The sequence below is a fragment of the Centipeda noxia ATCC 43541 genome, assembly GCF_000160555.1.
In the GTDB taxonomy this organism is placed as follows: Bacteria; Bacillota; Negativicutes; order Selenomonadales; family Selenomonadaceae; genus Centipeda; species Centipeda noxia.
Map to the genome: position 1 here is coordinate 171,561 of NZ_GG749280.1, position 114,103 is coordinate 285,663.

The 114,103-nt window shown below is 56.6% G+C and carries 116 protein-coding genes, 1 tRNA gene and 1 pseudogene (2 of these 118 only partly in view); 14 read left to right on the top strand and 104 right to left on the bottom strand.

Features of this window, described 5'->3' with window-relative positions; all coding sequences use genetic code 11:
• The 8 genes from HMPREF7545_RS04650 to HMPREF7545_RS04685 all read right to left on the bottom strand — a co-directional run.
• Positions 1–877: the 5' portion of a CDP-glycerol glycerophosphotransferase family protein gene (locus tag HMPREF7545_RS04650; RefSeq protein ID WP_040571222.1), read on the bottom strand. It extends 731 nt beyond the left edge of the window; 877 of the gene's 1,608 nt are visible here — the first part of the coding sequence; it begins with the start codon at positions 875–877; the stop codon falls past the left edge of the window.
• A 9-nt stretch (positions 878–886) separates the two neighbouring features.
• The gene (locus tag HMPREF7545_RS04655) at positions 887–1,489 is read right to left on the bottom strand and encodes a GNAT family N-acetyltransferase (protein WP_006694532.1); all 603 of its coding nucleotides are present in this window, start codon (positions 1,487–1,489) and stop codon (positions 887–889) included.
• An 18-nt stretch (positions 1,490–1,507) separates the two neighbouring features.
• On the bottom strand, positions 1,508–2,605 hold the full coding sequence (locus tag HMPREF7545_RS04660; protein ID WP_040571223.1) for a DegT/DnrJ/EryC1/StrS family aminotransferase: 1,098 nt from the start codon (positions 2,603–2,605) through the stop codon (positions 1,508–1,510).
• Positions 2,606–2,670: 65 nt separating this feature from the next.
• A complete protein-coding gene (locus HMPREF7545_RS04665; RefSeq protein ID WP_040571267.1) occupies positions 2,671–3,651 on the bottom strand; it encodes a glycosyltransferase in 981 nt (326 codons plus the stop codon).
• A gap of 18 nt (positions 3,652–3,669) precedes the next feature.
• Positions 3,670–4,095, bottom strand: coding sequence for a sugar 3,4-ketoisomerase (locus tag HMPREF7545_RS04670; RefSeq protein ID WP_006694535.1), 426 nt, complete (start codon positions 4,093–4,095; stop codon positions 3,670–3,672).
• A 25-nt stretch (positions 4,096–4,120) separates the two neighbouring features.
• The gene (locus tag HMPREF7545_RS04675; protein WP_040571224.1) at positions 4,121–6,058 is read right to left on the bottom strand and encodes a glycosyltransferase; all 1,938 of its coding nucleotides are present in this window, start codon (positions 6,056–6,058) and stop codon (positions 4,121–4,123) included.
• A 40-nt stretch (positions 6,059–6,098) separates the two neighbouring features.
• Positions 6,099–8,048 carry a glycosyltransferase gene (locus tag HMPREF7545_RS04680; protein WP_006694537.1) on the bottom strand — a complete coding sequence of 650 codons (1,950 nt, stop codon included), beginning with the start codon at positions 8,046–8,048 and terminating at the stop codon, positions 6,099–6,101.
• 74 nt (positions 8,049–8,122) lie between these two features.
• Positions 8,123–8,644 carry an ECF transporter S component gene (locus HMPREF7545_RS04685; protein WP_006694538.1) on the bottom strand — a complete coding sequence of 174 codons (522 nt, stop codon included), beginning with the start codon at positions 8,642–8,644 and terminating at the stop codon, positions 8,123–8,125.
• 120 nt (positions 8,645–8,764) lie between these two features.
• Here HMPREF7545_RS04685 and HMPREF7545_RS04690 point away from each other — a divergent pair, with 120 nt between their 5' ends.
• The gene (locus HMPREF7545_RS04690) at positions 8,765–9,256 is read left to right on the top strand and encodes a hypothetical protein (protein ID WP_006695749.1); all 492 of its coding nucleotides are present in this window, start codon (positions 8,765–8,767) and stop codon (positions 9,254–9,256) included.
• Positions 9,257–9,325: 69 nt separating this feature from the next.
• On the opposite strand, the gene HMPREF7545_RS04695 is transcribed toward HMPREF7545_RS04690, so the two are convergent.
• From HMPREF7545_RS04695 to HMPREF7545_RS04760, 14 genes and pseudogenes are all read right to left on the bottom strand, one after another.
• The gene (locus tag HMPREF7545_RS04695) at positions 9,326–10,009 is read right to left on the bottom strand and encodes a cytochrome c biogenesis CcdA family protein (protein WP_006694540.1); all 684 of its coding nucleotides are present in this window, start codon (positions 10,007–10,009) and stop codon (positions 9,326–9,328) included.
• Between the two features lie 27 nt (positions 10,010–10,036).
• Positions 10,037–10,575: pseudogene (locus tag HMPREF7545_RS04700) on the bottom strand (TlpA family protein disulfide reductase).
• Between the two features lie 13 nt (positions 10,576–10,588).
• Positions 10,589–11,329 (bottom strand): RsmE family RNA methyltransferase, encoded by a 741-nt coding sequence (locus HMPREF7545_RS04705; RefSeq protein ID WP_006694543.1) that lies wholly within the window; start codon positions 11,327–11,329, stop codon positions 10,589–10,591.
• The gene (prmA, locus tag HMPREF7545_RS04710; protein ID WP_006694544.1) at positions 11,329–12,279 is read right to left on the bottom strand and encodes a 50S ribosomal protein L11 methyltransferase; all 951 of its coding nucleotides are present in this window, start codon (positions 12,277–12,279) and stop codon (positions 11,329–11,331) included. The genes HMPREF7545_RS04705 and prmA overlap by 1 nt, the downstream gene beginning before the upstream one ends.
• Positions 12,280–12,448: 169 nt before the next feature.
• Positions 12,449–12,829 (bottom strand): desulfoferrodoxin family protein, encoded by a 381-nt coding sequence (locus tag HMPREF7545_RS04715; protein ID WP_006694545.1) that lies wholly within the window; start codon positions 12,827–12,829, stop codon positions 12,449–12,451.
• A gap of 220 nt (positions 12,830–13,049) precedes the next feature.
• Positions 13,050–14,024, bottom strand: coding sequence for a glycosyltransferase family 2 protein (locus HMPREF7545_RS04720; RefSeq protein WP_006694546.1), 975 nt, complete (start codon positions 14,022–14,024; stop codon positions 13,050–13,052).
• Positions 14,021–15,607 (bottom strand): ArnT family glycosyltransferase, encoded by a 1,587-nt coding sequence (locus HMPREF7545_RS04725; RefSeq protein WP_006694547.1) that lies wholly within the window; start codon positions 15,605–15,607, stop codon positions 14,021–14,023. Before HMPREF7545_RS04725 ends, HMPREF7545_RS04720 begins: the two co-directional genes overlap by 4 nt.
• A 72-nt stretch (positions 15,608–15,679) precedes the next feature.
• On the bottom strand, positions 15,680–16,639 hold the full coding sequence (locus tag HMPREF7545_RS04730) for a sugar-binding transcriptional regulator (protein WP_006694548.1): 960 nt from the start codon (positions 16,637–16,639) through the stop codon (positions 15,680–15,682).
• Positions 16,640–16,758: 119 nt separating this feature from the next.
• Entirely contained in the window at positions 16,759–17,130 is a 372-nt protein-coding gene (locus HMPREF7545_RS04735) for a PTS glucitol/sorbitol transporter subunit IIA (protein ID WP_006694549.1), read from the bottom strand.
• A 31-nt stretch (positions 17,131–17,161) separates the two neighbouring features.
• On the bottom strand, positions 17,162–17,689 hold the full coding sequence (gene srlA / locus HMPREF7545_RS04740; RefSeq protein ID WP_006694550.1) for a PTS glucitol/sorbitol transporter subunit IIC: 528 nt from the start codon (positions 17,687–17,689) through the stop codon (positions 17,162–17,164).
• 19 nt (positions 17,690–17,708) lie between these two features.
• Complete coding sequence (gene srlE / locus HMPREF7545_RS04745) at positions 17,709–18,701, bottom strand: PTS glucitol/sorbitol transporter subunit IIB (protein WP_006694551.1); 993 nt, start codon at positions 18,699–18,701, stop codon at positions 17,709–17,711.
• A 56-nt stretch (positions 18,702–18,757) separates the two neighbouring features.
• The gene (locus HMPREF7545_RS04750) at positions 18,758–19,159 is read right to left on the bottom strand and encodes a transcriptional regulator GutM (protein ID WP_006695757.1); all 402 of its coding nucleotides are present in this window, start codon (positions 19,157–19,159) and stop codon (positions 18,758–18,760) included.
• 185 nt (positions 19,160–19,344) lie between these two features.
• Positions 19,345–20,178 (bottom strand): class II fructose-bisphosphate aldolase, encoded by an 834-nt coding sequence (locus HMPREF7545_RS04755; protein WP_006694553.1) that lies wholly within the window; start codon positions 20,176–20,178, stop codon positions 19,345–19,347.
• Between the two features lie 92 nt (positions 20,179–20,270).
• On the bottom strand, positions 20,271–21,002 hold the full coding sequence (locus HMPREF7545_RS04760) for a GntR family transcriptional regulator (RefSeq protein WP_006694554.1): 732 nt from the start codon (positions 21,000–21,002) through the stop codon (positions 20,271–20,273).
• A 149-nt stretch (positions 21,003–21,151) separates the two neighbouring features.
• On the opposite strand from HMPREF7545_RS04760, the gene HMPREF7545_RS04765 reads away from it, so the two are divergent.
• The 6 genes from HMPREF7545_RS04765 to HMPREF7545_RS04790 all read left to right on the top strand — a co-directional run bounded on the left by HMPREF7545_RS04765 (position 21,152) and on the right by HMPREF7545_RS04790 (position 27,593).
• Positions 21,152–21,859 (top strand): triose-phosphate isomerase, encoded by a 708-nt coding sequence (locus HMPREF7545_RS04765; protein WP_006694556.1) that lies wholly within the window; start codon positions 21,152–21,154, stop codon positions 21,857–21,859.
• Between the two features lie 11 nt (positions 21,860–21,870).
• Complete coding sequence (locus HMPREF7545_RS04770; protein WP_006694557.1) at positions 21,871–22,392, top strand: YjbQ family protein; 522 nt, start codon at positions 21,871–21,873, stop codon at positions 22,390–22,392.
• 259 nt (positions 22,393–22,651) lie between these two features.
• On the top strand, positions 22,652–23,677 hold the full coding sequence (locus HMPREF7545_RS04775; protein WP_006694558.1) for a FecCD family ABC transporter permease: 1,026 nt from the start codon (positions 22,652–22,654) through the stop codon (positions 23,675–23,677).
• Positions 23,678–23,681: 4 nt separating this feature from the next.
• Positions 23,682–24,491 carry an ABC transporter ATP-binding protein gene (locus HMPREF7545_RS04780; RefSeq protein WP_006694559.1) on the top strand — a complete coding sequence of 270 codons (810 nt, stop codon included), beginning with the start codon at positions 23,682–23,684 and terminating at the stop codon, positions 24,489–24,491.
• A 44-nt stretch (positions 24,492–24,535) separates the two neighbouring features.
• Positions 24,536–25,486 (top strand): ABC transporter substrate-binding protein, encoded by a 951-nt coding sequence (locus HMPREF7545_RS04785; RefSeq protein ID WP_006694560.1) that lies wholly within the window; start codon positions 24,536–24,538, stop codon positions 25,484–25,486.
• Between the two features lie 133 nt (positions 25,487–25,619).
• Positions 25,620–27,593: a TonB-dependent receptor plug domain-containing protein gene (locus tag HMPREF7545_RS04790; protein WP_006694561.1), complete on the top strand. Its 1,974-nt coding sequence runs from the start codon at positions 25,620–25,622 to the stop codon at positions 27,591–27,593.
• A gap of 72 nt (positions 27,594–27,665) precedes the next feature.
• Here HMPREF7545_RS04790 and HMPREF7545_RS04795 read toward each other — a convergent pair whose 3' ends face one another.
• The 32 genes from HMPREF7545_RS04795 to rny all read right to left on the bottom strand — a co-directional run bounded on the left by HMPREF7545_RS04795 (position 27,666) and on the right by rny (position 60,753).
• Complete coding sequence (locus HMPREF7545_RS04795; protein ID WP_006694562.1) at positions 27,666–28,988, bottom strand: NAD(P)H-dependent oxidoreductase; 1,323 nt, start codon at positions 28,986–28,988, stop codon at positions 27,666–27,668.
• A gap of 198 nt (positions 28,989–29,186) precedes the next feature.
• On the bottom strand, positions 29,187–30,815 hold the full coding sequence (groL, locus tag HMPREF7545_RS04800) for a chaperonin GroEL (RefSeq protein WP_006694563.1): 1,629 nt from the start codon (positions 30,813–30,815) through the stop codon (positions 29,187–29,189).
• 23 nt (positions 30,816–30,838) lie between these two features.
• Positions 30,839–31,120, bottom strand: coding sequence for a co-chaperone GroES (gene groES / locus HMPREF7545_RS04805; protein WP_006694564.1), 282 nt, complete (start codon positions 31,118–31,120; stop codon positions 30,839–30,841).
• A gap of 221 nt (positions 31,121–31,341) precedes the next feature.
• Entirely contained in the window at positions 31,342–33,066 is a 1,725-nt protein-coding gene (locus HMPREF7545_RS04810) for a methyl-accepting chemotaxis protein (protein WP_006695765.1), read from the bottom strand.
• Between the two features lie 13 nt (positions 33,067–33,079).
• Entirely contained in the window at positions 33,080–34,000 is a 921-nt protein-coding gene (locus HMPREF7545_RS04815) for a sugar ABC transporter substrate-binding protein (protein ID WP_006695766.1), read from the bottom strand.
• A 28-nt stretch (positions 34,001–34,028) separates the two neighbouring features.
• Positions 34,029–34,529 carry an acetolactate synthase small subunit gene (gene ilvN, locus HMPREF7545_RS04820; RefSeq protein WP_006694567.1) on the bottom strand — a complete coding sequence of 167 codons (501 nt, stop codon included), beginning with the start codon at positions 34,527–34,529 and terminating at the stop codon, positions 34,029–34,031.
• Positions 34,530–36,215 (bottom strand): biosynthetic-type acetolactate synthase large subunit, encoded by a 1,686-nt coding sequence (gene ilvB / locus HMPREF7545_RS04825; RefSeq protein ID WP_006694568.1) that lies wholly within the window; start codon positions 36,213–36,215, stop codon positions 34,530–34,532.
• 89 nt (positions 36,216–36,304) lie between these two features.
• Positions 36,305–36,955: a ComF family protein gene (locus tag HMPREF7545_RS04830; protein WP_006695768.1), complete on the bottom strand. Its 651-nt coding sequence runs from the start codon at positions 36,953–36,955 to the stop codon at positions 36,305–36,307.
• Positions 36,956–37,511: 556 nt separating this feature from the next.
• Positions 37,512–38,564: an L-threonylcarbamoyladenylate synthase gene (locus HMPREF7545_RS04835; RefSeq protein ID WP_006694572.1), complete on the bottom strand. Its 1,053-nt coding sequence runs from the start codon at positions 38,562–38,564 to the stop codon at positions 37,512–37,514.
• An 11-nt stretch (positions 38,565–38,575) separates the two neighbouring features.
• Positions 38,576–39,454: a peptide chain release factor N(5)-glutamine methyltransferase gene (gene prmC, locus HMPREF7545_RS04840; RefSeq protein WP_006694573.1), complete on the bottom strand. Its 879-nt coding sequence runs from the start codon at positions 39,452–39,454 to the stop codon at positions 38,576–38,578.
• The gene (prfA, locus tag HMPREF7545_RS04845) at positions 39,454–40,518 is read right to left on the bottom strand and encodes a peptide chain release factor 1 (protein WP_006694574.1); all 1,065 of its coding nucleotides are present in this window, start codon (positions 40,516–40,518) and stop codon (positions 39,454–39,456) included. The genes prmC and prfA overlap by 1 nt, the downstream gene beginning before the upstream one ends.
• Positions 40,512–41,426 (bottom strand): DUF1385 domain-containing protein, encoded by a 915-nt coding sequence (locus tag HMPREF7545_RS04850; protein ID WP_006694575.1) that lies wholly within the window; start codon positions 41,424–41,426, stop codon positions 40,512–40,514. Before HMPREF7545_RS04850 ends, prfA begins: the two co-directional genes overlap by 7 nt.
• Before the next feature lie 307 nt (positions 41,427–41,733).
• The gene (gene rpmE / locus HMPREF7545_RS04855) at positions 41,734–41,934 is read right to left on the bottom strand and encodes a 50S ribosomal protein L31 (RefSeq protein ID WP_006694576.1); all 201 of its coding nucleotides are present in this window, start codon (positions 41,932–41,934) and stop codon (positions 41,734–41,736) included.
• A 155-nt stretch (positions 41,935–42,089) separates the two neighbouring features.
• Positions 42,090–43,373 carry an NAD(P)/FAD-dependent oxidoreductase gene (locus tag HMPREF7545_RS04860; protein ID WP_006694577.1) on the bottom strand — a complete coding sequence of 428 codons (1,284 nt, stop codon included), beginning with the start codon at positions 43,371–43,373 and terminating at the stop codon, positions 42,090–42,092.
• Between the two features lie 166 nt (positions 43,374–43,539).
• Positions 43,540–44,907, bottom strand: coding sequence for an MATE family efflux transporter (locus tag HMPREF7545_RS04865; protein WP_006695769.1), 1,368 nt, complete (start codon positions 44,905–44,907; stop codon positions 43,540–43,542).
• Between the two features lie 141 nt (positions 44,908–45,048).
• Complete coding sequence (locus tag HMPREF7545_RS04870; RefSeq protein WP_006695770.1) at positions 45,049–46,161, bottom strand: N-acetylmuramoyl-L-alanine amidase; 1,113 nt, start codon at positions 46,159–46,161, stop codon at positions 45,049–45,051.
• Between the two features lie 116 nt (positions 46,162–46,277).
• Entirely contained in the window at positions 46,278–46,898 is a 621-nt protein-coding gene (locus tag HMPREF7545_RS04875; protein WP_006694580.1) for a MotE family protein, read from the bottom strand.
• Between the two features lie 50 nt (positions 46,899–46,948).
• Positions 46,949–47,566, bottom strand: a complete 618-nt coding sequence (locus tag HMPREF7545_RS04880) for a lytic transglycosylase domain-containing protein (RefSeq protein ID WP_006694581.1) — start codon at positions 47,564–47,566, stop codon at positions 46,949–46,951.
• Positions 47,563–48,030 carry a flagellar export protein FliJ gene (gene fliJ, locus HMPREF7545_RS04885; protein ID WP_006694582.1) on the bottom strand — a complete coding sequence of 156 codons (468 nt, stop codon included), beginning with the start codon at positions 48,028–48,030 and terminating at the stop codon, positions 47,563–47,565. Before fliJ ends, HMPREF7545_RS04880 begins: the two co-directional genes overlap by 4 nt.
• Positions 48,027–49,412 (bottom strand): flagellar protein export ATPase FliI, encoded by a 1,386-nt coding sequence (gene fliI / locus HMPREF7545_RS04890; protein ID WP_006694583.1) that lies wholly within the window; start codon positions 49,410–49,412, stop codon positions 48,027–48,029. The genes fliJ and fliI overlap by 4 nt, the downstream gene beginning before the upstream one ends.
• Positions 49,409–50,200, bottom strand: a complete 792-nt coding sequence (locus tag HMPREF7545_RS04895) for a FliH/SctL family protein (protein ID WP_006694584.1) — start codon at positions 50,198–50,200, stop codon at positions 49,409–49,411. Before HMPREF7545_RS04895 ends, fliI begins: the two co-directional genes overlap by 4 nt.
• Complete coding sequence (gene fliG / locus HMPREF7545_RS04900) at positions 50,193–51,212, bottom strand: flagellar motor switch protein FliG (protein WP_006694585.1); 1,020 nt, start codon at positions 51,210–51,212, stop codon at positions 50,193–50,195. Before fliG ends, HMPREF7545_RS04895 begins: the two co-directional genes overlap by 8 nt.
• 2 nt (positions 51,213–51,214) lie before the next feature.
• Entirely contained in the window at positions 51,215–52,795 is a 1,581-nt protein-coding gene (gene fliF / locus HMPREF7545_RS04905) for a flagellar basal-body MS-ring/collar protein FliF (RefSeq protein WP_006694586.1), read from the bottom strand.
• A gap of 67 nt (positions 52,796–52,862) precedes the next feature.
• A complete protein-coding gene (gene fliE / locus HMPREF7545_RS04910; protein WP_006695771.1) occupies positions 52,863–53,165 on the bottom strand; it encodes a flagellar hook-basal body complex protein FliE in 303 nt (100 codons plus the stop codon).
• A gap of 33 nt (positions 53,166–53,198) precedes the next feature.
• A complete protein-coding gene (flgC, locus tag HMPREF7545_RS04915) occupies positions 53,199–53,654 on the bottom strand; it encodes a flagellar basal body rod protein FlgC (RefSeq protein WP_006694588.1) in 456 nt (151 codons plus the stop codon).
• Between the two features lie 18 nt (positions 53,655–53,672).
• Positions 53,673–54,095, bottom strand: a complete 423-nt coding sequence (gene flgB / locus HMPREF7545_RS04920; RefSeq protein WP_006694589.1) for a flagellar basal body rod protein FlgB — start codon at positions 54,093–54,095, stop codon at positions 53,673–53,675.
• Between the two features lie 178 nt (positions 54,096–54,273).
• Positions 54,274–55,125, bottom strand: coding sequence for an Asp23/Gls24 family envelope stress response protein (locus HMPREF7545_RS04925; RefSeq protein ID WP_006694590.1), 852 nt, complete (start codon positions 55,123–55,125; stop codon positions 54,274–54,276).
• A gap of 55 nt (positions 55,126–55,180) precedes the next feature.
• On the bottom strand, positions 55,181–56,011 hold the full coding sequence (locus HMPREF7545_RS04930) for a PHP domain-containing protein (RefSeq protein ID WP_006694591.1): 831 nt from the start codon (positions 56,009–56,011) through the stop codon (positions 55,181–55,183).
• Between the two features lie 19 nt (positions 56,012–56,030).
• Entirely contained in the window at positions 56,031–56,813 is a 783-nt protein-coding gene (locus HMPREF7545_RS04935; RefSeq protein WP_006695772.1) for a TIGR00282 family metallophosphoesterase, read from the bottom strand.
• 26 nt (positions 56,814–56,839) lie between these two features.
• Positions 56,840–57,397 (bottom strand): hypothetical protein, encoded by a 558-nt coding sequence (locus HMPREF7545_RS04940; RefSeq protein WP_006695773.1) that lies wholly within the window; start codon positions 57,395–57,397, stop codon positions 56,840–56,842.
• 20 nt (positions 57,398–57,417) lie between these two features.
• Entirely contained in the window at positions 57,418–59,193 is a 1,776-nt protein-coding gene (locus tag HMPREF7545_RS04945) for a sensor domain-containing diguanylate cyclase (protein ID WP_006695774.1), read from the bottom strand.
• Between the two features lie 42 nt (positions 59,194–59,235).
• Positions 59,236–60,753 carry a ribonuclease Y gene (rny, locus tag HMPREF7545_RS04950; protein WP_311194558.1) on the bottom strand — a complete coding sequence of 506 codons (1,518 nt, stop codon included), beginning with the start codon at positions 60,751–60,753 and terminating at the stop codon, positions 59,236–59,238.
• A 243-nt stretch (positions 60,754–60,996) separates the two neighbouring features.
• Between rny and HMPREF7545_RS04955 the strand changes: the two genes are divergently transcribed.
• Complete coding sequence (locus HMPREF7545_RS04955) at positions 60,997–62,070, top strand: M48 family metallopeptidase (RefSeq protein ID WP_006694596.1); 1,074 nt, start codon at positions 60,997–60,999, stop codon at positions 62,068–62,070.
• Between the two features lie 55 nt (positions 62,071–62,125).
• On the opposite strand, the gene HMPREF7545_RS04960 is transcribed toward HMPREF7545_RS04955, so the two are convergent.
• The 3 genes from HMPREF7545_RS04960 to HMPREF7545_RS04970 are packed head-to-tail and all read right to left on the bottom strand — an operon-like array spanning position 62,126 to position 64,257.
• The gene (locus HMPREF7545_RS04960; protein ID WP_006694597.1) at positions 62,126–62,578 is read right to left on the bottom strand and encodes a hypothetical protein; all 453 of its coding nucleotides are present in this window, start codon (positions 62,576–62,578) and stop codon (positions 62,126–62,128) included.
• 10 nt (positions 62,579–62,588) lie between these two features.
• Positions 62,589–63,587, bottom strand: a complete 999-nt coding sequence (gene floA / locus HMPREF7545_RS04965) for a flotillin-like protein FloA (RefSeq protein WP_006694598.1) — start codon at positions 63,585–63,587, stop codon at positions 62,589–62,591.
• Between the two features lie 37 nt (positions 63,588–63,624).
• Positions 63,625–64,257 (bottom strand): NfeD family protein, encoded by a 633-nt coding sequence (locus HMPREF7545_RS04970; protein WP_006694599.1) that lies wholly within the window; start codon positions 64,255–64,257, stop codon positions 63,625–63,627.
• An 827-nt stretch (positions 64,258–65,084) separates the two neighbouring features.
• Here HMPREF7545_RS04970 and HMPREF7545_RS04975 point away from each other — a divergent pair.
• The 4 genes from HMPREF7545_RS04975 (at position 65,085) to HMPREF7545_RS04990 (ending at position 68,856) form a co-directional block, all read left to right on the top strand.
• Entirely contained in the window at positions 65,085–65,606 is a 522-nt protein-coding gene (locus tag HMPREF7545_RS04975; RefSeq protein ID WP_006695777.1) for a hypothetical protein, read from the top strand.
• Between the two features lie 248 nt (positions 65,607–65,854).
• A complete protein-coding gene (locus HMPREF7545_RS04980; RefSeq protein WP_006695778.1) occupies positions 65,855–66,406 on the top strand; it encodes a recombinase family protein in 552 nt (183 codons plus the stop codon).
• Positions 66,407–66,708: 302 nt separating this feature from the next.
• Complete coding sequence (locus tag HMPREF7545_RS04985; protein WP_006694602.1) at positions 66,709–67,260, top strand: hypothetical protein; 552 nt, start codon at positions 66,709–66,711, stop codon at positions 67,258–67,260.
• A 561-nt stretch (positions 67,261–67,821) separates the two neighbouring features.
• Positions 67,822–68,856, top strand: coding sequence for a tyrosine-type recombinase/integrase (locus HMPREF7545_RS04990; protein ID WP_006694603.1), 1,035 nt, complete (start codon positions 67,822–67,824; stop codon positions 68,854–68,856).
• A gap of 99 nt (positions 68,857–68,955) precedes the next feature.
• Here the strand turns inward: HMPREF7545_RS04990 and HMPREF7545_RS04995 are convergent.
• From HMPREF7545_RS04995 to motA, 41 genes are all read right to left on the bottom strand, one after another.
• Positions 68,956–69,032, bottom strand: a tRNA-Pro gene (locus HMPREF7545_RS04995).
• A gap of 35 nt (positions 69,033–69,067) precedes the next feature.
• Complete coding sequence (locus HMPREF7545_RS05000; RefSeq protein ID WP_006694604.1) at positions 69,068–69,826, bottom strand: hypothetical protein; 759 nt, start codon at positions 69,824–69,826, stop codon at positions 69,068–69,070.
• Positions 69,827–69,901: 75 nt separating this feature from the next.
• On the bottom strand, positions 69,902–70,237 hold the full coding sequence (locus tag HMPREF7545_RS05005) for a hypothetical protein (RefSeq protein ID WP_006694605.1): 336 nt from the start codon (positions 70,235–70,237) through the stop codon (positions 69,902–69,904).
• 16 nt (positions 70,238–70,253) lie between these two features.
• Positions 70,254–71,852, bottom strand: coding sequence for a FapA family protein (locus tag HMPREF7545_RS05010; protein WP_006694606.1), 1,599 nt, complete (start codon positions 71,850–71,852; stop codon positions 70,254–70,256).
• A 67-nt stretch (positions 71,853–71,919) separates the two neighbouring features.
• A complete protein-coding gene (locus HMPREF7545_RS05015) occupies positions 71,920–72,675 on the bottom strand; it encodes a FliA/WhiG family RNA polymerase sigma factor (RefSeq protein ID WP_006694607.1) in 756 nt (251 codons plus the stop codon).
• Between the two features lie 25 nt (positions 72,676–72,700).
• Positions 72,701–73,111, bottom strand: a complete 411-nt coding sequence (locus HMPREF7545_RS05020; RefSeq protein WP_040571225.1) for a hypothetical protein — start codon at positions 73,109–73,111, stop codon at positions 72,701–72,703.
• Positions 73,112–73,125: 14 nt separating this feature from the next.
• Positions 73,126–73,611: a chemotaxis protein CheD gene (locus tag HMPREF7545_RS05025; RefSeq protein WP_006694609.1), complete on the bottom strand. Its 486-nt coding sequence runs from the start codon at positions 73,609–73,611 to the stop codon at positions 73,126–73,128.
• 1 nt (position 73,612) lies between these two features.
• Positions 73,613–74,236 carry a chemotaxis protein CheC gene (locus HMPREF7545_RS05030; RefSeq protein ID WP_006694610.1) on the bottom strand — a complete coding sequence of 208 codons (624 nt, stop codon included), beginning with the start codon at positions 74,234–74,236 and terminating at the stop codon, positions 73,613–73,615.
• 28 nt (positions 74,237–74,264) lie between these two features.
• Positions 74,265–74,732: a chemotaxis protein CheW gene (locus HMPREF7545_RS05035; RefSeq protein WP_006694611.1), complete on the bottom strand. Its 468-nt coding sequence runs from the start codon at positions 74,730–74,732 to the stop codon at positions 74,265–74,267.
• Positions 74,733–74,751: 19 nt separating this feature from the next.
• A complete protein-coding gene (locus tag HMPREF7545_RS05040; RefSeq protein WP_006694612.1) occupies positions 74,752–76,785 on the bottom strand; it encodes a chemotaxis protein CheA in 2,034 nt (677 codons plus the stop codon).
• Positions 76,786–76,803: 18 nt separating this feature from the next.
• Entirely contained in the window at positions 76,804–77,430 is a 627-nt protein-coding gene (locus tag HMPREF7545_RS05045; RefSeq protein WP_006694613.1) for a CheB methylesterase domain-containing protein, read from the bottom strand.
• The gene (locus tag HMPREF7545_RS05050) at positions 77,423–78,115 is read right to left on the bottom strand and encodes a flagellar brake protein (protein ID WP_006694614.1); all 693 of its coding nucleotides are present in this window, start codon (positions 78,113–78,115) and stop codon (positions 77,423–77,425) included. The genes HMPREF7545_RS05045 and HMPREF7545_RS05050 overlap by 8 nt, the downstream gene beginning before the upstream one ends.
• An 18-nt stretch (positions 78,116–78,133) precedes the next feature.
• Positions 78,134–79,033, bottom strand: coding sequence for a MinD/ParA family protein (locus tag HMPREF7545_RS05055; RefSeq protein WP_006694615.1), 900 nt, complete (start codon positions 79,031–79,033; stop codon positions 78,134–78,136).
• 1 nt (position 79,034) lies between these two features.
• Positions 79,035–80,408 (bottom strand): flagellar biosynthesis GTPase FlhF, encoded by a 1,374-nt coding sequence (gene flhF, locus HMPREF7545_RS05060; protein ID WP_006694616.1) that lies wholly within the window; start codon positions 80,406–80,408, stop codon positions 79,035–79,037.
• Complete coding sequence (gene flhA, locus HMPREF7545_RS05065; RefSeq protein ID WP_006694617.1) at positions 80,409–82,493, bottom strand: flagellar biosynthesis protein FlhA; 2,085 nt, start codon at positions 82,491–82,493, stop codon at positions 80,409–80,411.
• Between the two features lie 118 nt (positions 82,494–82,611).
• On the bottom strand, positions 82,612–83,736 hold the full coding sequence (gene flhB / locus HMPREF7545_RS05070) for a flagellar biosynthesis protein FlhB (protein ID WP_006694618.1): 1,125 nt from the start codon (positions 83,734–83,736) through the stop codon (positions 82,612–82,614).
• Positions 83,699–84,481 (bottom strand): flagellar biosynthetic protein FliR, encoded by a 783-nt coding sequence (gene fliR / locus HMPREF7545_RS05075; protein ID WP_006694619.1) that lies wholly within the window; start codon positions 84,479–84,481, stop codon positions 83,699–83,701. The genes flhB and fliR overlap by 38 nt, the downstream gene beginning before the upstream one ends.
• 15 nt (positions 84,482–84,496) lie before the next feature.
• Positions 84,497–84,766 (bottom strand): flagellar biosynthesis protein FliQ, encoded by a 270-nt coding sequence (gene fliQ, locus HMPREF7545_RS05080; RefSeq protein WP_006694620.1) that lies wholly within the window; start codon positions 84,764–84,766, stop codon positions 84,497–84,499.
• Positions 84,767–84,781: 15 nt separating this feature from the next.
• Positions 84,782–85,531, bottom strand: coding sequence for a flagellar type III secretion system pore protein FliP (gene fliP, locus HMPREF7545_RS05085; RefSeq protein WP_006694621.1), 750 nt, complete (start codon positions 85,529–85,531; stop codon positions 84,782–84,784).
• A 30-nt stretch (positions 85,532–85,561) separates the two neighbouring features.
• Positions 85,562–86,074: a FliO/MopB family protein gene (locus HMPREF7545_RS05090; RefSeq protein WP_006694622.1), complete on the bottom strand. Its 513-nt coding sequence runs from the start codon at positions 86,072–86,074 to the stop codon at positions 85,562–85,564.
• Entirely contained in the window at positions 86,074–86,436 is a 363-nt protein-coding gene (locus HMPREF7545_RS05095) for a response regulator (protein ID WP_006307432.1), read from the bottom strand. The genes HMPREF7545_RS05090 and HMPREF7545_RS05095 overlap by 1 nt, the downstream gene beginning before the upstream one ends.
• Positions 86,437–86,593: 157 nt before the next feature.
• Complete coding sequence (gene fliY / locus HMPREF7545_RS05100; RefSeq protein WP_006694623.1) at positions 86,594–87,775, bottom strand: flagellar motor switch phosphatase FliY; 1,182 nt, start codon at positions 87,773–87,775, stop codon at positions 86,594–86,596.
• Positions 87,768–88,769, bottom strand: a complete 1,002-nt coding sequence (gene fliM, locus HMPREF7545_RS05105) for a flagellar motor switch protein FliM (RefSeq protein WP_006694624.1) — start codon at positions 88,767–88,769, stop codon at positions 87,768–87,770. Before fliM ends, fliY begins: the two co-directional genes overlap by 8 nt.
• Positions 88,770–88,808: 39 nt before the next feature.
• Positions 88,809–89,330, bottom strand: coding sequence for a flagellar basal body-associated FliL family protein (locus HMPREF7545_RS05110; protein WP_006694625.1), 522 nt, complete (start codon positions 89,328–89,330; stop codon positions 88,809–88,811).
• A gap of 122 nt (positions 89,331–89,452) precedes the next feature.
• The gene (locus HMPREF7545_RS05115) at positions 89,453–89,653 is read right to left on the bottom strand and encodes a flagellar FlbD family protein (protein ID WP_037372147.1); all 201 of its coding nucleotides are present in this window, start codon (positions 89,651–89,653) and stop codon (positions 89,453–89,455) included.
• 153 nt (positions 89,654–89,806) lie between these two features.
• Positions 89,807–90,538, bottom strand: a complete 732-nt coding sequence (recO, locus tag HMPREF7545_RS05120) for a DNA repair protein RecO (protein WP_006694627.1) — start codon at positions 90,536–90,538, stop codon at positions 89,807–89,809.
• Positions 90,539–91,216, bottom strand: coding sequence for a DUF502 domain-containing protein (locus HMPREF7545_RS05125; protein ID WP_006694628.1), 678 nt, complete (start codon positions 91,214–91,216; stop codon positions 90,539–90,541).
• 46 nt (positions 91,217–91,262) lie between these two features.
• Positions 91,263–92,156 (bottom strand): GTPase Era, encoded by an 894-nt coding sequence (era, locus tag HMPREF7545_RS05130; protein WP_006694629.1) that lies wholly within the window; start codon positions 92,154–92,156, stop codon positions 91,263–91,265.
• Positions 92,153–92,614 carry an rRNA maturation RNase YbeY gene (gene ybeY / locus HMPREF7545_RS05135; protein WP_006694630.1) on the bottom strand — a complete coding sequence of 154 codons (462 nt, stop codon included), beginning with the start codon at positions 92,612–92,614 and terminating at the stop codon, positions 92,153–92,155. The genes era and ybeY overlap by 4 nt, the downstream gene beginning before the upstream one ends.
• On the bottom strand, positions 92,604–93,584 hold the full coding sequence (locus HMPREF7545_RS05140) for a PhoH family protein (protein ID WP_040571226.1): 981 nt from the start codon (positions 93,582–93,584) through the stop codon (positions 92,604–92,606). Before HMPREF7545_RS05140 ends, ybeY begins: the two co-directional genes overlap by 11 nt.
• A 24-nt stretch (positions 93,585–93,608) precedes the next feature.
• Positions 93,609–94,238, bottom strand: coding sequence for a peptidase C39 (locus HMPREF7545_RS05145; protein ID WP_040571227.1), 630 nt, complete (start codon positions 94,236–94,238; stop codon positions 93,609–93,611).
• On the bottom strand, positions 94,235–95,140 hold the full coding sequence (locus HMPREF7545_RS05150) for a DMT family transporter (protein ID WP_006694633.1): 906 nt from the start codon (positions 95,138–95,140) through the stop codon (positions 94,235–94,237). Before HMPREF7545_RS05150 ends, HMPREF7545_RS05145 begins: the two co-directional genes overlap by 4 nt.
• Positions 95,141–96,493, bottom strand: coding sequence for a phosphoglucosamine mutase (gene glmM / locus HMPREF7545_RS05155; RefSeq protein WP_006694634.1), 1,353 nt, complete (start codon positions 96,491–96,493; stop codon positions 95,141–95,143).
• 41 nt (positions 96,494–96,534) lie between these two features.
• Entirely contained in the window at positions 96,535–98,139 is a 1,605-nt protein-coding gene (locus HMPREF7545_RS05160; RefSeq protein ID WP_006694635.1) for an NAD(P)/FAD-dependent oxidoreductase, read from the bottom strand.
• A complete protein-coding gene (locus tag HMPREF7545_RS05165) occupies positions 98,136–99,068 on the bottom strand; it encodes a CdaR family protein (protein ID WP_006694636.1) in 933 nt (310 codons plus the stop codon). Before HMPREF7545_RS05165 ends, HMPREF7545_RS05160 begins: the two co-directional genes overlap by 4 nt.
• Positions 99,065–99,904, bottom strand: a complete 840-nt coding sequence (gene cdaA, locus HMPREF7545_RS05170; RefSeq protein WP_006695797.1) for a diadenylate cyclase CdaA — start codon at positions 99,902–99,904, stop codon at positions 99,065–99,067. Before cdaA ends, HMPREF7545_RS05165 begins: the two co-directional genes overlap by 4 nt.
• A gap of 221 nt (positions 99,905–100,125) precedes the next feature.
• Entirely contained in the window at positions 100,126–101,151 is a 1,026-nt protein-coding gene (locus tag HMPREF7545_RS05175; RefSeq protein ID WP_006694639.1) for a branched-chain amino acid aminotransferase, read from the bottom strand.
• A 52-nt stretch (positions 101,152–101,203) separates the two neighbouring features.
• Positions 101,204–102,751: a bifunctional ADP-dependent NAD(P)H-hydrate dehydratase/NAD(P)H-hydrate epimerase gene (locus HMPREF7545_RS05180; protein WP_006694640.1), complete on the bottom strand. Its 1,548-nt coding sequence runs from the start codon at positions 102,749–102,751 to the stop codon at positions 101,204–101,206.
• The gene (acpS, locus tag HMPREF7545_RS05185) at positions 102,748–103,125 is read right to left on the bottom strand and encodes a holo-ACP synthase (RefSeq protein ID WP_006695798.1); all 378 of its coding nucleotides are present in this window, start codon (positions 103,123–103,125) and stop codon (positions 102,748–102,750) included. The genes HMPREF7545_RS05180 and acpS overlap by 4 nt, the downstream gene beginning before the upstream one ends.
• A gap of 72 nt (positions 103,126–103,197) precedes the next feature.
• A complete protein-coding gene (locus HMPREF7545_RS05190; protein ID WP_006694642.1) occupies positions 103,198–104,112 on the bottom strand; it encodes a flagellar motor protein MotB in 915 nt (304 codons plus the stop codon).
• A gap of 1 nt (position 104,113) precedes the next feature.
• Positions 104,114–104,890 carry a flagellar motor stator protein MotA gene (gene motA / locus HMPREF7545_RS05195; protein WP_006695799.1) on the bottom strand — a complete coding sequence of 259 codons (777 nt, stop codon included), beginning with the start codon at positions 104,888–104,890 and terminating at the stop codon, positions 104,114–104,116.
• 244 nt (positions 104,891–105,134) lie between these two features.
• Here motA and HMPREF7545_RS05200 point away from each other — a divergent pair, with 244 nt between their 5' ends.
• The gene (locus HMPREF7545_RS05200) at positions 105,135–106,031 is read left to right on the top strand and encodes a LysR family transcriptional regulator (protein ID WP_006694645.1); all 897 of its coding nucleotides are present in this window, start codon (positions 105,135–105,137) and stop codon (positions 106,029–106,031) included.
• 58 nt (positions 106,032–106,089) lie between these two features.
• On the opposite strand, the gene HMPREF7545_RS05205 is transcribed toward HMPREF7545_RS05200, so the two are convergent.
• Positions 106,090–107,433, bottom strand: coding sequence for an anaerobic C4-dicarboxylate transporter (locus HMPREF7545_RS05205; RefSeq protein ID WP_006694646.1), 1,344 nt, complete (start codon positions 107,431–107,433; stop codon positions 106,090–106,092).
• A 183-nt stretch (positions 107,434–107,616) separates the two neighbouring features.
• A complete protein-coding gene (locus HMPREF7545_RS05210; RefSeq protein ID WP_006694647.1) occupies positions 107,617–109,659 on the bottom strand; it encodes a flagellar hook-basal body complex protein in 2,043 nt (680 codons plus the stop codon).
• Between HMPREF7545_RS05210 and HMPREF7545_RS10150 the strand changes: the two genes are divergently transcribed.
• On the top strand, positions 109,646–109,786 hold the full coding sequence (locus HMPREF7545_RS10150) for a hypothetical protein (protein ID WP_155812207.1): 141 nt from the start codon (positions 109,646–109,648) through the stop codon (positions 109,784–109,786). The genes HMPREF7545_RS05210 and HMPREF7545_RS10150 overlap by 14 nt on opposite strands.
• A 47-nt stretch (positions 109,787–109,833) precedes the next feature.
• On the opposite strand, the gene HMPREF7545_RS05215 is transcribed toward HMPREF7545_RS10150, so the two are convergent.
• The 4 genes from HMPREF7545_RS05215 to mutS form a co-directional block, all read right to left on the bottom strand.
• Positions 109,834–110,211 carry a TIGR02530 family flagellar biosynthesis protein gene (locus tag HMPREF7545_RS05215; RefSeq protein ID WP_006694649.1) on the bottom strand — a complete coding sequence of 126 codons (378 nt, stop codon included), beginning with the start codon at positions 110,209–110,211 and terminating at the stop codon, positions 109,834–109,836.
• Positions 110,212–110,300: 89 nt separating this feature from the next.
• A complete protein-coding gene (locus HMPREF7545_RS05220; protein ID WP_006694650.1) occupies positions 110,301–111,101 on the bottom strand; it encodes a class I SAM-dependent methyltransferase in 801 nt (266 codons plus the stop codon).
• Positions 111,101–112,963: a DNA mismatch repair endonuclease MutL gene (gene mutL / locus HMPREF7545_RS05225; RefSeq protein ID WP_006694651.1), complete on the bottom strand. Its 1,863-nt coding sequence runs from the start codon at positions 112,961–112,963 to the stop codon at positions 111,101–111,103. The genes HMPREF7545_RS05220 and mutL overlap by 1 nt, the downstream gene beginning before the upstream one ends.
• Positions 112,960–114,103: the 3' portion of a DNA mismatch repair protein MutS gene (mutS, locus tag HMPREF7545_RS05230; protein ID WP_006694652.1), read on the bottom strand. Its footprint extends 1,457 nt past the window's final position; only the last 1,144 of its 2,601 coding nucleotides appear in the window; the start codon falls outside the window, past its right edge; its stop codon occupies positions 112,960–112,962. Before mutS ends, mutL begins: the two co-directional genes overlap by 4 nt.

The following is a 114,103-nucleotide window of genomic DNA, read 5'->3' on the forward strand; positions in this document are numbered from 1 at the left end:
CAATCCCATATGCATCCAGCATCGCTTTATAAGATGCGACCTCGTTCTCCGTCATATCCCCCCGCTGGATAAAGTTATCAAACATAAACGGATGCGGACGAACTGCAAATTTTAATTCGCTGCTCCCATATTTTGCCGCAAAGTCAACAAAATGATCTTTATAATCAAGGAAATGGCTTCCTCCCACCATAGGATCTGTTGTCCAACGCGGCATCCAAAGGATTCTGCGTGTGCCGTGCGGCTCACCGTGATATTCCAAGTAGGGCACAAAGCTCGGATAGCCGAGATCCTCGAAATGCTGCAGTCCGGCAGAAACCGTATGCGGATAGGCAGATTCCATCGCAGCCTTCTCTTCCGGCGAGTCACAAAAATGAAACGTCATATGCGAGAAGAACTCCTGCATCATCGTCTCCCAATGAATAAAGAACTTCGTTCCCTGCGTGCCGTACGCGATATAGCAGAGTTTTGCAATTTTAACGAGATCTGTCGTATGGGTGCCGCCCATCTGGCGCAGATCTTCATAGGGCAGCGCCAAGAATATATAATCCGGCTGAAAGACCCGCAGATCGAGAACATTGGTAAAATCATAAACATCCTGATAGCGATCGTGGAAAAAATGCCAATAGCGCTCTTCATATTCTCCCACGCGCTTCCCTGCCGTATGGTCTGTCGCAGTATATGTCGGAAGCAGCACGATGATCGGCTCCACGTCATCGTCCGCTGCGAATACATCATATACGGGAGACTGTTTATCCCAAATAAAGTCGTTCTGCACAAGAAAGACAACCCGCATCCTGCGCTCCGGATGCGGACGGTTGTGAAGTTCCTGAAGGTAATATGCCGCTGTGTTCATGTTGGAAAATGATCGTCCCTGCATAATTCCCGCCTATCTTAGCAAAAGTGTTGTCTTACTTATTTCGGATAAACTCCGAACCGTATGCTCCCGCACCGAAAGCCACGCCTCTTTGGTGCGAACATACTCCATCTGCTGCATGCCGTTCACCACGAGCTCGCGGGGGAACCGTGCTGCTCCCATATTCCGATGAAACCCGTATTTTTCATGATAGCGCACGGATGCAATATTCTCATGCACGATATGTGCATAACAGGTATCTGCGCCAAATGCGCCGTACATATAGTCCGCAAAGAGCAGCGTTGCTTCTGCAAAGAGCGGACTCCCCCGATAACGTCGGTCGCCGACAAGCAGGCGCCCCGTGATGCACAGTCTCTCCGCAGGAATATGATCTGTCCAGCCCATCGTGGCAAACGGCGTGTCATTCTGTTTATCCACAACGACCAGAAGTCCCTGCGTCGGATCGGAGCAATACCGTCGATACCACGCCCTCTGTTTTTCCATATCGAGAAGAAAGGGCTGGTTCAGATAGCGATTGTTCAGAGGATCATTGCGCCATGCAATAATGTACGGGAAATATTTTTCCGCAGCCTCTTCCAAATATACCGTGTTTCCTTCCAGACGAAGTTTCCGCATAGAATCTCCTTGCCGGAATTACGGGCGATATGCATTGACGGTCTCGATCACATAGGCGATCTCATCCGCCCACATTCCGTTGAACATCGGCAGGCTCAGCACCTCATCGGCATAGCGTTCCGTCAACGGGAAGCTGCCGCGCCCATACCCGAGCCCCGCATAACATTCTGCACGGTGCGGCGGGATCGGATAGTGAATCACGGTCTCTATGCCGCGTTCAGAGAGATATTTTTTGAATCCGTCCCGCTGCGCTGTCCGAACGACGAACTGGTGGTAGACATGCTCGGCGCCTTCCCGCAGCTGAGGCAGAAGGATGTGTTCATTTTGTATGCCAGACAGATACTGACCGGCAATCTCCTTTCGCTCGGCGGTCAGCTCCGGCAGATATTTCAGCTTCACGCGCAAAAGAGCCGCCTGAACTTCATCCAGACGGGAGTTCACGCCGCACATTTCATTATGATACTTTTCCTTACTGCCGTAGTTTCTGAGCATGCGGATCCTCTCTGCGAGCACCGCATCATCCGTCACAACGGCACCCGCGTCGCCGAATGCGCCGAGGTTCTTCGTCGGGTAAAAGCTAAAGCATCCAATATTGCCGAATCGGCCCGTCATCGTTGCGCCGAAATGTGCGCCGTGCGACTGGGCGCAGTCCTCAATGACGGCGAGGTGATATTTTTCTGCGGCACGCATAATATGCGGCATATCGGCTGCCTGCCCGTAGAGATGAACGGGCATGATCGCGCGCGTGCGCGATGTTATCGCGGCTTCCAGCTGCGCGGCATCAAGATTGTAGTACGCGTCCGGCTCGGCAAAGACGGGAGATGCGCCGTTCTCCGTAACGGCAAGCGCTGTCGCAATATAGGTATTCGCCGGAACGACAACCTCATCCCCCGCGCCGATGCCGAGCGCTGCAGCGGAGAGCGTCAGGGCATCGAGCCCGGAATTCAGCCCGACTGCATATTTTGCTCCTGTATAGGCGGCAAACTCCCGTTCAAACGCCTCCAGCTCTGGCCCCAGAATATACCATCCGGAGCGGAGCGCACGCAGCGCAGCCTCTTCATATTCTGCTGCGTGAATGTCATACTGTCGTCCAAGAACAGCAAGATCAATGTTCATCATTTTTCCTTTGTTGTCAGAGGAATACATCGGCAAAGCGCTTGTGCTGCCGCAGCCAGACGATCTCATCGTCCATTGGCGTACAGCAGGCCGGAACGAAGCCAGCGCTGTAAATACGCTTGGTTGATCCGCTTTAAAGAGGCGGCATTTTCTCTTTGCATGCGGGGGACAGCCTCCTTTATGTATTCGTCGATATACAGTTCATAGAGCTCCCCCGCATGGTGCTCCGGGTCAATCTTCCAACTGCACAGATCACGCAGTTCGGGATGATCCTCCGCGATCATCGTATAGTACATATTTTGATCGGCACGGATTGCCTGCTGCCACTCAGGCTGCCATGAAACGCCGGAGCCCTTTTCATACCAGATAAAATGATCGTCGAAGAATCCCAGTTCAATTCCGTCTGCAATCATGATGTTATATACGCAGTCCTCGCCGTATATAATCTTTCCAAGAATTTTCTCCGTATAGGAGATGAGCAGTTCTGCCTCCGTAAAGAACGCGCCGCCGACAGGAAAGTCCGGTACAATGAGATATTCCTTCTTAATTTCAGAAAAGGCCTTTCTGCGATAGGACTCCATATTGGACGGCTGGAGCTGACCGAGCACCTCATAGTTTTGCGGTCCTGCTTCTTGATAGTAATACGTACACCCAAAAGCGACCCGATATTGACTGTTCTCCACGAATCGAAGCATACGCGCCAAAGTAGTTTCATCGTACAGGAAATCGCCCGGAGAAATCGCTTTGATGTAGCGGCCCCGCATCACGGGAAACGCGCTCGCCGTATTTTTCACTGTCCCCTTGTTGTAGGGATTTGCCGCAATTGTATAGGCATGGAAATTTCGCTGCGCAAAATACGCCTCAATCATTTTTCTGTCAAAATCCGGTGTGCCGTCATCTGCAATGATGATTTCAAAGGAACAGCCCTGCTGGCAGACAATGGATTCAAGCGTGGCAAACAGCTTCAGCAGATTCGGCCGATAGGTAAGCACACACACCGAAACGTCAATGTCCGGATGGTATGCGATTCTCTCCCCTCTGTGCATATTCTCCCCCATTTATGATCAATTCTTAGGAGCCGCAGATGTGCGCCCTTCATTTACCATGCGCAGGAACTCATCGTAATCCCGTATGTAGTCGGATTCGTCATAGACCTCGGACGCCAGCACCATGAGCACGGCATCCGGTGAGAAATCATACATCTCACGCCACATGGCGTGCGAAATATAAAGCCCCTCATATGGTTTTTCAAGAAGAACAACCTTCTTCTCACTGCCGTTGTCGAGGCGAATCTTGCATTTCCCATGAATACAGATCAGGATCTGCTCCAGCCGTTTATGCGCATGATGCCCCCGCACAACGCCCTCCACGGTGTCATACATATAGTAAACACGCTTGATGCGAAAGGGAATGTCGTTAAATTCTTCCAGAGCCACGAGCATCCCGCGCGCATCGCCATGCGGCTGGAACATATATTTTACAATTTGCATAGTGCCCCCATCTGATTGAAAACGATTAAGTTACGACTTCCGCATGAACCAGCTTGCTCAGCTCTGCCGGATCGACGTTCTGCAGGTAAGAACCTGCGGCTAACATTCTCTCTGCTTCCGCATAGTATGCTGCTCGCTTTCTCCTGTATGCCGCATCATCGTGCTGTTTTCCGCCGTCCGATCCAAAAATGATGTCCAAGATCTCGCTGTGTCGTTCCGCAATGATCGCAAGCGTACGTTTGCTGTCATACAGAAGGCGTTCTCTCCACTCCTGCGACAAATCGCCGGATATGCCGGTGTTATACTCGTACCATACGAAATTCTCATCCCAGAACCCGAGCCGAATATCATCGGCAATCATAATCGGATAGACAGCATCCTCCGTGTAAATAATTTGGCCGAGTATATCCCTTGTATAGGCGGCGAGCAAGCTGCGCTCTCCCATAAATGCAGCCCCGACCACATAGTCCTGATAGACCAGATACGCCTCTTTGACTGCAGAGAAGTCCCGTTCTCTGTACGGCCGCAGCTGAAAGGGATTCATGCGGTTGATCAGATGATATTTATCACCCATTTTGGAGTAATAACATGCACGCCCGAAGGCTATTTTATAGCTGTTCTCCTCCATAAAGCGCAGCATATCCGCTAAAACATGGTCATTGTAGAGATAATCTCCCGGAGAGATCAGCTTCACGTAATGCCCCCGTGCTGCAGTGAGGACGTTCATCACATTATGCACCGTTCCCTTATTCTCGGGACTTCGTACGATCACATAATCCCTGCATCCATGCTGCAGCAGCCACAGTTCGAGCTCCCGCTCTCGAAAATCCTTGGAACCGTCATCTCCGATCACAATCTCATAACTGCATCCTTGCTGCCGAATCACGGAGGTCAGCGTCATCAGCAGTTTTTCATAGTCCGGCTGATAGGTCAAAATTCCGATACTGATATTGTATTCTTTCCAAACATGAAAAATCCTGCTCTGTTCGTCTCCGCCATAGACAATCTCCGCCCCTGCAGCAGCGGCATAATCCGCACAGCGGGATGAAACATCCTCTTTGGTCGTAATCAGAACATCTGCCTGCTGCAGTGCTCGAACGGAAAAGTCCCTTCCGCTCTCATGCGTCAGTACAAGCGGCGCCTTCTCCCCGAGCGCTGAAAGCAGTTCATTGAGTTCACCAAGGGCTGTAGGCGGAGCCTTCCGCCCGAGTTCCAAACACAGAGCAGCTGGATCCTCTGCCGTATATGATCGAAGATAGTCCCGGAACACCTTGCGCCAAATCGCTTCCGTTGATGAGAAGTCCGGCACAAAATAGTAGATCCGACAGCCCTGCTCTTTGAGCATCCTAAGCGGAAGCGCAGTTTCATTCGCTGCAGCCGGCGTATCATTTTGCGCCGCAGAAAATTTATGGATAAACTTTGCCATATCTCCGCAGAGCATATGAATATGCGCCCGAATCTTTGCCTCGGACCAATTCCACCACTTGATCCGCTCGAGCGCAGCAGCGATCTGTTCATCGAAGCGATGCCGGAGGACGTGCGCCGGATTGCCTGCCATAACGGCATAAGGCGGCACATCTTCCGTCACGACTGCTCCCGCCTCTACCACAGCCCCATTGCCAATACGGGCACCGCCCAGAATCGTCGCTTTGCCGCCGATCCGTACGTCATTCCCAATGATAATCTGTCTGCCTGAATGACGGTCTGTCCATTTGTCTGCGCTATGCGGCACGATGGAAGCATGCGCCGTTTTGCATTCATTTTCGTTCTGAAAGATAAACGCGACATCGTCAGAGACGGCAGAATAGCGCCCGATCAGTACGTGGACATCGTCGTCATCCGCAGCGAAGTTCCCGCCGAGTACATAGGAGCCCGCCCCTGCCGTCAATACGGTTTTCCCGTTTTCACGGATTACTTTGCGGATATGCGCGTCTTTATTTTCCAATACCACATGAAAGTTCAATGTCCATCCCCTTATGCGCAACGCGGGAAGCTCTCAAAAATTATGCGAACACAACCCTTTTCTTCACCAGTTTCTCGAGTTCATGCGGGTCTACATTCTGTCTGTATCCGCCCGCTTCTTCCATCTGCGCGGCAACGACCTCTCTTGCATACTGCTGACGCACCGCGTTGAAGTCTTCTTCGCCGTGAGCGAGACGCCGCTTCTCTTTTTCCGCTCGAATTTCCGGGTGCTTATGTTCAATCAGCGCAAAACATACTGCACTGTCTTTTCCAATGCGTGCCTTCCACTCTTCCGATGCGCCCATGGAGATTCCGACGCCGTATTCATACCATATAAAATTCTCATCCCAAAAACCGAGTTCGATATCGTCTGCGAGCATCATTGCATATATGCCGTCTTCTCCATAGATAATTTTGCCGAGAATTTCCTCTATATATGACTGCACCAGCCTTCGCTCCCCCATAAACGCAGCGCCGCAGGCAAAATCGCCGTAAATCAGATAGGCTTCTTTGACGGCACGCATATCGCTGCTGCGATAGGGGCGCAAATGCAGGGGATTCATCGTGTTGACAATCTTATAGCCACGATGATCGGACTGATAGCAGCAGGTACGGCCAAATGCGATTTTATAGTTTCTCTCCTCCATGAAGCGGAGCATATTCGTCAACACATCGTATCTGTAAAAGTAGTCTCCCGGAGAGATCATCTTTACACAGCGTCCGCGCGCCGCACGCAGCGCACTTGCCGCATTATGCACCGTCCCCCGATTCTCGAGGCTGCGCACCACAGTATAATCGATGAAGCCGTGACGCAGCAGCCACAGCTCGATTTCCTGCTGCTGAAAATCTACCGTGCCGTCATCTGCGATCACAATCTCATAACTGCATCCTCGCTGCTGAATCGCAGAGGTCAGCGTAATGAAAAGCTTCTCATAGTCCGGCCGGCAGGTCAGAACACAAATGCTGACATCAAACTCCTTCGAAACGCCAAACAAGCTGCGCGCGTCGTCCAGACCATAGGCAGTCCGCACGCCTGCCTCAGCGGCATAGTCCGCACATTGCGATGATATAGCTTCCTTGGTTGTAATAAAGCATTCTGCCTGCTGAAGAGCCTCCGCATCAAATCCCTCCGGACATGTGTGCGAGAGCACAAGGGGCGCATTCGTACCGAGCGCTGACAACAACGAAAGGAGCTCATCTGTCTCCGCCGAAGCTGCCGTCTCCGGGATCTCGATAAAGAGAGCTGTTTGATCCTCTGCCGTATACGATCGAAGATAGTCCCGGAACACCTTGCGCCAAATCGCTTCTGCCGAAGAAAAGTCCGGTACGAAATAGTAGATCCGATAGCCCTGTTTTTTGAGGTCGCACAGCTGAAGCGCAGTCGCACCCGTTCCTGCTGTGTCGTTTGCCTCAACAGAGAATTTCCGGGTAAACTTTACCGCATCTCCGCAAAGCAGCCGGATATGTTCCCGAATTTTCCCCTCGGGCCAATCCCACCATCTGATCTGCAGGAGCGCAGCCGTCGTATCTTCATCAAACCGATGCCGGAGGACGCGCGCCGGATTGCCTGCCATAACGGCATAGGGCGGCACATCTTCCGCAACAACTGCTCCTGCCTCTACCACAGCCCCATTGCCGATACGGACGCCGCCCATAATAATTGCGCCCGCGCCGATGCGTACATCATTCCCGATGATGATCTGATTCCGCTCGCCGACGGGAACGAGCTTCAAATCATCCCCATTTGCTGCAAGCATCTCGAATGAATAGTTTGCCGCACATGTGCATTCCTTCTCGCCGAACACAAAGGTCACGCCATAGTCCAGCGACGAGTATCGCCCGATCAGCACATGCGCGGCATCACTCTGCACAATAAAATTTCCGTTGAGGAGACAGGAGCCGGCCCCCGCTGTTAATACGGTCTTCCCATTTTCATGATGCACTTTGCGGACACGCGTATCTTTGTTCTCAAGCGTCACATGGAAATTCACCTTACCGCCTCCGGATATTTGCCTATATCTTATTTATCGAAGAATCCTCGTTCTGCTAAAATACAGCCAAATGATCAACGTCTCGGAAAATGCTCCCGCAGCAGCGGCAGCAGGAGAAGCGCGATCACACCGTTGATGATGCCCTCCATAAGAAGACCGGGCGAGGAGGCAAGCGCCGCTGTTAAACTATCGTAGAGCACCGCTCCTGCGAGGGTATATGCTGCCGCCATCCAAAGGCTCGAGAGCACGAGCGCGACGATGATATTCCTGCGGCCCGCAAGGCTGTCTCTCCTGCGCGCAATGCGGAAAACGATCTCTGCCATCACAAATTTGATGATGAGGGTCGGCAGTGCCCAGAGCACAAAGCCGCCGAGAAGGTCGGCAAGCACCGAACCGACGCAGGCGGCAAAAAAAGTCACGCGGCGCACCGTCATGAGGGCGAGCAGAAAGATCACTGCATCCCCGAGATGCGCATAGCCGAGCGGGATCGGAATGTGCGGCAGATAGGTCGCCGTAAAGACAAACGCTGTCATGAGTGCGGTAAAGACGAGTTCCCGCGTTGTAAAATACATTTTCCCTTTGTTCTGTGAAATCATAACCTCTCCTTTTCATATACCATAGCATATGGACTATCAAAATACAATGTGTTGCAAACTCTTGTCCGCGTTCAGCATTCGTGATATGATTTGATGCAAAAGCTGCAAAGGATCCGGTTTATGAATGAAAGTATATGGGCAGAGGAATTTTCCTCTTACGTCTCCCTGACGATATTCCTCACACTGTTTTTGAAAGCCTATCGGAAGGATCGGGAGATCAAGCGTGCGGCCGCAGCGTGTGAGCCTCCGCCACCAATGGACAGCGGGCTCCGCTACCGTATTTTCCGTGCACGTCTGAACCGAAAATATTTCCTTCTGGAATTGATCGTATGGGCGTTCGTGGCTTTTTCAGAAATCGAATGGCTGCGTTCCCTGAAGCCTTCACAAGAGCTCGATCTTTTGTATATCGCAACCACTGCGGTCGGTATTTTATCCTTCTACTCCATCGCTGCACGGCGCTGCAAGGATCTTGGCGTTTCGCACAAGACAATCGTATGTTATTGTCTTCTGGTCTGGGCGCCGCTCCTCTATCCTCCCGCATTCTTCCGCATATTCTTCTGTCAAGGACGGGACACCATTTACAACGCGGATACACGCAGCGAATTCCCTTAATTTGCAAAATAAAAATGGCCTCTCTGCATCAGCAAAAATGTGGAGAGGTCATTCTATATTCTGGAAGTTTTACGACAGGATGCGCACAAGATAGGCCAACGAATCCGACCAGAGCAGTATGCCGAGGAGGACGAGCACGATGCCCGCCGCGCGCTGGATGATCGGCAAATACTGATAGAAGGCCCGCAGCTTCATGATATGCCGCCGCCAGATCACGGCGAGCAGGAAGAACGGAACAGCAAAGCCGAGACTGTATACGAAGAGCAGGAGGGCTCCCGCGCCGACCGTCGCCGTATCTCCCGCATAGAGCAGGATGGTTGCGAGCATCGGCCCCGTACACGGCGTCCAGCCAAGCGTAAAGCCGCAGCCGAGGAGAAACGCGCCCCCGATGCCGCCGAACCCGCGCCGCTGAAACGGACGATACTCACGCAGAAGGAGCGGGATCTTGATCCACCCCGTCATAAAGAGGCCCATCACGATGATGAGCACGGCCGCTCCCTGCCGCAGGATATCCTGATAGGAAAAGAGCCAGGCTCCAATGAGCGACGCTGTCGCACCGAGCAGAACAAAAACGAGCGTAAATCCCGCGAGGAATGCAGTTGTATTGGCGTAGAGGCGTCTTGCCTCACCGCCGTCCTGCTGACTGTTCTTCGCAAGGATCAGTGAGAACGTGGGAAGGAGCGGCAGGACACAGGGCGAGATGAACGAGAGGAATCCCGCGAGGAAGGCCCCGCCGAGAAGTGTCAGCTCCATACGTGCAGCCCCTCCCGAAAGTGTCCCTTAGAGGTGGTTGATAACATCTTCGAGTTCCTCTTTGGTCACGCCGCCCGTCTTGCGGTAGACGACCTTGCCCTCGGCATTTACGACGACGGTCGTTGGGATCGCGCGCACACCGTAGAGGTTTGCCGCATCACCGTTTGTATCGAGTACGACGGGAAGATCGGCCTTGCGCTCCGTCATAAACTTCTGCACCGGCTGCGCTTCCTCCTGGAGATTGACCGCGTAGAAATCCGCCTTATTGCCGTTCGCTGCATAGAATGCTGCCAGATCAGGAATCTCCGCCTGACAGGGCGGACACCATGTCGCCCAGAAATTGACACATAAGGCTTGCCCTTCGCCTCGACGGCAACATCCTCTCCCGCCAGGTTCTTGAGCGTAAACTTCGGCGCCGTTTCACCACTGAGTCCGCGCCCCTGTGTCTCTGCCGCAGGCTGCGCGCTGGCGGTGGCCCCTGTTTCTGCTTTGTCGCTGCCGCCGCAGCCCGCAATCATAGAGAGCGCAAAAACTGCCGCAAAGAGCGCTGCATATTTCTTTTTCATAGGATTTCCTCCCTTACAAATTTCCCAATTCATACTGTGTCACTGCGAGCGCCGTAAGCGCCGCCGTCTCCGCACGCAGGATCAGCCGTCCGAGAGAGACCGGCTGTCCGCCCGCCGCGCAGATCATATCCGCCTCGGCAGAAGAGAAGCCCCCCTCTGCCCCGACGAAAATAACAACACGCCTCGCTTTGATCGTCTGCAGAACTGTTCGTACAGACTGCCGATGTTCCTGCTCATAACAGAATACAATCGCCGTATCTGCCGGGTCGAAGATCCGCGCATCCACCAAAAGATCAGGGAGCGGCCGGATCGGAGCAACCGGCATCAGCATGCTGCGCCCGCACTGCTTCGCCGCCTCATCGGCGATCTTTTGCCAGCGTGCAGTTTTTGCCGCCGCCTTTTTCGCGTCATAGCGCACGACGACATGCTCTGTTTTGACCGGATAGATCCCCGCTGCGCCAAGCTCCGCCGCCTTCTGCACGACAAAGTCCATCTTCTCCCCTTTGAGCAGTGCCTGCGCAAGGAATACCTCGGTGCCGCGCGCTTCTTCCTGCGCAATATATTCTGCAAGAGCCAGGGTCACGGCATCGCGCGCAGCAGCGATCACCGTCATGCGCGCTGCTCTGCCGTCTGCTCCGGCAACAATCACATCATCTCCGATTTGCGCGCGCATAACGCGGGCAAGATGATGCGCATCCCCGCCCGTAATGCGAATTTCCTCTGCAAGTTCCCCTGCATAAAACAGCCGCCGCATCAGTTCTTAAGATCCGAGGTGCGGCGTATGATCATCGCCGCCCATTCCTTTTCACAGGTCATATCGAGCACCGTAAAGCCGTGCTGTGCCGCCGCATGTTCAACATCCGCAATGCGGTCGTCGATGATGCCTGAGGCGAGCAGCGTGCCGCCGGGGGCAAGATGGCGATCGAGCTGAGCAAAGAGGCGGATGATGATGTCTGCAATGATGTTCGCCGTAATCAGCTCTGCAGGCGCAGTTCCCTCGCACGCCGAAAGCAGATCGCTCTCGCACGCGACGACATTATGGACATTGTTCTGCCGAATATTTCCCTCTGCGACGGAGACCGCCACGGGATCGTAGTCCATCGCGATGACTTCGCCCGCACCGAGCTTCGCCGCTGCAACGGCGAGAATCCCCGACCCGCAGCCCACATCATAGACGCGCATCCCTGGACTCACGAGATGTTCCAGCCAGCGCAGGCACATCGCGGTTGTCGCATGCGCCCCCGTGCCGAATGCCGCACCCGGGTCGAGTTCAATGACGATCTCATCCGCCGACGGGGTGTATTCCTCCCATGTGGGGCGAACAACAATCCGCTCCCCGATCTTCTCCGTGTGAATGTATGCCTTCCACGTCTCTGCCCAATCCTCATCGGCAACGAAACTGTGAGAGATCGTCCCCGCACCGAGCGCAGCACCTGCATGTCTGAGCGCTGCGATGCGCTCGGCAAGCGCAAGGAGGCTGCTCTCCAGGCGCGCATCCTCCGGCAGATATGCCCGCACCGTCACCGTCTCCGTATCCTCTGCGCGGGGCAGATCGGTATAGTCCCAAAGCCCCGCGTCAATGTACTCGTTCACGAGCGACGGATCGTCGATCTCGGTGCCGGCAGCGCCGAGTTCCATTAGAATATTTGCGATGAGATCCGCGCCCTCATGCGTCGTCACAACGCTTATCCGTGCCCAGCGCATTCCATATCCTCCCCAATTTACACCCAAATTCTCCTTCTTGCTGAGATGAATTATATACAGAGAAAATTGGAAATACGCTAGAATTTTAATTTGAACAAAGGCAGATCAACCGATAAAAAGCCGCTGCACAAACGGTACAGCGGCTTTATTTTGCAGAATACGGCGCAGTTTAGACCGCAGCCTGCCAGAGTCCGTGCAGATTACAGTACTCGAGCACGCGCACCGGCGCATCGCCGTCCGCGAGACGGAACGTAACCTCGGGCGCATCCGTCGCTGTAAGATCAGCACGCTGCACCCCCTTCTTCGTCACGAGCATGATCCACTCAATGAGATGAGCCTCGGTCATCGGATGGGCGACAGAACCGACCTTTACATGCACCTCGTTCTTCGCCGCATCGTAGGTTGCTACGGGAACGTGCTTCTCCTGCGCCGCGTCCTCCGTGTTCGGCACGATCGCCTTGAGTTCCTCGCCGTTTGCGGTGAGCTTCAGAGCCTCATCGCCGTAGACCTCAACCATATGCTTCTTGCCTGCAAGATAAAAAACGGACATTTTAAATCCCTCCTATTGCGGAAGCACCGAATGATCGGTCTTCCAAAATAAAATACACAGCAAAGTAAAATTGAAGAAACACTGTCATTTCGCCTTCGCTGATCAGCGCTTCGTTCAAAATGTGGAGTGTCAGACATCATAGATATGATCTATTTTGTCTTTCACAGATAATAATTCTCCACAAAATAAGATTATCCTTCTTTTCTTTCAAAAAAATTTTTCAAAAATCATGTTTCTGTTCTGCATTCCCGTCGATAAAATCCTGCACGAGGTAGCGCGGGCGGCGCTTGACCTCGAGATAGATCTTTGCGACGTACTCACCGATCACGCCGACGGAGAGCAGGATCAGTCCGCCGAGGAACCAGAGCGAAACGACGAGACTCGTCCAGCCGACAACTGTCTCACCGATAAAATGGCGGACAATCGACCAGATGAGCATCAGCCCGCTGATGAAGGAAATGAACATGCCCATCTGCGCGATGAGGCGGATGGGACGCGCGGAGAGCGAGGTCACCCCCTCCCATGCGAACGACGCCATGCGCCGCCACGGGTACTTCGATACACCCGCAAGTCTCTCTTTGCGGGCGTAGTAGACGACACCGTGCGTAAGTCCGATCATGGGCACGATACCGCGCAGGAAGAGATTCACCTCCGGATACTCTGCGAGCGCCGTGAGCGCCCGCCGGTCCATCAGACGAAAATCCGCGTGGTTGAACACGATGTCGGCGCCGAGCGCCCGCATCGCACGGTAGAAGCTCTCCGCCGTAAATCGTTTGAAAAATGTATCTGAGCTGCGGTTCGCGCGCACGCCGTAGACGATGTTCACCCCCGCCGCGTATTTCTCGAGCATGGCGTCGACCGCATTGATATCATCCTGCAGGTCGGCATCCATGCTGATCGTGACATCCGCATACGGGAGTACCGTCATCAGCCCGGCGAGGAGCGCGTTCTGATGCCCCTCATTGTGCGCGAGATTGATGCCGGAAAAAAGCGCGCTGCGCTCCGTATACGCACGGATGATCTCCCATGTGCGGTCGCTGCTGCCGTCGTTGACGAAGGCAATACGGCTGCGCTCGCTGATTTTTCCGGCATCAATCAGCTGCGTGAGTTTATGCGCGAGTTTTTCTGCCGTGTCGCTCAGTACTTCGTGCTCGTTATAGCAGGGGACGACGAGATAGAGGACGGGCGCGCTCATATTCTGTCATCCTTAAATATACAGATGCCGTCGCGCTCTTCGACGAGCTGCCAATTCTCCGCGCCGAGCTCCTTCATCATCTTGCGGTACATAAAGTCGCGCATGATGATATATTTCGGCCGCTCATCCGCGTGCAGCGCAGCGAGCGATCCCGCCTCGTTCGTGTCTGCCTCAATACCCGGGATATCCGTATAGACCATGACGCCGGGGCGGAGCTGCTTGTCGACGTAGAGGGCTCTCCCCTCCGCCTCTGCTGCCGCATGATACTTCGCAGCATAGTCCAGCGCCACCTGCTTCACACTGAAATGCCCCTCGATCGCGGGCATCATAAAGCCAAAGGCAATGACCATTGTCACGATGCCCGCGAGCACATGCAGCCATGCCGCGAGCAGGAACTGCCGCGACGCCGTGATCGTATAGACGATTACGGCCCCGAGGATCAGGGTAATCGTACCGAGCCAGAGCCCGCCCTCGGCAAGTCCCGCGAGACTGTCACCGCTCATCAGCCAGCCAAGTCCGAGCACAAGGAACATGAACGCGCTCCCGCCGGCCCATGCAAGATGCGTATGCCGCCAGTCATCCAGCATGCGCGCGAGATTCCATCCAATGATGGTCGCGAGTGCAGGCGTCAGCAGCAGCATATAGGAGACCTGTTTTGTCTGGGCGATGGAAAAGAATACGAGCACAAAGATCCACCACACCTGGAAAAACGCGAGCAGCTGCGCCTCCTCACCAAAGCTGCGGTGAAATGCATTTTTCACCGACTGAAAGAGCAGCCCCGTCCACGGAAAGAACCCAAGAATGACAACGGGGAAATAGAACCACCAGTGCGCACGCACGGGGTGCAAAGGCGCGGTAAAGCGGCTGACATTGTGAAAGCCGATGAATTCATAGGTGAACGGCATGCCGTGCACCTCGTACATATAGATATACCACGGCAGCCCGATGGCAGCGACAAGGAGAATGCCGCGCAGGATGTGCATGCGCAGCAGCTGCTCGAGCTGACGTGTGATGAGCAGATAGAAAAATATAATCCCGCCCGGGAACACAATGCCGATCGGTCCCTTCGTCATCACCGCGAGACCGCAGGCAAGATACATCAGCCAATACTGACGGTGAACGAACGAAAAGAGCGCCGCCGTCATAAAGAACAGCAGCGTACTGTCGGTCACAGAAGCCTTGCCCATATACATGAGGATGACGCTCGTCCCCATGACAATCCCCGACCAGAACCCTGTGCGCGCACCGAAAAGACGCGCCGACGCGAGCGCCGTCATGAGGATCGAGCCGATCGCCATGAGCGCAGCGGGAAGACGCGCCGTCAGCTCGCTGAATCCGCCGAACAGCTTGAATGAAGCCGCGACAAGCCAGTAGAAAATCGGCGGTTTGTCATACCAGAATTCATTGTAGATGCGCGGCGAAAGGTAGTCACCAAAGCGGATCATCTCCTTCGCCGTCTCTGCGTAGACTGGCTCGTCAGGATCCAGCAAAGCCGTCCCGCCGATCCCGTACAGAATCTGAAAAGATATGATGACGAGCAGCAGGAGATAAACCGGCCACGCAAGATTTTTCTCATCGTTCATGCAGATGTGCACCTCACAAATCCCAAAGAAATTATCTGCATTGTACCATAGATTTTCTTTTTTACAACCGCACTAAAGGAGGTTCTCGGCGCAGTCAATATCCGTGATCAGCACGTTGATGAATCCGCCGCGGATGGCGCCGAGCACGGCGTCCTTTTTATGACGTCCGCCCGCAACGCCGACACGGCGCGGAATCTTTTTCAGCGCGGCGAGCGAAATGCCTGCTACGCGGTCGTTAAAGTCCTGAAACGGAGTCGTGTCGCCGTTCTCGTCAAAATACCGCAGAGCGATGTCCCCTACCGCACCGCGCACCGTGAACTCTTCGAGGATCGTGTGATCGACATATCCTGTGCGAAGAATGGTCGAATGCTCGGTTGTGGGGACGCCGATGCCCATGAGCACGAGGTCGAGGCGCGCATACAGGCGGATCACGTTCTGGATCGTCTTCTCCTGCAAAAACCCTTCGAGGACCTCACGCCGCGAGAACACAGCCGGAGAGAAGAACTGAACACAGTCTCCGACAAAGCGATCGGCAAACTCCTGCGCAAGGTAGTTCGAGTGAATATCGAGGCGGCTCTCCGCCACTCCGCCCACAAGCGGCACGAAGGTCGCCTTGATTGGGCTGCGGATAAAGTAATCCGAACGCACGACATTCTGTATCGAAAGCCCCATCGTAATACCGACGAGATAGCCGTCCAGCAAAACACGAGACAGATACTCGAGCGTTGCGCTGCCGATCTCAGAGTTGATCGGATACTGTCCGTCCGAGATCGGGCTGGACGGAACGATGATAACCTCCTGCAGATTAAATTTCTTCTCCAGCTCACGCTCCATCTTCCCGTAGGCGATGTTGTCCGGATTCTGGATCTCGATGCGGACGATGCCGCGCTCCTTGCCGATTGTGAGCATACGCGAGACGGTGGGACGCGAAATGCCGAGCACTTCGCAGATCTCCTTCTGCCCGAGGCCGTCTTGATAGTAAAGACTGCAGCATTTGAAGATCAAGCGCACATCATCAACAATTTTCTTCATGGCAACCCCCTTTTGCGTACAGAACACATTCTATCTTTTGTCATCCTCATTGACATATTTTCTATCAAATTGCTGAAAAAAGGGCTGCCGCTGCAGCGGCAGCCCCCTGTGGCATCATCTCAGTAGACCTCGATGCTGGCTCCCATCTTGACATCCTCTTTCGTGAGCGGAGCATCCCCCTGCAGCATGATGCAGCCGGGCCGTTCGGGCGTCGTTCCGCCCTTGAAGGAGAGTGTGCAGTGACCGAGTTCCTTCAGCGTATGCAGCGCCTCATCGCCGATCGCCGTGATGTTGAACGCCTTATCACAGATGATCATCGTGTCGCCGACCGCAGGGTCTGCATTGTAATTCGCCGGCGTATGCAGGACAGAGAACTCCGCCAGCTCCGCCGGAGCATTGTTGTTGAAGATAATGATGAAGTTGGCGTTCGGGTCATCCAGGAAGAGGAGAGCCTCCTCGCCCCAGCTCGTGATTTCACAATAGAATTTCATACCGCATCCCCCTGTCTTGCCAGACTGTTTCCTATGCCTGTTTTTCCTCACGGCGCTTCATATAGAGATAGATCTTCTCGGTGACGATGCCGCGAATCAGGATGACGACAATGCCGACGAAGAAATAGCGGACGGCAAGATCACCGAGCGGCAGTCCGAGCGCCGTAATGCCGGCCGCAATCCCCATATAGACGAAGAGTTCGCCGCCGTTCGCATGGGGGAAGAGTCCCGTCACGGGATGCACGAAGCTGACCGCCGCGTCATAGTAAGCGGGTTTGTACTTCTGATCGACAAAGTTGCCGAACGTATAGCACATCGGGTTGCCGAGGAAAAGCACCGCCAACACGGGCAGCACCGTATAGCGCGTGATGATGTTCTCCGTCGCGCGCTGGGCCACACCGTTCACGCGCTCCTCACCGATGAGTTTGATCAGCGAGTTGACCGCCGTCATCATGATGACGAGCAAGGGAATGATCCCTGTCACCCACGAGGTAAATGTCGCCGCACCTGCGCGGAAGAGATCCATAAAGCCGTTTGCTGCTGCTGCTATCAGTTCCATAATACTATATCCCTCCCGATTAGTAAAGTCCAATGCTTGCCGCATAGGCGATCAGCACCGCCAGAGGGCCTGTAATGACACGCGAGTAGAGAACGGCCGGAACGCCGAGCTCGATCGTCTCGGGATCCGCCTCGCCAAGACTGAGTCCGACGGGGACGAAGTCGGCGCCGACCTGCGCGTTAATCGCAAAGAGCGCGGGCAGCGCATACTGCGGCGGGATGTTGCCCATGCCGATCTGTGCGCCGAGCAGCGTGCCGACGACCTGGGCGATGACTGCACCCGGGCCGAGAACCGGTGAGATGAACGGAATCGCGCAGATGAGCGAGATGACGAGCATGCCGGGCAGCGTGCTCGCGAGCGGTGAGATAGTATTCGCAATGATATTGCCAAGTCCCGAGACGCTGATGATGCCGAGAATCATGGAGACGAACGCCATGAACGGCAGGATGCTCTTGATCGTGATGTCGATCGTCTCGCGTCCCGCGGCATAGAACTTATTGACAACGCCGCCGATCGCGATGCCGAGGCGCGTGACAAAATTCTTTTCGCGCCCGCTCTGCAGCGCTGCGATCTCCGCCTTTGCCTGCGCCTTGCTCTTAGGCGCATAGGCGGGTGCTGCCTCTGCCGCGGCCGTGCTTTCCGCCTCGTCCGCATAGGACAGACAGGACATATCGACGGCCGAAACGTAGAGCTCCTTCGTAATAAACTGCGCAAGCGGCCCTGTCTTGCCGACAGGCAGAACATTCGCCGTCAGAATACCCTTTTTCGGATAGACGCCGCAGCGCGCTGTACCGCCGCAGTCCACAACAGAGAGCAGGATCTCCTCATCCGGCACCCCTGTCGAGAATCCATCCACCGTCTCACAGCCCGTCATCTCTGCAATCTGCGCTGCGAGCGGGTGAACGCCGCCGCCCGTAACGCTGACGATCTTATTCCGCGTCTCCGTCGGAACAAGGACGAGCGGACCTCCCCAGCCCCCTTTTCCTGCGACAATCTTCACAGATTTATACATGCGTTTTCCTCCTATGCGATGAACTGCCTTACTCCATATATTCTCCGAACACTGCGCTATGCAGGGTCCGGCTCCTCTGCCGGCTGCAGGCGCGTCATCAGCGCCTCGAGCGCCTGCATATGCCCCTTGTAATGTGCGCGCCGCTTCTCCGGGAGCGCCGCATACTCCTCATGCAGACGGTAAATCGTCCGCCCCACGATATCCTCCATCGGACGGAAGCGGCTGAGGATGGTCATCCCCTGCATCATGCGTCCGTCCAGAATCTCGCCGTCCGAATTGCAGGCGATGATCACGATGTTCGAGGGACCGAGCCGGCGGCGGCGCGAACCGATGCCGACATTGCCCAATTTGTGCATCTCGCGCACGGCGCGCTTGTACTCCCTGACCTGCAAATGCGTGCCGGCCACTTGGATGACAAACAGCAGAAACAGTCCGCCGAGAAGCATCTCCGTCTGCAAGAAATCGCCTCCCTCCACGTCGTCTTCATGTATCGATTGAATTATAGCATCGGGTGATATTTTTTACAATAAATACTTTATTGAATTTTTGTAAATGTGCTTCCATGCAGACTGATGCTCTTGTCTTTTGTTCCAATCCTTATGCGCCGAATGAAAAAGCTGCCGAAAATCGACAGCTCGCGTGCTTATATTTTGGAGATAAGATTGATGTAATGCGTAAGCACCCTGCGCATTCCCTCGTCCGCCGCCTTCTGCGTCTCGATCAGCGAGTCTGTATGCGCCGCCTTGATCTCCGCCATCGCACCCGTGAGGAAATCCGTATAGATGTTCAGCTTCGCAATGCCCTCGCGTACGGCGCGGCGCAGATTCTCGTCGCCTGTGCCCGAGCCGCCGTGCAGGACAAGCGGAACGGGTACGGCGGCAGCGAGTTCGCGCAGGCGCGTGAAGTTCAGCTCCGGCGCTTTGTTGCTCTTGTAGACGCCGTGCGAGGTGCCGATGGACACGGCGAGAGAGTCGACTGCCGTCGCCTCTGCGAATGCCTTCGCCTCCTCCACCGTCGTATAGACGCTCTCCGAGGTCGCTCCCTCGACCCCCTCCGAGGCACCGCCCACATGTCCAATCTCTGCCTCGACACTGACGCCCTTCGTATGCGCGTAGGCGACCACTTCCTTAGTCAGGCGGATGTTCTCGTCCATCTCTTTCATTGACGCATCCAGCATAACAGAGGTAAAGCCGAGCTCGATCGCACGGCGCAGAAAATCGAAATCCTGTCCGTGGTCGAGATGCAGGACAATCGGGGTCGCCACTTTCTCCGCCCAATATTTGCCGACGAGAGCTGCCTCCTCGAGAGAGATGAGCCCCGCATGCCCCTGCGCAAAGGAGAGCAGGATCGGCGTCTTGAGCGCGTCCGCCGTCTGAACGAAGACACGCGCGGCGTTCAGCGTGAGAAAGTCGGGGGCGACAATACCGTAGCGCCCCGCCTTTGCGGCATCGAGAACGGATTTTCCATCGACCAACATGGGGATCACTCCTTTATCTTCCTGAAACCGAATGCGTATGCGCTCATGATATTTCAGCGCGGCCCGTTTGTCAATTATTTATTTACCAGTGGTTATTCCTTCGCTGTCGAACGGACGCGGAAACGGCTGCGGAATGCGTCCGCCTTCGCCGTCGCATACTGGATAACGCGCCCTGTGCGGTCTGTCGTCAGAATCCGTGTGACGAAAATCGGCGCCTGCTCCTCCACCTTGAGATAGAGCGCAATCTCGGGCGCGGCATGAATAACCTCGATGGTCTTATCCTCCGCATAGGGGTGAATACCATGCGCCTCAAGGGTGCGCAGGAGGCCACTGCTCGTAAAGTCGACATGCATAAGCTCTGGACAGAGCGCGAGCGGAATGTAGTCGTCCGTCACCGCATAGATATGCTCGTCCACGTAGCGCAGACGCTTCAGATGGAAGACGAGCGTCTCTGCCGCAACGCCGAGCATCGCTGCGAGATTGCCGCGCGCGGGCTCAACAACCTGCTGGAGCACTGTGCTCCGCGTAACGCGTCCCTCTGCGGAGAACATTTGGGCAAGGCCGAACCCGCGCGTCTGCACCTCGGAATAGTCTACGGGAATTTTCTCCCCCGTGTAGAACGATCCGCGCCCCTGCATGCGCACGATTTTATTCTCTGCCTCGAGCAGCTCGAGTGCCTTGCGCACCGTCGGACGGCTCACGCCGAGCTGCTGACACAGCTCCCGCTCTCCTGGGATGGGAGAGAAATAGGCAAGATCCGCGAACTGCCGCTCTATCGCATCGCGGATTTTCTCATGCAGACGCTGCTGCTTTTTGCTGGTCATAACGCGCCGTCCTTTTCTTTTACTTTTGTTATAGTATGTGATTACTTATCCTTTTGTCAACAGGAAAGCATATTGCAAACGCGTTTTACCTATGGTAACATTTTATTATCCAATGGTAATATTTCATTCTGATACAGGAGGGCTTTATCATGAAGAGCAGTCTTGCACCGTTCCTCGTTGTCAATCCGAAATCCTATCTCTACGGCAAGGAATCGCTCGCGCTTGCACAGGCTGCCGATGCCGCCGCCAAGAAAACGGGGCTGAAGATCTACTTCACCTGCCCCTTCTCCGATATCCGCTATATCCGCGAGAACACCGACGCGATCATCGTCACGGCACAGGCGATGGAGAGTCTGAAGCCGGGACGCGGCATGGGGCATCTCCTGCCCGAGGCGCTGTATGAGGCAGGTGCGCGTGCGACCTTCCTCAACCATGCGGAGAATCCCATGACGATGGCGGAACTCGCAAAGACCATCGCCCGCGTACGAGAGCTCGGCATCGAGACGATTGCCTGTGCGGATTCCCTCGCTGAGGGCACGGCCATCGCCGCATTTCATCCGGATATCCTGCTCTGCGAGCCGACGGATCTCATCGGCACGGGCAGGACTGCAGACGACAGCTATACCACATCCATTGTTGCAAAGATCCGTAGCATTGATCCAACGATTGCCGTCATGATTGCCTCGGGCATTACAACGGCGGACGATGTCTACCGCGTTGTCCGCCTCGGTGCCGACGGCAGCGGCGCAACAAGCGGCATTCTGAACGCCCCTAACCCGGCGGAGCGCATTATGGAGATGGCAGAAGCCATCGTGCGTGCTGCGGCGGTACGCGAATCCGAGGAAAGCGCAGCATAAGGAGAAGAGATATGACGGTCTTCAAGAAGAAACTGACGCTCGAATCCCACGGCGGAACGCCGACCTTTATCAACATCACCGAGGAACTCCGCACGGCCATCGCCGAGAGCGGCATCCGGGAGGGGATCGCCACGGTGATCTCCCCGCACACGACCTGCGCCGTCTTCTTCGAGGAGTTCGTGCACGATGTCGACGAGACGGGCACCGAGTTCCTGCAGAACGATCTGAACGCCGTCCTCGAGAAGATCATCCCCGACCAGACAGGCTGGAACCAGTACCAGTATCCGGGCGAGGAGCATTACCGCGCGGTCGAGAGCTGGCCCGATGCGGAGGCATACCTCCCGGGCGGCGACCGCAAGGCACTCTGGAACTGCGACGCCCACCTCAAGGCAACTCTCATCGGCTCGTCTGAGACCTTCGAAGTCACCGACGGCAAGCTCGGCGTCGGAACAACCGGCTACTGCTACTTCGTCGATTTTGACCGCACGCGTGCCCGTACGCGCAAATGCATCATCGTCGTCATGGGCGAATAAGAATACAGAGAACGCAGAACCGCCGCATTGCAATTTCATGCGGCGGTTTTCTGTTTGACGTTTTAAGTTGACAAGAGAAAAAGGATAAGGTATTCTAACAACAAGCAAATGACAAAATTATTATAATATAACGATTTGACTGCCGGTAACGAATATATAGGACTTATTGCATTTAAAAAAGGGATATATCCCTTTTTCTTTTCGTCTATTATTGAAAATAATTACACCTCTCATAAATTACAGAACGGAGCTATTATATATGGAAGCATTGGAAAAAGATCTCTGCGCAGATGTACATCCGCGTACACTGAAGCGGCGTCTGGCGCTGGGGATCGGCTTCCTCGTACTCCTATGCGCGCTGCTCGTAAGTGCATCATCGGGTGTGGTCGAGATCGCTCCGCATGATCTTCTCCCGACACTTCTGGGAAGCGGCAGTCCGGAGGACTATCGCATTCTCTGGCATATTCGGCTGCCGCGCATCATCACGGGTGCACTGACGGGCGTCAATCTCGCGCTCGCGGGCTGCATTCTCCAGGGCATTCTGAAAAACCCGCTTGCCGACCCCGGAATCATTGGTGTTTCCGCCGGTGCGGGGCTCGCCGCCATGTGCATCATGATCCTGCTGCCGGCTGAGACGAAGTTTGTTCCGCTCGGTGCGTTCGTCGGGGCAATCATCGCCGTGGCGCTCGTCTTTGCGCTCTCCTGGGAAAACGGCGTGCACCCGATGCGTATGGTGCTCGCAGGCGTTGCAATCGCAGCGTTTTTCGGCGGGGCGATGACGGCGCTGATGGTTTTTTACTCCGACCGCGTGCAGGGCACGGTGAACTGGATGGCAGGCGGATTTGCCGGGCGCAGCTGGAGCCATGCAGAGATGGTTCTCCCCTACACCCTCGTCGGCCTCGCGGGAACGCTGCTCGGCAGCCGCTGGCTGAACGCTCTGCAGCTCGGCGAGGAGACCGCGCGGAGCCTCGGTGTGAATGTCCCGCGCGCCCGCTTGATCCTCCTCATACTCGCTGCGCTGCTTGCCGCATCGGCCGTGAGCGCCGCCGGCATGCTCGGTTTTGTTGGGCTCATTATCCCGCATATGGTGCGCCTTTTGACAGGTTCGGATTTTGATTGGCTGCTGCCCGTATCGGCGATCTGGGGAGCGGCCCTTGTGACCGGCGCGGATGCGGCGGCACGCGTCGTTTTCGCACCGGTGGAGGTCCCGGTCGGCGTATTCATGTCCTTCTTGGGCGCTCCCTTCTTTCTCTATCTGCTCAAAAAAGGCATGCGAAGGGGGTGACGATATGGAGGAACTGCTGCGGGCGCACGATCTTTCCGTCGGCTACGGACGCGCGGAGATCATTCATTCGGTCAACGTTTCCATCCGCCGCGCGGAGATCTCCGCCATCATCGGGCCAAACGGCTCTGGCAAGTCGACGCTCCTAAAGGCACTCGCCCGACTCTTGAAACCACGCAGCGGATCGGTGGAGTTCCTCGGCGCCGACATCTGGAGCAAAACAGAGCGGGAGATCGCACAGAAGATTGCCTTTCTGCCGCAGAGTGCGGACCCGCCGGGCGATATTACAGTGCTCGAGCTCGTCCGCATGGGACGGCTGCCGCATCGGAGCTTCTGGGACACGTTTTCCAAAGAAGATAGGGATATCTGCTGTGAGGTGCTTTCCCGCACGGGGATGGAAGCCTTTGCCATGCGGCCGATCCGCGCACTTTCCGGCGGTGAACGCCAGCGCGCACGTCTGGCGATGGCGCTCGCCCAGCAGCCGGAAGCGCTGCTCCTCGACGAGCCGACAACATATCTTGACATCCGTCACCAGCTCGCGCTGATGGAGCTTGTGGAGCAGCTGCACGATATGCTCGGTCTCACTGTCGTCATGGTGCTGCACGATCTCAATCAAGCGGTGCGCTATGCCCAGCGCCTCGTTGCCGTCCGCGCCGGAGAGATTCTCGCAGACGGCGCACCCAGCGCGGTATTCACCCGTGAACTCGTACGCAATCTTTACGATGTGGAGAGCCGCGTCAGCGATATCGAGATCGCGGGCAGATGTACAAAGCTCTGCCTTCCGGAACGCGTTGCAAAGGTAGCGGCAGTCCAATAAGGCACGATCAAATCATCATTGACAGCATCCAATCGGAGGTATTTATGCGAAAAGCAGGCATCATCACGGCGCTGCTGTGCCTCGCGGCAGCGGCGCTCTTCCTTCTCTGGCCGCGGGCACAGCAGCCGCCGGAACCGCAGGAACTCACGGTGACGGACAGCACGGGGCGCCAGGTCACGCTGCCGACACATCCGCAGCGTGTCGTCATCCTCAACCCCTCGAACCTCGATCTCTATGTCGCAGCAGGCGGCGCCGAGAACGTCGTCGGGAAGCCGACCTCACAGGCGCTCTCCGAGACGGTGAAGGAAAAGACGGCAGCAGCCGAAGAGGTCGGCATCATACACCAGCCCGACATGGAGAAGATTCTCGCGCTGCAACCCGATCTCGTCATTGGTACGAATGTGCCGTTCCATACAGCCCTCGAGGAGGCTCTCAGCAATGTCGGCGTGCCGCTCTACATCCAGGCACTGGACGATGTCCCCTCGCTGTTCGGTGCGCTCGAGCTGTACGGCAGACTCACGGGTCATGAAGACGACGCCGCAGCGCAGATCGCAGCGATCCGGCAAAAGCTCGATGCTGTAAAGAAAAAAGCCGACGGCCGCACACCGCCGAAGAATCTCCTCGTCTTCGGCGCACCGGACAGTTTTAACATGGGCACATCAAAGTGCTTTACGGGCGGCCTCATCGACATGCTCGGCGGCGGCAATATCGCAGACCGGGCGGAGGGTGACGGTGCCTATCTGCCGATCTCCATGGAGTTCGTCGCACGCGAGAACCCCGCTGTGATCTTCGTCATCGTACACGGTCCGGCGGATACGCTCGAGCCAAAGATGCGCCGTGAGCTGCAGGAGAGCGAGGCATGGGCCGATGTGGATGCCGTGAAAAACGGCCGTGTCTACGTTCTGCCGTACGAACTCTTCGCCGTGAATCCCGGCATTCGCGCCGCAGACGCACTCCAAACGCTCGCGGACATCATGTACCCGACGCCGCAGTGAAAGGAGGCCGTGCCAGAACAGACGAAATATCTTTGGGAGAGCAGAACGAGGCATCAGCGGCGACGCGCCAAAATTTCCCGCGCGGAGTTTTGGTGCACGCCACGTTTGATATACAGTGATAGGAGATGGAAAGATGTTCCACAAGCACACGAAGAAGAAAGTCCTTCTGACCGCCGCCGTACTCAGCGCGGTATCGATCCCCGCCTATGCGGCGCAGCGTGCGGAAAATGCGCCCGAGACGCTGGTCCATACGGATGAGATTGTCGTCACGGCATCCCGCACAGAGCAGGAGGTCAAGGAGACGCCGAGTGCCGTCGAGGTCATCACACGCGCAGACATCGACAAGATGGGCGCAGAGACACTCGCGCAGGCACTGAAGCTGGCCATCGGCATCGACATACAGGAGAACGCGATGGTCGGCAACCGCTCCGCCATCCGCGGCATGAATACGAACCAGACGCTCATCCTCGTCGACGGCCGGCGCGTCCGCACGGAGAACACGAGCGAGACGATGAACTACTACGAGCTACAGCGCATCAACATGGACGACGTGGAACGCATCGAGATCGTGCGCGGCGCCGCAAGCTCGCTCTACGGCTCGGAGGCACTCGGCGGCGTCATCAACATCATCCGCAAGCACCCCGATAAAGCACAGGCAGCGCTGACACTCGACTGGACCACCCGACAGAGCGATCAGGGCATCCGCCTCGACTCCGGAAAGGTCGGAAAATGGGCGTTCAGCACGAGCTTCAAACACACGGATGTACGTGAGCGCGGCACCGACGCCCGCAGCAGCATGTACGGCAAAAAGTATTTCTTCAACATCGACGGCCGTATGGATGTAGCGCAAAACAAATGGCTCGATGTCTTCTTCGACTACCTGAAGGAAGACCTCTATATGAAGGACTCGCTCACGCAGGGCACAAGCTACGACCACGACCGCTTTTCCACGGGCGTCAAGTATTCCGGGCGCGACCGCCGCGGCGACTACGAGCTGCAGACCTACTACACCTATTTCGACAAGAATCAGCGCACGCGGAACCGCGCAAGCGGCGGTCTCAACAGCTTTGATGATATGAAGTACAACTCCCTGATCTTCGACGGCAGGCGCTCCATGCAGATCGCGCCGAATCATCTGCTGACCGTCGGCGGCGAATACCGCAAGGAGGACTACGAGAGCACGCGTATCAAAGGCTCACACACCAAAACACTTGAGGGCGTGACCAATCAGCTCGGCGACAGCTCGATGAATTTTGCGGCGCTCTACGTCCAGGACGAATGGGTCGCCGGTTCGCGCTGGACGGTCATCCCGTCCGTCCGCTGGGACTACAACGACGTATTCGGCAGCGAGGTGACCGGCAAACTCGGCACAACTTACAAGATCAACAAGGGCCTGCGCTTCAAGGCGAACATCGGCACCGCCTACCGTGCGCCGACCGCAAGTGAGCTCTACTTTGACTGGCGTCATTCGCCGGCTGCTCAGGTCAATGTCCACATTGTTGGAAATCCCGATTTGAAGCCCGAAAAAGCATTTAACTTTGATGTCGGAGTCGAGGGAGAACGCGGCAAGACATTCGGCAAACTCACCTATTTCCACAACAAGGTGGAGGATCTCATCAACATCAATACGGTCATGACCATTATCCCGGGATTTCCGCCGACCAGACTCATGACCGGGACGTACAACAATATTGAAGATGCAACGATTCAAGGCGTCGAGTTCGAGGCAAAGCAGGATCTCGGCAGTGGCTTTTCCCTGCGCGGTCTCTACACCTATCTCGACGCACGGGACGATCAGACAAATGCGCGCCTAACCGGACGCGCCCGCCACAAGGCAAGCCTGCAGCTCAGCTACGATGACCCGCGACACGGCTGGAACGCAACGCTCTGGCAGGACTGGATCTCCGGGTATCGATATGCGGAGACGATCGGTAGGCGAACCGTTTATAAGGATGCCGCCCTTGGTCTCATGAACTTCGTCGTGACGAAGAAATTCAACGACCAGTTCAGTGCCTACCTCGGCGTCGACAACATCTTCAACAAGGAGAGTGACGCCCTTGCTTACGACGGCCGTATCTGGCGCGGCGGCGTACGCATGACGTTCTGATCCAAAATATAAGCAGCAAAAACGCCTCGCGGGATTACCGCGGGGCGTTTTTGCTGCAGCTGTAATTGTACCTTACTTCAGCGCATAGCCGTTGTTGTACATCTTGTCCTGCTCTTTGCGAACCTGGTAAAGCTGCGTCGAGGTGTCGAGCTCAACCATGTCGAGGGTGAGGAGCGTGCCCTTCTTGACGTCGCACTTCATGCGCGTGTTCTTGTTCACGAGGGCGTAGACGACGTAGCCCTTTTCATACGTCTCCTGCGCCGTTGCAATGGAGCCGTAGGTGGTGTAGCCGCCGATGCCGTCAATCGTTTCGCCTGCCTTCAGATCGCGCTTGGCGACGGCGATGCACTCGCTGACGGGGCCGTCAAGCGGAATGATGGTCGGTTCGCCGTCGATGACGATCTTCGCGACGGTGAGCGGTGTCTCAAGGTTGCAGAGATGATAGGGACGATAGAGCGTCCAGAGGGGGCCGGGGCCCATGCTGTGATAGCCCATCTGATAGGCGATCTCTTCGTTCTGCGTTGTGACGGTGACGAAGACGCCGGGCGCAATGCCGTTGACGTACTCCACAACGCCGTGCCTGCCGAGAATGCCGCCGTCCTTCTTGAGTTTGAAGATCTCGTTGAGCTCGGCGCAGCGATCCTTCGGCGATGCCGATGGGCCGTGTCCGCCGATCACATCCGGAATGAGCCCGGTTGCGTTCGACATGGCGGTCATCTCGACCATGGTCTTCGTACCATCTTTGAACGAGGTGAGCATGCGGGGGCTCATCTTGCGACGTGTCGCCTCCTCGAGTACGGTGTCGGGATTGCAGTCGTAGTCGAGCTTGTTGTTTTTGCCCTTGCCCATGACCTTGACTTCCATGCCCATCGCGCGCGCAAAGGAGTAGAGCTCCATGACGGCACCCGGCTCATCGCCCGCAGAACCCGTATAGATGACGCCGTTCCTGTCGCCGAGTTTTTTCAAATAGCTGCCGATGACAACGTCTGTCTCCACATCCATCATGACAACATGCTTCTTGTTGTTCATCGCATCAATGGCAATCTTGACGCCGACCTCAGGCACGCCCGTCACGTCGATCGCAACCTCGACAAGATTTGCCTGCGAAATAAGGTCCGAGTTCTCCGTCGCAACGTACTTTCCCTGCTCCATGAAGCGGTTCGCCTCTTCGAGCGTCTTTGCAACGGCGATATCCTCGTCGCTGATGCCCGCATAGTGGAACGCATTGATGACATTGTCCATCTTGATATCCGAGACAATCGCCGGCATAATGCCCTTCATGAGTGCCATCTGCGTTACCATGCCGCGGCCCATCTGCCCCGCGCCGACAATGCCCGCACGGATGATCTTGCCCTCTTCCTCGCGCTTTGCGAGCTTCTTGTCCATATTCAGCATTGCGAAACTCCTTTCGCCCACCCGTCGGTGGAGTTCATAATCATTTGTCCGGATCCAGTATAGCACCGTATCTTTATTTTTACAATATCATATTCACTGAATTTGCGTAAACATCACAGCAAAAAAGAGACATGTTTCTTGCTGTAAAGAAACATGTCTCTTCGCCCTTATATTTTACGCAGCAATGCAAGCAAGTGCTTACATCATGCCGCCCATACCGCCCATGCCCGGAGCGCCGGCCGGCATCGGAGCCTCAGGCTCCGGTTTGTCCGTGACGAGCGTCTCGGTCGTGAGGACCATCGCCGCAATGGACGCCGCGTTCTGCAGCGCGGAGCGCGTGACCTTCGCCGGGTCCACAATGCCCGCGCCGATCATGTCGACGTAGCTGTTCTCGAGCGCATTGAAGCCGACGCCGTCGCCTGCCTTCTTGACGCTGTCAACCACGACAGAGCCCTCAAGGCCTGCATTTTCCGCGATCTGACGAACCGGAGCCTCGACCGCACGCTTAACGATCTCAATGCCGACCTTCACATCGCCCTCAGCCTTGATCTTGTCCAGGGCCGGGAGAATATCGATGAATGTCGTACCGCCGCCGGCAACGATACCCTCTTCGACGGCTGCGCGCGTCGCGTTGAGTGCATCCTCGACGCGATACTTCTTGTCCTTCATCTCGACTTCCGTCGCTGCGCCGATCTCAACGACTGCTACACCGCCGGAGAGTTTCGCAAGACGCTCCTGGAGCTTCTCACGGTCAAAGTCGGACGTCGTGTCCGCAATCTGCTTCTTGAGCTGCTCGACGCGCGCCGTGATCTGCGCCTTGTTGCCTGCGCCGTCAACGATGGTCGTCTCCTCCTTCGTGGAGCGCACCTGACGCGCACGACCGAGATCCTCGAGCGTCACGCTGTCGAGCTTGCGGCCGATCTCCTCGCTGATGACCGTACCGCCCGTGAGGATCGCGATGTCCTCGAGCATCGCCTTGCGGCGGTCGCCAAAGCCCGGTGCCTTCACCGCGAGAGCCTTGAACGTACCGCGCAGCTTATTCACAACGATCGTCGCGAGCGCCTCACCGTCGAGGTCCTCTGCAATGATGACGATCTGCTTGCCCTGCTTTACGACCTGCTCGAGTACGGGCAGGATATCGGCAATCGACGAGATCTTGCGGTCCGTGATGAGCACATACGGATCGTCCATGATCGCTTCCATCTTCTCCGTATCCGTCACCATGTACGGGGAGATATAGCCGCGGTCGAACTGCATGCCCTCGACGACCGAGAGGTTCGTGTCCATGGACTTGGACTCCTCGACTGTGATGACGCCGTCCTTGCCGACCTTCTCCATCGCCTCTGCGATGAGGTCGCCGACCTCGGCATCGCCGGAGGAAATCGCCGCAACCTGCGCGATCTTCGCCTTCGTCTCAACCTTCTTTGCCTTGCTCTTGATCTCGTCGACGAGCGTCTTAACCGCAGTCTCGATGCCCTTCTTAACGATCATCGGGTTTGCGCCCGCAACGACGTTGCGCATGCCTTCCTGAATCATCGCCTGTGCGAGGAGGGTCGCCGTCGTTGTACCGTCGCCCGCGATGTCGTTCGTCTTCGTTGCGACTTCCTTCACGAGCTGGGCGCCCATGTTCTCAAACGGATCCTCGAGCTCAATGTCGCGCGCAATCGTGACGCCGTCGTTCGTAATCGTCGGCGCGCCGTACTTCTTGTCGAGAACGACATTGCGGCCCTTCGGGCCAAGCGTAACCTTCACGGCATTTGCCAGTGCGTCTACGCCGCGGCCGAGTGCGCGGCGAGCCTCTTCGTCAAACAGAATCTGTTTTGCCATTTATATTGCCTCCACTTTATCTATTACAGAATCGCCAGAATGTCACTCTCACGGACAATGAGGTAATCCTTGTCATCGACCTTGATCTCGGAGCCCGAATACTTCGAGAAGACAACGCCGTCGCCGACTTTAACCTCCATCGCCGCACGCTGCCCGCTTTCAAGCAGCTTTCCCGTGCCAACGGCGACAACTTTGCCCTTCTGCGGCTTTTCCTTCGCCGTGTCGGGGAGCACAATGCCGCTCGCCGTCGTGACATCGCTCTCCGCGACTTCAATGACAACACGTTCGCCCAATGGCTTAATCATGGTATCTGCCTCCTAATTTTCATCCATAATTTTTTCTTGATTAGCACTCTCACGAACTGAGTGCTAACTTACGATGTCTATACTAATCGTTTTAAGTCAAAAAGTCAATAGTTTTTTCTAAAAAAGTCAAAAAAACAATATTTCTTTTTTCTTTTGCAGCCGAATGCGCAAAAAAGCACCGCAGTACTGCGGTGCTTTCAAAAGTTTTGCGTGCAATATTTTTATTCTTTGAACGCCGCCACAAGATTTTTGAGACGGGCTGTCCCCTCCTTAAAGGATTGGATCTTCGCGATGATGTCCTCGTACTCTGCCGCCATGCCGACGACCTTCTCGGCGATGCGTGTATTGCCGACTGCGCCCTCATGCGTCGCATTGCGGATCCCCTCCATCGCCCCGTTCATCTCGCTGACAGCGGAAAGCAGCTTCTTCGATGTGGAGGTCGTCTCCTCGGCAGTCTTGCGGAAATACTCCGCATCCTCGCTGTACTGGACTGCCGTCTTGTCCATCAGATCGTAATCGCCGCTCACGTTTTCATCGATGAAGCCGAGCAGTTTGAACGTACCGTCCGAGAGCGCCTGAACCGCTGCGGTGACCTGTCCCGTGAGGTTCTTGATCTTCTCCGCTGCACCCTGCGACTGCTCCGCGAGTTTGCCGACCTCGCCTGCGACCACGGCAAACCCGCGTCCCTGCTCGCCTGCACGTGCGGCTTCGATGCTGGCGTTCAGCGCGAGGAGGTTCGTCTGCTCCGCGATCTCGGAGATATCGAGCGTGAGCTGACCGATCTGGTCAACAACCTTCGCCGATTCAATCGCCTCGGCCACGGAGGTCTTTGTCGCGCCGTAGATCTGGCGCGTATTTAGGCGAGAACGCTCCATATTCGCCTTGAGGTCGGAGGCGCGCTGCGCAACCTCACGCGTGTATTCCTCGCTTTTCTGCGCAGCATCTGCAGCGCCCTTGATACCGTCGCTGAGATCACCACTGAGGTGCTGGACGTTCGATGTGGACGCCGCCGTCTCCTCCATGCCCGCAGACATCTCCTCTGTTACGGCGGACATATCCTGCGTATCATTGTTCAGCCCGCGCAGCATCTGCTCGAGCTCTTCCACCATGGCGTCTGTCTGCTCGGCTTCCTCATGCACCTGCTTCATAAAGCCCTGCATCTTGCCGAGTGCCTGGACGACCGTGCCGATCTCATCCTGCCTCTGGGAGAGCGCGGCAGGAATTTCACGCGAGAGATCCCCCGCTGCTACGGCACTCAGATGACCGATGGACGCAGCAAGAGGATCGGAGATATTATTCGCAATGCGCCGCGATACAAGGATGCCGAAAGCCACGGTGACGATGATGATCACTATAAAGCTGCAGACCGTCCGATCGTACCGCGCATTGTTCTCCTCGAATACCTGCTTCCCCTGAAATACGTTGTCCGGCGTGAGCACCGCCATATTGCTCGAGATCACTGTGAGCGTACCAAGATTGTCGAAAACGGCAACACGATCCTCAGATGCCGTGCCCATATTGTTGATGGCACCGACCTTGTCCGATGCGGTGCTGAGATTCTTCTCAAGCTCAGCGATCGTCGCCTGCGCCCGTTCGCTCGTATCGATCTTTTTGAGTTCCTCCATGTCGTGGCGGATGCCGTCCAGATTGCCGAGCACGTCGTCCACGAGGATCTTGCGGTTGTCCGCCGTAAACCCTTCCTGGAGAATATAGGGGATATTGACGCTGATCTTCCTCAGGCGGTTGTTCGCGTCGTTCAGATACTGCGTCGACATCAGGTTGTGATGATACATATCGTCGAGCGCCTGTTTTGCCTGGTAGTTCGAGTAGACGCCAACCGCGGCGACAATGAGCAGGGCCGCCATCAGGAACACGGACAGGATGAATATCTTGGTCCGTACGGCATAATCTTTCAGTGCTTCTGCGGAGATGAACGGAATATTCATGGCTCTTTCCTCCTCAGTTCGCTGCCTGCGCGGCATTGTCCCGCGTAATGGACGTGAACGGAACGGCCATATCTCCCGACGGCGGCGCCCCCTTCAGGAATCCCTCTGCAAGCGCAAGAGCCCCCTCGCCCTGCCCCTTCGCATCCTGCTTAACCGTCTGCACCATTTCCCCTGCCGCAACGGCAGCAAGTCCGGACGGCGTCGCATCGACTCCGGTCACGAGGCAGCCCTCGAGACGGTTCGCCCCCTTCAGTGCCGCAACGGCACCGAGCGCCATCTCGTCATTGCCTGCAACAACCCCGTTGATCTCCGGGAACATGCTCATCCAGAGGCTCATGGTCTTGAGCGCCTCCGCTTTGCTCCATCCTGCATCGACAAAGGAGAGCAGCTGGATGTCGGAGCGCTTGTCAAGGCATGCCTCCTTAAAGCCCTCCCAGCGCCCCACGGCACTGCTCTGTGTGCCGTCGCCCTGCAGATAGACAATCTTCGCGTTCGGCGGCAGATGCGCCGCCATGTATTCGCCCTGCATGCGTCCCGCCTCCTTGTCGTCGGAGTAGGAGCGCAGAACCCGTCCTCCGGCAACGCTGCGGTTGATTGTAATGACAGGGATGCCCGCATCGTTTGCCTTTTCGATCGTCTTCACGATGCTTGACCCGTCGGCGGCGAGCAGTATGATCGCGCCCGCACCGCTGCTGATCGCCTCGTTGAGCTGATCGATCTGCATATTGCCGTCGCCCTTTGCGTCAAGAAATTCAACCTGGATGCCGTCTGCCTTTGCCTTATTCGCAAAAGCATCTTTGATCTGCGCGCAGAATCCGTCCGCATCATCGTAGTTCGCATAGATAACGCGGTCGGAACTGCTGCCCGTGAGTCCGCAGCCTGCAATGCAGATACAGATCGCCGGCAGGAGCATTCCCCATGTTCTCAGATTCATTGCAATTTCCCCTCTCAGTTCACCAAAACTACATCCTTTTAACCGGCACAGGTCCGCGTGAAAGCGCAATCGCTCCCGTTCGGGCAATCTCAATGATACCGTAGTCGGAGAGCAGTTCCGAGAGTGCATCGATCTTCTTCGCGTCGCCTGTCAGCTCGACAACGACATTCTCAACGCCGACATCGACGATACGTGCACGGAAGATATTTACCACATCGATGATCTCGGCGCGGTTCTCCTTTGTCGCGCGTACTTTGATGAGGACGAGTTCGCGCGTAATGGATTCAAACTGCGTGAGGTTGACGATCTTTACAACGTCGATCAGTTTTGAGAGCTGCGTGACGACCTGGCGCAGCTCGTTCTCCGAGGCGACAGAGACGACGATGTTGATGCGCGTGACATCCGCCTCCTCCGTATAGCCGGCGGAGATGCTCTCAATGTTGAACGCACGGCGGCTGATGAGTCCTGCAATGTGCGTGAGAACGCCGGGCTTGTTGTCGACGAGTACTGCGAGCAAATATTTATCCATCTATCTCCCTCCCAGCACCATCTGGTCGAGCCGCTTGCCGCCCGGCACCATCGGCACGACATCCGCCTCCCGGGGCACGATGACGTCGATGAGACGCGCTCCCTTCTCGTGCAGCGCGCGCGGCAGCATCTCCGCAAATTCCTCCCGCGTCGTGATGCGGCAGGCATCGACTCCCATCGCCTCGGCGAGGCGCACGAAGTCCGTCTTGCCCTTCAGCTCCGATGCGGAGTAATGATGGCTGTAAAAGAGGCGCTGCCACTGTCCGACCATGCCGAGGATGGAGTTGTGTACAATGACGATCTTCACATCAATGTCGTTGTCCGCCATCGTCGCCAGCTCCTGGCAGTTCATCATAATGCTTCCGTCCCCTGTGATGAGGACGACTTCCTTGTCCGGACAGGCGAGCTTCGCCCCGATCGCCGCCGGCAGGCCGTAGCCCATCGTGCCGAGTCCGCCCGAGGTGAGGAAGTGCCGCGGCTCGGTGCAGCCGAAGAACTGCGCAGCCCACATCTGATGCTGTCCCACATCGGTAACGCAGACCGCATCCTCATCGACGAGCGCGCGCACACGGCTGATCAGCTCCTCCGGACGAATCTCCGCTGACTCTTTCCACCCAAGCGGATGCGCGCGCTCCATGGAGAGCACATCGCCCAGCCACGAGCGGAAGCGGGTACGCAGATCCTCCTGACTGCCGTTCTTCAGAATATCGATGAGAGCGGGCAGCGTTTGGCGCAGATCGCCGATGACCGGAATATCAGCGCGCACATTCTTGTTCAGCTCCGCCGGATCAATATCGAAATGGACGATCCGTGCCTTCGGCGCAAACGCCGCCGTATTTCCCGTCACGCGATCACTGAAGCGCGTACCGACTGCGAGGAGCAGGTCGCATTCCTGGATCGCCATATTGGATGCGTAGGCGCCGTGCATTCCTGCCATTCCCGTAAAGCCGTCCGTTCCCGCGGGAACCGCCCCGAGCCCCATCAGTGTCGCCACAGACGGCATCCCCGTCAGAGCGATAATCTCGCGGATGTATTTGGCTGTATCCGAGAGCACGGCACCACCGCCGACAAAGAGCACGGGCCGATGCGCGGCAAAGACCGCCTCCGCCGCCTCCCATACCGCAGGTACCTCATAGGCGACCTCGCCGGTATATCCGTGCAGTTCGATCGTCTCCGGACAGCGATACTCGATTTCCGCATCGAATACGTCCTTCGCCACATCGATGACAACGACGCCCGGACGCCCCGTCCGCGCGATATAGAATGCCTCTTTTACCACGCGCGGCAGCTCGTTCACGTCCTTGACGAGGTAGTTATGCTTTGTGATCGGCGTCGTAATGCCGACGATGTCCGCCTCTTGGAACGAATCCTTTCCGATGTACGGATTCGCGACCTGTCCCGTGATGCAGACCATCGGAACGGAGTCCATATGCGCCGTCGCAATCCCCGTCACGAGATTCGTTGCCCCGGGCCCCGATGTCGCAAAGACCACGCCGACCTTCCCCGATGCTCTGGCATAACCGTCCGCCGCATGCGCCGCGCCCTGCTCATGGCGCGTGAGGATATGCGGGAAATTCGTCTGATATACTTCATCGTAAAGCGTGAGCACCGCGCCGCCCGGATACCCGAAGACGACCTCTACTCCCTCATGCCGAAGGCTCTCGAGAAGTGCCCGCGCACCATTCATCAACAATAGAACTCCTCCTAAATACAATACGCACCATTCTATATAATATATTATAGGGCTTTCCGCTGTTTTTTACAAGCAGATGAATCTCAGAGGTGCTCGCTCGTCAAAGCGACGGCATAGACATTGCGCGCACCTGCTCGTTTCAGCGTGCGTGCACACTCCGTCAGCGTCGCCCCCGTCGTCATAATATCATCCAAAAGCAGGATATCCTGCCCGCTGACATCCATCGCCTCCGTCACAGCAAAGGCTCCACGCAGTTCCCGCTGGCGTTCCGCACGCGTATGTTCATAGAGAGGAGCCGTCTCACGCGTACGGACAAGCAGCGGGAGGAGCGCGATGTCATGCGCACGAAGCCATGACGCAAAGATCTCTTCCGTCTGATTAAAACCGCGCACTTTTTGCCGTGCACGCCCGAGGGGGACAGCAACGGCCGTGAGCGGCCGAGGCAGCTGCGCGAGCACCTCCTCCCCCTCCGCAAGCATCGCATGAAGATGAGGGAGCGCAGATTTTTTCTGTTGGTATTTCAGCGCGCGAAGGAGATCGCGCACTCCCTCACGGTAGTGTCCGAGCGTCCAAATCCCCGCAAGCTGCCGTGCGGTCTCCGGCGTACGAGCCAGTACGCGAACGCCGATCAGGCGCCGCGCACAGGCATGACAAAAGCCGCCGCGCCGCTCTACATAGGAAGAACAGTTGGGACAGCGCGGCGGAAAGAGAAAATTAAGCAGCGCATCAAACATGAGGACCGCCTCCACCGATTTTCGGAAAAACTATTGCAAGACTTCCTTATTTATGATATGATAAATGCAGAAAAGAGATATATCTCCTAGATCGTAAATGAAGGAAAGGAGAATGTCTATTGACACAAAATCTGAGGCGCGGTGGCGCACTCTCCTGACAGGAATGCATCTTTGAAGAAGATTCGAGTCTGCATACTCTGCGGGAGCTCAGCCGGCATTGTGTCACGGGAGCTGGCCACGGCGCCGTCATCTCCGGTTTGCCGAGCAGATGACATTGTTCCTTTGTACGATTCGTATTCGAAAACCAAGCGCGCAAATTGGATGATATCAGAGATCTCCAAAACGGTTTCAGCTGAACGTACAATATACGACACGGACACACAGGAGATCCGTGCAGGTCGGACACACAACTGAATAAGGACGTGTACAACTTTTATGGCAACAGTTACATAAACCGGCAGCTTGCTCGAAACAGAGCGCTGTCGGTTTTTTCATGCGCGCCGCACATCCGGAGCAGAGTGCCGCATGCTGCGCACGGCGAGCGGCGGCCCCGCAATCATACATATATGACGTGTCCGCCGCTTGCCTTGCGCAGGCGGTTCATGATCGCAAGCCCGAGGCCGTCCGCACCTGTTCCCTCGGCGAGCAGAGAGGTGATGTCTGTATCGTCAAAGCAGCGGAGCGCATCGTAGAGGCAGGCGGCAAAGGCGCTATGATTGCCGCGCGCTCCGCAGTTGTATGTATGTTCTGCGGGGATAATCGCACGGAGCGCCGTAAGGGTCTCGTTGCTCGCAATAACGGCAGGACGTTCCCCTGCCGCCGTGCGCCGCAGGAACTCTGCGCGCAGCGCCGCCCTGATGTCATCTCCCATCCCTGCATAGACGGTGAGCGGCACGCGCGGCGCATAGTGCGTATACTTCATTCCGGGCGCGCGCGGCGCTTCGTTCGCCGCCGTGAGTGCCGCGTCGATACGCACCTCGATCGCGGGCAGTTCCGCTGCAATCATCTCGCGCGTCACTGCACCAGGGCGCAGGAGCGTAAGAGCGCCTTCCTCCGTACAGTCGACGATGGTGGACTCCACGCCGAGGCGACAGCTCCCGCCGTCGAGGATGAGCGGAATGCGCCCCGCCATATCTTCATAAACCATGGCCGCCGTCGTCGGACTCGGACGCCCCGAGGTATTCGCCGACGGCGCGGCAATCGGCACGCCCGCCGCGCGGATCAGCCGACGCGCAGCGGTGTGATCGGGGCAACGCACGCCGACGGTCGAAAGACCGCCCGTCACGATGTCCGGGATATGCGCTGCCTTCGGCAGGATAACCGTGATCGGTCCCGGCGCAAAGGCCGTCAGCAGATGCGCCGCAAGCGGCGGCATATTCGAGGTGACCTCATGCGCCATTGTAAGATCTGCGATATGGAGAATGAGCGGATTATCGGACGGTCGCCCCTTCGCCTCATAGATACGCGTGCATGCGGCCGCATCCAGACCGTTCGCGCCGAGCCCGTAGACTGTCTCCGTTGGAAACGCGACGAGTTCCCCGCTCTGAATGAGCCCAGCGGCGCGCTCAAAATCTACGGATGATGTGGGGTGTAGTATCTCCGTATTCATCGTGCCCCCCTCTACTCCGTATACCCAACAACAACCCTGTCGATTCCGCCAAGATCACGCAGGATTTCCGTCCTCACAATGCGCGGATGCGCCGCTACGAGCGCCGCGGCATCCGCCGCCGCGCCGATGCCGACCTCAACGGCGATCGCACCACCGTTCTTCAGCATGGACGGTGCCTCCGCCATCATGCGCCGGTAGAACACGAGTCCGTCCGCGCCGCCGTCGAGCGCAAGCCGCGGCTCATAGCCGCGCACCTCCGGCATCAGCCCCTCTATGTCTGCGGACGGGATGTACGGCGGATTCGAGAGGATCACATCATACGTCCGCCCCGCAAGGGGCACAAGCAGATCGCCCACATGAATCTCAATGCGCGTCGTCAGCCCGAGGCGCTCTGCATTCTCCCGTGCAGTATCCGCCGCAACCGGCGAGATATCAACCGCATCCGCATACGTATTCTCTGTATAGTGAAGAACAGAGAGTGCTATCGCGCCCGTCCCCGTACCGATATCGGCAGCGGTGAGGTCAGATGCTCCCGCTGCTCTGCGCGCACGCAGGAAATCCACGGCGAACTGGGCAAGGATCTCCGTATCGGGCCGCGGGATGAGCGTATCGCGGGTCACACGGAACTCCAGCCCCATGAACTCGCGCCTGCCGAGCAGATAGGCAAGCGGCACATGCGCTCCGCGCTCCTTTGCATAGGAGCGAAAAAGAGTGCGCGCGGCGGACGCGATCGGTTCATCGAAATGCACATAAAGATACGTTCGATCTTTGCCGAGGACAGCAGAGAGCAGGACCTCGGCGTCAAGGCGCGGATTTTCGATGCCGCGCTCTTGAAAAAACTCCGCCGCCCATGTCAGCACACGGCGAATCGTCCAAACAGAGTCCGCCATCAGTTCACCTGTTTCAGACGTTCCGCCTGATCCGCGGTGATGAGCCCCGCCAGAATCTCGTCCAGCTCGCCGTCGAGTACGGCGTCGATCTTATAGAGCGTCAGTCCGATGCGATGATCGGTCACACGTCCCTGCGGGAAGTTGTATGTGCGGATGCGTTCGCTGCGGTCGCCGGAGCCGACCTGACTGCGGCGGTCCGCCGCGACGGCATCCGCCTGTTCCTGCCGGGCACGGTCATAGAGACGTGCACGCAGCACCTTCATCGCCTTCTCGCGGTTTTTGAGCTGCGACTTCTCGTCCTGGCACTGTACGACAATGCCGCTCGGAATGTGCGTAATGCGGATGGCTGTCTCCGTACGGTTGACATACTGTCCGCCGGCGCCCGAAGCGCAGTAGGTATCGATGCGCAGATCGTTCGGATCGATTGTGACCTCCACATCCTCCGCCTCGGGCAGCACAGCGACCGTCACCGCAGACGTATGGATGCGCCCGCCGGACTCAGTGACGGGAATGCGCTGCACACGATGCGTGCCGCTCTCATATTTCAGACGGCTGTATGCGCCGGCGCCATTTACAAGAAAAGAGATTTCCTTAAACCCGCCGATCTCGGTCGGATTGCTGCTGAGGATCTCCGTCCGCCAGCCCTGACGCTCGGCATAGCGGGCATACATGCGGAAAAGGCTTGCGGCAAAAAGAGCCGCCTCCTCTCCGCCGACGCCGCCGCGGATCTCGACAATCACATTCTTGTCGTCATTTGGGTCGCGCGGCAGGAGGAGAATCGGCAGCTCCTGCGCAAGCTGATCGCGGCGCTCCTCCGCCTCGGCAATCTCCTCCTCGAGCATCGCCTTCATCTCGGCGTCCGCCTCGGCGAGCAGTCCCTGATCCTCTTCGATGGTCAAAAGCGCCTGCTGATAGGCGCTGTACGCCTCGACGATGGGAGTCAGAGCAGCGTGTTCACGTGTATAACGCTGCCACTTTTCCATATCTGCCATCACTGCGGGGTCGCTGAGCAGGGCTTCCAGTTCGCGGTATTTATCCGCAACGGCATTCAGTTTGCTTAACACAATATGTCCTTTCGATAACTCCCGCTCCCCGCGGGAATATCCTCGGGCGGGAGCACCGCCTTGAGGCTTTCGATTGCGACCTCAACCATCTCGTCGTCCGGCGGACGCGTCGTCAGATACTGCAGCCAGAGCCCGGGCGTAATCAGAATACGCACGATGCGGTTCTCGCTGCGCCCCGCAAAGCGGATGATCTCATAGGAGACGCCCGCAACGACGGGCAGGACGGCAAGACGGCTCAGAATGCGCAGCCAGAGATCGGGCCAGCCGAAGAATACGTGGAACACGATCGCGATGACCATGACGATGAGGAGGAAGTTCGTACCGCAGCGCGGATGCAGGCGCGGGAATTTCTGCACGTTCTCCACTGTCAGCGCCTCGCCGGCCTCGTAGCAGTGGATCGTTTTGTGCTCGGCGCCGTGGTACTGAAAGACGCGGCGGATCCCGCCCATCCATGAGATACCCCAGATATAGAGAAGGAATACCGCGAGACGGATCCCCCCCTCAATGAGATTGAACACGATCGGGTCGTTCGTGTACGCCGCAGCCAGATGCGCCGCTCCCGTCGGGATGACGATAAAGAGTACGCTTGCGAGGACAAGCGCAAAGAGGATCGTCAGGGCAATCTCCTTCTTCGTCATCTGCTCGTCCTCCTCGCCCGCCGCCTGTGCGGAGAACGAGAGGGCACGCATCCCGATGACCAGGGACTCGACCATGATGACAGAGCCGCGGATCAGCGGCAGGTTGAGCACGGGATATCGGTCACGGATGGAGGTGACGGGATGCATCTCCACCGCGATCTCCCCGTTTGGAAGGCGAACGGCAGTTGCTGTCTTTGCCGCATCGCGCATCATCACGCCCTCGATGACCGCCTGCCCGCCGACCGCAAGGTCCGTTATTTTCTTTGGCATGATTCTCCTTCATATTGCTTGTATATGTATTGTGCAATGTCCCTGAGCGAGCCCTAGTAAGGCAAGTACGTAAAGCGTGCGGCTCGCCCCCGGCGCACTTCTTTCGCTCAAGTGCAGTGAGTTCGTTTAAGAAGTGCGCCGGTATCTAGGCGAACGAGCACGCGATCCCTTGCGGACTAAGCGTTCGCGTGAGGGTCCCGCGGCGACAAGTATAAAAAAAGAGACTATCACACGATCTCTCGTGCAATAGCCCCTCCCTGTTTGCATGCGGTGAACAGGCAAGGCGCAGTGCACCTCACCGGTTCTGCTATTTCTTTGCGTAGCGCTTTTGGAACTTCTCGATGCGTCCGCCCGCCTGAACGTCACGCTGACGTCCCGTGAAGAACGGATGGCACTTCGAGCAAACGTCGACACGCAGATCCTCCTTCGTCGAACCCGTCGTGAACTTGTTGCCGCAACCGCAGGTCACCGTTGCTTCGAAGAATTCCGGATGGATGCCCTCTTTCATGCAGATACACCTCGTTTCTTTTGCCGGATACAAGCATGCTCGTGCACACTTGGTTGAACTCGATGCGTGCGCATCAAGAACGAAGGTCTTGGAATCAGACGCCCGGCGTCCAATACCGAGCAAGTATAGCATAAAACAGAGCGGCGCGCAAGTATTTACTCCATCTTGTCGAGTATAATGCGCGAAACGCGCGTCCCGAAGAAGAAATTCCAAATCCACTTTACAGAGACCGTGAAGTCCGCATATCGCCCCGCAAGGCGAATGAGATGAACGAACATCCATGCAAACCACGCAAAGAACCCACTTGCCTTCATCATAAAGCCGAGCACGGGGAAGGGGCCGTTCATGACTGCTTCGCCTTTGCCGATCGTCGCCATCGCGCCGAGGTCACGATAAACGAATTTACCGAGCTGATCCGGAGACCTGCCGGAGATGAGCGCCATGATGTTCTTCTTGACCTGCGCCGCCTCCTGCGTCGCGACCGGCGCAACCGTCGGGAGCGGACGCTCCGTCCCGTGGTGGAAATTCGCGCAGTCGCCGATGGCAAAGACGCGCTCGCTGCCCTTCACCAGGAGATTCTCCTCGACGACGACGCGCCCCGCACGGTCCACCTCGCCGCCGCAGTCCTTGATGAAGTCCTGCGCGCGCACGCCCGCAGCCCAGATCACGGTCTTTGTCGCAATGGTCTCCCCGCTGCTGAGCTTAAGCTCATTGCCGTCATACTCGGTCACCGCGGTATTGAGACGAACATCAACGCCCTTCTTGCGCAGGACGTCGATCGTATGCTGCTGGAGGTCCGGCGGCACCATCGGGAGAACGCTGCCCATGGCCTCGAGAAGGCTCACGTGAACCTCGTCGAAATCGATCGAATGGAATTCCTTCTTAAAGATATCGATCAGCTCTGCCAGGGCACCTGCCATCTCGATCCCCGTCGCACCGCCGCCGACGATAACGAAATTGAGATGACGGCGGCGTTCGTCCGTCATAGAGGGATCGGTCTTCTTCGATGCACGCTCAAACTCGTGAATGATATGGCTGCGCAGCGTGATTGCTTCCTCGAGGGTCTTCATCGCAAAGGAATTGCGGGCAACGCTCTCGTTGCCGAAGAAATTTGTCGTGGCCCCCGCCGCAAGCACAAGGTAGTCATAGGGGATCTCGCCGTGATCCGTGAGGAGAGCACGGCGCGTCTGATCCACGCCCGTCGCCTTGGCGAGGAAAAATTCTACATTCTTATAGTCTTTGAAAAACTCTCGTGTGGGGTAGGCAATTTCTCCCGCGGACAGGACCGCCGTGCTTACCTGATAAAGGAGCGGCTGAAACAGATGATAGTTATGTTGATCCACGAGCGTAATCCGCAGCTTTTCCTTGGCAAGTTCCTTGGCGAGATGAACGCCGCCAAAACCGGCGCCGACGATGACAACATGTTGCTTATCTGCCATAATAAACCCCACTCCTTATCGAAATAGCGGAAACATCACGCAATCGGTTCTCCCTCGCCCGCGAAAGAGCCGCAAATGATACATTTCAATCTCATGTGGTACATCATACCATGTTTCCCAAGAAATTCAATAGGATTTTTCGCGGGACAGGCCTCTTGACGGCACTTCACCGCGTCGAAGTACGCTTCGACCGCCGCATCCGATTCTCGATCACGTGCAGGCGCAGCATCAGCAGAATTGCACCGACAATGATGCCCCCGATCAGCCCCGCCCAGTAACCATAGGGTCCGAGCTCCGTCCACCCCGCAAGCACATAGCCGCTGGGCAGTCCAATCCCCCAAAACGAGAGAACGGCCAGCCAAAATGTGACCGTGACATCCTTGTACCCGCGCAGCGCCCCCTGGAGCGGTGCATTTACGCAGTCACTGAACTGCATGGCAAGTGCATAGAGCAGGAAGACCCGCAGGAGCTCCCGCACCTCCGGATTCGTCGTATAGAGTGCCGCGACAGAATCGCGCATCACTGCGAGCAGGAGTGCAATCACACCGACGAAGAGGAGCGTAAGTACGCGGCTGAGGCGGATATAGGCACGCGCTCCATTCTCCCGGCCGGCGCCGACCTCGTAGCCTACGAGGATCGTGATCGCCATGGAGACGGAGAGCGGCAGCATGTAGACGATCGTGGTGAAGTTCATCGCCGCCTGATGTGCAGCGAGCACGGTTGTCCCGTACGCCGCCATGAGAAGGCCGACGGCGCCGAAAATACTCTGCTCGCAGAACACCGTGAGGCCGATGGGGACGCAGATCGCGAGCAATGCCCACCATTCTCGCGGGATCGGTTTCGGCAGGCGCGCGAAGACATGGTAGCGCGCAAACTGTTTCATACACAGAACGACAATGCTGTTCAGCACAAGAAAAATGCAGTAGCTCAGCGCCGCACCAAGCCCTGCACCCGGTCCACCCAGGGATGGTACGCCGCACGCACCGTACATAAAGATATAGTTCAGGACGATGTTGATCGGAATGGTCGTCATCGTGATATACATGGTGAGGCGCGTCCGTCCGTGTGCGTCGATGAAGTTGCGCAGAACGATCGCGGGCGCAACCGGAATCAGTCCGAGGGCAATGTAGGAAAGATACTCCATCGTAATATGCTCGACCACGGGTTCGAGCGCGAGTGCACGCACGAGCATCGGCACGGTCAGCACGCCAACGACGAGCAAGAGCACAGCAAGGAGCGTCGCCCAGTAGAAACTCTGCTGAACGACGCTCCGAATTTCCCGCATGCGCCGCGCTCCGTAGTGCTGCGCGATCACGGGAGTCAGCCCCGAGACAAGCCCCATAAAAGCCCCGAATACGGGGAAGAAGATGCTCGCGCCGACAGCAATCCCTGCAAGATCCTCCTTGCTGATATGCCCTGCCATAATCGTATTGAAGAAGCCCGGCGCCATAAGGGAAATCTGCGTCACAAGGATGGGAAGGAGCACAATAAAGAACTGGCGGGCACGCGCCGGATATCCATGGACTTCCCGCAAAATCTCCCTCCTCTCCTGAGCTGGCGCCCCAGTGCATCCTCTTCGCCCTGTCAGCGTCAACAAATCCGCTATAAAGCACCTCTCTGCGGCTTTTTCCTCGGCGGAGCAAATTCTGTGCCGATCCCGGCGAGCTTCATCATATCACCCAAAATAATCGGCAATTCCGTCGGCAATTCCCTGCGCAATCTTTTTGATCCCCGCTTCGCTGTTCATCATGCGCTCTTCATCCGGATTCGAGATAAAGGATATCTCCACGAGAATCGCCGGCATGTCCGTATGTTTGACGACATAGAAATTGCACGTCTGCGTTCCGCGGTCAACCGTCCCGATGGAATCGATGAGCGCTGTGCGCACGCTGTCAGCAAGCCGTCTCGACTGTGCTGAGCCCTTGGTATAGTAATATGCCGTCGTCCCCTTGACCTCGGGATTTGTGAACGCATCCGCATGGATCGAAAGGAAAATATCCGCATCCGCACGGTTTGCAATCTCACAGCGCGCCTCAAGCTCCTCGACAGCAGTTGCATTGGCTCCTTTTGATGAGACCTCCGTATCTCCCGTGCGCGTGAGAATCACCGCTGCGCCCTCCGCCTCGAGCAGACGCTTGAGCTCACGGCTGACGCGCAGCGTTACGGACTTCTCCATAATGCCCGTCGGCCCGATCGCGCCCGAGTCGCTTCCGCCATGTCCGGGGTCGATCGCAATTTTCCGTCCCTTCATGCCCGTAATCGCCGAGATGTCACGATCATGGGAATCGCCCTCGCCGCCATCCGTTCCGCGCGGCTGCACAGATTCCGGGGGCTTCTTCGTCCCGGCGGTGCCACCCGGCGCGGCGCCGAAATCCATGACGATGCGCGGTTTCCCCCCGCTGAGGGCGAATACCTTGTAGCCGTCTTTCCCGACAGAGGTCTCTACCACAATACGCACGGTCGACGCATCGAACTGAGCAGCGCGCACGCCGGAGACGAGAGAGGAATCGACGGTGATATTTTTCTTGTACGCCGGCACAATCCAAGCGTTCTGTACGTCCACAACGACGCGCGTCGGATTTGCGAGAACGCGCTGCCGATAGGAAATGGGGCGGTCGGAATCGACGACAATGCGCACATTCCCGTCCATCCGTCCGATGCGAATCCCTGTGATCTTTGCCATATCCTTGGCGCGGTCGCCGAATGCAGCCTCTGCCGTCGGAGCAGCCGCAGTGATCCCCAGTATGCAGACGAGAAATACCGTCGTCCATAAAAATATACGATGCAAGAGCAAAACCTCCTAAAGGAATCACGGGGAAAGCCCCATGACGGTGATTCGTAAAAAACCTGCGAAAGCCGCTTATCAGCGGCTTCGCAGGCTCTCTCCATCCGTGTGTTGTTTCCCTATTGCTGCGGCGCCTCCGCAGATCCCTCTTCTGCCGGTGCAGATCCCGGCACTGCGGCATTTGCAGCGGCATTGCGCGCGTTGGTTGCCCTGTTCGGAACGCCCTCATAGATAATCTGCGTGATCTGCGCGGCGCGTTCCGGCTCAAATGCCGCCATAATCTTCGCCGCATTGCTCTCGTCCATGCGCTGCAGGATGGCAATACACAGATCGACATCGAGAGATTCCATGACCTTTGCCGCATCCGCCGCCTTCATATCGTCGTAGAGATGTGCGAGCTTCGTGATGCGCTTTTTCTCGGCTTTCTCACGCTCCGCCTGCTGCTTTGCAATCTCTTCTTTTGTAATCCTTACGCTCTCAGATGCCTTCTTCGGCTTCGCAGCAGCAGGCATACTGTGCCCGGGCGTATGCACCGTACTGTCTGAGGACTGCGCCGTATGCTCCGCGCTCCCCGCAGGCGGCACAAAGTACTCACCGATGATGGGGAGTTTGTGCAGTCCGTACTCCTCATTGAGTGCCTGCGTGTCAAAGAGACGAAGGTAGACGCCGAGCGCAAAGCCTCCGGCGACCAATACGAGGAGTAAGATCAATCCAAATAGGATCTTCAATTTCTTCCGCATGGAATTCCCTGCCCTCTTTCTCTTTCCCTTAGTATACTCGATTTATTCGCTCAGCGGTAGATGTCCAGAACACTGTCGACATAATTCTGCGTCTCGGCATAGGGCGGAACACCGCCGTACGCCTTTACCGCATTCGGCCCGGCATTATAGGCGGCAACGGCCTTCTTCACATCGCCGCCGAAGGCGTCGAGCATCTCCCGCAGGTACTTCGCTCCGCCCTCAATATTGCCCTCCAGATTATAGGGATCAACCCCAAGCCCGGCTGCCGTCTCAGGCATCAGCTGCATGACCCCGACCGCGCCTGCAGGCGAAACGGCCTTCTGATTTCCACCGGACTCGACCTCCGCAACGGCGGAGACGAGTTTTGGATCGAGCCCGTATTTCTGCGCCGCACGGTGAATTGTGCGCGCGAGATTCGGATCGGCCAGTGTGGTCCGATCCGCTGCAGACGTATTCTGCATGTGCGCAGGCGCTGCAGCGGCGTCACCCGCCTGCACGCGCTGCGCGGCATAGGCTTTAGCGGCAGCGCCATTGGCACTGCGATTGATTTCCTGCTGAAGTTTTGATGCAAAATCCATCCCTGGGAGGTCCTGCTTCGGCAGCGCAAACTGCCCTTCGATCTCCGCAATACGCGCCTGTATCTGGCGAACGCCCGAAAGATCCATCATACCGCTTCCTCCAATTCCCTATTCCGCATCGTCAGCTGCAGACCGATCTCATCGAGCATCTTCTGCTCCTCCTGCAAGATCTCTGTCTTGTATTCCGCAAGGCGTTTTTCCCTCAGTTTTTCGATGCTTTTAAGTGCACTCATGTGCTCCATAAGAACTTTGAGCCGCTTCTGCCGCTCGGCACTCGCCTGCAGGATGACCTGCTGCTGATCCTCGATCTGCTGCCGCTTCCACCCGAAGAACTGATTAAAACTCATGAGGCGGCCGATCTTGATGCGAGTGCCCACCTTCGAGAGTTCCTCGTAGTCGCGCTGCCCCTGCGCCATCTCCTCCAGGAGCCGGCGCTGGCAGGCGCGCGCCTCGTCCAAACGGCGCACCGCCTCGGCAAAGGCGACCTCTGCCTCCTCCTTCTTCATGCGTGTAACCTTAAGAAGGGTTTCCAACTGAAAACGAAATTTTTTCATGTGCTTTCCTCAGCGGGGGCGGGCGCAGGTTCAGACTTTCCAACAGCGGCGAGGAGCTGCTGCTCCGTCTCCTCATAGGAGGTCACCTCATAGATATCCTGCCGAAGGAACTCGTTGATGCCGTCAATCTTTTGAATGGCAGCATCGATCTTCGGACTGGATCCTTTGACATATGCCCCGATATGAATGAGATCCTCCGCCTCGGCATAGACCGCCATGAGCTGGCGCATCTCCTGCGCCGCTTCCAGATGGCTCTTGTCCACAACCTCGTACATAACGCGGCTGACGCTGCCGAGCACATCGATCGCCGGGAAATGGTTCTGCGCCGCAATGCGGCGTGAGAGTACGATATGCCCATCAAGAATGGAGCGGACGGCGTCCGCAATGGGCTCATTCATATCATCACCGTCAACAAGAACGGTATAGATGCCTGTGATGGAGCCTCTCTCGCTCGTGCCTGCGCGTTCGAGCAGGCGCGGAAGCATCGCAAAGACAGACGGCGTATAGCCGCGTGTCGCGGGCGGCTCGCCGATGGTGAGGCCGACCTCGCGCTGCGCCATCGCAAAACGCGTGACCGAGTCCATCATAAGAACGACCTTATGCCCCTGATCGCGGAAATACTCGGCGATTGCCGTGCCCGTCATCGCCCCCTTGATGCGCACAAGCGCAGGCTGGTCGGAGGTCGCAACAACGACCACAGAGCGTTTGAGCCCCTCCTCGCCGAGATCACGCTCAATGAAGTCACGCACCTCACGGCCGCGTTCCCCGACGAGAGTGATGACGCTGATGTCCGCCTCGGTATTGCGCGCGATCATAGAGAGCAGCGTCGATTTGCCGACGCCGGAGCCCGCCATGATGCCGATGCGCTGCCCGTCACCGAGCGTGATGAGCCCATCAATGGCGCGTACACCGACGTAGAGGTTGTCGTGAATGCGCGGGCGCGTGAGCGGCGGAGGCGGAGGGGCCTGCAGGGGATATTCCTCCTGCGCAAGAATCGGTCCCTTGCCGTCAATCGGATTGCCGAGCCCGTCCAGTACGCGCCCGAGCAGCTCCTCGCCGACCTTAACCCGCAGGCGTCGGCCCGTAGCGATGACCTCGCAGCCGGGGCCGATGCCCTGCATTTCACCGACTGGCATGAGGAGCACGCTCCCCTCACGAAAGCCGACCACCTCCGCGGGAACAGGCGGCATCCCTGAGAAATGAGAACTCACATAGCACAGCTCACCGACGGTGACCGTCGGGCCCTGCGACTCGATGACAAGGCCGATGATCTGCGTCACTTTCCCCGTCAGTTTCATTGGCGAACATGCGCGCAGGGCATCCTGAAATTTATGGATATCTATGGAAAATGGGGGATTCCCCCCCGTTTCACTCATATTCATAGCATAACTTCCCGCACAGCCTTCTTAAGCTGCTCGATCTGTGTCTGCAGACGTGCGTCAACATTTCCGTTCGGCGTCTCCACGAGACAGTCTCCGGGCTTTAGCCCATCGTCGGAGGTGATGGTGAGATTCGTATCTCCCGCCGTCAGAATGCCGCGCAGCTCATCGCGCGCCATCAGCACAAAATCGTAGCTGTTGGGCGGAACATGAACAACGATCTCCTTTTGATCCTTGACGCGCAGAATCGCGTCGCGCACGACGGGCAGAACCATCTGCGGCACATCGATGAAATGCTGCGGCAGAACGCGTTCCACGGCCTCCATGGCAATGGAAACAATGTCCTGCTCCGCATGAATAACATAGTCCCGCATGGCGTCATGCGCGTCGCGCAGGGTTTTCTCTGCCTGGGCATTGGTCTGCCGGATGAGATCTTCCATCTCGGCGCGTACCGCGGCTTCTCCTGCCTCTCTTCCCGCGGCAAAGCCGTCTTCATGCCCTTTGGCACGAGCCTCCTCGCGTTCCTGTTCGATCTGTGTTTGAGCCTCACTCAGAAGCTGGTCGCGTTCCTTCTCGGCTTCTCCGCGGAGGACGGCGACCTGGATCTCCGCCTCTTTGACGCGCTCGTCCATTGCCTGTTCGCGTGCTTCAATGCGGGCAAGCAGGTACTGAACGGTCTCTTCACTGACGCCCTCTTCCTCCCCCTCCTCGCGGGAGGGCGGCGGCGGGGGCGGTGCATCAATGAGGTGCGGATTCTCTTCCCAGACGGCTGCCTTGATAACTCTAGACAATCATCTCGTCTCCCTTGCCGCGCGAAATCACGATCTCGCCCTTGTCCTCGAGCACGCGGATGATGCTGACGACCTTCTGCTGGGCCTCCTCGACGTCGCGAATCTTGACCGGACCCATGAACTCGATCTCCTCGCGCAGCATATCCGCCGCACGCGTCGACATATTCTTGAACACCTTGTCGGCGACTTCCTGCGGCGTCGCCTTGAGGGCGAGGGAAAGATCCTTTGTCTCGACCTGGCGCAGAACAAGCTGCAGCGAGCGGTCGTCGATCTGAACAATGTCCTCGAAGACAAACATGAGCTTTTTGATCTCTTCGGCAAGCTCCGGATTGTCGACCTCGAGGGTCTCTACAATCGCCTTTTCCGTCGTGCGGTCGACACGGTTGAGCACCTCGACAATCGCCTTGATGCCGCCCGCCGTGGTAAAGTCCTGTGTTACCATCGAGGACAGTTTTCTCTCCAACACGCGCTCCACTTCGCGAATGAAATCCGGCGACGTGCGATCCATCATTGCAACGCGCTTCGTAACCTCTACCTGCGACTCCGGCGGCAATGAACCGAGGACGATCGCTGCTTGATCCGGCTCGAGATACGCCATGATGAGCGCGATGGTCTGCGGATGTTCGTTCTGTATGAAGTTGAGCAGCTGTGCAGGATCGGTCTTGCGCAGGAAGTCGAAGGGGCGCACCTGAAGGCTCGTCGTGAGGCGGTTGATGATCTCGAGCGCCTTGTCCGGGCCGAGCGCCTTCTCCAGGACATTCTGCGCATACTGCAGGCCGCCCGAGGAAATGTAATCCTGCGCCATGCACATAGAATAAAACTCGGCGATAATTTCTGCCTTAAGCGCAGATGAAACTTGTTTTTGATTTGCAATCTCGAGCGTCAGCTGCTCGATCTCATCGTCGTCCATATGCTGGAACAACTTGGCGGAGTACTCCGGTCCGATCGCGATGAAGAGGATTGCCGCCTTCTGCTGATTGGTCAGATCTCCGCTGCCATACATATCAGGCATATTTACTCCTCCTCCGAAAGCCACGTCTTGACGAGGAGCGCCACCTCTTCCGGCTTGGAATCGATGAGGGCGAGGAGGGCGAGTTTCTGGTTCATCTGATGCTGTTCCTCCTCGGAGAGGTCTTCCTCTTCAACCTCGCCCGCTGCAATCGCCGCGGCACGCTCCTCTGCAGCCCGCGCTTCTTCAATGCGCTGCGCTTCTTCTGCCGCTTCGCGTTCGAGGCGCTTCTTCCGGCGGTACATGAGAATGCCGCCGACGATGAGCGCAATGATGAGGAGCGCAAGGCCGACCTGCGCGTAGAAGATCCGATCCTGACGATCCTTCTCTGCCTGTTCCTCCGCAGCGCGGCGCTCTGCCGCCTCCGTGCTGAACGGCAGAGGTTCGACGGAGATCGTATCGCCGCGCGTCGGATTGATGCCCGCTGCACTGCTCACCGTGCGCAGGATACTCTCCTGCTGCGGCTGGGTCACATCGTCGTTGACGAGGACGGCGACGGTGAGACGACGGATCGATCCGGGAGACGCAATGACATGCTGGCGCTCCTCGTTGATCTCATAGTTCTTTGTAGATTCTTTTTTCTCGTATTCGGCGTTTGCATTTGCCTCCTGCTCCACATAGCCGGGAACGTTGCTCTGCACGCCTGCAGGGCCGCCGGGATTGGTGGAGTTGCCGACGTAGCTCTCCGAGATGTCCTGCTGGCTGCGTATGATGCCCGCATCGTCGACCACAGGCGTAAAAGTCTGCCGATCGGTCAGACGATCGTCAAAGTCCAGTTCTACGCTGACGCGCGCGAAAGCACGCCCCTCACCAAGCGTCTGATCGAGCAGGGACTGTACCTTCTTTTCGATATTATCCTGTACTTTGCGCGTCATGTCGAGCTGCGTGAGCGTCTTGACCCCGATCGCGTTCTCATCCTGATCGTCCGGGTCGTTCAAAATCTTGCCCGTGTCGTCAACAATCGTGATGTTCTCGGGCATCAGTCCCTTTACGCTGTGCGCGGCAAGGTTGACAATACCCTTGATCTCTTTCTTGGTCAGCTCCGCATTCGGCTTGAGACGCAGCATAATAGAAGCCGTTGCAGGCTTCTCCTCTTTTTTGTAGAGGCTGTCCTCCGGCAAAACGATATGAACGCGGGCCTTCTCGACGGCCTCAATTTGTTCAATCGTACGCGTCAGCTCGCCCTGGAGGGCCTGAAGGTAATTGACGCGGTTCTGGAACTCCGTGACGCCGAGTTTGCTGTCATCGAATATCTCAAAACCCTTGTTCCCGCGCGGCAGTCCCTGCGTGGCAAGATTAAGCCGCGCCTCATGGACGTTCGTCGTAGGAACAAGGATGGTTGTGCCTGACTTATTCTCTTGTATTTCGTAGCTGATCTTCGACTCACGAAGCTGCTTGGCGACTTCGCCTGCATCCTTGGTCTCCATGTCGGTGAACAGCGGAACCATATCAGGTTTGCTGCCGTACCAGAAACTCAGACCAAAGATCAGGACGAGAATCGCGAGCGCCGAACCGAGCATGATGTAGCGCTGCCGTTTATCAAAGCGTTTCCACATCGCCAGGCCGCGCTCTTTCCACTCTCCCATAATCTCTTTCCCTTCAAGTCATCACGGTTGTGCCCGCCCCGGAGGCGCGCGAAACGGCAGGTATTCCTTATACCTGCATCCGCATGATTTCCTGATAGGCAGAGACTGCGCGATTGCGCAGCTGCAGCGTGAGCTGCAGTGCGATCTCAGCCTTCTGCCCCGCAACGACGACCTGAGAGATATCCGAGACTTCGCCTGCGGCAAGCAATTTGTTCTGCTCATCCGATGCAAGCTGGAGCTGGTTCACCTCGGAAAGGGCATCTTTGAGATACGTGCCGAAGCTTTTTTCCTCGGGCTTTTCGATGGTTTCCCCCAGATGACTGACTGCACGCATCGTTACGGGGGTCATTTGCAGTGCCTGTACTTCCATATACATTGATCTCCCTTAAAATGTGTGCAGGAATCAGTTCCCGCCGCCGATGCGAAGCGCTGCCGTCACCATGGACTTGGCTGCGTTGATGGTCGTCGCATTTGCTTCGTAGCCGCGGGAAGCCGAGATCATATCCACCATCTCGGCAACAATATTGACGTTCGGACGCTCCACATAGCCGTCCGCATTGGCATCCGGATGCCCGGGCTCGTAGACGAGCGTTCCCTGCGAGCGATCCGTCTCAATGGATACCGCGCGAACGCCGTCACCGGGGCGCAGGCGGTCAGAGGCACGCGCGAGGAACGACTCAAATCCGATCCCGTTCCCCTTTTCACGGGGCTGGAAGACCACATAGCGGCGGTGATAGGCGCCTCCGCCCTGCGCACGCGTCGTATTCGCGTTCGCAATATTATTGGAAATCACGTCCATACGCAGCCGCTCTGCCGTAAGACCGGAAGCTGCTGCATCAATTCCCAGAAACATTCCCATATCGTGTCCTCCCGCTTATCAGCCGTTCTGTCCGCTGTTGATGACAGTCTTCAGCTTGTTGATGTGTCCTCCCAACGCATTCGCCAGCGCGCTGTAGTAAAGTTGATTCTTTGCTACCTCGGCCATCTCGATGTCAATATCGACGTTATTCCCGTCCAGACGCATATTGGTCGTCGCGTCCTGTTCGATCACGGCACGCGCCTTCCCATGAAACGCAGCCGGCAGGTGTCGGTCATGCGTGCGCACGACCTTCATCAACGGGTCGCTGTCCATGCCCAGCTCCTGTTTCAGCAGATCCTCAAACCGGACATGACTCCGTCTGAAATACGGCGTGTTCACGTTTGCAATATTATTGCTGAGTACCTCATGCCGAAGAGACGCTGCCGCCATGGCACGGCTGCCGATATCGATTGTCGGGGTATTTACCAGCTGCTCAAGCACGAAACGTCACATTCCTTTCCCACTCATTTGTGCGCACAGGAAACCTGCACACAAAACAGATATATTCTTTTAGTTCTACATTTCCTCAAAAAATCCTTTTCATTCTAGCACTTTTTCCCTAAAAAGTGAAGCGCGTTTTTAATTCTGATGTAATTATATTGGCATTCAAATCTGAAAATTATGCATGAACCTGATGCGTGAGATCGACATGCAGACTCTTGACAAGGATGTCAATTTCATGTACAACCATCCCCGTCATGCGCTCGATCTCCATCTGCAGATCTCTGCGCAGCGCTTCCATCGTCTCTGCAATCGCATACCCATAGGCAAAGACGATCTCCAGCGAGACGGTAATCCCCAGATCTTCATCCCCGTTGACGACATGATAGACGTGCGCCGCACCCACACGGTAGACCTCGTCCAGCTTCTCGGCGACGATGTGCACAATGTTCTTAATAACTGAGTCATCGATGATGAGCTTCCCGTAGTAGCTGAATACGGGGCGTACAATGGAACGCTCGCCGAGACGGCGGCGCCTCGATGAGGATGTCTTGAAGAAGCTCTTGATCGGATCGATGAGATATCCTGAAAAATGCGGCTTGAGTTCGATGCTCGGCACCGGGATGATGTGTTCTCCCCGCTTGAGGCGGTGATACTTTGCGATCTCCATGTCCTTTTTCGAGGCAATGTCCTCGATGCGGATGATCTTGCTGACGGGGCCGATGCGCAAAGTCTTTGCGATCTTCTGCACCATATTCTCGGACGTGCCAAGAAGCAGAATCCGGCGCGGAAGGGATTCTGCAATGGCCTTGCGTACGGCGGAAGCATGCCCCGGCAGTACAAAGATGGCACGGCGAACCGCCATGATGCGGTTCTTCTCCTTCTTTGCCGAGGTTCCTCCGATCACCTTTCCATCCTTAATCAGAATGCCGTCGTCAATGATAGCGTCTGCGCCATTGTTTCGGGCGACCCACAGGGCGCGGTGGCTTTTGCCGGTACCGCTCGGGCCGACAAGGGCGATAACGTCCATAGTGTCTTTCCTCTTTTCATTTCGTCTGGCTGAAAATGATTGCTTGATGTATCTCTTACACGGAATGGGGCGGGCGATAGAAATTCTCTGCGTAGACATCCTCTATCGTAAACGCGCCGATCGATTCCGGCTCGCGCCCCGGAAATCCCCGGTAATCCGACCCTCCCGATACGAGCAGGCCGTGCTTTTGTGCAACGTCCAGATAGTGCCGCACATCCTGCTGATCATAGCTCGGATAAAAAACCTCAAGACCTTGGAGCCCCTGCTCAACGAGTGTATCGATCAGCTGCTCATCGCCGGCTTCCTTGGGATTCGCGAGTACGGGAATCCCCCCCGCCGCCCGGATGAGTTGAATCATTTCCTCGGAGGAAAGGCGGAGATGCGGCACATATGCGGGCCGCCCCCGAAGGAGCAGCTGATCAAAGCAGGCACGTATCGTGTCGAAATAGCCTTTTTTGACGAGGACACGGGCCACATGGGAGCGTCCAACCGCTTTGCACATGCCTTCATCCGTCAGCACCTCGGTCTCGCCGATCTCATAGCCAAGCCCGTTCAGAAGTTCCACGATCTCTGTAAAGCGCGTCCAGCGCGCCTCGCTGATCTCCTCCAGTTTCTCCTGCAGTCCGGCATCGTAAATATCGATATTATATCCTAATATATGAACTTCACGCTGCGCATCGCTGACGCTGAACCCGACCCCTGGAATGATCCGGAGGCTGCCGGAGCCGTAACGTCCGCTCTCATAGAGCTCAGTAACGCCCTCCACGCTGTCATGGTCAGTGATGGCGATATAGCGCAGCCCCGCAGCCTTTGCCGCCTCCACGATCTCCTCCGGGGTATCACGCCCGTCGGAAAAGGTCGTATGGATATGCAAATCGCTTGGCATTATGATATGTTCTCCTCGTTTACTCTTCTTCGCGGATCAGAATACGTTCGATCGCTCCGGGGCTGCGCCCGTTCGGATCGACATCCGCGATCACCGCGGCATATTCTGCCGCTCCTTCCGCCATTTCAAACCGTACGGGCATCCCGGTACGGAACTTTTGGATCACCAGATCCGTGCGCACGCCAAGAATAGAACTGCGTGCTCCCACCATGCCGAGATCCGTGATATACGCCGTTCCGTCCGGCAGGATCTGCTCGTCCGCCGTCTGCACATGCGTATGCGTACCGACAACGATATCGACGCGCCCATCCATGTAATGCGCCATAGCAAGCTTCTCCGAGGTGGTCTCGGCGTGAAAATCGAGGACAATAATGTCTGCTTTTCCCTCAATTTCCGCAAGAATGTTGTCCGCCTTTTGAAAAGGGCAGTCGAGCGCGGGCATGAAAGAACGGCCCGACAGATTCATGACGGCGATATTCACCGCCTTAAACGGAAAGATGCAGTATCCCTGCCCGGGTGTCCCCTCTGGATAATTGGCGGGGCGCACGAGAAAGGGATCCTCGTCAATAAAGGCGAAGACATCCTTTTTATCCCAGACGTGATTGCCTGAGGTCACAATGTCGGCGCCGCCCGCATAGAGTTCATCAAGGGCCTTGCGCGTAAACCCTTTGCCGCCCGCAGAGTTCTCTCCGTTGACGATGACGACATCCACCTTACGCTCTGCCCGCAGGCGCGGCGTTATCGTGCGAAAGGCGCGCCGTCCCGCGCGGCCGACGACATCACCGACCAGCATGATACGCACGTCTTTTCCTCCTTCGAAGCCCTTCTTCATCGATTGTAGACAACCACCTGATCGCGCTCCCGAATTCCAACCAGCCGATCCCGCAGCGGGATCTCGCGCACCGCCAGGAGCATGCGCTCCAGCGTTTCATGCTGAAGGAAACTGAACTCCGCGTCAAGCGTGTCTGCGCCATGGGCGTCGACCAAAAGATCTTTGCCGAAACGCTCCGTGAGCAGCTGAACGATCAGGCTCAGCTCCTTTTCTGAAAGTTCGTCCATTCTGCGCGCAAGATGAATCATCGTAAGGGCAGCATGCTGCTCATATGAGAAACTCATCTCGCTCACTGCCCCATCGCCGATCAGGTGGTATGTTTCAATACTTTCGGCGAGAAGGGCGGAAAAGCGCTCCATCTCTGCAGGAGGAATCTCTGCGCGAACGACAAAATCCATCGTCAGCATCCCCTCGTGCGGGTCATAGGAAACCGCCTCGATCTCCGGGAAGCAGACGAGCACAGAGGCGAGAAGCTGTACGCCGGGGCGTGCCTGTTCGCTCTTGGAACGAGAAGGATTGCCGCCCGTAAATCGTGCACGCAAAAAGTCAAACATATTCGTATCTCCACATAGTATCATTCCGTATGATTGATCCTGCCGAGTCCAAGCGCGTAGACCGCATTCCTGCCCGCCGCCTTTGCCTGGTAGAGCGCCTCATCCGCATTCTTAAAGAGCTGCAGTTCATTATCGCGATCCGGATCGAACGAAGCCACGCCCACGCTGATCGTGATATGCTGATGAAAGGGCATCTCAAAGCCTTCCACCTTGCGGCGGATGCGCTCCCCGACCCTGCCCGCGACGGTCAGCGGCGCACCTTGGAGAATGATGAAGAACTCGTCGCCGCCCCAGCGGCAGCCCGCATCCGATCCGCGGATCGTATGAGAGATCGTCTCCGCCACAGTCAGCAGAACCTTGTCCCCCATATCGTGCCCGTAGGTATCGTTGATCCCTTTGAAGTGGTCGATGTCCATCAAAATCACCGAAAGCGGCGTCTTTTCCTGCTGCGAATGTTCCACAGCAGCATTGAGCAGGCGCTCCATCTCGCGGCGGTTCAGAAGATTCGTCAGTGCATCACGGCTCGCGAGCTGGCTGAGGCGCTGATTTGCCGTATGGAGTTCCTCCTCGGAAACACGGATGAAATGCGACATGAAGGCCAGCATCTTTCGATTGTAGGAAAGGTGCGCAACACGCTTCGTCTTCAGCTCGATATCCTTCACATAATCCGTGTCTTCCTTCATGCCGACGAGGATTGCGTTGAGGTGGGCCGTAGAAATACGCCGGCCTACACGGCGCACCTCACCGAATACATAGACCGCTGAGGAAGGAAATCCCGCACACGGCGTCATCTCTGTTACGACATCGTCGCCGAGCAGGAGATAATGGCCCACGCACACCGTGCCGAGAATCGCCTCGGGGGAGAACGCCGTCATTTCACGCGTATTCTCCGCCGCCTTCGACAGAATCCCATAGGGATCGCCATAGGCAAGGCGGAACTTCGTCCCCTGCTGCATGGGGATCCCAAAGATAAGTTCCCCGCTCCCCTGTTCAATCTTGATGGGGACGCGTGCCGAGATGGATCCGTCCTCCTCTTCAAAGCAAAGGGGAAAGAGCGCGGCATCTGCGCTGAACTCTCCGTCGCCCTTGATGCCAAAGTAGCGTTCATAGATTTTGAGCGGGACATCGTTATCGAGTTCTTTGACCGTACAGCCGTCCACGCGCGTCGCAATGATTTCGCGCCCGAGCGAGTTCCAGCCGAAATTACGCACCGTATGTGCCTGGAGCGTTTCCCCGTGAAATACGACAGCAAGCATGCCGAGCCGCATCGCTGCGTCGTCCGCAACGATATAGCCGTGCGCGTTCATCGGGCCCGCGTCGACGAAGGCGCCGAACACCTGAATGCTCTCGTCAACGGCGGAAAATCCTTCGAACAGGTCATCGATCTGATCCATAAGCCCGACGACAAAGAACTCAATCAGTTTTGTGTGCGGACGCGCCTCTACAAACCGGACAAACGATTCCTGCGTCGCCGTATCCGACGTATTGCCGTCGACGAGAACGAACTCGGCCCGAGATGCTTCGAGCGCCGTGAACGTCAGCATAATTCCGTGCGTATCGAGGCGCAGATCAGCCATCTTGAGCGCACATGTATGCACCAGAATCCGCGCTTCCGGGAATATGCTCCGCACATCGTCACGCATGCGGAGAGCCTCTTCCATCGGCATCTCGCAGGGGGCGGCAATCGTGACAAGCAGCGACTCCACATGCGGGATCCGCTCCAGTTTTTCCTTCGCCGACTCCGCTTTGCGCTGGGCATCCGCGGTACCGGAAACGATATACGTCAGTTGCTGCATATGCCCCTCCATTGTATCGGGGGCCGCCCCCCTCGGCTCTTTTTACTTCGCGTAGTCCACAACGCGCGTCTCGCGAATCACCGTGGCCTTTATCTGCCCCGGATATTCGAGATCGCCCTCAATCTTCTTCACAATATCATGAACGAGCACTGCCGCGCCCGCATCATCCACCTTATCCGGTTTGACCATCACGCGGATCTCACGGCCTGCCTGGATGGCAAAGCAGCGCTCGACCCCGTCAAAGGATTCTGCAATGGCCTCGAGTGCTTTGAGCCGCTTGATGTAGGACTCCAGGCTCTCGCGCCGTGCGCCCGGACGCGCCGCCGACACAGCATCTGCAGCTGCAACGAGCACAGCTTCGACCGTCGTTGCCTCTTCGTCGCCATGATGCGATGCGATGATGTTGATGACTTCCTTTGACTCACGGTATTTGCGCGCAAGCTCGGCGCCGACCGTCACATGCGGCCCCTCGACCTCGTGGCTGACCGCCTTGCCGATATCGTGCAACAGGCCGCCGCGTTTGGCGAGCATGACATCACATTCGAGCTCTGCCGCCATCAGCCCGGCCAGATGTGCCACCTCGATCGAGTGCGCAAGCACATTCTGCCCATAACTCGTACGGTAGCGCATGCGTCCGAGCAGACGAACCAGCTCCGGATGGATGCCGTGAACGCCCGTCTCGAACGTCGCCTGTTCCCCCGCTTCCTTAATCCGCTGATCGACCTCGCGGCGCGCCTTCTCGATCATCTCTTCGATGCGTGCGGGATGGATGCGCCCGTCCTGGATCAGCTTCTCAAGTGCAATGCGCGCAATCTCGCGGCGCACAGGATCGAACCCCGAAAGGATGACCGCTTCCGGCGTATCGTCAATGATGAGATCAATGCCCGTCAGCGTCTCGAGCGTGCGGATATTGCGTCCCTCGCGTCCGATGATGCGGCCCTTCATCTCATCGTTCGGCAGGGCAACAACCGAGACCGTTGTCTCTGCCACATGATCAGCTGCACAACGCTGTATGGCAACGCTCAGAATCTCGCGCGCCGCCTTGTCGGCCTCATCTTTCGTCTGCTGGATGTACTCCTTGATCTTTCGGGCCTTCTCGATCTTCAGCTCATCCTCCGCCTCGGCCATGAGGATCGTACGAGCCTCCTCCGACGAAAGACCGGAGATGCGTTCAAGCTCCTGTCTCTGGTTCTCATAGAGTGCCTCTACCTCAGCCTGCGTCTTATCGATGCGGGCTTCCTTGCGTGCAAGCCCTTCCTCTTTCTTCTCGATGGACTCAAGCTTGCGGTCGAGGTTTTCCTCCTTCTGAATCGTGCGGCGCTCAAGACGCTGCAGCTCGCTGCGGCGTTCTTTCGTATCGCGCTCAAACTCCTGCCGTTGGCGCTGAATCTCTTCCTTCGCCTCCAGAAGGACTTCCTTCTGCTTTGTCTCCGCCGCCTTTCCGGCCTCTTCGACAATGCGCTTTGCTTCGTTCTCGGCTGATCCTATCTGAGCCTCCGCCGTGCTCCTGCGTCCTATATAACCGGCCGCAGCGCCGACGGCGAGAGCAATAATTACCATTATTATTTCAGTAATGATAACAGCCACCTCCTCGTTCTTATAGTTCAAATTTCTTTATAAATACTTCTATCTATTTTAATGTTTTTTCCCTGCAGTGTCAAGAATTCTGTGCATTTGTCCAGCCTCCTGCATGGGAAGGATTTTCTTTATTTTCGCGGCCACTTTATAATCTCTCTGCCATAGACGAACGCATATTATTTCGTGTATAATATGCTCACAGGTTCATAGGATGAGGAGGAAGACATGAAGAAAAAGAAATGGATGCGCATCGGCATTGCGCTCGCACTCTCCGTATCGATGACAGCCGGCACTGCCGCGGTGCCCGCCGTCGCCGAGGCAAGTACCGGCAGCATCATCGGCGCAATCATCGGCGGCGCAGTTGCGGCGTCCGAGATGAACAAGCAGATCAAATACTATAACACAACGGAAGAAGGCCGACAAGAGCTTTTCAAGCAGCTCCAAGAAAAATACGGCGTCTATTACCGCTATGATCTCAACACACAGCTCGACCGCATCTTTACCAATCTCACGGCGGCAATCGGCTCCATGGACGCGTCAATTTACGATCGTCCCTACAATTATTTCATCAATAAAGAGGACAGCTTCAATGCCTTCTGCACGCTCGGTCACAATATGAGCGTCAATGTGGGTCTGTACAGCTATCTGACGAACGAGGATGAGATCGCCGTCGTGCTCGCGCATGAGATGGGACACGGACAGAAGGATCATCCCGCCAAGGGCATGAAAAAATCACTGGGTCCCGCCGTGCTCGCGAGTGCGACGGGAACGGTACTCGGTGCAATTGCCGCGAACATCTGGAACGGCCAGGGCCTCACCAAGCCGATGGAGTGGGAGGCGGACAACCTCGCGTTCGAGTACATCTCGCGTTCGCCCTACAACCCGGGAGCAACCGCCGCCGTCTGGCAGAGAGTCATTGATCTCGGAGGCAACAACTCTGCCAACGTATTTTCCATCATGGCAGGCGCGGCTGACCACCCGTCGAACTCTTCGCGCCGTGACAACTATGCAAAGAAGCTCACGGAGATGAGCGGCGGAAAGGTTACCGTGCAGGACGGCGTCGTCTACGTGAACAAAAAGGAACTCTTGACACCCGCTCCTATCAGCAGCATGAGCTCAGCCGAACGGGCCTACTTCGTAATGGGCAATCTCGCCGCGGCCTACAAAAACGGACACGCTGCCTCCGCCGCGTACGCCGACGGGCGAACAGTCATGCTCGGCGCGCAGCCCATCATCAGCTGCACGGACGGCGATCGCAGCGCCGCAGAGATTGCGGACCTGCTGAATCAAATCAAATAAGCACACAGCAAAGCGAGGCTTCCCCCTTAGGGAAAGCCTCGCTTTTTTATTCCTTTTACCGCCGCGGAAATCTGCGCAGCGCACGCGGACGGCCGAGCACTTCAGAGAGCACAATCGCCTGCTTCATCGTATCCGGTGTCAGCTGCGGCAAGAGGGCAGCTGTCGTACGCGGGGCTGCAGGCATCATCGCGGGCTGCTCTTCCTGTACGGGCCGTTCTTCGTGCCGGCGCTGAAGCAGACGTCTCTGCCGCTCGGTCTCCCTGCGTGCTTCTTCCCACTGTGCACGGAGCTCCTGCTCATGCAGTACCTCCATATCGGCAGATACCTGCACGTCCCCGGGAATGCCGCGCATCGGCGGGATCTCAAAGGTTCCGCTCTTCTCCCTGCGTTTCTTCGGCCGCGGAATCTCCTGCGGAACGGTCGGCGGAGGGACTTTTTTCTTGCCGCGCAGGCGGTCATCCAAGAGTGAAATGATGACCACTATTGCGACGATGACGAGGTATTCCATTCCAGCGGCCTCACTTTACCGGAGGAGTTGGATGCTTCTCATCGTGCTTGCCTGCGGAGCTGATCGCCTGGCGCATATCCGTATCCGACTGGATGTTGCTGAGCTGATAGTAATCCATTACGCCGAGCTTGCCTTCACGCAGCGCCTGCGCCATCGCGTGCGGAACCTCTGACTGCGCCTCGACGACCTTTGCCTCCATCTCCTGCGTATACGCCTTCATCTCCTGCTCGCGGGCAACCGCCATCGCGCGGCGCTCCTCTGCCTTTGCCTGAGCGATGCGCTTATCCGCCTCAGCCTGGTCGGTCTGGAGCTCGGCGCCGATGTTGCGCCCGACATCAACATCCGCAATATCAATCGAAAGAATCTCAAACGCGGTTCCCGCATCGAGTCCCTTTCCGAGAACGGTCTTGGAAATATCGTCCGGGTTGGCGAGCACATCTTTATGGTTCTCCGAGGAACCTACCGTCGTGACAATACCCTCGCCAACACGCGCGATGATCGTCGGCTCGCCTGCACCGCCGACGAGGCGGTCAATGTTTGCACGCACCGTAACACGCGCTTTGATTTTCAGCTCGATGCCGTTTGCTGCGACGGCAGAGACGATCGGCGTCTCGATGACCTTCGGATTAACGCTCATCTGCACGGCATCCAACACATCGCGGCCCGCGAGGTCGATCGCAGCCGCACGTTCAAACGGCAGCGCGATCTGGGCACGATGCGACGCGATCAGCGCGTCGACTACCTTGTCCACGTTGCCGCCCGCGAGATAATGCGCCTCAAGCTGATTCACGCTCACATCAAGGCCGGCTTTGTTTGCCTTGATCAACGGCAGTACAATGCGGCTGGGAGGGACGCGGCGCAGCCGCATGCCGATCAGTGAGACAATACTGACCGAAACGTTTGCCGAGATCGCGGATACCCACAGCCCAAGCGGCACAAAGTGCAGAAAAATCGATATGGCCAGAATGACGATGACAATGAGGAAAGCTCCTCCAAACAGTGTACCCATAAGTACCTCCTTACATGATCCGTTCCATATGTGTGTGCTATGCCTCGCGCACGACAATGCGGCTCCCGTTCACGGACAGAACGACAACCTGCGCTCCCTTCTGTATAAACGCGCCCTCGGAGATCACATCCACGGGACGGCCATCGATCCGCACCGTCCCCGAGGGACGCAGTTCCGTGAGCACCTCTCCGGTCTTTCCGACCAGCTCAGACTGCTGTGCGGCACTGACATAGCCCGCTTCTTCACGGGAGCTTGTGCGGAGCACCATCTTATTCCACAGCTTGCTCGACGGAAGGCGTGATACGATCAGCATAAACGCGGCAACGGAGATGATGAGCGCTATGCCGAGTGCAGCCAGCGCGCCGATATCGCCGCCGAGTGCGAGCACGATGCTGTAAAGCATCGCCGCAACGCCAAGTCCCGCAAGCAGGCCTACCGTCGGGAGCAGGATCTCCACAATGATCATCAATACGCCGGCAAGAAAGACCGCAATATGATAGAGTTCTACCAGTCCACGCGTATATTGGCTGCCCCAGAACACCCCCGCCGCAACGATGCCCAGCAGGACGCCGATGCCCATACCGCCCGTTTTGATCTCCACCATCACGGAGAGAAACATCACGGTAAGGAGCAGTACCTGCAAAGCGCCGATATCTACAATGAAATCCATAAGGCCCCACCTTTCCAATGCAGCAGTACAGATCAGAATTCTCTCTAATGTGGCGTTCCGAATTTATCAGCATTTTCTTAACATAGTCCTATACTGAAAAACCCCCGCGCACGCTGCGCGGAGGTCCCTATGCTGAAAAATGGTCGGAACGACGAGATTTGAACTCACGACCTCTTCCACCCCAAGCAACTCAAAAGGCTCGGGGCCCAAATTCAAACAATAGGAACGCTACACATTAACAACTTTTTCTAAGGTCATCAAACACTCGTTTTGATGATCTTGGAAAGCGTTGATAATCTTACATACTTGCGCTTTCAAAAAATCCCCTGTATAATGCAGACGAACCCCTATAGGCATAGGCGGCTACTTCTTCACCTCTCCGACTCTATAAGCGGGAGGTGATGCGATATGAGTTATTACGAGTTCGTTTTTGTTTTAGTTCTCGTCACTGGCTACATCATCAGCATAAAAAAGAAATAACCGCCCTACTTTGACACGGTAAGCGGTTATTCCCGTCTTTCTGTGAAGAAGTAGCCGCCTTATAGGGGTTCTTCTCTTTGTGTCTTTATCATAACAGATATACACACTTTCCGCAAGTTCTTTATAAAAGCTAATTTTTGCAAAATATTTTCGAGCGGGTATATATATTATTATGGGCAGCTGATTCCCCCGTGCAGCACTCTCTGCCCGTACCCGCCTGCTGGCGCAGGTGAAGACAACAAATCCTTTTATTTTCGGAATGCAGAACATACCTAAGACTATACATCAAAGGGGGAACGTGGTAGAATTAGGAAGATATTAGATTGGCTTGAGGGGAGTTATGAGATATGCTAAAACGACTAGGTGTTATGTGTCTATGGGTCTATATTTCTCTTTGTTCTATGGTGCTAGCCGCTCCTGTTGCTCCTACATATGCAGAGCAGACGTTAGATAATCCTATTGATGGTGGATTCCTCTTGCAAAAGACTGCTACAGGTGCTATAGTCGTTCCCCACAATTATCCACTTGTTGTTCAGTTCAGTGTATATTATCAAGAAAATGAATTTTACTTTGGAGATATATCCCTTTTACAGTTCAATAAAAAACCTCCCGTAGATATTAAACAAGTAATTTTATTATCGGATTTCAGAACCATTGAACTTCCTGATAAAGACCACAAAAGAGATACAGGCTTAGAATATACGACCGATGCCTTTATGATACCTTCATCCCTCGGCGGTAACTTAAAGGGATTCTTCAGACTTCCTAGCAGTAAGATTGTCTTACGGATTATAGACAATAAGAATATGCTACACGATTATTTTCTAGATATGGATTTTATAGAGCAAATTAAAAAGACCCTACTCTAAAACTGTACGCCTACACTGTGCGGCTTGATTGTCACATCGTGTAGGTTTTTTATTTTATGTCTTTCCCCTGCATGTAAATTTAAACCATAGTCTAACATTACATCTTCAGGCAGTGTATGAACCGTGTTAAGCAAAGTCCTTTTTTACATTTATTTACAAATGTCTATAAAGTTATTGATTCTATTTTTACACTATGCTATACTTATGCCATCCGGTCACAGACACACACCATGAGGAGGAATGGCAGAATGAAAGTTGGCTATGTGAGAGTATCCACCGTGGAGCAGCACGAGGAAAGACAAACAAGGGACTTGACAGAGGCAGGAGCGGAAAAGCTCTTTCTTGACAAACTGAGCGGCAAAGACACAAACCGCCCCGCCTTGCAGGAAATGATAGAGTTCGTACGCGCAGGTGATACCGTCCTTGTGTCTGAGTTCTCACGGCTTGCCCGCAGCACGCGCGACCTATTGGACATCGTGCAGACCTTGCAAGATAAGGGAGTGACCGTCATAAGCCGAAAAGAATCCCTTGACACCTCCACACCGCAGGGGCGCATGATGTTGACGGTTATAGCAGGTATGGCAGAGTTCGAGCGCACACTTATGCTGCAAAGACAAAAGGAGGGAATAGCGATAGCAAAGGAACAGGGAAAATACAAAGGCAGACAAAAAACAGAGAAGCCCAAAGAGTGGCAAGAATGGCGAGAACAGTATCAGACGAGACAGATCACAGCAACGAAACTGGCTGAACGCTGCGGAGTCTCCCGCCCCGTCATCTATAAGTGGCTGAAGGAATCCTAAAGCCCTATCTGTTTCGAGGTAATCACATAGACAAAAACACGCAACAAAGCCTTTTGACATTTGTCAAGGGGCTTTTTCTTTTATCAGGATATTATATTTGTGGAGAAAACGGAACATTTAACTAATAGCTAAAGGCTTGTCATTACTGGCTTTATAGATATTTTTCTATTCTCTGTTTTTAGTGGTACACAAGTCAGGAGAAAAACACTTTTCTAAAATTCTGTGAGTCATATAGTCGCAAGGCTTCCGTAGGCGGTACACAAGAAGAAGAGAAAAAGTCACTTGACAGGAGGAATGATTTCATGTATGGCAACAAGACTAACAAAAAGCAGAGAAGAAAAGAGGGTTTTATAGCAGGGACTCTCAAACTCCATGCCTCTCTCAATAAAGGAGGCAGTAAGGAAATCTCTCATGCCCTTCTGCTTTCTAAGGTGCGAGGGATGGTTAAAACATGGAAACGCTTTGCAACGCGAAAAGAGCTGCATTGGAAACTCTTCCTTGTACTTTCTGATTGGTCTGAATCAAAAAGGTGTAAATCTGATTTGCATGTGCATTTCTTACTCTATTCTTCTGCTGCCTCTCTAAGCGGGGCATTCTTTCAGAATTGGTGGAGCAGTAATAGCATGGGAGGATTTAAGCAGGTGCTCGTGAAGCCCTATCTATCGAATCGAAAGACCACAGTTCGCTTTCCGATTGACTTTGGGTGGTTTAACTATGTCAGGGAGAACTATAGGTTCAGCACTCACAAGAATAAGTGGGAACTATGCTCTGATTCTTTGGTTAATCATTCATGGCTTATGCTTGGTCTTCCTGAGAGGGTAAATAGTGCTGAGTTCTTAGGGCTTGCATGGTGAAGTTGATTTGCTTCATAGGGGGTGAACAAAAGAGGAGTTAAAGAGAAGAGCATAGCCATAGAGGTATAAAGGGTTAAAGGTAGTAGTGTCAACTCTTATATATAATATTATATATACTTATAAGTTAACTTATAAACGCTCTTTAAAGGGATAAGAGGCGAAATACAGAAACCTTCTTCCCGCAGAGACTCTAAGGAGAGAAGTATTTTTTGCAAAGTGTTTTGTCCACTTAATGTCAAAAACCTATTCTGTTTCCTTGTTTAGGTATGTGGGATATATAAAACTATATCAAAGCACCTAAGAACAGTTTTAGGGGCACTCTCGTGTGCGTAATAACGGAATACGAGACAAGGAAGAGGGGTTCTGATGCGACATCATCCCTGCTTTTCAACAAACACGCTATTTGGCGCTCGAGAACATCACGGAGGATAGAGAGGCAGCCGGTTAGGGCTTCCCGAGGAATCGGGAGGCTCTTTTTTTGTGTCTATTTACAGGTGCTATACATTGCGCTATCATGAAAGCGTTAATGTGTAGTGCTTCTATGCAAAGGAGCGTTACATAATGAGCGACACAATCACAATGACAAAAGAGCAGTTACAGGAAGCCATGAAGGAGGTATTGCAGGGGCTTCCCGCCATCCAGACACAACCCGCCATGAAGGGCGAGAGCATCGCCTTTAAGGAATATGGCGACAAGTACATGAATGACAAAAGCCGCACCGTGGCAAAGACAACCCATTCCAAGAGCGCGTGCCTCTATCGTGTGCAGCTCCTGCCCGCATTCGGGGAACAGCCACTAGCGGCAATCACCCGTTCACAGGTGCAGGGATTCGTAAACGCTATGGCAGACCACCCCTACAGCATGGAGACCATCAAGGCGACAAAGTGCCTCCTATCCTCCATCATGGCGCTTGCCGCATCTGATCAACTTATCCCTGTTAACCCCTGTAAGGCGGTTAAATTGCCAAAGGTGGAGCCGAACAAAAAGCGAGCCCCCAGCATGGAGGAGTTCAAGCGACTCATGAAAGCAAGTGAAGGGCATCGGCTATGGATTGCCATCCCTCTCCTCTTCCTTGCAGGCTTGCGCCTAGGGGAAATGCTTGCTCTCACATGGGAGGATATCGACATGAAAGAGCGCCTAATTCATGTGTCTAAGACGTGGAGCGTTGAGAACGGTTCAGGCAAAGCATACCTAAAGGATTCGCCAAAGACAAAAGCAGGGAGGCGCAGCATTCCCATAGGCGACGACCTCTATACTATGCTGAAACGCTATCGGACGAACGAGGGTAAGGGAAAGAATGTTGTCATTCCCAAACGTGACGCAGACGAATATACACATCCGCAGGTGTTCAGGGGCAAGGTGTTCAAGTATTGGTGCTATGACGCTGATCTGCCGAAAGACATCACCCCGCATTCAGGGCGACACTATTTCGCCTATCACCTCTATGCGGCGGGCGTGAATCCCGAAACCCTGAGACACATCACAGGACACAGCGACATCACAACCCTGCTGGATGTGTATTGTCACACCGATAAACTTTCGGACGAAACCATGATTCAGGCACGCAACAGCATGAACGCCTTATCAGGTAAATAGTCCTAATTTCAGGGAGTAGCTACAGCTAGGCAGACAAAAAAAGTGAGGCATTCAGTACGCAACACTGAATACCCCAAAAGCCTTATAGCTCTATGCAAATGGTCGGAACGACGAGATTTGAACTCACGACCTCTTCCACCCCAAGGAAGCGCTCTACCAAGCTGAGCTACGTCCCGAATACGTGGTATTATACCGATCTTTTCATTTTTTGTCAATCCCTCTGCGTCATCTGCTTCATGAGTCGAAGGGCTCCCATCTCCACGCCGGTCTCGCGTGCTACCTGCTCAATCGTACGTCCCGCGCGCAAGAGTGCGCGGGCCTTGATAATCGACTCGTCCTCACGCGCCGGCGGCTCCGCGTCTTCGGCAACGGGAGGAGGAGCCGTTGTCTGTACGGATATCGGTGCAGGCGCTTCCTGGCGCAAAACCGGTTCGGCATCACGGCGGGAAACGGGAGCTGCAGACAGATTTGGCTGTACCGCTGCCGTTTGTGTTTGTGGAGATACTGTTTGCGGCATGCGTCCATGCACGCCGGATCGCGTTTGTTCCCGCAGAATGGAGGCGTGAAGGACAGCTGCAAATTCATCCCCATCCATGCGCCGCGTCTGCTCTGCATATGCCGCAGCCTGCGGCGGAGATGACTGCTGCGGCGCATTCACCGCAGGAGGAGCCGAGGGGGGCGACGCATGACCGAGATCACGCAGATGCCGCTCCAGTTCCTCAATCCGCTGCCGCAGTGCCCACTCGAGCCGCTGTGCGTCCGCGACGCGCGTCTCAAGACGTACGCGCCGATCATCTGCCTCGCTCAGAAGGCCCTCCAGTTTAGTTACATGACTGCCAAGCCTCTTGATGATCGTATCCGCCGACTGTTGGAGTTCCTTTTTCAGCCTCTCAATGGATGCCGCGAGATCCTCGTCTTCCTCCTCGCTGTGCTGCCGCCGATGAATGATATAGCGAACGATGAGCAGCAAGACTGCGCCGAGGATGATGAGTACACCCAGGACTTCGGTAATGGAGATAATAACAGGACGCCTCCCTTATCCAATTCAAAAACTGATATCGAGATGTACGCCGCGGTTTGGATCGGCCGCAAGACGCTGAAGGAGTTCGGCGCCGTGATCTTCCCCGCGCGCTCCTTTGCCCTGATCTTCCTGTCCGCCGCCCTGCCGCCGCTCGCGCTCCGGATCATCCTTCACACGCACATCCGCGCTTGCCTCTTCCTTTGCGCGTACTTGCTGGCGCGCGAGCTCCGCATCCTCTTTTTGACGAATGGATTCGAAACTCTGCTGGATGTTGACCTGGTTCTGCATGTTGCTTTGAATATTTCCCGCCTCATTTGATTGGGGGAACATCATCTGCATGCTGATTGGCGTGACATTCATGGGTCTGCCTCCTTGTCTACAGGATGCCTACAACGATTTCGCCGTCGACCATCCGAAGTTTAGCGTGGTGGAGCTCCTCTCCAATGGCCTTCTTTACCCCGTTGATGGTAGCATTGACTCCTGGATAGACGGTATCCGAAGCCGCGATCGTGCCGTGCTTCATTTCTTCAAGCTCATTATTCAGCTGTTCGAGCTGTTCCTGCATCTCTTTGATTTTGTTTGCAAGAGGGAACTGCAGATGCGTCATCTTGACCAGCTGCTCCCGCCGCTTCTCGGGCAGGCTCATGAGCGGCTGCTTCTTTAGGATTTCGAGTGCGCGCTGAATCTCTGTGAGCTGCTTGTTTGCCGTCTGATAATCCTGCAGGAGCGTATCGTGCTGATGCTTTAAGTTGGGATCGATTCCGACATTCAGATTGGTCTGTACATAAAATGTGTTGCCGAAAACCTTCGCACGAATGGACTCTCCGGCACTGACGGTACCGCCCGTAATAATGCCGCGGCGGCCCTCAACGAGGACGTGATGGCCTGCGCGCATCTCTGAGTGGAGGACAACGTCGTTGATAAAAATGTCGCGTCCGGCCGCAACGTTCGCATTCTCGACGAAAGAGGCACTCACATCCTCGCGTGCACGAATTTTACCGGTATTCATTCCGCGAATGCCGCCGTGTATGATGACATTGCGGCCCTCGATCTCCGCACCGCCAACCATCCCTTTGATTTCAACATCTCCGGCCGCCTTGACTGAAAATCCGCTCTCGACATCGCCTTGGATCTCGATGCTGCCGGCAAAGTCAATATTTCCGGTCCCGACATCGACACTGCTGTCGATGACAAGATGCGGATCGACGCCGATTTTTTTGCCGTCGTCCACAATCTGTCCGTCAATCACCGCAACGAGTTCGTTCGTATTCACGATTTTCGTATTCTTGCCCTGCGGCAGTGCTGCCGGTTTTCCAGGTTTTGGAGCAATCTCCTCGCCGAATACGTTCTTTCCGGGCGTTCCCGGAGTCTCGGGAACACGCACGGCAAGTACGTCGCCGACGTGCGCCCGAATAAAGATATTCATATCCTTATAGTCTACGCGGTCATGGGCCTGGGCAGCGGGGCGCCCCTTGACGCCCATATCAAATTTCTTCTCGATGCGTGCATCTTCTCCCGCCTCGGGGGCAGTGCCGCGCGCAGCTATGAAGGGCGACAGATCCGCAAGTCCGCGCTCAACTGCCGCGCGGTCGATTCCGTAAACAACCTTCTTCGCAGTAAGCGCGTCAATCACATCGGAGACGCTCGGCGGAAGATTGCCGTTCTTCTCGTCAAAGCGCACGGCCGCCGTCATCGCATCAGGCGGGATCTCAACACTGACGGGAATGACGGTATTCTCCTCCCCGTCTCCCAGCGCAGGATCAAGTTTCGTTTCGACGCCATCGGCTGCGCGCACAAGGCGCGCCAGCTGCAGGGCGTCAAAATCCGTGACTCCCGCTTCTTTCATTTTCTCCTTGAGGCTCCCGATTTCGACGCCCGGGCTGCCGACCTCTTGCGGATAAACGGTGAGATAGCTGCCATCCGATCGAATGACAAGCTGAAATCCTTCGCTTTTGCTCCCAACGGTACGCTCCATAATACCACTCTCGCTCCATCAAAATTGCGCTTTTATTACAACTATTTCCCGCAGGGGTTCATGCGCACTACTCTTCATCATTCACACGTGCCAGCGATCCCCGCATGCGGAAAATCGCCTTCGTATGCAGCTGCGAGATACGTGCCTCTGAGAGATGCAGAATCGCAGCGATCTCCTTGAGCGTCATCTCGTCATAATAGTACAGCGTAATAACTGTACGTTCCTTCTCCGGAAGCTTCTCAATCGCCGCTGCGAGCGTCTCCTTGACCTCAGTCCACTCCGCGTGCTCGACAGGGCCGTCCTCCAGCGATGTAGGAGAGTCCGTGCGCAGGTATTCTTCAAGCGGAATGACCGTGGCTGCACTGACCTGCCCCTCCAGATGATGCAGGCCCTCGATTGTGAGATCAAGTTCCTCAGCGAGCTCCTCATCCGTCGCCGTGCGCCCGAGTTCTCCCTCGAGATGTGCGACAGCCTTCTCATACTTTTTGATGTTCTGACGCACGCTGACGGGGATCCAATCTTTCGCGCGCAGATGATCCAGCATGGCTCCGCGCACACGCACACCGGCATACGTCTCAAACTTATTGCCGCGGGCAAGCTCATAGCGCTCAATCGCGTCCAACAGTCCGAAAAAGCCGCTGCTGAGGAGATCCTCCCGATCAACATGCTGCGGGAGGCTGATGGCAATTCGACCGGCGACCAGCCGTACGAGGGGAAGATAATGCTCTGCGATGCGGTTGCGCACGGCAACGGTCTTTTCGGTCTCGTAGGCACGCCACAGCATGTCAATATCCTCTGCCGTCTGCTCCGTCATCTGCATCATCTCCTCTCAGCCGTCCGCGCACTTCTTATGCAGGTGCAGGCGCTTCCTCTCCATCGGTCGGCTGCTCCTCAGCGGGCGGCGCCGTCATATGCACGAGCGAATTCTCCGAAAGCGGCTTAAAGCTTGCCGGTTCTGCGAAGGCCTCTGCGGCCTCCTCATCCTTCCCATCCTCCGCTGCGTCAAAGTCAATATCATCCGCATGGTAGACCTGCGTCTGCATATCCCGCATACGCTCTTCCGGCTCTTTGTCGAATGCAGCCCAGCCCTTCGCCTCGAGAATAAACGTCACAAGATAGGTGAATGTGCCGGCGCAGAGGAAGGCAACGAGGCTCCGAAGAGATGCCGTAGCAAGCCGGGCATCATTGAAAAGCCCGGTAAGGAATACGACAATCGCCGCAATAACGGCGAATACGAGCGCCATTCCCAGTTTAAACAAAATCGTCACCTGCCCTAGATCTTTTTATCCCCTTTGCTGACAGTTTTTACCGTATACGCGCCGTCGTTGAGATCAATGGAAACCGTGCGGCCGTAATTGAGGCCGGTATCCTCTGCAATCAGACGAATCCCATGCTGCGCGAGCAGTGTCTTCGCCGCCTCCGCATTACGCTCGCCGACGCGCATAACGCTCGTCGAGTTCGAGAACGCAAACATCTGCGCGCCGCCCGCAATCTTTGCCACAAGGCGGGATTTCACCGCGCCGAGTTTCAAGACATCCGCAAGCATGAGCGGAAAACCGGTGTCAATGAATTTTGCAGGGGTATCCGAAGGGCGCGCCTGCTTGCTGTCCGGCAGCATATAGTGAAGCAGTCCGCCGACCTTCGCTTGGGGATCATAGAGAGAAAGTCCGATGCACGAGCCCAATCCATAACTGATCAATGTGGACGGAGCTGCGCCGACTTTGTAGTCGGCCATACCGACTTTGATCAAATCCGGCATATCATCCAACTCCTACCGCATTCATAATGCTGCCCAGTGAGCCCGGATCAGGGACAAGGAAGAAATGTCCGCTGATGCTTCGGTCCTCTGCTATAAAATTCGTCTCGATAAGCAATGCATGATCGCCCATCTCACCGAGCTGAACCAAAACGACATTGAGAATGGCGCCGGCCATATCCACGGCAAGCGCGGGGATCGACGGCAGCATGCTCATTCCGGTGAACGTATAGAATGCATTCAAATAGGATCCGGCAAGAATATTGCCGATTTCCATCAATGCCGATTCATCCATCGCGTCCAGCTCTGTCGTTTCGCCGCGCTCGCGCCCGAGCAGTGTATCTACAAGCGCAAAAGCACTCTCACGCGGAATAAGAAAGAGGATGTTGCTTGGCGCTTTCCCATAAACGCGCAGGAAAATACCGACGACGACCAATTCCGGTCCGCCGACAAATTCCGGGACATCTTCAATTGGAACGAGCGCTACCTGCGGCACATTCATCTCGATGCGGCGCTGAATGAGACGGGAAAGCGCCGTCGCGGAGTTTCCCGCACCGACATTTCCAATCTCCTGCAGCACGTCCAGCTGCATCTCTGACAGCTCTGTCAGATCATCATCTACTGCCATTGACCCTACCTCGTATGGTGAAGTATTTTTATTTCACTTCCTTCGGAAGTCCGACAATCTCCTCCAGATTAAGGAGAACGATCAATCTTCCGTTGATATTGCCGATCCCGCTGAGGAACCGGCTGCTTTCACGTGCATTCGTTGCTTTCTTCGTATCCACCGGCTCGTTCTCGAGGCTGAGCACCTCGGTCACCGCATCGACCAGCATGCCGACATGTACATCATCAACCGCCACCGTAACAATGCGCGTGCGTTCTGTGTACGGTGTCTCCGCGAGTCCAAGACGCTTCTTGAGATCGATTACGGGGAGAACCGAGCCGCGCAGATTGATAACGCCCTTGATAAAGTCTGCCGCAAACGGAACGCGCGTGATGTCCGTCAGATTGCGGATCTCCTGCACATTCAGAATGCTGACGCCATATTCCTCGTCACGAAGATTGAATGCCACATACTGCGAGTTCTGCGGCACATTCCCCTGATTCATATCCTCTGCCATCTTATTTGCCCTCCCCTGCTTACTGCTGTATCATCGTTGCAACATCAAGAATCAGCGCGACCTTCCCGTCGCCGAGCACCGTTGCTCCGCCGAAGAGCTTGAGTCCGGCAAAGAGGTTGCCGAGTGTCTTGATGACGATTTCCTGCTGGCCGATCAGATTGTCTACGACGATGCCGGCCTTCGCCTCGCCCGCGTGGACGACGACCACGAAGAGCTCGTCCGAGTCCTTCGTATGGGGCACCTGGAGGGCTTCCTCCATGCGGATGATTGGGATAATCTCACCGCGCAGGACAATGACCTCTTTGTTCTGGACGGTCTGAATATCCGTCGGCTCGATGTTGATCGTGCTGTCGATCGATCCGAGCGGGATGGCATACATCTCGTCCTGCACCTGCACGAGCATCGCCTGAATGATCGCGAGTGTCAGCGGCAGCTTAATCTTAAAGATGGAGCCTTCATCAATATGCGTCTCGACATCGACATGTCCCGAAAGTGCTTCGATCTTGCTACGCACAACGTCCATGCCGACGCCGCGGCCGGAGATATCGGTGATCTTCTCTGCCGTCGAGAAGCCGGGCAGGAAGATGAGGCGGACGGCATCTGCATCATCGAGGCGGTCCGCTTCCTCCTGAGAGATCATTCCCTTTTCAACTGCCTTGCGGCGGATCTTGCTCGCATCAATACCCGCACCGTCATCCGTAATCATGATGACAACGTTGTTGCCCTCGTGCCGCGCGATGAGTCCCACCTCACCGGTACGCGGCTTGCCCTTTTCCTCACGCGCATCAGGGCTCTCAACACCGTGGTCGAGGGAGTTGCGCAGGAGATGCATGATCGGATCGCCGATCTCGTCGATCACAGTACGGTCAAGTTCGGTTTCTTCGCCCTCGATCGTCAGGTTGATCTCCTTGCCCAGTTCCTTGGAAACATCGCGCACCATGCGGGGGAAGCGATTGAATACGGCGCTGACCGGAACCATGCGGACCTTCATAACAATGTTCTGCAGATCGCCCGTCACGCGGTCCATCTGCTCGAGGGTCTCCATAAGATCGCTCATACGGTGTGTCTGGCCGATCTGCTCGAGACGCACCTTGTTGATGACGAGCTCGCCCATGAGGTTCATCAGTGTATCGAGTTTTTCGATATCGACACGAACACTCTGGCTTTGATGCTGCTTCTTGGCGGGCGCCGCCGCAGGCTTTTTTGCCCCCTCTTTCTTTGCTGGGGCGGCAGCTGCAGAAGCGGCGGGTGCAGCCGCAGGTGCAGCATCTCCGCCTTTGCCGATTTTATCGGGGTCGAGTTCCTCGACCGCAATATCTTCAATTTCGGAGACGGTATCGACAGCGTTCTGCACAGACTCGGCATCGTCGGAGCTCGCCACAACAACATCAAAGCTGAGCTCGAACTTCTCCTGCTCGAGATCCTCCGCAGACGGGATGCTCTTGATGACATCGCCGACCTCATCGAGGGCATGCATGACCATAACCGAGCGTGCTGCTTTGAGAACGCAGGTTTCCATCAGTGTAACCTTGACATGGTAGAGATGCATGCCGGCTTCTTTTGCCTTTTTCATGACATCGAGATCGATCTCGTCAAAGCCGAGATCGACCTCTGCTCCACTGCTGCTCCCGGCAGATGCGGGGGCCGCCGGTGCTGCTGCGGCAGGCGCAGGGGTCCCCTTGGAGATCGAGCTGAGCTTTGCAACGAGATCAGAAACGTCGACGACATCCTCCGCCTCGCCGTTTCCGACGCTGTCTACCATCTGCTCCAAAGAGTCGAGGCATTTGAACAGCGTATCCATAATGTCTTCATTGAGTTTGAGTTGTTCTTTGCGGACGAGGTCCAGAACATCCTCCATCTCATGCGTCAGCTCCGCAATCTTGGTAAATCCCATCGTCGCGGACATGCCCTTGAGCGTGTGCGCGTTGCGGAAGATGTCGTTGACGGCGCTGACCTCCTCCATGTTCTCCTCGAGGCGGAGCAGGCCTTCATTCAGAGACTGAAGATGCTCATGTGACTCGTCCAGGAACATGTCCATATACTGGTTATCCATTGATATTCCCCCTACTTCCTATCTTCTCACAGCCGCCTCAATCGCATGCGCGATCTGCGGTAATGGGCATATCTCATCGGCCAGACCTGCGTCAATCACGGATTTTGGCATCCCGTAGACAACACAGGTTGCTTCATCCTGCGCAATGCAGTAGCCGCCGTTTGCTTTGATCTTGCGCATCCCTTCGCGTCCGTCATTCCCCATTCCTGTGAGAATCACGGCAACGACATCCTTCCCCAGATGCGCAACAGAGTCATACATTACATTAACTGCGGGCCGATGATTGCCGACCGGCGGTTCATCACTGAGCACAATGCGCCGTGCACCGGACTCACTTAAGACACGCAGGTGGCGATCTCCGGGCGCGATGTACACGCACCCCGGCTTGAGTATATCCCCATCCCGCGCCTCCTGTACTCGGACTTTCGAAACGCAGTGCAGGCGTCCCGCCAGGGCATTGGTAAAGCCGGGCGGCATATGCTGCACGACGACGACGGGACAGGGAAAATCCTCCGGCAGACTCGTGATCACGGTTTGCAGCGCCTGGGGGCCTCCCGTCGAGGAACCGACCACAACGATCCGCATGCGTGCGTGCGGATCGCCTCGGCCGCCCATTGCCATGGTCTTCTTTCTGCTGTCAGTCATCTTTTACGCGCTCCACCTGACTGCGCTGTACCTGGAAGAGGTAGCGAACGATCTGATCCCGCAGGCTGCGTGAGAGCCCCTGAAATTGCACGCCGATGTGATAGATCGGCAGGTCGTCCTCACGTTCAATACGCGTTGAGCGCTTTACCCGTGACATGAGTTCGATCGTCCCAATGCCCGGCACATCGTTGATTTCAAGCGCTACATATGAGTCCAGCGACACCGGCTTTGCAAAGGAGAATGCCATCCCGCTTCCGCTGAGATCCACGATCGGCACACGCTGCGGCGCGGCGATCTGCCCCTGTCCGTCGACAAGACGGATGGTGGCAATCAGGTTCACCCGAATGCGGAAAAGGCCTCGTTTCTGGAAGCGCTCCGCGACTTCGGGAATAGAGATATGCAGAACGGGAAGCTTTCCTTCATAGTGGCCGTGACTGTGATGAACGCTGAAAAATCGGTAGTGACACCCGTCCCCGGCCGCGAGTACATACAGGTTCTCACCGACGCGCGGGATGACAGGAACGCGGCGTTCATCCACGGGCATGGCGACAACGAGTTCATCCCCGGTGATATCTTCTATGCGGCTCGTGTAGCCTTGGGTCCCCTCCTCGCTGTTCTCAAAGAATATTTCCAGCCTCTGCCCGATAGCTAAAATACTCCTTGCCTGTACCAATTCGCCCGCCATCTGAATTTTCCTCCTTGGCTACGCTGAAAAGTTGAAAATTTGCTGTAAAAAACCTTTCCAACCCCGTTTGATGCACATCTCATCCCCCGTGATCAACGCCTCTGCGAGGGCGTCAATGCAGCGTGCGGCGGCCGCATTCGGTGCCGCCTTGATCAGCGGTGTCTGCTGTCGCACCGCTTTCGTTACTGCCGTGTCTTCAAAGACATACCCGAGGCACGGCACCTGCATATGCAGGAACTTATCGGCGGCGCGCTGCAGTTTGAATGCAACCTCGCGGCTCTCCTTCTGCTCATACACGCGGTTGATGATGAGGCGAAGATTCTTCTGCGCGGCATAAATGCTGTACGCTTTCATCACGGCATAGGCATCCGTCAGTGAGGTCGGCTCCGGGGTCGTTACGAGCAGCACCTCATCCGCTGCGAGGATGAAGTCCATCACGTTCCGTCCGAGCCCTGCGCCCGTATCGACAAGGATGAGATCGGCACGTGCCGCGCAGCCTGTCAATTTCTGCTGGAGGAGGAGCTTTTCTGCGTGATCGTACTCCAGCGCTTTCTCGATCCCCGATCCGCCTGATATATACTGAATACCATGCGGCGTCTCAACAATAACATCGTCGAGTTCCACCTCCGGCTGCAGAAGGTCCAGCAGGTGTTTTCGCGAAGCAGTGCCGAGGAGCACATCGACATTCGCCATCCCAAGATCGGCATCGATGACGAGCACGCGGTGCCCCCTGCGCTGAAGGGCAATTGCAAGGTTAACGGCAATGTTTGTCTTGCCGACGCCGCCCTTTCCGCTGGTGACCGCAACGACCCGTACGTTCACCCAAGCCGCTGCCTGTGCAGATGAGGTGCTCGCTGCCTGCGGCGCTTCCCCGTCAGAGAAGACCATTTGGCGCAGCCGCGTTGCCTGATCCGTCATATCATTCCCTCAAGAGCAGTTCCGCCAGACGTTCTGCCGTCGCAGGAATGATATCGTCCGGCACACTCTGCCCATTGGATAAGAAGGAAAGCGGCAGCTCCCGCTGCGCAAGCAGGTTGAGCACCATGCCGATCGATCGTGTTTCGTCTGTCTTGGTAAAAATGATCCGATTCGGCGCGCATACAGAGAAGCGGTCAATGATCTCCGCCGCATCCTGTTCCTTCGTCGTCGCGCTGACGACAAGGTGCTTTTCCATACGAGGATGCGCCATAAGCAGCTCTTTGAGCTCATCCATCTGGAACTCATTGTATTGGCTTCGCCCCGCCGTGTCAACAAGAACAAAGTCCTTGCTGCGGTGGCGCGTAATCGCCTTTCTGAGATCTGCGGCGGAGTAAACGACTTCCACCGGCAGCCCCAGGATCTCAGCATATTTCTTGAGCTGCTCTACGGCGGAGATGCGGTAGGTATCCGCCGTGATGAGCGCCCCCTTGAGATTTTGCTCCAGCACGAAATGCGCAGCAATCTTCGCAAGGGTTGTCGTCTTGCCGACGCCTGTCGTGCCGATGAAGGCAACAACGCGGGAACCGTGGGGACTCAGGCGCAGCCCGTCCGTGAACTTCATGACCTGCGTCAGATACCCTGCCAGAACGCCCGCCGCACGCGAATCAAGACTGTCCAAATTCACATCGGTGATCGAGATCTTGCCAGAAAGATCCTCGCACAGCTCCTCATGGACATCCTGCCGGCGCAGTGCATCTCGGATAGAGACGACTTCCTTTGGTTTGTTCGCCGCCATCATGGAGGCGAGCATTGTTTTCATCTGTGCCAGCTCATCCTCAAGGAGACGAATTCGTTCCGCAGAACCGTCGTCCGCGGATGCATCAGGAGCAGACGGAACGGCGGGCTCCTGTGCGGGCGCCGCTGCCGGATCATAGGCAGAGGGCACCGGCTGCTGCGGCAAAGCATCGGGAGGCGATTCCGGCATATTGGAGAGCGGCGGGGCAGTGGGCTCCTGCATCGCATAAGGCTGCGCCGGAGGCATTTCAGGCGCATAGGCATGATATAGAGGGAGCATTCCTTCCGCCGGAAGAGAAGACGCTCCCTCCTGCGCGGGGATCTCGCTCATCCGATACTGATTTACGACATTGGTAGGGAGAATAGGCGCAGCCGGCGGCACGTAGGCCGATGGCGTGCGCGGCACACGCGTCTGAGTCTCATCGACTGCTGCAGTCACCTCGATCATCTCCTCCCCGCCAAGAACACCGCCCTCACGATATTTTTTTGTATGAAGAAGCACGGCGTCGCTGCCGAGCTCGTCTTTGATCTGTTCCATCGCTTCCTTCACGGAGGATGCGCGCACCGTCTTGACCCGCACTTAGATTTTCACCACCCCAAGGATCTGGATTTCAACATTCTGTTCAATTTCCGCATGGGAGAGCACGATCAGTCCGGGAATGGAACGCTCGACGAGATTGCGGAAATAGGGACGCACGGTCGGACTTGTGAGCACAATAGGCTGATAGCCTTGATCGGTCAGCTTCCGCAGTTCTTCCTGCAGAGCCGTCAAGAGCTTCTGCATGGAATCTGGGTCGAGGCTGACATAGGAACCATGTTCCGTGCGCTGCACGCTGCCTGCGATCTTATTCTCAATTGCAGGATCGAGCGTGATGCAGGGCAGGATGCCGTTCTGGACATTCTGCTGGGTAATGTGGCGCGCCATTGCGTGCCGCACATACTCGGTCAGGATGTCTGTATCCTTCGTCGCTGTGCCGTAATCGGCGAGCACCTCGAGGATTGTACTCATATCGCGAATGGAGATGCGCTCATGCAGGAGGTTCGCGAGCACCTTCTGCACTTCTCCCACCGTGAGCAGGTTCGGAACGACCTCGTCCACAAGCGCAGCGTTTGTCTTATGCAGATTATCGAGCAGATTCTGCGTCTCCTGCCTGCCGAGGATCTCAGCAGCGTGCTGCTTGATGATCTCGGTGAGGTGGGTTGCAAGCACAGAGACTGCATCAACGACGGTATAGCCGTTCAGCTCCGCCTGCTCACGCTCATTCTCCGAGATCCAGAGTGCCGGCAGCCCGAATGCCGGCTCAGTCGTCTCAATGCCCGGCACCTCTTCGAACACCGTCCCCGAGTTCATCGCGAGATAGTGATCGAGCATCAGCTCACCGCGCGCGATCTCAACGCCCTTCAGTTTAATGATATATGCATTCGGCTTGATCTGTATATTATCACGGATGCGGATGGTCGGCACAACAAGGCCGAGCTCGAGCGCACACTGCCTTCGGATCATGACGATGCGGTCGAGGAGGTCACCTCCCTGCCCCGTATCCACGAGAGGGATGAGGCTGTAGCCGATCTCAAGTTCCATCGGATCGACCTGCAGTAGCGAGACGATATTCTCAGGGGTCGTCGCCTCCTTTTTCGCCTTTGCCTTCCGCTCGACCTGCTGCACCTCCTGCTCCACCGCCTGCCCACGATGGAGATTCCACGCGATGAAGCCGCAGAGCGCGGCAAGCGCCAGGAAGGGGATGCCCGGAAGACCCGGCATGACAGCAAGGAAGAGGAGTACGCCCGTCAGGATCATGAAAATACGCGCATTGCGGAAGAGCTGTTTTACAAGATCGCCTCCGAGGTTCCCCTCCGCAGCGGAACGGGTTACGATAATACCGGTCGCTGTTGAGATGAGGAGCGCCGGAATCTGTGCGACGAGGCCTTCACCGACCGTCAGCAGCGTATAAGTCTGCAGCGCCTGTGCTGCATCCATATCGCGCTGGAGCATGCCGATGACAAAGCCGCCGCCGATGTTGATGAGCATGATGACGATGGCAGCGATCGCGTCGCCCTTGACAAACTTCGAAGCACCGTCCATCGCCCCGAAGAAGTCGGACTCGCGCTGAACTTTCTCACGGCGTCGCTTTGCCTCCGCATCTGTGATCGCCCCTTGGTTCAGATCGGCATCAATCGCCATCTGCTTGCCGGGCATCGCGTCGAGGGTAAAGCGTGCGGACACTTCGGCAACGCGCTCGGACCCCTTTGTAATGACGATAAAGTTCACAATGACGAGAATAACGAACACGATAAAGCCAACGACGGCATTACCGCCGACGACAAAGTTTCCGAACGCAGTAATAACCTCACCGGCATAGCCGTTGAGGAGGATAAGTCGTGTCGACGAGATATTCAGCGCCAATCGAAAGAGCGTCGTAATCAAAAGTAATGACGGGAAGACGGAGAGATCGAGTGCCTCTACGTTATAGATCGCCGACATGACAACGAGCAGTGCGATCGTGATATTCAGACAAATCAGGATATCGAGAAGAATCGTCGGCAGAGGAATGATCATCATGATGACGATCGTTACGATAGCAACGGCGATCAAGACATCGCTGTATCGTTGTATGAGATTGCCCGATGAAAGAGGATTTACACTGCTGGACTGCGGCGCTGGCATGTTTTCACTCCCTCCTTCATTCTCATTTCCCTTGGGGCAGACAAAGTTCCTGCCATCTAAATATTATACCAAATATAGAAAATACGTCAAATGATAAAAATAAGACTTTTGTCGCATCCTATGCGCCGCGCCGCGCATGTTTCAAACGGTAGACATATGCGAGGACTTCAGCGACCGCCTGATAGAGCTCATGCGGCACAGCATCGCCGACCTGCACGGCGGCATAGAGCGTACGCGCAAGCGGTTTATTCTCAATGATCGGGACACGCGCATCGCGCCCAATCTCCTTGATGCGCTGTGCGACGAGATCTTGTCCTTTAGCGACGACGGTCGGCGCGACCATCCCCTGCTCATAGGAGAGCGCCACGGCATAGTGCGTCGGGTTCGTGATGATGACATCCGCCTTTGGGACTTCCTTCATCATGCGTGCCATTGCCATCTGACGCTGCTTTTGACGGATCTTCCCCTTGATCTGCGGGTCTCCCTCAGTCTGTTTCATCTCGTCCTTGACTTCCTGCTTTGTCATCTTGAGATCCTGCGTCGTCTGCCATCTCTGGTAGCCATAGTCGCAGAACGCCATAATCATAATGACGCCGATAACGATGAACGCCATCTGGAAGATGATCTCGGCGACCAGCGCAAGGCTCGTTGTCAGATCGAAGAACATGAACTGCGGCATCGCGAGAATTTGCTCGTGAATAAAGCGGTAGAGAAAGAAGCCGATGACGATGATCTTAAAGAAGGACTTTGCCAGCTCCACAAGCGCCCGCTTCGAAAAGATGCGCCCGAATCCGTTGATCGGATTCAATTTATCCAGCTTGAACTCAATGGACTCCGCACTGAAATTCAGGCCGACCTGGAAAAAATTGATCGCAAGGCCGATGACCATGATAAAGAGCATGATCGGGAACGCGGTCTTGGCAAGTACAATGATGATGCCGATGAAGATGCGGATGATATTCTCCGTATCGACCGTCTGGTTCAGATTGCTGAACACATAGGTTGTGTAGGTCGCGATCGAAAGATAGATAGAGTCCCACAGGAGCTTCAGAGAGAAGAAACCCACGAGCAGGACAAATGCCGTATTCAGTTCCTGACTGCGCCCGACCTGTCCTTTTTTCCGGGCATCGGCACGCTTTTTCGCGGTCGGTTCTTCCGTCTTTTCCCCGCCGGCGAAACGCTGGAGGTCAAAGACGAATGCGCACCTATTGCAGGGCGCGTACCGCAAGCGATATATTTCCATACATTTCATTAAACAGCACATCCAGGAATAAGACATAGAACGGAATAATCATTGAGAGAACAACAATGCCGATCATCAGCTGCATCGGAATGCCGACAACGAAGATATTCATCTGCGGCATCGTGCGCGATAAAATGCCGAGTCCCACGTTGGTGAGCAGGATGGCGAAGGTAATCGGCATCGCAATCTTCATCCCCGTGACGAAAATTCCACCGGTGAAATTGGCCAGGAGCAGCGCAATCGACAGATTGGGCTCCATCCCGGCGAGCGGAACGGCCCGAAAACTCTCCACCAACGCTGCAATAATCATATGATGCCCGTTGGTCACCAACAGGATGATCACCGCTAAATTATAAAGAAAACTTCCGATGAGCGGTATCTGCTGACCGGAAGTCGGATCTACAACATTGACGATGGCAAATCCCACCTGCATATCCATGACCTTGCCCGCCATGGTGATGGCGGCAAAGGAAATGTACGCGACAAAACCGATCAGCCAGCCGATAAACAACTCGCCGACAGCCGCAACCGCAAACATAATGATGGTCTCGGGGGCCGTGACAACGCCCAGTCTGTCAATTACAGGAAAGAGCACCACGGTCATCGCCAACGCAATCCCTACACGAAAGAACGGTGCGATGTTCATGCTGCCGAAAAACGGCGAAATTAAAAAGATGCCGCTGATCCTTGTGAGTGTCAGCAAAAACGCCGCAATATGTCCCTGAAGCAGCTCATACAAATCCATGCAGCGCCGCCCCTTTCATCGCAGATACTGCGGCAGATTGACAAAGACATTTGTCACATACTCCACCATAATGCGCAGCATCCACGGGCCAAAGATCAAGATGGCGACAAATACCGCAATGATCTTCGGGATGAACGCCAGCGTCTGCTCCTGAATCGAAGTCGTCGCCTGAAACACGGCTACCAAAAGGCCGACAATAAGGCCCAGGCCCAACATGGGGGCAGAGACCAAGAGGACAATCATGAGCGCTTCCTGGGCAAGCTGGATGACCAAATCTCCGGACATCAGTGCGCCTCCCCGTCAGCGGAAACTCATGATGAGCGACTGGATCAGGAGATGCCACCCATCAACCATAACAAACAGCAGGATCTTAAACGGCAGCGAGATCATCACCGGCGGCAGCATCATCATGCCCATGGACATGAGCGTACTCGCAACGATCATATCGATAACGATAAACGGGATATAGATCATAAATCCGATCTGGAACGCCGTCTTCAGCTCACTGATAATGAACGCAGGGATGAGCGTGAACGTCGATACATCCTCAGGCCCGTCCGGCCGCGGCGCATCCGACAGATTGACAAAGAGCGCGAGGTCAGATTCTCGTGTTTGGCGGAACATGAACTCGCGCATCGGGTCGACAACATTCTCGAGCGCCTGCTCCTGTGATATCTCTCCCGCCAAATAGGGCTGGATCCCGTTTTCGTTCGCCTGCCCCCAGTAGGGTGCCATGATGTAGAACGACAAAAACAGGGACAGCGCGATGACCACCTGGTTCGGCGGCACATTCTGCGTGGAGAGCGCATTGCGCAGGAACCCGATGACGACGACGATCCGGACAAAAGAGGTCGTCATGACCAGAATGGCCGGTGCCAGCGAAACAATCGTAAGCACAGCGAGCAGCTGCATGCTGGTCGCCACATCCTGCGGATTTTCCGAGGTTCCGACGCCAAGGCTGACGGTGGGGATCAGCGGCGCAGCGTCCGCATGTCCCGCGCCGAGCAGAAGGAGCGCCGCGCCTCCCAAAACAAGCCATATGCGCCCCAATTCTGTCCCCCCATTTCTCCCTATTTCGCCCTACTTCCGGAAAAGCGGCGGTATCTTTTGAACAAAATCCGACAGCGAGCCGAACTGCTCCTGAAAAACGCCTCCGGCCGGCGGTTCTGCCGAGCGAATCTCCTCCACCGTCTCGGGATCGTCAATCTCCGTAATCAGGCGAATGTTCGTATCGGTAACACCGAGCACAAAAATGCGGCCAAACAGCTCCACCACACAGACTGAACGGTTCGGTCCGAGCGGCAGCTGCAGATACACCTGACCGCCGCGTGCCGCCAGCGTTCGCATCGAGCTCTTGCCAAAGGTGCGCGCCACAAAGTAGGCAAGGATCACAACAAATGCAAAAACAGCAAAAAGGCTGACCACGTAGGCGACCGTCGACCACCATGATACGGCCGACGGGCGCGGGTCAGCCTCTTCATATCCGGCTAGATATCCGCCGCCCGTCTCACCTGCAGCAGACGCATCCCCCGTACATAGTACGACAAGTATGCATCCGAGCAGCAGGGACAGAGAAAATATCCGTCCGCTCATCAGCCGACGGCTTTGCGAATGGCCTCCAGAACGCGATCCGCCTGGAACGGCTTCACGATGAAGTCGCGCGCACCCGCCTGAATCGCCTCGATGACCATTGCCTGCTGGCCCATGGCACTGCACATAACGACCTTCGCCGCAGGGTCAACCTTTTTGATCTCTTTCACAGCGGTGATCCCGTCCATCTCCGGCATCGTGATATCCATCGTCACAAGGTCCGGCTTGAGTTCTTGATACTTCTCCAGCGCCTTCATGCCGTTCTCCGCTTCGCCGACAATTTCATAGCCGTTCTTCGACAGGATGTCCTTCACCATCATTCGCATAAACGCCGCATCATCAACGATCAGAACGCGAGTTGCCATTTTCTCATCTCTCCTTAATCCGACTGAAGAATATCCCTATTCCAGGGGCAATGCACATACATCTATGTGCATTTTAAATCGTTACTCATTATAACGAAAAGTACCGCCTGTGACAAGGATTTTCTGCACTACTCCCAAAAGATCCATATTCCTTCCGCTACTGGAGACGCGCTGCGCGCTCCAGAGGGCTGACAATCTCCGTGATGCGAACGCCGAAGTTCTCGTCAATGACGACAACCTCGCCTTTCGCCAGATACTTTCCGTTGACCATGATATCCACAGGTTCTCCGGCAAGTTTATCCAGCTCTACAATCGAGCCCTTCGTCAGATCGAGAATGTCCTTGATCGACTTCTTTGTTCGGCCGAGTTCGACATTGACCTGAAGGGGCACATCGAGAATAAGACCGATATTAGCATCATTGACTTGTACCGGAACAGAACTTAGCGGCGTAAACTGTGCCGACTGTACCGGAACATTCGATGCGACATGTGGCTGCATAGGCGGTGCTCCATATCCATAGTTCTCAGGGGCTGCTGCGGCGGCAGCAGGCGCAGCGGCTGCGGCAGGTGCGGCCGCCGGAGGCGGCTCTGCGGCAGCTGCCACGATCGCTTCTTCTTCATTATCGACATCCGCCTGCTGATTCATCAGGGCATCGACCATATCCTTCGCGACGTCCAGCGGCAGGAGCTGCATGATCTCACTGTCAATGAGCCCGTCCACCTCCATGCGGAAGGATGTCTGTATGATCGGATCCACCTTGTCGAGCAGCTTGGACACGACTTCCGCCGTTCCAAGATCCACGAGCGTCACCACAGGCGGGGTGATATCCACCTTTTTGTTGAACATCGAGGAGAGCGAGGTCGCGACACTGCCCATCATCTGGTTCATGGACTCGCTGACCGCGCTCATATGAATTTCGCTGAGCTCCTCGTCGGGATTCGTGCCGTCGTTGCCCATCATCAGATCGGCGATGATTGCGGCGTCCCGCGCCTGAATGCAGAGGACATTGTTGCCCTCGATCCCGACGCTGTATCCGACCTCCACCACGAGGAACGGGATCGGGTATCTTTCCTTGAGCGTGCGCAGATTGGAAACAGAGACGGTCGGCGTTGTGATTGATACCTTGCGCCCAAGCAGGACGGACAGCGTCGTCGCCGCACCGCCCATGGAAATGTTGCCGATCTCTCCGAGCGCGTCACGCTCCATATCGGTGATGCCGGCATCATCGGTGGAGGATGCGTCAGCGGCAGGCGCGGCATCATCTGCGGGCGAATCTCCTCCCGCCCCACCGCTTAGGAGAGCATCGATCTCCTCCTGCGAGATCATTTCATCACTCATTCGCGTCGTCATCTCCTTCTATAATGCCGGATATCTGAACAGCCATGCGCTTTCCGGCAGTGCCGGGGTGCGCGCGGAATTTTGGATTCGTCCCGACATAGCAGACGAGTTCATCCTGCGCCAGCGTATCAAGCTGCAGAACGTCGCCGAAGCCGAGGGTAAGGAATTCGTTGATCGTAATATCAACCGAGCCGAGCTCGACTGAAAACGGCACCCACGTCCGCTCGATCTTGCGCTGGAGCTCTGCCACCTGCTCGGGGGTGCTCTCTTTATCCACAGAGGACGCTACCCAGAATGATGTTGTGAGCTTTGACATAACAGGCTCGAGCACGAGGTACGGAATACAGACGTTCATCATGCCCTCGACATCCCCCATCTTGACATGGATCGTGATGAGCACAACCATGTCGCTGGGCGGTACAATCTGGGCAAACTGGGGATTCGTCTCCATCGTCTCAAAGTTCGGTCGGAACTCGATGACGTTGCTCCACGCTTCCCTGAAATAGTTGATGACCGTATCAATGAAGCGCCGCATAACGGCTGCTTCAATATCGGTCAGCGCACGCGACTTAACGCCGGGTTTCCCTTCTCCGCCGAAAATGCGGTCAATGTATGCAAACGCAATGTCTGTGCCGACCTCAATAATGATATTTCCCTTCAGCGGCGGCAATGCGATGATGCCGATCACGGACGGATTCCCCATGGACTGGACAAATTCCTGATAGGTCATCTGCTCGACGGACATAACCTCAATGTCGATCATCGCGCGCAGGCTTGCCGACAGATAGGTGTTTAAGAGGCGCGAAAAGCTCTCATGCAGCATGAAGAGCGTGCGAATCTGATCCTTGGAGAATTTATCCGGCCGCTTGAAGTCGTAGACCTTGACCTTGCGTTCCTCTTCTTCCGCCTTGACTTCCTCAGCGGAGACCGAGCCATCCGAAAGCGCTGAGAGCAGTTTATCTATTTCGGATTGAGACAGTACGTCCTCAGCCAAGACTCTTCCCCCTTCCCATTGTGCAGCGAATCATATTGCTTACTGCAGCAGGAAGCTCGTGATGTAAACATCGTAAACAGAGCCCTGGCCCAGGCGCTCGTTGAGCGCATCCTTCAGCTGCTTCTTGAGTGCGTCCTGCTTGGACGCATCAAACTCCTCAAGCGGTGCGGCGCGCAGGAACTGCATCGTCGTATCGAGGATCTTCGTCTCCGCGACGGAGCCGACTTTCCCATCCGTTACATTCTCGGATTTTCCGGGATTCAGTTCCAGGACGATCCCCGCCTTGAGGAACTTCCCTGCGCGGCCCCCGCCGACATTGACCAGAATTCCTTCTTTGGGATCGCCGAGCTTGTAGAACACGCCCGGGTCACGATGTGAGCCGCTGCCGCCCCCATCTTCTGAATGCAGCGGCGACTCCGTCTGTGAAAAGATGTAGTATGAAATACCGCCGGCTGCAGCCACCGCGACCAGAACTGCCACGACGACCACAACAACCAGCATCAGCATAGGCGATTTCTGTTTCGGCTGTTCTGCCGCCTGTTCTTCCTTTTCCTCCGCCATGAGTTAATTCCCTCCCTAAAAATGACCACGAAGCCGCAGCGGCTTCACACCGGGGCACTCCCTTGCCGCGTGAAGGAACACACTGTTCCTTCCATTATACCAAAGGAATGGAAATTCGCCAACTAATTTTGATGGAGCGCCCGACGGTACTTAATCGTACGGCGCACAATCTCCTCCATCGGCTCTTCGACGATGAGTTTCTTGCCGTTGGTAAGCGTTATCACTGTGTCCGGCGTTTCCTCAATGCTCTCAATGATCTCTGCATTGAGGACAAATTCTCCCTTTTGATTCGTCTTGGAGTTGAACTTCGTCAGCATGATCATGACAGGTTTCCCCTCCGTTCCCTTTTTGTTTTCTTTGGTATTCGCACAATAAAAGTACATGCGAAATGATTACTTGTATATTTTCGCCGCGATCTTTACTTTTCCTTTTTTTTCAGCGTTATTTTTTCATGTCATCTTAAATTTTTATCAAAATCATGCAAGCTGCGCTAAAAAATCGAGCGATCGAAGAGGGTGCCCGACAAGTTCCCGCACGTGGGCGAGCACGATCGCCTCCGCCGCCATGAGCACTCCGCCCCGTACGCGCAGAGGCGCCGGATTCTGCCAATCGAGCGTCTGCAGCCCGATGAGCAGTTCCCGCAGTTCGGCCGAAAAGAGGACCGCCCCTTCCGTACGGCAGTCCGCACACAGCGCACCGCCCTCGCGCGCGAGGAAAAAGGCATCCCCCTCGATCGCTTTCCCGCAGTGGATGCAGCGCTCATAGCTCTGCTGCAGCCCCGCTGCAGCGAGGATCTGAACGACGGAGGCGAGCGCGGTTACGCGCGGATTTCGCGTCTCGAATGCCGTCAGAATATGGACGAGCCGATCGAAAAAGGCCTCGTCCGATACCCCCTCGGGCAAAAATTCGCGAATCACCTCCGCGACAAACGTCGCATAGGCGAGCGAGGCAAGATCGAGCGAAATCTTAGCGTGATGGTCGCGCACCGAAGCAGTCTTCACCGTCTCGAGGCGCGCTCCCTCGGCGAGCTGCAGATCAGCGTGCACGAACATCTGCATTGCGCCCGCGAGCGGACTGCGCGGCCGGCGGCATCCGAATGCCGCGGCGCGCAAAATCCCCTGTCTGCGGGTAAAGACGGTGACAATCTTATCGGCTTCGCCCCAATTCCGTGCACCGAGCACGATCCCTTCTGCGCCGTAAAGAGCCATCTATTCCTCCGCCCCGGTCTTTCGATCAGAGGGCTCCGAGGGCCTGCCGGCATTTTTCTGTGCGCTGCTCCCTTTCACATCGGCAAGCGGCATGACGGCGCCTGCCGTCAGCATATATTGGAGGGCCTCCTCCTTCGGAATATTGATCGTCACCGCATCCTCCTTCTTAACGAGGAGCGTCGTTCCCGAGGTCATGTTGAGGCTCCACGGAACAAAGACACAGACATAGCCGCCGCCCATCGCCTCCTGAAAGCGCGGCGGCAGATCCGCCATCACGAAGCCGAGCGCACGCGCTCCCTGATACGGGACATGGACGACGCGCTTGAAATTGCTGCGGGGGTCAAGCACGGCCTCCGAGAGACGCTTCACGCTCGTATAGATAAACTTCACAAACGGGATCGTCCCGATCATATTTTCGCCCAGCGAGATGAGCTTTGCGAGCACCCAGTTGGTCGATGCCCATCCGGCGAGATAGATGATGAGCACGAGAGTGATGATGCCCATGCCGGGGAAATAAAAGGGCAGGTACTGCCCGAGTACGCCCTCCGTAAAGCGAAGCGTCCACTCAATAACGAGCAGCGTGATGACAACGGGTACAAGCACGAGCAGTCCGTTCACAAAGCGCCGCGATATCCGTTTCATCGCGCGCCGGTAGAGCAGGTTCAGCCGCAGTGTCATCTTCTCCGCCTCCTTTTCAATATCCTCGTATCTGAAACATCACTGATCAGTAGTCCTCAAAACCAAACTCGCGCAGCGCATTTGTGCGGTTGCGCCAGTCCCGGCGCGTCTTGACCCAGAGATCCAGATAGACTTTCGCGCCGAGCAGCGTCTCCGCATCAGCGCGCGCCCGTTCGCCAATCGTGCGCAGCAGCGCGCCCTTTGCGCCGATGACAATGCCCTTCTGCGACTCGCGCTCAACATAGATGACCGCACGAATGTAGACATCGCCCTTCTCCCGGGTCGTCATCTCCTCGATGTCAACGGCAACCGCATGCGGAATCTCATCCCGCGTCAGCTCGAGCACCTTCTCGCGCACGAGCTCAGCGATGATGAGGCGCTCCGGCTGATCCGTCACCATATCTTCAGGATAGTACTGCGGGCCTTCCGGGAGATATTTCTTGATCTCCGCGAGCAGCCCGTCCAGATTTTCCCCCTCACGCGCTGAGATGGGCACAATGCCTGCAAATTCATACGCCTTCGCATAGTTTGCAATGACGGGCAGACTCTCCGCGCGCGGGATACAGTCCACCTTGTTGACGGCGAGCAGCACAGGCACACGCACAGAGGCGAGCTGCTTCAGAATATACCGCTCACCCGGTCCCATCTTCTCCGTCACATCCACAACAAAGACGATGACATCGACGCCGTGGAGCGCCCCCTCTGCCGCCTTTGCCATATAGCTGCCGAGTTTATGCTTCGGCTTGTGTACGCCCGGCGTATCGAGGAAAATGATCTGTGCATCCTCCTCGGTCAGGATACAGAGGATGCGGCTGCGCGTTGTCTGGGGCTTGTCGCTCATGATGGCGATCTTCTGCCCGATCAGCGCGTTGATCAGCGTAGACTTGCCGACGTTCGGCCGACCGATCACGGCGGCAAATCCGGATTTATGCATCTTCATCGTTGAATCCCCAGTTCCTCCATGACATGCCGCTGCTCCTCTTCCATCTCCAGCCGCTCCTCCTCCTCCATATGGTCATAGCCGAGGAGGTGCAGCATCCCGTGCACGGTGAGAAAGGAGAGTTCGCGCAGCATACTGTGTCCGTACTCCTCCGCCTGCGCCGCAGTACGTTCGAGCGAGATGACGAGATCGCCCAGCACCATGCCGCCGTCCGCCCCGATGATCTCAGGCTCCTCGCTCTCCGCAAGAGCAAAGGAGAGCACGTCCGTCGGGCGGTCGACATTGCGGTATTCGCGGTTGAGCACATGGACGTGCGCATCATCGGTCAGCGTCACGCTGACCTCGGCATCCTCCGCGCCATAGAGCCGTCCGACCGTCTCGACCGCGCGGCGCACAGCCGCGATGTCGCTGTCCGGCACGGGCAGGTCCTCGGGCTCGCGCCGAATCTCAATCTCCATGTGCGCGTCCCCGCTTCTTCTCCCAAACGCCGTATGCCTCGACAATCCGCGTTACGACCTCATGTCGGATGATGTCGACCGGCTCGAGCTTTACAATCCCGACACCCTTGACACCTCTCAGGATCTGGCATGCCTGCCGCAGGCCGGATACGGTTCCGCGCGGCAGGTCCACCTGCTCAAGGTCGCCCGTCACCACCATGCGCGAACCGAAGCCGAGGCGTGTGAGGAACATCTTCATCTGCGCCCCCGTCGTATTCTGCGCCTCGTCGAGGATGATGAAGGCATCCTCCAGCGTACGCCCGCGGATGTAGGCAAGCGGCGCCACCTCGATCAGCTGGCGGCTCATCATCTTCTGATATGCCTCCGCACCGAGAATGTCCTGCAGCGCATCATAGAGCGGACGCAGATAGGGGTTGATCTTCTCCGTCAGATCGCCGGGCAGAAAGCCGAGGTGCTCCCCCGCCTCCACGGCGGGACGCGTGAGGATGATGCGGCTGACCTCGCGGTTTCGGAGCGCCGCCACGGCCATCACAACCGCAAGATAGGTCTTTCCCGTGCCTGCAGGGCCGACGCCGAGCGTGACGGCATTCTTCCGTATTTTCGCAAGATAGTCGCGCTGCCCGAGCGTCTTTGCCCGCACTTCCTTCCCCTTTGCCGTCACAAGCAGGACCTCGGAGAAGAGGCCGTGCAGTTCCTCTCTGCGCCCTTCCCGGATGAGGCGGGCGCCGTATGCCGCCTCATGCGTCGTCAGCTTTGCCCCCTGCCGGTGATAGAAGAGAAGTTCCTGTACGAGGGCGCATGCAGCGGCAGCATCCTCCGCCGCCCCGGTAATGGCAAGAGAGCCGCCGCGGCTCACCATGCGGCAGGAGAAGTTCTCCTGCATGCTCTGCAGGAGTGTGTCGCGGTCACCGAGAATCGCATACGCCTCCTGCTGATCTCTGAATTCAATCTCTTCTGTTGTCTCCTGCAAGAACATGCCTCCTATCTGCTGCCGTTAAATAAAGTATTCGATCGTATCGTCCGCCGTCCTGCGCGTCCGCTCATCGAAAAGCAGTACCGCCTCGCGCGTTTCCGCAGGGCCGAACGCGTAAAGCTCACGCGTCTCGCGATTAAAGCAGTCAAAGGGAACGATCCGGTTATACGCATGCGGATGCGCGCAGGTCACCTCAATGCCCGCGCGCACGAACTCCGGCTCCGCCTCTGCCAGATAATACGGATCGAAGAGATAGATGCGATCCGCCGACGCCCCCGTAATCAGCGCATAGTGCTCGACCTCGTAAAAGAGCCGCACCACTGCTGCGCCGCCGCGTGCGACGGCATCATTAACGTAGCTGTGCGCACCGACATGCACCGCCTGCCCCGAGATATACTGGCAGGACAGCGGAAAATTCGCAGCGCGGGAGAATCCCTCCAGCCAGTTGGCAAGATACATCATCGCCATACGCGACGTGCCCGCCTTGCCCGCAGCGCCGTCCATCCCATAGCAGTCGAGCGAGTAGAGCGTAACGCTGCGGATGATCTCGGGCGGAACCTCCGCACGCGGGAAAAGATAGCTCACCCCGTTGAGCAGTGCCGTCGGTCCGCAGTCGTACTCCGATATCTGGTAGCGCAGCGGTATTTTCATGCCTTTCCCCATTTCTTCAAAAGATTCGGCGTCAGAATCGCCGCAATGACGAGCACGATCCCGACAACCTGCACCATGCCAAAATGCGTATCGAAGATCAGCCAGGCAAAGAGAACGCTCGCCACCGGCTCAATCGTTGCCGTGATCGCCGTCTCCTCCGGATTCAGCCAGCGCAGCCCCACATTGAACGCAAAGAAGGCGACCACGGTCCCCAGCCCGATGATGATGACGAGATCCATCCACGTCTTCGCCGTAAAGAACGAACCGACATCCAGAATTACATGGGTTACGGGCAGGAGGGCAATCCCGCCGATCAGCATGCAGACGGCCAGCAAAAAGAAGCGGTCAAAGAGATGCAGGAGGCGCAGCGGATAGATCATTGCAAAAACAAAGGCAATCGCCGAGACAAGGCTCCACGCAATGCACGCCATCGGCACGGAAAGCCTTCCGAAATCGCCGCCCGTCACGAGGAGAAACACCCCCGCTACGGCAACGATAACCGTTCCGGCCTCCACTGCGGTCGGCAGACGGCGGTGGCGGAGCGCCAGATAGAGAATCATCATCGCGGGACTCGTATAGGTGATGACCGTCGTCGCCGCCGCATCCCCCGCCGCAATGCCTTCAAAATATGAATACTGCACGAACATGATGCCGAGTACACCAAAGACCGCGAGCTGCACGAGAATCCGAGGATCCCGCCGTACAAAACGCATTCCGCGCCGCAGGCTTCCCGTCCACCATGACAGGAGAAAGAACATGGCACTCGAGAGAAAGAGCCGTACCTGTGTCAGCTCGACCGGGATATGATCGGACTGTGTGTAAAAATGCTGCGCTGCCGTGCCGCTCGCCGCCCATGCCGTCCCCGCAAGCAGGACGAAGAGGATGGCGGAGAGATGCGACATTTAGGCCTCTCCCTGTTCCCGCTTCACGACCTCGACAATCGCGCCGCAGACTTCTTCGAGCTGGGCCTGCTCTTGCCCCTCTGCCATCACGCGGATGAGCGGTTCGGTCCCCGACGGACGCACGAGAACGCGCCCGTCACATCCGAGGATGCGCTCGCCCTCTTCAATTGCGGCACGAATGGCAGAATTCTCCTCCCAGCCGGCCTTGCTCTTCACGCGTACATTGACGAGGAGCTGCGGATACGTCGTCATCATCGCATTCAGCTCCGACGCCTTCTTTCCGCCGCGGCGGAGCGCAGCAAGCACCTGCAGCGCCGTGATGAGCCCGTCGCCCGTCGTCGCATACTCTGCAAAGATGATATGCCCCGACTGTTCGCCCCCGATGGCATAGCCGCTGCGGCGCATCGCTTCAAGAACATAGCGGTCGCCGACCGCCGTCACCTCGACGCGTCCGCCGAGAGCCGTGATCGCCTTGTGGAAGCCGATGTTCGCCATCACCGTCGTCACGACGGTCTTATGCGGGAGGCGGCCTGCGCGCAGCATTTCAGAGGCGCATGCCACAAGGATATGATCGCCGTCGATCAGTTCGCCTTTTTCATCGATGCAGAGGCAGCGGTCAGCATCCCCGTCGTGTGCAATGCCGATGTCCGCTCCCTGCTCAAGCACCGTCCGCTGCAGGGACTCCAGATGTGTCGATCCGCAGCCGTCATTGATGTTCACTCCGCTCGGGAGTGCATGGATCACCTTTACATCGGCGCCGAGGCGGCGCAGCACCTTCGGCATCGCCTCGTAGGCGGCACCGTTCGCACAGTCGAGCACGATCTTCATGCCGTCGAAGCGCTCTGTACAGGTGCGCACCACATAGTCGATGTATTGATTGAGAAGATCATCGCGATACTCCACGATCCCGATGTCCTTGCCCGTAGGGCGCGCCGCGTCGTCATTCGTTTGGAGGCGGCAGACGAGTTGTTCGAGTTCATCCTCCACAGTGTCCGGCAGTTTGTAGCCGTCGCCGCCGAAGAACTTGATGCCGTTGTCGGGAAACGGATTGTGCGAAGCAGAGATCACGATGCCTGCCATCGCCTTGTGTGCGCGCGCGAGATAGGCGATCGCCGGCGTCGGAACCACGCCCGCCAGCAGAGCAGCGCCGCCCGCCGAGCAGATGCCCGCCGTCAGCGCCGCCTCGAACATCTCGCCCGAGATGCGTGTATCGCGCCCGATCAAAATACGCGGGCGCATATTCGCACGCGCGCCGAAATAGAGCGTCGCCGCACGTCCAAGATGGTATGCCAGCTCCGGTGTGAGTTCCGTATTGGCCTCTCCGCGCACTCCGTCCGTTCCAAAAAGTCTCACTGTGAAAGCCCCCTGTTGATCTGTTTTATCCTCATCATAATCTACTTTATCTTTCCTAAAAAAGCAAGTGCGGCTTTCAGCCCGTCGAGCGCAGCACTCATAATGCCGCCCGCATAGCCCGCGCCCTCGCCGACGGGATAGAGCCCCGCCGCAGAGACCGCTTCCATCGTCCCGGCGTCGCGGAGAATGCGGCAGGGGGCAGAGGATCGCGATTCAACACCTGTCATTGGAATATCCGCCGCACCGAATCCCGGCACACGCGCATCCCAATGACGAAGGGCGCGCGCAAGCGATGCCGTGCATTCTGCCGGCAGGAGGACGCGCAGATCTGCGGGGCGCACGCCCGGCGCATAGGTCGGCGCAGCAGCAAAATCCATCGTCCCCGTACGCCCGGCGAGGAAATCTCCAACCGACTGTACAGGCGCACGAAAATCTCCGCCGCCGAGGTGAAAGGCGCGCGTTTCCAGCTCCCGCTGAAAGCGGATGCCGCCCAGCACATCTCCTCCCCAGTCTGCAGGATTCACCTGCACGAGCAGCGCACTGTTCGCCGTGCCCGAAGCGCGATGATAATTGCTCATCCCGTTCGTCGCGAGCCGCCCCTCCTCCGAGGCCGCTGCAACCACCATGCCGCCTGGACACATGCAGAACGAATAGACGCCGCGCCCGCCGATCGTGTCCCGATAGGTAAAAGCATAATCTGCTGCGGGCAGATATTCGCTTCCCGCGGCATCCCCGTACTGCATGCGGTCAATAAACGCCTGTGGATGCTCGATGCGCACGCCGACGGCAAATGCCTTTGCCTCCATCGCCACCCCCGCCTCATGCAGCATCGCATAGGTGTCGCGTGCTGAGTGACCGATGCCCAGAAATACGGCGTCCGCAGGTATGCGCTCCGCATCGCTCACGATCAGCGCCGCGATCCGCCCCGCCTGCCGCTCGATGCCGGTCACCTGCGTGCTGAAGCGAATCTCGCCGCCCATGCGGACGATCTCCCCGCGCAGGTTCTTCACCACCCGCCGCAGGATGTCCGTCCCGATGTGCGGTTTCTGGAGATACCGTATCTCTGCGGGCGCTCCCGCTGCGATAAACGCCTCTATGATCTCCCGCATGCGCGGATCATTGCTGCGCGCCGTCAGCTTTCCGTCCGAGAACGTACCCGCCCCGCCCTCGCCGAACTGCACGTTGGACGACGTGTCAAGTATGCCCGTCTGCCAAAAACGCGCAACGTCCTGCGTGCGCCGGTCAACATCCTGCCCGCGCTCCAAAACAAGCGGCGCAGCGCCCGCACGTGCGAGCGTCCATGCCGCGAAGATGCCTGCCGGGCCGAAACCAACGACAACGGGACGGTGCGTGCCGTACGCTCCCGCCCTGCAATACGGAATTGCAAGCGGCTCCTCTCTCTCCGCAGGTGCAATATCCGAATCACGGCGCGCGCGTGCGCGCACGTCCTTCTCATCCGCCGCATCAACATCGATGGTATAATTCCATACGATCGGTGCTCCGTTCCGCCGCCGCGCATCCAAGGCCTTATGAACGACAATCACCCCGTGCACGGCACAGGGTGATATCTTGAGACGTTTTGCCGCAATTTCTTTGAGCGGGCGAGCGTCATCATAGGGAACGCGCAGATTCTTTACGCGTATCATCGCATGTCTCCGACCTTAACCTCCACTGTCACATTCGGATCCGTCACGGTCACTCCCGCGGGAAGGCGGAGCTTTACCTGACGCTTCTCCGTCTCATGCACATCTGAAAGCGAGAATTCTTCCGTGCCGATGCTCGTGATCTTGCCGATCACATCCTCCGGCCCTGCGATCTCGATGCGCGCGGGTTCCACCGTGATCCCCTCAAGCCGGAGATGCGGAGCGAGGTCGCTGCGCGGGCGTGCCTGCACCTCCACGACTTTGCGCGATAATCCCCGCGCCAGCCGGACAGAGACATCCGTCGATTCCGGCAGCAGCGCAACGCCGGATACCTCGCGCCCGTCGGCATCAATGGCATGCAGTGATGTATGTACCGAAAAATCGCCCGACTGTCCTGCGAGACTGATATGACCGGCAATATGTACAACGCGATCCACAAGAGAACGAGGGCCTTCTACTGTCGCCGTCCCATTCGCCTGCGTAATCTTATCCACGGTATAGCCGCTGACAGGCTCACCGGAAGCGGTCAGCTCCGCCTTAAACGTCTTCTGCACAATGCGGTCAAGCGTCACAGAGATCTTGTCCGGCGAAACGCTGACCAGTTCAAAGCCGTAAGGAATTGAGGTCTCCACGGCATATGCCTTCTCCCCCTCGACAAAGTCCGAGAGGCGAACGCTCGCATGAAAATCGCTGCGGTCTGCCGCAACAAAGAGCGACCGCGCACCGCGCACGCGAATCGTCACTGTATCGGCAGCCGCATTGATCTGATAACCGTCCGGTGCATTCTCGATCGTTACCGGCACCGTGTAGTTTCCCTCGATCGCAGGGTTCTGATCGTTCATCACGTAAAGCCAGAGCACAACAGCCACGAGGAGCGCAAGTATTTTGGCCGGCAGATTGTGCTGCACAGCGTTCCGAAGCTTCGTCATCATTTCTTCCTCCAGCTCCGGACCATGTCCAGAATCGACGAGCGCGAGCTGTACGCAAACGCAGGCGTCAATATATGCGTCAGCTCATCTCCGTCCAAATGGCGATGAATCCGCCCATTCTCCGCAATCGAAATCGTCCCCGTTTCCTCGCTGACAACGACGATGAGCGCGTCGCACTGCTCGGAGAGACCGATCGCCGCACGATGCCTGGTCCCCAGTTCCGTCGAGAGCGTACGATTCTCCGTGAGCGGCAGGAGGCACCCCGCCGCGATCAGCCGATTGCCGCGGATAATCGCCGCACCGTCATGCAGAGGCGTATTCGGAATAAACACATTCATGAGGAAGTCAGAGGTGATGAGGCCGTCGATTTGGATGCCTGTCGCGCTGATGTCATTCAGGCCCATATTGCGCTCAATGACAAGCAGTGCACCGATCTTATTCGCCGAGAGGATCTTCACCGCATTTCGAATCTCGCGGACCGTGCTCTGCGCCTCCTCGTCATCCATAAGCCCGCCGGCGCGAAAAAATCGCCCCTGGCCGAGATGCTCAAGCGCGCGCCGCAGCTCCGGCTGAAAGACAATCGGCAGCGCAACAAAGAGCAGCGTCACGGACTTTTGCAGAAGCCACGAGATCACATGCAGATTAAAATAACTCGCCACGACCGTCACGCCGAGAAGAACAAGAATCCCCTTCGCGAGCGTAATGGCACGCGTATCTTCAAGCATGACATAGACGCGGTAGAGGATGACCGCCACGATCAGGATATCGAGAATATCCAGCGGAGCGATGGTCGACAGAATGCCGTGAAACTGTGTCGGCATCGTAAAATCAAGCGGCATAAGGACCCCCCAGGTAAAATCTTCCCTTCCCATTTGTATTTCCCCAAATACATTCCCACAGGCAAAATGCACGCTGCACAGCAGATGCTATCTATTTAGAATTTCTCTCTGATTATCAAAAATCCTTGTGACCTGTGCCATTCTCCAAAAAAAATTTCGTCCTTCCGTGAGAGTTTTCCGCATACAGCGGAATCCTTCTCTCAAAAAAGGACGAAATGTCATCAGCAGATCCTGCGGATCCAGCCTTCGGGTGCTTCGACCGTCCCGAGCTGAATCCCGCGCAGCGTATCATAGAGTTTTTGCAGAACCGGGCCCATGTGTTCCATGCCGCTGGGGAACGAAATCACCTTGGTGCCGTGCGTCACTGAACCGACCGGAGAGATGACCGCCGCCGTTCCGCAGAGCCCGCATTCCGCGAACTCCGAAAGCTCCGCAAATGCGACGGGCCGCTCCTCCACCCTCATGCCAAGGATATGCTCCGCGATGTAAACGAGGGAGCGCCGCGTAATCGACGGCAGGATGGATCCCGATTTCGGCGTCACAACCGTGCCGTTCTTCGTCACGAACAGGAAGTTCGCGCCGCCCGTCTCCTCGACATAGGTACGTGTCGCCGCATCGAGGAACATGTTCTCATCATAGCCCGCCGCATGCGCCGCCATATAGGCATGCAGGCTCATTGCATAGTTCAGCCCCGCCTTGATATGCCCCGTGCCGTGCGGCGCCGCACGGTCAAATGCACTCACGCAGAGGCGCACAGGCTTTGCGCCGTCCTTGAAATAGGGCCCTACGGGCGTCGCAAAGAGACGGAACTGATAGGCGTCGGCGGGTTTTACGCCGATCACCTCACCCGAAGCGAACAGGAAGGGACGCAGGTAGAGCGACGCATCGGAACCGTACGGCGGAACATAGTCGCGATTCGCAGCAACCACAGCATCTACCGCCTCGAGAAAGCGCTCCTTCGGGAACGAAGGCATCTCGAGATACGCAGCCGAGTCATACATACGCGCTGCGTTGAGATCAGGACGGAACGTCACAATATGCCCGTCGACCGTCTCATATGCCTTCAGCCCCTCAAAGACCTCCTGGCAGTACTGCAGAATGCCCGCGCACTCGCTGATCGCAACCGTCGCGTCCGAGGAAAGCCCGCCGGCATCCCATTTCCCGGCCGCATAGTTTGCTATATAGCGCTGCGGCAGGGAGCGATATTCAAACCCCAGATTGCCCCAGTCAATGTCCGCCTTTGCCATAATCAAGTGCCTCTTTCCTATAAATTTTATGTTCTATCATAGTACCGTACAGCTATCTTGTCAACTCTTTGAGCGCCTGCGGAAGCTCCGTCAAAATATCGCCCGCCGTCAGTCCGTTGCCGCTGCGCTCATAGGCAAGATCGCCCGCATGTCCGTGCAGATACACACCGACGATCGGCGTCATGGCACTCTCCATCTGTCGCATCAGTCCGACGATCGCACCCGCGAGCACATCGCCCGCACCTGCCGTCGCCATGCCCGCATTTCCGCAGGTCGTAAAGAAAGCGTCCCCGTCGGGATAGACGACAATCGTGCACGCGCTCTTCACCACAAAGACCGCCTGATGCGCACGCGACGCTTCTCGTGCCGTATGCAGCAGATTATCCTGCACTGCATCCGTTGTCTTGCCGAGAAGCCCGGCAAACTCGCCAAGATGCGGCGTCAGAATCGGCACCTGCGGCAGCTCACGCAGTGCGTCCAGATGACCGCGGAAGGCAAAGATCGCATCTGCGTCCATCACAAGCGGTGCCTTCACATCCGCAGCAAAAAGGCGCACAAACTCACTCGTCTCCTGTGCCCGCCCGATCCCGGGGCCGATCAGTACGGCATCGGCATCCGCCGCGAGCGTCAGCGTCTCCTGCAGAGCCGCTGCCCCGCCGAAGCATCCCTTCCCCTCATCCGGGACAGGTACGACCATGACTTCCGTCATCTTTGCCGCAAGCACGGCATAGAGGCGTTCCGGCACCGCGAGCGTCACAAGTCCTGCTCCGATGCGGAGAGCCGCCTGTGCAGCAAGCGCCGCCGCGCCCGTCATCCCGAGTGAGCCTGCAACGACGAGAATATGTCCGCAGGTGCCCTTGTGCGCATCGCGGCTGCGCGCAGGCAGGAGTTTTTCTGCGGCCGCCCGCGTGATCAGGGACTGACGCAGCTGTGTGCCGTCAAGCAGGGCATGGGGGATGCCGATATCATCGACGAGCAGTTCCCCTGCCGCGTTTGCGCCCTCTCCAAGGAAGTGTCCCACCTTCGGCAGTCCGAGCGCGAGTGTCCGATCTGCGCGGACGGCGAGCGACGAAACACGCCCGGTATTCGCCTCCACCCCGCTCGGAATATCAATCGCAATCGTGGGCTTCCCGGCTGCATTGATCTCCTCGATCAGCCGCAGGACCGGCTTGCGCAGCTCTCCCTGCACCCCCGTGCCGAGAATGCCGTCCACCACTGCGTCAGCAAAGCGAAGAGAGACACGCAGGCGGTCCCAGTCGCGATCGCTGACGAGCGGGCGAATCTCTGTGCCCATGCTCCGCAGAGCACTGTGCATTGCACGCGCCGTCTCTCCGAGGCGTTCTTCCTCTCCCATGAAGAACAACTTCACCCGCGCCCCCATATTCATGAGATGGCGTGCGGCGGCAAAGGCATCTCCCCCATTGTTTCCGCCGCCGGCAAAGACAGCGAACACCTTATCCGCCGCACTGCCGATCAGCGCAGCAGCCTCCTCCGCGGTTCGCCGTCCCGCATTCTCCATCAAGGCGGCAGTAGGCAAACCGTAGTCCTTCACCACGCTTTCATCGATTCTGCGCATGTCTTCTGCAAACGATACATTCATCGCTGACCCTCCAAAATACAATATGCCGTCGCATAATCACGCTCATGACTGAGCGTGATCCATACGCGATCAATCGCCATCTCCTCCGCGCGCACCGCAAGATATCCGCTCAGGCGGACCTGCGGTGCGCCGAGCGCATCCGGCAGGATCTCAATATCATGCAGCGCTGCCGCACGCAGCCCTGTCCCGAATGCCTTCAGCACGGCCTCCTTGCCCGCAAAACGTGCGGCAAGACTTGCAGGCATTCCCTTGCCGCGGCTCTTTGCATAGGCACGCTCACCCGCAGTATAAACACGCGCGAGAAAGCGCGGATTTTGAATCGCGCGCGCAACGCGCGGAATGTGAATAATATCGCTGCCAATCCCGAGAATCATAGCATCTCCTGATCCAATGACGGAAAAAGGGACCATTGCCCCTGCAATAGTCCCTTTCATCTTCTCTGCTCCTCAATGCTGCAAAGGTTCCGGCACAATGCCCGGTGACCCTTGTATGGGACGCGCAGATGTCCCTGCTGCCGTTCCTCCTGGCAGTCCTGTTGAGGCCGGCATCATCGTCGACGGCGCACTCTCACTTACCGTCGCCTGCCCGTTGGAGGTACCGCTGCTCGTCGTATCTCCGGAGTATCGCATGCTGCGCGCGATAAAGACCTCAACGCGGCGATTCTGGGCGCGGCCCTCATCCGTATCGTTCGATGCGATCGGACGGTACTCGCTGTACCCGAGCGCACTGAAGCGAGCCGGGTTCAACGTCGGCTGCGCGGTCATCAGGCCGCGCATAAGGCTCACTGCACGCGCCGAACTCAGCTCCCAGTTCGAGGGGAACTGCGCCGTCGAGATCGGCACATTATCCGTATGCCCGGAGATCGTCACACGCTCCGGCAGTGATGAGAGGAGCGCCGCAATGACGGGAACGATCTGCTCTGCCTGGCCCTGCAGCTGCGCTGAGCCGGAAGCAAAGAGCGCTCTCTCCTTCAGACGGATCATCAAGCCTTCTTCGCTCAGCTCCGTACTCACCTGATCTTGAAGGTCGTGTTCCTTGATATACTGCTCCAGCTTTTCTTTTGCTTCACTCAGATCTGCATTTTCCTTGAGGTAGGCGCCGGTACCGTTGTCTACGCCGCTGATGGATGCATCCGACTGTGAGTTGGACGGCCCCATTCCGGAGAAGAACGACGGCCCGCCCATGTTGAATGCCGCAGTAAACGCCTCGGCCAGCTGCTGCATCTTTGACGCGTCCGTCTGCGACATTGCAAACAGCGCGATGAACAGCGCCAGCAGCAGCGTCATCAGATCGGAATAGGGCAGGAGCCAAGCTTCGTTAAGCTCTTCCTCATGGGGCTTCCCATGCTTTTTGCGCGCCATGTCAGCCCTCTCCCTTCAGCGCCTCACGCTCCGTCTGGGGGATGAAGACCATAAGTTTTGCCTCGATCGCCGTAGGAGAATCTCCCGCTTGGAGCGAGAGGATTCCCTCGATGATCATGCGCTTCTGACTGACTTCCTGCTCCGACATGATCTTAAGCTTATTCGCGAACGGATGCCAGAGAACGTATCCCGTAAAGATACCAAGAATCGTCGCAACGAACGCCGCAGCGATCGAATGTCCCAGCTTGTCAATATCATTCAGGTTGCCGAGCGCTGCAATCAGGCCGACAACCGCGCCCAGAACGCCGAGCGTCGGCGCATAGGTGCCTGCCTGCGTGAACATCGAACGCCCCTCTGCGTGGCGCTCCTGCATGATCGCGAGCTCGGCATCCAGGACATCCCCCACAAAATCCGGGTCCATACCATCAATGACCATGCCGAGACCCGTGCGGAAAAACGGGTCCTGGATCTCCTGTGCCTTGCTCTCGAGGGCGAGGATTCCCTCGCGCCGCGCAATCTGGGACAGCTCAATGAACTGCTGGACGAGCTGTCCTTTTTCCTGCAGCTGGGGAACCTTGCACGTCTTCTTGATAAGGTTGAAAAAATTTCCCAGCTGCTCCATGCGGAAACCGATGAACAGACATGAAAATGTACCGCCAATGATGATGAGGAACGCTGCCGGGTTATTGAGCGCCGAGAGCGGTGCCCCCTTCAAGATCATACCAACAAAGACCGAGATTAGTCCCATAATAATCCCGATGACCGTTGATTTTTCCAAAGCAAAAGCCCCCCAATCCTTTTCTCTCAATCAATGAACGTATCACTTATCTGATCCGTCAGATATTCGTCCATGTCTTTTATATTATTCCATAAATCGCCGAAAAATCCTACCTATTTTTTAAAAAAACTCCAAAAAAGTAAGGAAATTTTTTTCAATAAATTTGCATTATCCTATCATGTATTCATTCAAAATATGATATAATAGAAAGCACATAAAAAAGATTTATTAGGAGGATGGTCTTATGGAACTACGGCAGTTGGAGTATTTCCAGATGGCGAGCCGACTCAAAAACATTACGCGCGCCGCCGAACGTCTCCGCGTCTCCCAGCCCAATATCACCGTCGCGATCAAAAAGTTGGAGGGTGAACTCGGGATCCAGCTCTTTGACCGCAGCCAAAAGCAGCTCTCGCTCACGCCCGAGGGTGCAGTCTTTCTCGGCCGCGTCGAGGTAGCCCTGCGCAATATACAGGACGCCGTACTCGAGGTCAACGACTACAAGCAGCTGCAGAAAGGCACGATCAAGATCGGCATTCCGCCCATGATGGGGGCCTATCTCTTCCCGAAGATCTTTTCGAGCTTCCAGCGCCGCTACTCACATCTTGACGTCTATCTCCACGAGGAGGGATCTGTCGCCATCCGCGAGCAGCTGGAACGCGACGAGCTGGATTTCGGCATCATCATCGTTCCGGACTCCTCGCCGAACCTCCAGCTGCTCCCGATGGTACGCAGCCAAGTTGTCTGCTGCGTACCCGAGGGCAGCGATCTTGCCGGCCGCAAGGCAATCACGCTGCAGGATATCGAGAACCAGAACCTCATCATGCTCAAGGAAGGCTCCTTCCTGCGGCAGACCATGCTGCAAAAGATGAAAGCCGCAGGCGTCACGCCGAATATCGTGCTCGAGTCCAATCAGGTCGTCACCATCATGGGACTTGTGGAAAGCGGCGTCGGCAACGCCTTCCTCCTCGATATGATTGTGCGTGATGTACAGGGCATCCGTGCACTGCCGCTTGCCAGTCCGATCTACGTGGACATCGGGCTCGCATGGAAGCGCGACCGCTACATCTCGCGCGCCGCACAGTCCTTCATCGACTTCAGCAAGGACATCCTCAGCCACAACGGTGAGATGCCGATCCTGTGAAATAACAAGAACGCCGCCTGCAGAGATCTCTGCAGACGGCGTTCTTGTTATAAAGGCATCAGAAGAGCAGATGCGCGACCACGTAGCCGACACAGCAGCCGGAGATGACGCCGATCAGGCCCGGGATCATGAACGAGTGGTTCAGAATGTACTTGCCGATGCGCGTCGTACCAGAACGGTCAAATCCGATGCACGCAAGATCGGACGGATAGGTCGGCAGGAAAAAATAGCCGTAGCACGCCGAGATAAAGGACAGGATGAGAATCGGGTCCATGCCCACGTTGAGCGCCATCGGAACAACGATCGCGATCGCGGCACCCTGCGAGTTCACAAGCTTCGACGTAAAGAAAGTAAGGATGGCATATGCCCATGGATAGGACTGCACGGCAGAGCCGAGGAACCCCTTGAGGAACCCCATATGATTTGCGAAATACGTGTCTGCCATCCACGCGACGCCATAGACCGAGACGAGCGCAACGACACCCGAACGAAACACCTGCGAGTTCCCCACATCCTTCGCCTTGACCTTGCAGGAGAGGAGAATGCTTGCGCCCACGAGCAGCATAACCATCTGGATAACGATGACCATCGAGATCGCCTTGGGCGCAGCATCCGGCTTCGGCGGGAATTTCGGCAGGAGCTCGGGGAAATTGCCCAAAACTGCGATGGCAATGATGCCAATGAAGAAAATATACATGGCGAGATAGTATTCCTTCGGCAGTTCCTTGTCGAGCAGCGTTTCTGAATCGCCGTAGACATACGCCTTATTCTCCGGATCACGGATAAACTCTTGGAAGCGCTCATCCTGTTCGAGATCCTTGCCGCGGCGATAGCTCCAAAGCGCCGCAAAGAGGACGCCGAGACCTGTCGCGGGAATCGAGACCGAAAGCACTTGGAACACCGAGAACTCATGACCCGAAGCCGAGAGGAACGCGACCATCGAGACGACCGCAACCGAGACCGGCGAGGCGCAGATGCCCATCTGCGATGCGACGGATGAGACCGCCATCGGACGCTCGGGACGGATGCCCTGCTTAATGGCAATATCATAGATGATCGGGAACATCGTGTAGACCACGTGGCCCGTTCCGCAGAGCACCGTCAGGAACCATGTCGTAAGCGGCGCGAGGATCGTGACGTGCTTCGGATTGTTGCGCAGGAATTTCTCCGCATACTTCAGCATAACGGTGAGTCCGCCCGAAGTTTGAAGGAAACCCGCACAGGTGACCACCGCGAGGATGATCAGCATGACATCGATCGGCGGCTTGCCCGGCTGATAGCCAAAGACAAAGGTGTAGATCACCAGGCCAAATCCGCTGATGACCGCAAGTCCAAGTCCGCCGTGCCGTACGCCGACGACCAGACAGACAAGAAGGACAATAAAGCCCAACAGCATTTCCATAGATATAATTCCTCCATTCTACACAGGGCTTTCGGCCCTGCACAAGGATAATGCAGCGTAGCTATTATACATCAATTCTTAATTATTGGTAAAGCATAAAATATATAAATATTAGTTATGGGTTTGGTTTTCCATAGAAAAAGGCTGCCCCACCGGGCAGCCTTTTGCGTTTTACAGATAGAATCAGCGCTTCATGTTGATCAGCGTCTCAAGCATCTCGTCGGAGACCGTGATGATCTTCGAGTTCGACTGGAAGCCGCGCTGCGTGATGATCATGTCGGAGAACTGATCGGCGATGTCGACGTTCGACATCTCGAGCGCAGAGGTTGTCAGCTCCGTCCCGATGTCGGAGGCGCCGCTGATCGTGCGCGTACCGGAGTTGTTCGACTCCTGATAGAGATTGCCGCCCATCTTCGTGAGACCCGACGGGTTGTTGAACTGAGCCATCGCGATCTGGGCTTCCTTCTGACGAACGCCGTTCGTATACGTGCCCGTAATAACGCCCGAGCTGTCGATGTCAACACTTGCGAGCGTACCTGCCGCGTTGCCGTCCGAGTCTGCAGCAATCGTCGACGTGCCGGCATACTGCGTGATCGCCCCGAGATTCAGGCTGACCTGCTGCGGTGCGGCGCCATTGGTATACGTGAGATTCAGAGATGCCGTGCCGCCCGTATAGGCGCCCGTAGAATCAAACGTGAGATCCGTCTTTGTGAGTGCGACGGTCGTCGTCGTTCCGTCCGCCTCGGTAATGGTATAAGTATCGCCGCCGGTCCCGAGCGAGAGCACCCACTTATTGTTCTCCCCCTTCGTAAAGACCACAGGCACAGAATGCTTTGCCCCGAGCGAATCATACACGGCGATCGTCGTCGCGACCGAGGGGTAGAACGTATCATTCTGTGCGTAGGTTTTGCCGACCAGACCGTCGATGGACGTGCCGCTTTTCGTATTCAGCAGTACGCTCGAAACGGTCTTTCCAGCGTGCTGATAGGTAGACTCACGCGTGATTGACTTGATCGTTCCATCCGTAGCGCTGCCTGTATGTGTATAGGGTGTTGCGGCGTTCGTAACAGAAACAGGGGTAGCACCCACAGTCGCACTGTTTCCATCCGCCGTTGTCACTGTCGAACCAGTATTGCCGACTACTTTGGTGATTTTTAGCTGCCCCGTATAGGTATCATTAACCGAATAGGTGAAGCTGTTCGGTTTCGGAACTTTTATTGTAACGGCAGTTCCTGGAGTAATATTGTTGTCCGTCCCCAATGTCAACACAACATCGGAAGGCGGCGAGCTGACAACGTTCGTAATCTTTCCGCTGATGTTAAATACATCCCCAAACGCATAGGTTCCGCTTGTCAGAGCCGTCGCACCCGTACGGTTGATGACTGTTGTCGCCGAACCATTGATCTCCTTTGGACTGGAGGGATTATTCGCGTCCATCGCGAGATCCAAATCCACAGTACCGCCCACCTTGGCAGTAATGTTAGAAACCGTAGAGCTATAGAGTGCTCCTGTCGGTGCACTGCCAACCGTCTGCGCAGGCGCGGCGGAACCAAGATAGATCTTCCTGCCGTTGTCCATCGTCAGGACGAGTTTTCCAGTCTCCGTTGCTGAGTAGGAAGTGGTCGTTCCCGAGGTGCCGTCTGCATATTTCACGAGGACATTTGCCACTTCATAGCCCGGCGTGCTCGCGTTGAGGTTCTTTGTATAGGATGCCGATACCGTGGAGGTCGCCTCCATCGACTTGCCCGCAGGGATCCGGATCTTCGTTGTGTTGTCCCCGCCGACCGCGAGAACGCCGTTGTTCGCCATATAGCCCTGCACATAGAGGCCCGTGCTTGGGATCGTGAGGTTGCCCTCGGCATCGAACGAGAAGGCGCCGTTGCGCGTGTAGAACTGCTGCTCACCGCGCTTGACGACGAAAAGGCCGTCGCCGCGCGAGATTGCAATATCCGTGTTCTTGCCCGTCTGCTGAACGGAACCGTTCGTATAGATCAGGTCCGTGCTCGCCACCGACATGCCGAGACCGACCTGCTTCGGGTTCACGCCGCCGATATTGCCGTTCGGCGAGGCTGCTCCCGAGAGGTTCTGCGAAATCATATCCGCAAACGTGACGCGGCTCGCCTTGAAGCCCGTCGTGTTGACGTTCGCAATGTTGTTGCCGATAACATCCATGCGGGTCTGATGGCCTTTGAGGCCGGAAACACCCGAGAACATGGAACGCATCATAATGAATCTCTCCTTTGCCGTTTCTGACAGTGCAAAGGAAGAGCCATATCCTGTCACGGCAGATGCGTTCCCGCAGGAACTCCATGCATCGCCGTATGATGGAAACGCCGCAGCGTCTCCGTGCTGACCGCGCCAGTCGCGCGCGGTCAAAAGCCTCCCGTAGGTCCAGCTTTCTCAGATAATGGCTGCACTGTCAATGTTCGTAAAAATACTGTCCGCCGCAGTCACGTCGTCAAGCGCCGTGATCACGGTGCGGTTCGTCACAGAGACGACCATCGCCGTACTGTCCTTCATGTAGATCAGAGCTTCCCTTGCGCCCTTCTCCCGCATGCGGTCGATCGTACTGCCGAGCTTTTCCAGCTCCGTATTCGTGAGCGTCACGCCGCGCCGCTGCAGCCGCTCCTCTGCGTGCTGCGAGAAGCGAACGCGCTCCCGTGCGCCCTCCAGTACCTGTGCAAACGACGCGCCGCTGCTGTCCATCGATCTTCGTCCATGGCCGGTTCCCCTGCTTCCCTGCCCGACCAGCGCTATCGAATCGTCTGCAATTCTCATCGCATCACCTCCTTATTCTATTTTAGAATAAAACATTCCACCGAGTATATCGGTGGAATGAAAGATAAACTTAAACAGAAATAAAAATATTAAATTTTTATCACGCCGTAGGCAATGCGGCTGTACTTCCCGCCCATGATCTCAAAGAATCCGAGCCGCGCAAATTCTCCGCTCTCCCGCCGTTCCTTCATCACGACACGCTGACGCGCGACCCGCCGCGCCTCGGCGACGGTCTCGTCCGTGAGCGCGCGCATATCGGCAAGCGAACGCAGTGCGTTCATGCCTGCACTCTCATGCAGAGGACGGCGAAACATCGGATCAAAGTACACGGCGTCATAGCTGCCCTCCGGCTGCACGCGCAGGTAATCGAGGGCATCCGTACAGTGGACTGTGATGCGGCGCATGGCCGCGTGCATCTCGTAGTTATCCCCGGTCGCGCGGGCAAGGCCGCCGCCGATCACCGCTGCAATAAGAGGATTGGACTCGAGCGCCGTCACCGTTCCCGTCGCCCCGACCGCAAAACTCTCGACGATCGCATCCGCTCCTGTGCCGAGTGTGCAGTCAAGTACACGCATCCCCTCCGCAAGGGCAAGCGCCGCGGCGAGATGATCGCCGTGCCCGCGGAGAAGGTTCTTGATGCGCAGATGCGCCATGCCCGGATGAAAGAAGAGTTCCCCCTCTGCCGTCACGAGTGTTAGGAGCCCGCGCCTCGCAACGAGGACAGCATCCGCACCGTACTGCGTGCGCAGCTCCTCGAGCGAGGCATTCCCGCGCGGGACGTTCGGGATGCCCAGCATCTCCGCCGTCCGTGCTGCAAGCACGCGGTTCGCCTCCGTATAGCGCTGTCCGCGCCGCACGGTAGTGACGATGGCATTCACGCGGTCCGCCATCAGAGATTGAACCCCGTGCGCTTGAACATCTTGGCGAGATCGTGCGTATCGAATTTGAGGATGGTCGGGCGTCCGTGCGGGCAGGTGAACGGGAACGGCGTCGCACGAAGTTCATCCAGCAGGATCTCCATCTGCCGAATGCTCAGCTCCTCTCCCGCCTTGATTGCCGCGCGGCATGCCATCGTTGCAATCCCTGCCTGCCGGAGATGCGCGGGAGTTGCCGCATGCAGATCACCGAGCGAGATGAGGATCTCTCGGATCGTCGCCTCCGCCTCATCGAGAGGAATATCGGCGGGTGCCTCTGTCAATCGGTATTCCCGTTCGCCTGCAGGTTCGAGATGGAAGCCCAGGCGATCGAACAGCTCCGCATTTTCTTCAATATACTGTGCCTCATGCGCATCGAACGAGAGGATCGCATGCACGAGCATCTGTTGGGACGGGATTCCATCGGCATGCGCAGAGAAACGATCAAAGAGAATGCGCTCGTGCGCCGCATGCTGGTCGATAATGTAGAGCGTCTGCGCGCTCTGGGCAATGATATAGGTGAGGTCAACCTGACCGATCGGCAGGAGGCTGCCCTCGATCGTCCTGTCCGCGTCCTGCCCGACGGACGGAGACAGCGCGGCGGCAAAAGCAGATCGTTCCTCAGCGCGCTCCGTACCGACCGCATCCTGCGCCGTCCGCAGATCGACGCGCTGCCCCGCCCACTGCACCGCCTCGTGCACAGTCTGCGGACGCATGGGCGGCGTGGAGTAAGATGATGCAGAACTCCCCGCGGGATGCGCGGGCGCTGCGAGGTTGAGCGGAGCAGCCTCATAGTGGAATTTGGGGCGCTCCACTGCCGCAGCAATCGCCGCCGTCTCGCCCGCAGCGCCGCGGATCGCATCGAGCACGCTCTTATAGACCGCCTTGAAGATGCGCCCCTCGTCCTCGAATTTCAACTCCGTCTTCTGCGGGTGCACGTTCACATCGATCGTCCGCTGCGGCACCTCAATGCAGAGAACCGCAAGCGGGAAGCCCATCTTCGGCACGAGCGCACGGTAGACGTTGTCGATCGCCTTGGCAATGGCGCGGTTCTGGATTGTGCGCCCGTTGACGATGTAGGTCTGCCATGCGCGGCTGCTCCGTATCATCGACGGCTTTGAGATATAGCCGGTGATGCGGATGTCCGCCTCCGCGTCATGGAAGTCCAGCGGGATCAGCGCCGCCGCCGCGTCGCCGCCGTAGATGCTCTCAATCGCATGGCGCAGGCTGCCGTCGCCCGCCGTCATAAGCGTCAGACGGTTGTTGTTGATGAAGCGGAAAGCAATATCCGGGCGCGAGAGGGCGAGGCGAATGACAAAATCGCTGATCCTGCCTGCCTCAGTTGCGTTTGTCTTGAGAAATTTCTTGCGCGCGGGCGTGTTGAAGAAGAGGTCCTCCACGCGTACAGTGGTGCCGATCTCGCAGCCGGCATCCTCGATCTCGGGTGTCTTGCCGCCGAGAATGTCCACACGCGTACCGAGATCGTCCGCCGGCTGCCGCGTGAGGAGGGAAAAGCGCGAGACGGATGCGATCGTCGGCAGAGCCTCACCGCGAAAGCCGAGCGTTGCGACCATCTGCAGATCGGAAACGGAAGCGATCTTGCTCGTCGCATGGCGCAGGATCGCCGTCTGGGCATCCGCACGCGCCATGCCGTGACCATTGTCGGTCACACGGATGAAACTTGTGCCTCCGCCCATAATCTCCACCTCGACGGCCGCCGCACCTGCGTCGATCGCATTCTCGACGAGCTCCTTGACCACGGACGCGGGACGCTCGACGACCTCGCCCGCCGCGATCTTATTGATGGTTGTATCGTCCAGCACATGAATCCGCGTCATGCCTCTCCTGCCTCCTTTCGTGCCTGCTCCTGCAGACGATAGAGAGTATTCAGCGCCTCGAGCGGCGTCATTGTCATGATATCAAGCGCACGCAGCTCGTCCAGTGTCCCGTCGGCAAAGAGGGATGCCATCCCCTCCGTTTGCTCCGGTTCCTGCCGCGCTGCAGTCTCCTCCTCCGCCGCAGCTGTCGCGGCTGCTTTTTGCTCGAGCGCGTGCAGGATCTCCTCTGCACGCTCCGTCACCCGCGGCGGCAGTCCCGCGAGGCGCGCGACGTGAATGCCGTAAGACTTATCCGCGGCTCCCGGAATGATGCGCCGCAGGAACGCGACCCTCTTCCCCTTTTCACGGACGGCAATGCAGTAGTTGCGGATGCGCTCGCCGGCCATCTCTGTCAGCTCATGGTAATGCGTTGCAAAGAGCGTCTTGGCGTGGATGCGCGTATCGATGAACTCCACGACTGCGCGCGCGATGCTCATGCCGTCAAACGTACTCGTCCCGCGCCCGATCTCGTCGAGGATAACGAGGCTGTCGCGCGTCGCCTCGCGCAGGATCTGCGCGACCTCGTTCATCTCCACCATGAATGTGCTCTGTCCGCTTACGAGATCGTCGCTTGCGCCGATGCGCGTAAAGATGCGGTCCACAGGCGCGATCTGTGCTGACCGCGCGGGGACGAAGCTGCCGACCTGTGCCATCAGCGTAAGGAGGGCAACCTGGCGCATGTAGGTAGATTTGCCCGCCATATTCGGTCCTGTGATGAGCATGGTCTCCGCACCGCCGTGACTGAGATGCGTGTCGTTCGGCACGAAGATCTCGCGCTGCAGGATGCGCTCGACGAGAGGGTGCCGCCCGTCCCGAATGATGATCTCACCGTCCGCCGCCGTACAGATTTTCGGGCGCACATAGCGGTATGCCGCCGCAGCCTCGGCGAGGCTCTGCAGCGCATCGACCCGCGCAATCACGCGCGCAACATTCTGGATGGGGACGAGCTGCTCTCTTACCCGCTCACGCAGCTCCGTGAAGAGGTGGTACTCGAGTGCGGTGATCTTCTCCTGCGCGCCGAGGATCTTCGCCTCGAAGGCCTTGAGCTCCTCCGTGATGAAGCGCTCCGTATTCGCGAGCGTCTGCTTGCGGATATAGTCC

What these genes read in the sequence shown, in the direction of transcription:
- fliQ (WP_006694620.1), bottom strand. Translation starts at nt 84,766, where the DNA reads ATGTCCGGAGATTTGGTCATCCAGCTTGCCCAGGAAGCGCTCATGATT.
- HMPREF7545_RS04665 (WP_040571267.1), bottom strand. Translation starts at nt 3,651, where the DNA reads ATGCACAGAGGGGAGAGAATCGCATACCATCCGGACATTGACGTTTCG.
- HMPREF7545_RS05190 (WP_006694642.1), bottom strand. Translation starts at nt 104,112, where the DNA reads ATGGCGCGCAAAAAGCATGGGAAGCCCCATGAGGAAGAGCTTAACGAA.
- fliI (WP_006694583.1), bottom strand. Translation starts at nt 49,412, where the DNA reads ATGAATATGAGTGAAACGGGGGGGAATCCCCCATTTTCCATAGATATC.
- HMPREF7545_RS04955 (WP_006694596.1), top strand. Translation starts at nt 60,997, where the DNA reads ATGAAGAAAAAGAAATGGATGCGCATCGGCATTGCGCTCGCACTCTCC.
- HMPREF7545_RS05205 (WP_006694646.1), bottom strand. Translation starts at nt 107,433, where the DNA reads ATGGAAATGCTGTTGGGCTTTATTGTCCTTCTTGTCTGTCTGGTCGTC.
- fliY (WP_006694623.1), bottom strand. Translation starts at nt 87,775, where the DNA reads ATGAGTGATGAAATGATCTCGCAGGAGGAGATCGATGCTCTCCTAAGC.
- HMPREF7545_RS04725 (WP_006694547.1), bottom strand. Translation starts at nt 15,607, where the DNA reads ATGAACGATGAGAAAAATCTTGCGTGGCCGGTTTATCTCCTGCTGCTC.
- HMPREF7545_RS05040 (WP_006694612.1), bottom strand. Translation starts at nt 76,785, where the DNA reads ATGGATAACCAGTATATGGACATGTTCCTGGACGAGTCACATGAGCAT.
- HMPREF7545_RS04755 (WP_006694553.1), bottom strand. Translation starts at nt 20,178, where the DNA reads ATGTTGGTCGATGGAAAATCCGTTCTCGATGCCGCAAAGGCGGGGCGC.
- HMPREF7545_RS04990 (WP_006694603.1), top strand. Translation starts at nt 67,822, where the DNA reads ATGAGCGACACAATCACAATGACAAAAGAGCAGTTACAGGAAGCCATG.
- prmC (WP_006694573.1), bottom strand. Translation starts at nt 39,454, where the DNA reads ATGGCGGACTCTGTTTGGACGATTCGCCGTGTGCTGACATGGGCGGCG.
- HMPREF7545_RS04930 (WP_006694591.1), bottom strand. Translation starts at nt 56,011, where the DNA reads ATGCCAAGCGATTTGCATATCCATACGACCTTTTCCGACGGGCGTGAT.
- fliG (WP_006694585.1), bottom strand. Translation starts at nt 51,212, where the DNA reads ATGCCTGATATGTATGGCAGCGGAGATCTGACCAATCAGCAGAAGGCG.
- rpmE (WP_006694576.1), bottom strand. Translation starts at nt 41,934, where the DNA reads ATGAAAGAGGGCATCCATCCGGAATTCTTCGAAGCAACGGTGACCTGC.
- HMPREF7545_RS05095 (WP_006307432.1), bottom strand. Translation starts at nt 86,436, where the DNA reads ATGGCAACTCGCGTTCTGATCGTTGATGATGCGGCGTTTATGCGAATG.
- HMPREF7545_RS05160 (WP_006694635.1), bottom strand. Translation starts at nt 98,139, where the DNA reads ATGATACGCGTAAAGAATCTGCGCGTTCCCTATGATGACGCTCGCCCG.
- flgC (WP_006694588.1), bottom strand. Translation starts at nt 53,654, where the DNA reads ATGGGAATGTTTCTGGGAATTGATGCAGCAGCTTCCGGTCTTACGGCA.
- HMPREF7545_RS05045 (WP_006694613.1), bottom strand. Translation starts at nt 77,430, where the DNA reads ATGACTGACAGCAGAAAGAAGACCATGGCAATGGGCGGCCGAGGCGAT.
- flhA (WP_006694617.1), bottom strand. Translation starts at nt 82,493, where the DNA reads ATGCCAGCGCCGCAGTCCAGCAGTGTAAATCCTCTTTCATCGGGCAAT.
- HMPREF7545_RS04720 (WP_006694546.1), bottom strand. Translation starts at nt 14,024, where the DNA reads ATGAGCGCGCCCGTCCTCTATCTCGTCGTCCCCTGCTATAACGAGCAC.
- era (WP_006694629.1), bottom strand. Translation starts at nt 92,156, where the DNA reads ATGAAGATGCATAAATCCGGATTTGCCGCCGTGATCGGTCGGCCGAAC.
- HMPREF7545_RS04925 (WP_006694590.1), bottom strand. Translation starts at nt 55,125, where the DNA reads ATGGACGTTATCGCCCTTGTCGGCCCGAGCGGTACCGGCAAAAGCCAC.
- HMPREF7545_RS05125 (WP_006694628.1), bottom strand. Translation starts at nt 91,216, where the DNA reads ATGACACTGCGGCTGAACCTGCTCTACCGGCGCGCGATGAAACGGATA.
- HMPREF7545_RS04695 (WP_006694540.1), bottom strand. Translation starts at nt 10,009, where the DNA reads ATGGAGCTGACACTTCTCGGCGGGGCCTTCCTCGCGGGATTCCTCTCG.
- HMPREF7545_RS04685 (WP_006694538.1), bottom strand. Translation starts at nt 8,644, where the DNA reads ATGATTTCACAGAACAAAGGGAAAATGTATTTTACAACGCGGGAACTC.
- HMPREF7545_RS04880 (WP_006694581.1), bottom strand. Translation starts at nt 47,566, where the DNA reads ATGATGGATCTTTCGGGCGTTCGCCAGATACAGGCGCGTATTGCGGAG.
- HMPREF7545_RS04655 (WP_006694532.1), bottom strand. Translation starts at nt 1,489, where the DNA reads ATGCGGAAACTTCGTCTGGAAGGAAACACGGTATATTTGGAAGAGGCT.
- recO (WP_006694627.1), bottom strand. Translation starts at nt 90,538, where the DNA reads ATGGCTCTTTACGGCGCAGAAGGGATCGTGCTCGGTGCACGGAATTGG.
- HMPREF7545_RS04860 (WP_006694577.1), bottom strand. Translation starts at nt 43,373, where the DNA reads ATGGCAGATAAGCAACATGTTGTCATCGTCGGCGCCGGTTTTGGCGGC.
- HMPREF7545_RS04765 (WP_006694556.1), top strand. Translation starts at nt 21,152, where the DNA reads ATGAAGAGCAGTCTTGCACCGTTCCTCGTTGTCAATCCGAAATCCTAT.
- HMPREF7545_RS04810 (WP_006695765.1), bottom strand. Translation starts at nt 33,066, where the DNA reads ATGAATATTCCGTTCATCTCCGCAGAAGCACTGAAAGATTATGCCGTA.
- HMPREF7545_RS05015 (WP_006694607.1), bottom strand. Translation starts at nt 72,675, where the DNA reads ATGATGCAGATGACGGAGCAGACGGCAGAGGATATTGACATGCTGTGG.
- HMPREF7545_RS05005 (WP_006694605.1), bottom strand. Translation starts at nt 70,237, where the DNA reads ATGAATGTCACGCCAATCAGCATGCAGATGATGTTCCCCCAATCAAAT.
- HMPREF7545_RS04760 (WP_006694554.1), bottom strand. Translation starts at nt 21,002, where the DNA reads ATGACCAGCAAAAAGCAGCAGCGTCTGCATGAGAAAATCCGCGATGCG.
- HMPREF7545_RS05145 (WP_040571227.1), bottom strand. Translation starts at nt 94,238, where the DNA reads ATGAAAATACCGCTGCGCTACCAGATATCGGAGTACGACTGCGGACCG.
- fliF (WP_006694586.1), bottom strand. Translation starts at nt 52,795, where the DNA reads ATGGGAGAGTGGAAAGAGCGCGGCCTGGCGATGTGGAAACGCTTTGAT.
- srlE (WP_006694551.1), bottom strand. Translation starts at nt 18,701, where the DNA reads ATGTATAAATCTGTGAAGATTGTCGCAGGAAAAGGGGGCTGGGGAGGT.
- HMPREF7545_RS04735 (WP_006694549.1), bottom strand. Translation starts at nt 17,130, where the DNA reads ATGAAATTCTATTGTGAAATCACGAGCTGGGGCGAGGAGGCTCTCCTC.
- HMPREF7545_RS04660 (WP_040571223.1), bottom strand. Translation starts at nt 2,605, where the DNA reads ATGAACATTGATCTTGCTGTTCTTGGACGACAGTATGACATTCACGCA.
- HMPREF7545_RS04780 (WP_006694559.1), top strand. Translation starts at nt 23,682, where the DNA reads ATGGAGGAACTGCTGCGGGCGCACGATCTTTCCGTCGGCTACGGACGC.
- HMPREF7545_RS04830 (WP_006695768.1), bottom strand. Translation starts at nt 36,955, where the DNA reads ATGTTTGATGCGCTGCTTAATTTTCTCTTTCCGCCGCGCTGTCCCAAC.
- HMPREF7545_RS05115 (WP_037372147.1), bottom strand. Translation starts at nt 89,653, where the DNA reads ATGATCATGCTGACGAAGTTCAACTCCAAGACGAATCAAAAGGGAGAA.
- HMPREF7545_RS05055 (WP_006694615.1), bottom strand. Translation starts at nt 79,033, where the DNA reads ATGACGGATCAGGCAACGCGGCTGCGCCAAATGGTCTTCTCTGACGGG.
- HMPREF7545_RS04960 (WP_006694597.1), bottom strand. Translation starts at nt 62,578, where the DNA reads ATGGAATACCTCGTCATCGTCGCAATAGTGGTCATCATTTCACTCTTG.
- HMPREF7545_RS04670 (WP_006694535.1), bottom strand. Translation starts at nt 4,095, where the DNA reads ATGCAAATTGTAAAATATATGTTCCAGCCGCATGGCGATGCGCGCGGG.
- HMPREF7545_RS04815 (WP_006695766.1), bottom strand. Translation starts at nt 34,000, where the DNA reads ATGAATCTGAGAACATGGGGAATGCTCCTGCCGGCGATCTGTATCTGC.
- HMPREF7545_RS05090 (WP_006694622.1), bottom strand. Translation starts at nt 86,074, where the DNA reads ATGAGCGGACGGATATTTTCTCTGTCCCTGCTGCTCGGATGCATACTT.
- HMPREF7545_RS05030 (WP_006694610.1), bottom strand. Translation starts at nt 74,236, where the DNA reads ATGGCAGTAGATGATGATCTGACAGAGCTGTCAGAGATGCAGCTGGAC.
- HMPREF7545_RS10150 (WP_155812207.1), top strand. Translation starts at nt 109,646, where the DNA reads ATGGAACGCATCATAATGAATCTCTCCTTTGCCGTTTCTGACAGTGCA.
- HMPREF7545_RS05220 (WP_006694650.1), bottom strand. Translation starts at nt 111,101, where the DNA reads ATGGCGGACCGCGTGAATGCCATCGTCACTACCGTGCGGCGCGGACAG.
- prmA (WP_006694544.1), bottom strand. Translation starts at nt 12,279, where the DNA reads ATGCGCTGGGCACGGATAAGCGTTGTGACGACGCATGAGGGCGCGGAT.
- groL (WP_006694563.1), bottom strand. Translation starts at nt 30,815, where the DNA reads ATGGCAAAACAGATTCTGTTTGACGAAGAGGCTCGCCGCGCACTCGGC.
- HMPREF7545_RS05035 (WP_006694611.1), bottom strand. Translation starts at nt 74,732, where the DNA reads ATGGCAGAGGATATGAATCAGGGGAATGTGCCGCAGAACTCGCAGTAT.
- HMPREF7545_RS04690 (WP_006695749.1), top strand. Translation starts at nt 8,765, where the DNA reads ATGAATGAAAGTATATGGGCAGAGGAATTTTCCTCTTACGTCTCCCTG.
- groES (WP_006694564.1), bottom strand. Translation starts at nt 31,120, where the DNA reads ATGATTAAGCCATTGGGCGAACGTGTTGTCATTGAAGTCGCGGAGAGC.
- HMPREF7545_RS05200 (WP_006694645.1), top strand. Translation starts at nt 105,135, where the DNA reads ATGGAACTACGGCAGTTGGAGTATTTCCAGATGGCGAGCCGACTCAAA.
- HMPREF7545_RS05180 (WP_006694640.1), bottom strand. Translation starts at nt 102,751, where the DNA reads ATGAATGTATCGTTTGCAGAAGACATGCGCAGAATCGATGAAAGCGTG.
- HMPREF7545_RS04795 (WP_006694562.1), bottom strand. Translation starts at nt 28,988, where the DNA reads ATGCTGAATATGGACAAGAAGCTCGCAAAGCGCGAGGAAGAGGGCAAG.
- cdaA (WP_006695797.1), bottom strand. Translation starts at nt 99,904, where the DNA reads ATGCCGCTTGATTTTACGATGCCGACACAGTTTCACGGCATTCTGTCG.
- fliR (WP_006694619.1), bottom strand. Translation starts at nt 84,481, where the DNA reads ATGGATTTGTATGAGCTGCTTCAGGGACATATTGCGGCGTTTTTGCTG.
- HMPREF7545_RS04715 (WP_006694545.1), bottom strand. Translation starts at nt 12,829, where the DNA reads ATGTCCGTTTTTTATCTTGCAGGCAAGAAGCATATGGTTGAGGTCTAC.
- HMPREF7545_RS04980 (WP_006695778.1), top strand. Translation starts at nt 65,855, where the DNA reads ATGAAAGTTGGCTATGTGAGAGTATCCACCGTGGAGCAGCACGAGGAA.
- HMPREF7545_RS04705 (WP_006694543.1), bottom strand. Translation starts at nt 11,329, where the DNA reads ATGCGGCGGCTGTTTTATGCAGGGGAACTTGCAGAGGAAATTCGCATT.
- HMPREF7545_RS04945 (WP_006695774.1), bottom strand. Translation starts at nt 59,193, where the DNA reads ATGCAGCAACTGACGTATATCGTTTCCGGTACCGCGGATGCCCAGCGC.
- HMPREF7545_RS04775 (WP_006694558.1), top strand. Translation starts at nt 22,652, where the DNA reads ATGGAAGCATTGGAAAAAGATCTCTGCGCAGATGTACATCCGCGTACA.
- HMPREF7545_RS05010 (WP_006694606.1), bottom strand. Translation starts at nt 71,852, where the DNA reads ATGGAGCGTACCGTTGGGAGCAAAAGCGAAGGATTTCAGCTTGTCATT.
- HMPREF7545_RS05050 (WP_006694614.1), bottom strand. Translation starts at nt 78,115, where the DNA reads ATGGCGGGCGAATTGGTACAGGCAAGGAGTATTTTAGCTATCGGGCAG.
- ilvN (WP_006694567.1), bottom strand. Translation starts at nt 34,529, where the DNA reads ATGGATAAATATTTGCTCGCAGTACTCGTCGACAACAAGCCCGGCGTT.
- rny (WP_311194558.1), bottom strand. Translation starts at nt 60,753, where the DNA reads ATGGTAATTATTGCTCTCGCCGTCGGCGCTGCGGCCGGTTATATAGGA.
- HMPREF7545_RS04770 (WP_006694557.1), top strand. Translation starts at nt 21,871, where the DNA reads ATGACGGTCTTCAAGAAGAAACTGACGCTCGAATCCCACGGCGGAACG.
- HMPREF7545_RS04785 (WP_006694560.1), top strand. Translation starts at nt 24,536, where the DNA reads ATGCGAAAAGCAGGCATCATCACGGCGCTGCTGTGCCTCGCGGCAGCG.
- HMPREF7545_RS04835 (WP_006694572.1), bottom strand. Translation starts at nt 38,564, where the DNA reads ATGAATACGGAGATACTACACCCCACATCATCCGTAGATTTTGAGCGC.
- HMPREF7545_RS04985 (WP_006694602.1), top strand. Translation starts at nt 66,709, where the DNA reads ATGTATGGCAACAAGACTAACAAAAAGCAGAGAAGAAAAGAGGGTTTT.
- ybeY (WP_006694630.1), bottom strand. Translation starts at nt 92,614, where the DNA reads ATGGAGATTGAGATTCGGCGCGAGCCCGAGGACCTGCCCGTGCCGGAC.
- srlA (WP_006694550.1), bottom strand. Translation starts at nt 17,689, where the DNA reads ATGGAACTGATAGCAGCAGCAGCAAACGGCTTTATGGATCTCTTCCGC.
- HMPREF7545_RS05210 (WP_006694647.1), bottom strand. Translation starts at nt 109,659, where the DNA reads ATGATGCGTTCCATGTTCTCGGGTGTTTCCGGCCTCAAAGGCCATCAG.
- HMPREF7545_RS04730 (WP_006694548.1), bottom strand. Translation starts at nt 16,639, where the DNA reads ATGAAGAAAATTGTTGATGATGTGCGCTTGATCTTCAAATGCTGCAGT.
- HMPREF7545_RS04790 (WP_006694561.1), top strand. Translation starts at nt 25,620, where the DNA reads ATGTTCCACAAGCACACGAAGAAGAAAGTCCTTCTGACCGCCGCCGTA.
- HMPREF7545_RS05110 (WP_006694625.1), bottom strand. Translation starts at nt 89,330, where the DNA reads ATGGCGGAGGAAAAGGAAGAACAGGCGGCAGAACAGCCGAAACAGAAA.
- HMPREF7545_RS05175 (WP_006694639.1), bottom strand. Translation starts at nt 101,151, where the DNA reads ATGGCAAAGGCGGACATTGACTGGGGCAATCTGGGGTTTGAATATCGC.
- fliE (WP_006695771.1), bottom strand. Translation starts at nt 53,165, where the DNA reads ATGGAAGTACAGGCACTGCAAATGACCCCCGTAACGATGCGTGCAGTC.
- HMPREF7545_RS04850 (WP_006694575.1), bottom strand. Translation starts at nt 41,426, where the DNA reads ATGCCAAAGAAAATAACGGACCTTGCGGTCGGCGGGCAGGCGGTCATC.
- HMPREF7545_RS04975 (WP_006695777.1), top strand. Translation starts at nt 65,085, where the DNA reads ATGCTAAAACGACTAGGTGTTATGTGTCTATGGGTCTATATTTCTCTT.
- HMPREF7545_RS04940 (WP_006695773.1), bottom strand. Translation starts at nt 57,397, where the DNA reads ATGTTTGACTTTTTGCGTGCACGATTTACGGGCGGCAATCCTTCTCGT.
- HMPREF7545_RS05025 (WP_006694609.1), bottom strand. Translation starts at nt 73,611, where the DNA reads ATGCCGGATTTGATCAAAGTCGGTATGGCCGACTACAAAGTCGGCGCA.
- HMPREF7545_RS05150 (WP_006694633.1), bottom strand. Translation starts at nt 95,140, where the DNA reads ATGTCGCATCTCTCCGCCATCCTCTTCGTCCTGCTTGCGGGGACGGCA.
- HMPREF7545_RS04970 (WP_006694599.1), bottom strand. Translation starts at nt 64,257, where the DNA reads ATGGATTTCATTGTAGATATCGGCGCTTTGCAGGTACTGCTCCTTACC.
- acpS (WP_006695798.1), bottom strand. Translation starts at nt 103,125, where the DNA reads ATGATTCTCGGGATTGGCAGCGATATTATTCACATTCCGCGCGTTGCG.
- mutL (WP_006694651.1), bottom strand. Translation starts at nt 112,963, where the DNA reads ATGACGCGGATTCATGTGCTGGACGATACAACCATCAATAAGATCGCG.
- HMPREF7545_RS05215 (WP_006694649.1), bottom strand. Translation starts at nt 110,211, where the DNA reads ATGAGAATTGCAGACGATTCGATAGCGCTGGTCGGGCAGGGAAGCAGG.
- ilvB (WP_006694568.1), bottom strand. Translation starts at nt 36,215, where the DNA reads ATGAATGGTGCGCGGGCACTTCTCGAGAGCCTTCGGCATGAGGGAGTA.
- flhB (WP_006694618.1), bottom strand. Translation starts at nt 83,736, where the DNA reads ATGGAAATATATCGCTTGCGGTACGCGCCCTGCAATAGGTGCGCATTC.
- HMPREF7545_RS04875 (WP_006694580.1), bottom strand. Translation starts at nt 46,898, where the DNA reads ATGCGGAAGAAATTGAAGATCCTATTTGGATTGATCTTACTCCTCGTA.
- floA (WP_006694598.1), bottom strand. Translation starts at nt 63,587, where the DNA reads ATGGGTACACTGTTTGGAGGAGCTTTCCTCATTGTCATCGTCATTCTG.
- fliJ (WP_006694582.1), bottom strand. Translation starts at nt 48,030, where the DNA reads ATGAAAAAATTTCGTTTTCAGTTGGAAACCCTTCTTAAGGTTACACGC.
- HMPREF7545_RS05165 (WP_006694636.1), bottom strand. Translation starts at nt 99,068, where the DNA reads ATGATGACGAAGCTTCGGAACGCTGTGCAGCACAATCTGCCGGCCAAA.